The organism is Vibrio sp. Vb339 (assembly GCF_902751245.1).
In the GTDB taxonomy this organism is placed as follows: Bacteria; Pseudomonadota; Gammaproteobacteria; order Enterobacterales; family Vibrionaceae; genus Vibrio; species Vibrio coralliirubri.
Genome location: NZ_CADDIS010000003.1, coordinates 1 through 115,343 on the forward strand (window position 1 = coordinate 1; position 115,343 = coordinate 115,343).

General features: G+C 44.3%; 107 protein-coding genes and 1 pseudogene (1 of these 108 running past the window's edge). 60 read left to right on the plus strand and 48 right to left on the minus strand.

From position 1 onward, the window contains the following. Nucleotides 1–289: integrase core domain-containing protein (locus tag HRQ85_RS15950; protein ID WP_172380079.1), on the plus strand; the 289-nt coding region annotated here is incomplete at its 5' end. Further along, a complete protein-coding gene (locus HRQ85_RS15955) occupies nt 286–2,226 on the plus strand; it encodes a hypothetical protein (RefSeq protein WP_172380080.1) in 1,941 nt (646 codons plus the stop codon). The genes HRQ85_RS15950 and HRQ85_RS15955, both read left to right, overlap by 4 nt. A gap of 435 nt (nt 2,227–2,661) precedes the next feature. Here the strand turns inward: HRQ85_RS15955 and HRQ85_RS15960 are convergent, their stop codons facing one another. Beyond that, entirely contained in the window at nt 2,662–3,000 is a 339-nt protein-coding gene (locus HRQ85_RS15960; protein ID WP_172380081.1) for a hypothetical protein, read from the minus strand. Nucleotides 3,001–3,236: 236 nt separating this feature from the next. Between HRQ85_RS15960 and HRQ85_RS15965 the strand changes: the two genes are divergently transcribed. The 5 genes from HRQ85_RS15965 (at nt 3,237) to HRQ85_RS15985 (ending at nt 6,445) form a co-directional block, all read left to right on the plus strand. After that, nucleotides 3,237–4,070: an AraC family transcriptional regulator gene (locus HRQ85_RS15965; protein WP_050646374.1), complete on the plus strand. Its 834-nt coding sequence runs from the start codon at nt 3,237–3,239 to the stop codon at nt 4,068–4,070. A 104-nt stretch (nt 4,071–4,174) separates the two neighbouring features. Beyond that, complete coding sequence (locus tag HRQ85_RS15970; protein WP_172380082.1) at nt 4,175–4,903, plus strand: AzlC family ABC transporter permease; 729 nt, start codon at nt 4,175–4,177, stop codon at nt 4,901–4,903. Between the two features lie 2 nt (nt 4,904–4,905). Then, complete coding sequence (locus HRQ85_RS15975) at nt 4,906–5,235, plus strand: AzlD domain-containing protein (protein WP_102434275.1); 330 nt, start codon at nt 4,906–4,908, stop codon at nt 5,233–5,235. A gap of 49 nt (nt 5,236–5,284) precedes the next feature. After that, entirely contained in the window at nt 5,285–5,590 is a 306-nt protein-coding gene (locus tag HRQ85_RS15980) for an NIPSNAP family protein (RefSeq protein ID WP_172380083.1), read from the plus strand. 81 nt (nt 5,591–5,671) lie between these two features. Further along, nucleotides 5,672–6,445 carry a ribonuclease H family protein gene (locus tag HRQ85_RS15985; RefSeq protein WP_172380084.1) on the plus strand — a complete coding sequence of 258 codons (774 nt, stop codon included), beginning with the start codon at nt 5,672–5,674 and terminating at the stop codon, nt 6,443–6,445. Nucleotides 6,446–6,644: 199 nt separating this feature from the next. Here the strand turns inward: HRQ85_RS15985 and HRQ85_RS15990 are convergent, their stop codons facing one another. Continuing rightward, nucleotides 6,645–7,793, minus strand: coding sequence for a glycosyltransferase family 4 protein (locus HRQ85_RS15990; protein WP_172380085.1), 1,149 nt, complete (start codon nt 7,791–7,793; stop codon nt 6,645–6,647). 316 nt (nt 7,794–8,109) lie between these two features. Here HRQ85_RS15990 and HRQ85_RS15995 point away from each other — a divergent pair, with 316 nt between their 5' ends. From HRQ85_RS15995 to HRQ85_RS16020, 6 genes and pseudogenes are all read left to right on the plus strand, one after another. Further along, on the plus strand, nt 8,110–9,036 hold the full coding sequence (locus HRQ85_RS15995) for a glycosyltransferase family 2 protein (protein ID WP_172380086.1): 927 nt from the start codon (nt 8,110–8,112) through the stop codon (nt 9,034–9,036). Between the two features lie 16 nt (nt 9,037–9,052). After that, entirely contained in the window at nt 9,053–10,489 is a 1,437-nt protein-coding gene (locus tag HRQ85_RS16000; RefSeq protein WP_172380087.1) for a lipopolysaccharide biosynthesis protein, read from the plus strand. Nucleotides 10,490–10,601: 112 nt separating this feature from the next. Then, a complete protein-coding gene (locus HRQ85_RS16005) occupies nt 10,602–10,955 on the plus strand; it encodes a hypothetical protein (RefSeq protein ID WP_172380088.1) in 354 nt (117 codons plus the stop codon). 108 nt (nt 10,956–11,063) lie between these two features. Beyond that, nucleotides 11,064–11,678, plus strand: a complete 615-nt coding sequence (locus HRQ85_RS16010) for a LysE family translocator (RefSeq protein WP_050634762.1) — start codon at nt 11,064–11,066, stop codon at nt 11,676–11,678. Nucleotides 11,679–11,714: 36 nt separating this feature from the next. Then, nucleotides 11,715–12,490 (plus strand): annotated as a pseudogene (locus HRQ85_RS16015) (phosphotransferase family protein). Between the two features lie 39 nt (nt 12,491–12,529). After that, entirely contained in the window at nt 12,530–12,964 is a 435-nt protein-coding gene (locus tag HRQ85_RS16020; protein WP_172380089.1) for a GNAT family N-acetyltransferase, read from the plus strand. A 42-nt stretch (nt 12,965–13,006) separates the two neighbouring features. Here the strand turns inward: HRQ85_RS16020 and HRQ85_RS16025 are convergent, their stop codons facing one another. From HRQ85_RS16025 to HRQ85_RS16040, 4 genes are all read right to left on the minus strand, one after another. Next, entirely contained in the window at nt 13,007–13,474 is a 468-nt protein-coding gene (locus HRQ85_RS16025) for a DUF3429 domain-containing protein (RefSeq protein WP_172380090.1), read from the minus strand. Then, complete coding sequence (locus tag HRQ85_RS16030) at nt 13,471–14,016, minus strand: glutathione peroxidase (RefSeq protein ID WP_065676479.1); 546 nt, start codon at nt 14,014–14,016, stop codon at nt 13,471–13,473. The genes HRQ85_RS16025 and HRQ85_RS16030 overlap by 4 nt, the downstream gene beginning before the upstream one ends. 104 nt (nt 14,017–14,120) lie before the next feature. Next, nucleotides 14,121–15,440, minus strand: a complete 1,320-nt coding sequence (locus HRQ85_RS16035; protein WP_172380091.1) for an ABC1 kinase family protein — start codon at nt 15,438–15,440, stop codon at nt 14,121–14,123. A gap of 221 nt (nt 15,441–15,661) precedes the next feature. Next, nucleotides 15,662–16,048, minus strand: coding sequence for a thiol-disulfide oxidoreductase DCC family protein (locus HRQ85_RS16040; protein ID WP_172380092.1), 387 nt, complete (start codon nt 16,046–16,048; stop codon nt 15,662–15,664). A 402-nt stretch (nt 16,049–16,450) separates the two neighbouring features. Between HRQ85_RS16040 and HRQ85_RS16045 the strand changes: the two genes are divergently transcribed. Further along, entirely contained in the window at nt 16,451–18,241 is a 1,791-nt protein-coding gene (locus HRQ85_RS16045) for a hypothetical protein (RefSeq protein ID WP_172380093.1), read from the plus strand. Between the two features lie 150 nt (nt 18,242–18,391). Here the strand turns inward: HRQ85_RS16045 and HRQ85_RS16050 are convergent, their stop codons facing one another. Continuing rightward, nucleotides 18,392–19,735 carry a sigma-54 interaction domain-containing protein gene (locus tag HRQ85_RS16050; protein ID WP_172380094.1) on the minus strand — a complete coding sequence of 448 codons (1,344 nt, stop codon included), beginning with the start codon at nt 19,733–19,735 and terminating at the stop codon, nt 18,392–18,394. Between the two features lie 288 nt (nt 19,736–20,023). Here HRQ85_RS16050 and HRQ85_RS16055 point away from each other — a divergent pair, with 288 nt between their 5' ends. The 5 genes from HRQ85_RS16055 to soxR all read left to right on the plus strand — a co-directional run bounded on the left by HRQ85_RS16055 (nt 20,024) and on the right by soxR (nt 24,583). Next, nucleotides 20,024–20,581 (plus strand): DUF1439 domain-containing protein, encoded by a 558-nt coding sequence (locus tag HRQ85_RS16055; protein ID WP_050634842.1) that lies wholly within the window; start codon nt 20,024–20,026, stop codon nt 20,579–20,581. 226 nt (nt 20,582–20,807) lie between these two features. Next, nucleotides 20,808–22,370, plus strand: a complete 1,563-nt coding sequence (locus tag HRQ85_RS16060) for a glutamate synthase-related protein (RefSeq protein WP_172380095.1) — start codon at nt 20,808–20,810, stop codon at nt 22,368–22,370. A 274-nt stretch (nt 22,371–22,644) separates the two neighbouring features. Then, nucleotides 22,645–23,436: an arylamine N-acetyltransferase family protein gene (locus HRQ85_RS16065; RefSeq protein ID WP_172380096.1), complete on the plus strand. Its 792-nt coding sequence runs from the start codon at nt 22,645–22,647 to the stop codon at nt 23,434–23,436. Between the two features lie 19 nt (nt 23,437–23,455). Continuing rightward, a complete protein-coding gene (locus HRQ85_RS16070; RefSeq protein WP_172380097.1) occupies nt 23,456–23,977 on the plus strand; it encodes an NADPH-dependent FMN reductase in 522 nt (173 codons plus the stop codon). 165 nt (nt 23,978–24,142) lie between these two features. Then, nucleotides 24,143–24,583, plus strand: coding sequence for a redox-sensitive transcriptional activator SoxR (gene soxR / locus HRQ85_RS16075; protein ID WP_172380098.1), 441 nt, complete (start codon nt 24,143–24,145; stop codon nt 24,581–24,583). Between the two features lie 17 nt (nt 24,584–24,600). Here the strand turns inward: soxR and HRQ85_RS16080 are convergent, their stop codons facing one another. Together HRQ85_RS16080 and HRQ85_RS16085 are read right to left on the minus strand one after the other, a co-directional pair. After that, nucleotides 24,601–25,365, minus strand: coding sequence for a carbohydrate deacetylase (locus HRQ85_RS16080; protein WP_172380099.1), 765 nt, complete (start codon nt 25,363–25,365; stop codon nt 24,601–24,603). Between the two features lie 108 nt (nt 25,366–25,473). Continuing rightward, nucleotides 25,474–26,802, minus strand: a complete 1,329-nt coding sequence (locus tag HRQ85_RS16085; protein ID WP_172380100.1) for a 6-phospho-beta-glucosidase — start codon at nt 26,800–26,802, stop codon at nt 25,474–25,476. Nucleotides 26,803–26,906: 104 nt separating this feature from the next. Between HRQ85_RS16085 and HRQ85_RS16090 the strand changes: the two genes are divergently transcribed. The 3 genes from HRQ85_RS16090 (at nt 26,907) to HRQ85_RS16100 (ending at nt 28,786) form a co-directional block, all read left to right on the plus strand. After that, nucleotides 26,907–27,791, plus strand: a complete 885-nt coding sequence (locus tag HRQ85_RS16090; protein WP_172380101.1) for a LysR substrate-binding domain-containing protein — start codon at nt 26,907–26,909, stop codon at nt 27,789–27,791. A 76-nt stretch (nt 27,792–27,867) separates the two neighbouring features. After that, nucleotides 27,868–28,248, plus strand: coding sequence for a VOC family protein (locus tag HRQ85_RS16095; RefSeq protein ID WP_048609300.1), 381 nt, complete (start codon nt 27,868–27,870; stop codon nt 28,246–28,248). Nucleotides 28,249–28,384: 136 nt separating this feature from the next. Next, the gene (locus HRQ85_RS16100; protein WP_172380102.1) at nt 28,385–28,786 is read left to right on the plus strand and encodes a globin; all 402 of its coding nucleotides are present in this window, start codon (nt 28,385–28,387) and stop codon (nt 28,784–28,786) included. A gap of 66 nt (nt 28,787–28,852) precedes the next feature. Here HRQ85_RS16100 and HRQ85_RS16105 read toward each other — a convergent pair whose 3' ends face one another. Together HRQ85_RS16105 and HRQ85_RS16110 are read right to left on the minus strand one after the other, a co-directional pair. Continuing rightward, complete coding sequence (locus HRQ85_RS16105; protein WP_172380103.1) at nt 28,853–29,443, minus strand: hypothetical protein; 591 nt, start codon at nt 29,441–29,443, stop codon at nt 28,853–28,855. A gap of 365 nt (nt 29,444–29,808) precedes the next feature. Then, nucleotides 29,809–30,579, minus strand: coding sequence for a DUF481 domain-containing protein (locus HRQ85_RS16110; RefSeq protein WP_172380104.1), 771 nt, complete (start codon nt 30,577–30,579; stop codon nt 29,809–29,811). Between the two features lie 139 nt (nt 30,580–30,718). Here HRQ85_RS16110 and HRQ85_RS16115 point away from each other — a divergent pair, with 139 nt between their 5' ends. Together HRQ85_RS16115 and HRQ85_RS16120 are read left to right on the plus strand one after the other, a co-directional pair. Beyond that, nucleotides 30,719–31,108, plus strand: coding sequence for a DUF4345 domain-containing protein (locus HRQ85_RS16115; protein ID WP_172380105.1), 390 nt, complete (start codon nt 30,719–30,721; stop codon nt 31,106–31,108). Nucleotides 31,109–31,117: 9 nt separating this feature from the next. Next, nucleotides 31,118–32,620: an arylsulfatase gene (locus HRQ85_RS16120; protein WP_017104147.1), complete on the plus strand. Its 1,503-nt coding sequence runs from the start codon at nt 31,118–31,120 to the stop codon at nt 32,618–32,620. 68 nt (nt 32,621–32,688) lie between these two features. Here HRQ85_RS16120 and HRQ85_RS16125 read toward each other — a convergent pair whose 3' ends face one another. The 4 genes from HRQ85_RS16125 to HRQ85_RS16140 all read right to left on the minus strand — a co-directional run bounded on the left by HRQ85_RS16125 (nt 32,689) and on the right by HRQ85_RS16140 (nt 37,693). Further along, the gene (locus HRQ85_RS16125; protein WP_081228854.1) at nt 32,689–33,714 is read right to left on the minus strand and encodes a LacI family DNA-binding transcriptional regulator; all 1,026 of its coding nucleotides are present in this window, start codon (nt 33,712–33,714) and stop codon (nt 32,689–32,691) included. A gap of 198 nt (nt 33,715–33,912) precedes the next feature. Beyond that, complete coding sequence (locus tag HRQ85_RS16130; RefSeq protein ID WP_172380106.1) at nt 33,913–34,998, minus strand: porin; 1,086 nt, start codon at nt 34,996–34,998, stop codon at nt 33,913–33,915. Between the two features lie 248 nt (nt 34,999–35,246). Beyond that, nucleotides 35,247–36,263: a nuclear transport factor 2 family protein gene (locus HRQ85_RS16135; RefSeq protein WP_172380107.1), complete on the minus strand. Its 1,017-nt coding sequence runs from the start codon at nt 36,261–36,263 to the stop codon at nt 35,247–35,249. Nucleotides 36,264–36,388: 125 nt separating this feature from the next. Next, nucleotides 36,389–37,693 (minus strand): MFS transporter, encoded by a 1,305-nt coding sequence (locus HRQ85_RS16140; protein ID WP_017104144.1) that lies wholly within the window; start codon nt 37,691–37,693, stop codon nt 36,389–36,391. Nucleotides 37,694–38,041: 348 nt separating this feature from the next. Here HRQ85_RS16140 and HRQ85_RS16145 point away from each other — a divergent pair, with 348 nt between their 5' ends. Then, nucleotides 38,042–39,583 carry a sodium:solute symporter family transporter gene (locus HRQ85_RS16145; protein WP_172380108.1) on the plus strand — a complete coding sequence of 514 codons (1,542 nt, stop codon included), beginning with the start codon at nt 38,042–38,044 and terminating at the stop codon, nt 39,581–39,583. Nucleotides 39,584–39,609: 26 nt separating this feature from the next. Next, nucleotides 39,610–40,980, plus strand: coding sequence for an L-serine ammonia-lyase (locus HRQ85_RS16150; protein WP_172380109.1), 1,371 nt, complete (start codon nt 39,610–39,612; stop codon nt 40,978–40,980). Between the two features lie 98 nt (nt 40,981–41,078). Here HRQ85_RS16150 and HRQ85_RS16155 read toward each other — a convergent pair whose 3' ends face one another. After that, on the minus strand, nt 41,079–41,564 hold the full coding sequence (locus HRQ85_RS16155; protein ID WP_017065258.1) for an Lrp/AsnC family transcriptional regulator: 486 nt from the start codon (nt 41,562–41,564) through the stop codon (nt 41,079–41,081). A 122-nt stretch (nt 41,565–41,686) separates the two neighbouring features. Here HRQ85_RS16155 and HRQ85_RS16160 point away from each other — a divergent pair, with 122 nt between their 5' ends. Beyond that, on the plus strand, nt 41,687–42,286 hold the full coding sequence (locus tag HRQ85_RS16160; protein WP_017065259.1) for a LysE family translocator: 600 nt from the start codon (nt 41,687–41,689) through the stop codon (nt 42,284–42,286). A 137-nt stretch (nt 42,287–42,423) separates the two neighbouring features. Here HRQ85_RS16160 and ahpF read toward each other — a convergent pair whose 3' ends face one another. Together ahpF and ahpC are read right to left on the minus strand one after the other, a co-directional pair. Beyond that, nucleotides 42,424–44,016 carry an alkyl hydroperoxide reductase subunit F gene (ahpF, locus tag HRQ85_RS16165; protein ID WP_172380110.1) on the minus strand — a complete coding sequence of 531 codons (1,593 nt, stop codon included), beginning with the start codon at nt 44,014–44,016 and terminating at the stop codon, nt 42,424–42,426. 199 nt (nt 44,017–44,215) lie between these two features. Beyond that, nucleotides 44,216–44,773, minus strand: coding sequence for an alkyl hydroperoxide reductase subunit C (gene ahpC / locus HRQ85_RS16170; protein ID WP_016798107.1), 558 nt, complete (start codon nt 44,771–44,773; stop codon nt 44,216–44,218). 472 nt (nt 44,774–45,245) lie between these two features. On the opposite strand from ahpC, the gene HRQ85_RS16175 reads away from it, so the two are divergent. The 3 genes from HRQ85_RS16175 to HRQ85_RS16185 all read left to right on the plus strand — a co-directional run bounded on the left by HRQ85_RS16175 (nt 45,246) and on the right by HRQ85_RS16185 (nt 48,132). After that, nucleotides 45,246–45,737: a VOC family protein gene (locus HRQ85_RS16175; protein ID WP_017065261.1), complete on the plus strand. Its 492-nt coding sequence runs from the start codon at nt 45,246–45,248 to the stop codon at nt 45,735–45,737. Nucleotides 45,738–46,018: 281 nt separating this feature from the next. Then, nucleotides 46,019–47,395: a uracil-xanthine permease family protein gene (locus HRQ85_RS16180; RefSeq protein ID WP_172380111.1), complete on the plus strand. Its 1,377-nt coding sequence runs from the start codon at nt 46,019–46,021 to the stop codon at nt 47,393–47,395. 245 nt (nt 47,396–47,640) lie between these two features. Beyond that, complete coding sequence (locus HRQ85_RS16185; RefSeq protein WP_048609315.1) at nt 47,641–48,132, plus strand: VOC family protein; 492 nt, start codon at nt 47,641–47,643, stop codon at nt 48,130–48,132. A gap of 261 nt (nt 48,133–48,393) precedes the next feature. Here the strand turns inward: HRQ85_RS16185 and HRQ85_RS16190 are convergent, their stop codons facing one another. Further along, nucleotides 48,394–49,713, minus strand: a complete 1,320-nt coding sequence (locus HRQ85_RS16190; RefSeq protein WP_172380112.1) for a serine hydrolase domain-containing protein — start codon at nt 49,711–49,713, stop codon at nt 48,394–48,396. A gap of 114 nt (nt 49,714–49,827) precedes the next feature. Here HRQ85_RS16190 and HRQ85_RS16195 point away from each other — a divergent pair, with 114 nt between their 5' ends. After that, on the plus strand, nt 49,828–50,727 hold the full coding sequence (locus HRQ85_RS16195; RefSeq protein ID WP_052879817.1) for a LysR family transcriptional regulator: 900 nt from the start codon (nt 49,828–49,830) through the stop codon (nt 50,725–50,727). Between the two features lie 291 nt (nt 50,728–51,018). Here HRQ85_RS16195 and HRQ85_RS16200 read toward each other — a convergent pair whose 3' ends face one another. Next, nucleotides 51,019–51,915: a LysR family transcriptional regulator gene (locus HRQ85_RS16200; protein ID WP_172380113.1), complete on the minus strand. Its 897-nt coding sequence runs from the start codon at nt 51,913–51,915 to the stop codon at nt 51,019–51,021. 219 nt (nt 51,916–52,134) lie between these two features. On the opposite strand from HRQ85_RS16200, the gene HRQ85_RS16205 reads away from it, so the two are divergent. The 3 genes from HRQ85_RS16205 (at nt 52,135) to HRQ85_RS16215 (ending at nt 54,849) form a co-directional block, all read left to right on the plus strand. After that, on the plus strand, nt 52,135–52,845 hold the full coding sequence (locus HRQ85_RS16205; protein ID WP_172380114.1) for an SDR family oxidoreductase: 711 nt from the start codon (nt 52,135–52,137) through the stop codon (nt 52,843–52,845). 329 nt (nt 52,846–53,174) lie between these two features. Further along, nucleotides 53,175–53,627, plus strand: a complete 453-nt coding sequence (locus tag HRQ85_RS16210) for a septal ring lytic transglycosylase RlpA family protein (protein WP_172380115.1) — start codon at nt 53,175–53,177, stop codon at nt 53,625–53,627. A 208-nt stretch (nt 53,628–53,835) separates the two neighbouring features. Beyond that, nucleotides 53,836–54,849 (plus strand): manganese-dependent inorganic pyrophosphatase, encoded by a 1,014-nt coding sequence (locus HRQ85_RS16215; RefSeq protein ID WP_017089088.1) that lies wholly within the window; start codon nt 53,836–53,838, stop codon nt 54,847–54,849. 117 nt (nt 54,850–54,966) lie between these two features. Here HRQ85_RS16215 and HRQ85_RS16220 read toward each other — a convergent pair whose 3' ends face one another. Together HRQ85_RS16220 and HRQ85_RS16225 are read right to left on the minus strand one after the other, a co-directional pair. Continuing rightward, entirely contained in the window at nt 54,967–55,833 is an 867-nt protein-coding gene (locus HRQ85_RS16220) for a hypothetical protein (protein WP_172380116.1), read from the minus strand. A gap of 643 nt (nt 55,834–56,476) precedes the next feature. After that, the gene (locus HRQ85_RS16225) at nt 56,477–57,373 is read right to left on the minus strand and encodes a LysR family transcriptional regulator (RefSeq protein WP_048609319.1); all 897 of its coding nucleotides are present in this window, start codon (nt 57,371–57,373) and stop codon (nt 56,477–56,479) included. Between the two features lie 99 nt (nt 57,374–57,472). On the opposite strand from HRQ85_RS16225, the gene HRQ85_RS16230 reads away from it, so the two are divergent. Further along, entirely contained in the window at nt 57,473–58,357 is an 885-nt protein-coding gene (locus HRQ85_RS16230; RefSeq protein ID WP_172380117.1) for an SMP-30/gluconolactonase/LRE family protein, read from the plus strand. 64 nt (nt 58,358–58,421) lie between these two features. Here the strand turns inward: HRQ85_RS16230 and HRQ85_RS16235 are convergent, their stop codons facing one another. The 6 genes from HRQ85_RS16235 to HRQ85_RS16260 form a co-directional block, all read right to left on the minus strand. Continuing rightward, nucleotides 58,422–58,928, minus strand: a complete 507-nt coding sequence (locus HRQ85_RS16235; RefSeq protein WP_172380118.1) for a GNAT family N-acetyltransferase — start codon at nt 58,926–58,928, stop codon at nt 58,422–58,424. A 113-nt stretch (nt 58,929–59,041) separates the two neighbouring features. Then, nucleotides 59,042–59,608, minus strand: a complete 567-nt coding sequence (locus HRQ85_RS16240) for a TetR/AcrR family transcriptional regulator (protein ID WP_172380119.1) — start codon at nt 59,606–59,608, stop codon at nt 59,042–59,044. 220 nt (nt 59,609–59,828) lie between these two features. After that, entirely contained in the window at nt 59,829–60,848 is a 1,020-nt protein-coding gene (locus tag HRQ85_RS16245; protein ID WP_172380120.1) for a helix-turn-helix domain-containing protein, read from the minus strand. A gap of 104 nt (nt 60,849–60,952) precedes the next feature. Further along, nucleotides 60,953–61,951, minus strand: coding sequence for a DUF2860 family protein (locus HRQ85_RS16250; RefSeq protein WP_172380121.1), 999 nt, complete (start codon nt 61,949–61,951; stop codon nt 60,953–60,955). Between the two features lie 59 nt (nt 61,952–62,010). Continuing rightward, nucleotides 62,011–63,582: an amidase gene (locus tag HRQ85_RS16255; protein ID WP_172380122.1), complete on the minus strand. Its 1,572-nt coding sequence runs from the start codon at nt 63,580–63,582 to the stop codon at nt 62,011–62,013. Nucleotides 63,583–63,768: 186 nt separating this feature from the next. Continuing rightward, complete coding sequence (locus tag HRQ85_RS16260) at nt 63,769–65,013, minus strand: lipase family alpha/beta hydrolase (protein WP_172380123.1); 1,245 nt, start codon at nt 65,011–65,013, stop codon at nt 63,769–63,771. Between the two features lie 834 nt (nt 65,014–65,847). Between HRQ85_RS16260 and HRQ85_RS16265 the strand changes: the two genes are divergently transcribed. The 3 genes from HRQ85_RS16265 to HRQ85_RS16275 are packed head-to-tail and all read left to right on the plus strand — an operon-like array spanning nt 65,848 to nt 69,204. Continuing rightward, complete coding sequence (locus HRQ85_RS16265) at nt 65,848–67,944, plus strand: protein-disulfide reductase DsbD family protein (protein WP_172380124.1); 2,097 nt, start codon at nt 65,848–65,850, stop codon at nt 67,942–67,944. Continuing rightward, nucleotides 67,941–68,468 (plus strand): protein disulfide oxidoreductase, encoded by a 528-nt coding sequence (locus HRQ85_RS16270; RefSeq protein WP_172380125.1) that lies wholly within the window; start codon nt 67,941–67,943, stop codon nt 68,466–68,468. Before HRQ85_RS16265 ends, HRQ85_RS16270 begins: the two co-directional genes overlap by 4 nt. 10 nt (nt 68,469–68,478) lie before the next feature. Then, on the plus strand, nt 68,479–69,204 hold the full coding sequence (locus HRQ85_RS16275; RefSeq protein WP_172380126.1) for a DsbA family protein: 726 nt from the start codon (nt 68,479–68,481) through the stop codon (nt 69,202–69,204). A 658-nt stretch (nt 69,205–69,862) separates the two neighbouring features. Here the strand turns inward: HRQ85_RS16275 and HRQ85_RS16280 are convergent. Next, nucleotides 69,863–71,125, minus strand: coding sequence for a metal-dependent hydrolase family protein (locus HRQ85_RS16280; RefSeq protein WP_172380127.1), 1,263 nt, complete (start codon nt 71,123–71,125; stop codon nt 69,863–69,865). Between the two features lie 267 nt (nt 71,126–71,392). Between HRQ85_RS16280 and HRQ85_RS16285 the strand changes: the two genes are divergently transcribed. Beyond that, nucleotides 71,393–71,881, plus strand: coding sequence for a hypothetical protein (locus HRQ85_RS16285; RefSeq protein WP_172380128.1), 489 nt, complete (start codon nt 71,393–71,395; stop codon nt 71,879–71,881). Nucleotides 71,882–71,981: 100 nt separating this feature from the next. Here the strand turns inward: HRQ85_RS16285 and HRQ85_RS16290 are convergent, their stop codons facing one another. Together HRQ85_RS16290 and HRQ85_RS16295 are read right to left on the minus strand one after the other, a co-directional pair. Further along, nucleotides 71,982–73,730, minus strand: a complete 1,749-nt coding sequence (locus HRQ85_RS16290) for an amidohydrolase (protein ID WP_172380129.1) — start codon at nt 73,728–73,730, stop codon at nt 71,982–71,984. 125 nt (nt 73,731–73,855) lie between these two features. Beyond that, nucleotides 73,856–74,032 carry a hypothetical protein gene (locus tag HRQ85_RS16295; protein ID WP_172380130.1) on the minus strand — a complete coding sequence of 59 codons (177 nt, stop codon included), beginning with the start codon at nt 74,030–74,032 and terminating at the stop codon, nt 73,856–73,858. Nucleotides 74,033–74,186: 154 nt separating this feature from the next. On the opposite strand from HRQ85_RS16295, the gene HRQ85_RS16300 reads away from it, so the two are divergent. Both HRQ85_RS16300 and HRQ85_RS16305 read left to right on the plus strand, forming a co-directional pair. Continuing rightward, on the plus strand, nt 74,187–75,047 hold the full coding sequence (locus tag HRQ85_RS16300; protein ID WP_172380131.1) for a helix-turn-helix transcriptional regulator: 861 nt from the start codon (nt 74,187–74,189) through the stop codon (nt 75,045–75,047). 150 nt (nt 75,048–75,197) lie between these two features. After that, nucleotides 75,198–75,716, plus strand: a complete 519-nt coding sequence (locus HRQ85_RS16305; RefSeq protein WP_172380132.1) for a lipocalin family protein — start codon at nt 75,198–75,200, stop codon at nt 75,714–75,716. Nucleotides 75,717–75,809: 93 nt separating this feature from the next. Here the strand turns inward: HRQ85_RS16305 and HRQ85_RS16310 are convergent, their stop codons facing one another. Beyond that, nucleotides 75,810–76,184, minus strand: a complete 375-nt coding sequence (locus tag HRQ85_RS16310) for a hypothetical protein (RefSeq protein ID WP_172380133.1) — start codon at nt 76,182–76,184, stop codon at nt 75,810–75,812. An 81-nt stretch (nt 76,185–76,265) separates the two neighbouring features. Continuing rightward, entirely contained in the window at nt 76,266–76,571 is a 306-nt protein-coding gene (locus HRQ85_RS16315; protein ID WP_172380134.1) for a monooxygenase, read from the minus strand. 156 nt (nt 76,572–76,727) lie between these two features. Here HRQ85_RS16315 and HRQ85_RS16320 point away from each other — a divergent pair, with 156 nt between their 5' ends. Then, a complete protein-coding gene (locus tag HRQ85_RS16320; protein ID WP_048609338.1) occupies nt 76,728–77,639 on the plus strand; it encodes a LysR family transcriptional regulator in 912 nt (303 codons plus the stop codon). 17 nt (nt 77,640–77,656) lie between these two features. Here the strand turns inward: HRQ85_RS16320 and HRQ85_RS16325 are convergent, their stop codons facing one another. Then, the gene (locus tag HRQ85_RS16325) at nt 77,657–78,271 is read right to left on the minus strand and encodes a TetR/AcrR family transcriptional regulator (protein WP_048609339.1); all 615 of its coding nucleotides are present in this window, start codon (nt 78,269–78,271) and stop codon (nt 77,657–77,659) included. 234 nt (nt 78,272–78,505) lie between these two features. Between HRQ85_RS16325 and HRQ85_RS16330 the strand changes: the two genes are divergently transcribed. From HRQ85_RS16330 to cyoE, 7 genes are all read left to right on the plus strand, one after another. Further along, complete coding sequence (locus HRQ85_RS16330; protein WP_172380135.1) at nt 78,506–79,627, plus strand: efflux RND transporter periplasmic adaptor subunit; 1,122 nt, start codon at nt 78,506–78,508, stop codon at nt 79,625–79,627. Between the two features lie 8 nt (nt 79,628–79,635). Continuing rightward, complete coding sequence (locus tag HRQ85_RS16335) at nt 79,636–82,734, plus strand: efflux RND transporter permease subunit (RefSeq protein ID WP_172380136.1); 3,099 nt, start codon at nt 79,636–79,638, stop codon at nt 82,732–82,734. 733 nt (nt 82,735–83,467) lie between these two features. Continuing rightward, nucleotides 83,468–84,364 carry a ubiquinol oxidase subunit II gene (cyoA, locus tag HRQ85_RS16340; RefSeq protein WP_081228834.1) on the plus strand — a complete coding sequence of 299 codons (897 nt, stop codon included), beginning with the start codon at nt 83,468–83,470 and terminating at the stop codon, nt 84,362–84,364. Nucleotides 84,365–84,369: 5 nt separating this feature from the next. After that, nucleotides 84,370–86,457, plus strand: coding sequence for a cytochrome o ubiquinol oxidase subunit I (cyoB, locus tag HRQ85_RS16345; protein ID WP_135444791.1), 2,088 nt, complete (start codon nt 84,370–84,372; stop codon nt 86,455–86,457). Then, entirely contained in the window at nt 86,447–87,064 is a 618-nt protein-coding gene (gene cyoC, locus HRQ85_RS16350) for a cytochrome o ubiquinol oxidase subunit III (RefSeq protein WP_016786087.1), read from the plus strand. Before cyoB ends, cyoC begins: the two co-directional genes overlap by 11 nt. Further along, the gene (cyoD, locus tag HRQ85_RS16355) at nt 87,064–87,375 is read left to right on the plus strand and encodes a cytochrome o ubiquinol oxidase subunit IV (RefSeq protein ID WP_016786088.1); all 312 of its coding nucleotides are present in this window, start codon (nt 87,064–87,066) and stop codon (nt 87,373–87,375) included. Before cyoC ends, cyoD begins: the two co-directional genes overlap by 1 nt. An 8-nt stretch (nt 87,376–87,383) precedes the next feature. Beyond that, on the plus strand, nt 87,384–88,256 hold the full coding sequence (gene cyoE, locus HRQ85_RS16360) for a heme o synthase (protein WP_172380138.1): 873 nt from the start codon (nt 87,384–87,386) through the stop codon (nt 88,254–88,256). Nucleotides 88,257–88,333: 77 nt separating this feature from the next. Here the strand turns inward: cyoE and HRQ85_RS16365 are convergent, their stop codons facing one another. From HRQ85_RS16365 to HRQ85_RS16385, 5 genes are all read right to left on the minus strand, one after another. Further along, complete coding sequence (locus HRQ85_RS16365; protein ID WP_172380139.1) at nt 88,334–88,822, minus strand: hypothetical protein; 489 nt, start codon at nt 88,820–88,822, stop codon at nt 88,334–88,336. A gap of 223 nt (nt 88,823–89,045) precedes the next feature. Further along, nucleotides 89,046–91,022 carry an alkyl sulfatase dimerization domain-containing protein gene (locus tag HRQ85_RS16370; protein WP_172380140.1) on the minus strand — a complete coding sequence of 659 codons (1,977 nt, stop codon included), beginning with the start codon at nt 91,020–91,022 and terminating at the stop codon, nt 89,046–89,048. A gap of 329 nt (nt 91,023–91,351) precedes the next feature. Next, a complete protein-coding gene (locus tag HRQ85_RS16375) occupies nt 91,352–92,341 on the minus strand; it encodes an HlyD family secretion protein (RefSeq protein ID WP_061039370.1) in 990 nt (329 codons plus the stop codon). Next, on the minus strand, nt 92,341–92,952 hold the full coding sequence (locus HRQ85_RS16380; protein ID WP_172380141.1) for a magnesium transporter: 612 nt from the start codon (nt 92,950–92,952) through the stop codon (nt 92,341–92,343). Before HRQ85_RS16380 ends, HRQ85_RS16375 begins: the two co-directional genes overlap by 1 nt. Nucleotides 92,953–93,951: 999 nt before the next feature. Further along, entirely contained in the window at nt 93,952–95,187 is a 1,236-nt protein-coding gene (locus tag HRQ85_RS16385; protein WP_172380142.1) for an OmpP1/FadL family transporter, read from the minus strand. 134 nt (nt 95,188–95,321) lie between these two features. Between HRQ85_RS16385 and HRQ85_RS16390 the strand changes: the two genes are divergently transcribed. The 4 genes from HRQ85_RS16390 (at nt 95,322) to HRQ85_RS16405 (ending at nt 98,960) form a co-directional block, all read left to right on the plus strand. Beyond that, entirely contained in the window at nt 95,322–96,257 is a 936-nt protein-coding gene (locus HRQ85_RS16390; protein WP_172380143.1) for a LysR family transcriptional regulator, read from the plus strand. A gap of 236 nt (nt 96,258–96,493) precedes the next feature. After that, entirely contained in the window at nt 96,494–96,871 is a 378-nt protein-coding gene (gloA, locus tag HRQ85_RS16395) for a lactoylglutathione lyase (RefSeq protein WP_017084654.1), read from the plus strand. Between the two features lie 14 nt (nt 96,872–96,885). Next, nucleotides 96,886–97,983 carry an alkene reductase gene (locus HRQ85_RS16400; RefSeq protein WP_050645702.1) on the plus strand — a complete coding sequence of 366 codons (1,098 nt, stop codon included), beginning with the start codon at nt 96,886–96,888 and terminating at the stop codon, nt 97,981–97,983. A gap of 110 nt (nt 97,984–98,093) precedes the next feature. Beyond that, on the plus strand, nt 98,094–98,960 hold the full coding sequence (locus tag HRQ85_RS16405) for a DMT family transporter (RefSeq protein ID WP_059020971.1): 867 nt from the start codon (nt 98,094–98,096) through the stop codon (nt 98,958–98,960). 86 nt (nt 98,961–99,046) lie between these two features. On the opposite strand, the gene HRQ85_RS16410 is transcribed toward HRQ85_RS16405, so the two are convergent. Next, complete coding sequence (locus HRQ85_RS16410; protein WP_050622032.1) at nt 99,047–99,475, minus strand: MarR family winged helix-turn-helix transcriptional regulator; 429 nt, start codon at nt 99,473–99,475, stop codon at nt 99,047–99,049. Between the two features lie 16 nt (nt 99,476–99,491). Further along, nucleotides 99,492–100,136, minus strand: coding sequence for a cytochrome b/b6 domain-containing protein (locus HRQ85_RS16415; RefSeq protein ID WP_172380144.1), 645 nt, complete (start codon nt 100,134–100,136; stop codon nt 99,492–99,494). Between the two features lie 168 nt (nt 100,137–100,304). Between HRQ85_RS16415 and HRQ85_RS16420 the strand changes: the two genes are divergently transcribed. Continuing rightward, nucleotides 100,305–100,742 carry a c-type cytochrome gene (locus tag HRQ85_RS16420; RefSeq protein WP_172380145.1) on the plus strand — a complete coding sequence of 146 codons (438 nt, stop codon included), beginning with the start codon at nt 100,305–100,307 and terminating at the stop codon, nt 100,740–100,742. 73 nt (nt 100,743–100,815) lie between these two features. Here HRQ85_RS16420 and HRQ85_RS16425 read toward each other — a convergent pair whose 3' ends face one another. The 3 genes from HRQ85_RS16425 to HRQ85_RS16435 all read right to left on the minus strand — a co-directional run bounded on the left by HRQ85_RS16425 (nt 100,816) and on the right by HRQ85_RS16435 (nt 103,391). Beyond that, complete coding sequence (locus tag HRQ85_RS16425; RefSeq protein ID WP_253918868.1) at nt 100,816–101,940, minus strand: BamA/TamA family outer membrane protein; 1,125 nt, start codon at nt 101,938–101,940, stop codon at nt 100,816–100,818. Nucleotides 101,941–102,164: 224 nt separating this feature from the next. After that, a complete protein-coding gene (locus HRQ85_RS16430; protein WP_048616619.1) occupies nt 102,165–102,659 on the minus strand; it encodes a peptidylprolyl isomerase in 495 nt (164 codons plus the stop codon). 123 nt (nt 102,660–102,782) lie between these two features. Further along, on the minus strand, nt 102,783–103,391 hold the full coding sequence (locus HRQ85_RS16435; RefSeq protein WP_048614574.1) for a TetR/AcrR family transcriptional regulator: 609 nt from the start codon (nt 103,389–103,391) through the stop codon (nt 102,783–102,785). A 167-nt stretch (nt 103,392–103,558) separates the two neighbouring features. On the opposite strand from HRQ85_RS16435, the gene HRQ85_RS16440 reads away from it, so the two are divergent. Continuing rightward, nucleotides 103,559–104,545: a glycosyl transferase family protein gene (locus tag HRQ85_RS16440; RefSeq protein ID WP_172380147.1), complete on the plus strand. Its 987-nt coding sequence runs from the start codon at nt 103,559–103,561 to the stop codon at nt 104,543–104,545. 98 nt (nt 104,546–104,643) lie between these two features. On the opposite strand, the gene HRQ85_RS16445 is transcribed toward HRQ85_RS16440, so the two are convergent. After that, nucleotides 104,644–104,940 carry a hypothetical protein gene (locus HRQ85_RS16445; RefSeq protein ID WP_048614800.1) on the minus strand — a complete coding sequence of 99 codons (297 nt, stop codon included), beginning with the start codon at nt 104,938–104,940 and terminating at the stop codon, nt 104,644–104,646. 167 nt (nt 104,941–105,107) lie between these two features. Next, nucleotides 105,108–105,341 (minus strand): hypothetical protein, encoded by a 234-nt coding sequence (locus tag HRQ85_RS16450; protein WP_048609358.1) that lies wholly within the window; start codon nt 105,339–105,341, stop codon nt 105,108–105,110. 303 nt (nt 105,342–105,644) lie between these two features. Between HRQ85_RS16450 and HRQ85_RS16455 the strand changes: the two genes are divergently transcribed. From HRQ85_RS16455 to udp, 4 genes are all read left to right on the plus strand, one after another. Further along, a complete protein-coding gene (locus HRQ85_RS16455; protein WP_048609359.1) occupies nt 105,645–106,061 on the plus strand; it encodes a CBS domain-containing protein in 417 nt (138 codons plus the stop codon). 179 nt (nt 106,062–106,240) lie between these two features. Further along, nucleotides 106,241–107,704 carry an MATE family efflux transporter gene (locus HRQ85_RS16460; RefSeq protein ID WP_172380148.1) on the plus strand — a complete coding sequence of 488 codons (1,464 nt, stop codon included), beginning with the start codon at nt 106,241–106,243 and terminating at the stop codon, nt 107,702–107,704. A gap of 153 nt (nt 107,705–107,857) precedes the next feature. Next, the gene (locus HRQ85_RS16465) at nt 107,858–110,215 is read left to right on the plus strand and encodes a zinc/cadmium/mercury/lead-transporting ATPase (protein WP_172380149.1); all 2,358 of its coding nucleotides are present in this window, start codon (nt 107,858–107,860) and stop codon (nt 110,213–110,215) included. Between the two features lie 283 nt (nt 110,216–110,498). Continuing rightward, nucleotides 110,499–111,257, plus strand: coding sequence for a uridine phosphorylase (gene udp, locus HRQ85_RS16470; protein WP_017632176.1), 759 nt, complete (start codon nt 110,499–110,501; stop codon nt 111,255–111,257). Nucleotides 111,258–111,469: 212 nt separating this feature from the next. Here udp and HRQ85_RS16475 read toward each other — a convergent pair whose 3' ends face one another. Then, nucleotides 111,470–112,636 (minus strand): DUF1887 family protein, encoded by a 1,167-nt coding sequence (locus tag HRQ85_RS16475; RefSeq protein WP_048609362.1) that lies wholly within the window; start codon nt 112,634–112,636, stop codon nt 111,470–111,472. Between the two features lie 197 nt (nt 112,637–112,833). Then, nucleotides 112,834–114,825 carry a methyl-accepting chemotaxis protein gene (locus HRQ85_RS16480; protein WP_172380150.1) on the minus strand — a complete coding sequence of 664 codons (1,992 nt, stop codon included), beginning with the start codon at nt 114,823–114,825 and terminating at the stop codon, nt 112,834–112,836. A 277-nt stretch (nt 114,826–115,102) separates the two neighbouring features. Between HRQ85_RS16480 and hinT the strand changes: the two genes are divergently transcribed. Further along, on the plus strand, nt 115,103–115,343 hold the 5' portion of the coding sequence (gene hinT / locus HRQ85_RS16485; RefSeq protein WP_017065295.1) for a purine nucleoside phosphoramidase. It continues 110 nt past the right edge of the window; 241 of the gene's 351 nt are visible here — the first part of the coding sequence; the start codon lies at nt 115,103–115,105; its stop codon lies off the right edge, out of view.

The following is a 115,343-nucleotide window of genomic DNA, read 5'->3' on the forward strand; positions in this document are numbered from 1 at the left end:
CCAATATAGCAGCCGCAACTATCGCCAAAGACTTTGGCGATATCGTATAACTCAAAGCATGAGCCGTCGTGGTAATTGTTGGGACAACGCTCCCATGGAGCGGCTATTTAGAAGCTTGAAAACCGAGTGGATACCAGCAACAGGTTACCTGACACAAGCTCAAGCTAAGAAAGACATCAGCCATTACCTGATGAGTTACTACAATCGGCAACGGCCTCATCAAACAAATGATGGGCTGTCGCCAGTGAATGCCGAAAATCGGCTTAAGTCAGTGTCCGGAATTTGTTGACCACTACAATAGATCTGACCGATGTAAAAAGTAGAGATGCGTTACTTGAAAGGGTTGAGCACGAAGTTGGCTTCCCACTACAGGTTTTTATTCAAAAACTTCCTAAACAAAGGCATATCGTATTTTTTGATGGTTTAGAAGGAGGTCCTAGTAAAACAGCGGAAACATCAACCTTCTTATCTGAGCTTGAAAACATAATTTCTATTCTGACGGACTTCAATGAGAGTTCTCGAATTATCGTTGGCAGTAGAAAGTCATTAAAAGGTAGTTTTACTCAATTAGAGCTTTCAAGGTTGGAATCTTTCGATTCAAAAGCATTTATTAAAAACCACAGTAGCCTCTCAGAGCCATTAGATAGTAATACTATTGATGCCATTATCGATATCTCTAAAGGCGTACCATCTACAATAGAAAGTTGCTTAAGGGCCTCTGAATTTTTTTCCTCTGAAGAACTCTATGAAGAGTACTTTATGCCTGAATCGTATAGTTACGATAGTAATGAGGAATTCCCTCAGGAAATTGTAAAACGAGTAGAGTTTTTAGAGTCTAGCCAAGAACAACTACTAAAAAGATCATACAATTTATTGGAAACCTTAGCGGTTTTAGAACATGGCGATACTTTTGCCAATTTGAGAAAGAGCAATTCAGACTTCTCATATAACAAGCAGCATCTTGAGGTACTTTTAGATTTAGAGCTTGTAGAAACAGAAAAAGTAACTCGAACGATGTTAGTCGAAAATCAGAATTCGGGTGAGATAAAGTTACTAAAATTACCAGCAGCGGTAAGGGGTTACGTATACAGCAAGTTAACACTAGGAACTGTCTATGAAATATCCCAAAATGTTTCAAAGGTACATTTAGGAACTGACTGGCGAAAAGGAAAAATTAACTTTTGTCGGTTGACTAAAGACCAGTTTGTAGAAAATGACAAAGTAATAGGTAGTACTCAAGCACTCTTGGTACAATTGTTGAAATGTGCTGTTGAATTGGATATCGGGCGAGATATTGATGCGTCTTTTAGAGCCTGCCGAGAGTTCGGTCGACAAGTATCAAATGCAGGAAAACACAAAGAGACTGTCTCTTTCTCTAAACAGGTTAAAGCGGTAGCAAAAGAATCTGATAAAATAAAGTCTTTAGCGTTTTTTGATCTACTTGAAGGCAGGTCCTCAAGAATGCTATCTAATCCATCCCAAGCTGAAATATTGTTAAAGAAATCCTTAGATGAAGGCAAGCACCTTACTAAAAAAGAAAAGGTTCGAGCATTAATAAATTTAATGCATCTATATGAGAAGAAAGACGATATAACTGAGACCATAAAATATGCTCAAAAGATCATAGATCTTGATGCGACTAATCCAGACGCAGCACTAACACTTGAGAGTCAAACCGAAAGCAGTGACATAAACAGGCTCAAGGAATTGGAGGCTAAGTTCCGAAACAAAAAACGTTATACTGCCGCCAACAATGCTGCAATAAAGCTTAGTGGCTTAGAAAATACGGAGCAAGCCAAGATACGTTGGTTAGATATAATTATCAGTTGCTCAGGAAATGACCAGTACAATAAAATCAGAGCCGTTACAAAAAAAGCGAACTTGTCGTCCAAGAGTGACAAATACAAACCGACTAATATCGAGTTGAATCTATTGCACTCGTGCTATCTGTTTAGTTTTTCTCAGGGGATGACGTCTATGTTTAACGACGCCCATAAGATTTTATGGAAGTACTATGTTGGCATCAAACATCATAATACGCTGTTTAATTTGTATCGACACAGCTCATTGTATTGGCGCATATACTCTGATATTGACAAAGAAAGGACCTATAGTGCGCTTGTTACGAAATTGATTAGTAAACTACTGCCAAGCTCGGTAGACCTGACCGTATATCAAAACGCATATGCAGTGCACAGAGCTAGCTTGCTTACAGAGCTAGAATAAAAATGATCCCAATCTAACCTTGTAGATAGACAAAGTACAAAACAGCCCTTCACGTCAATTGTCTTTACGTGGATAAATATATGACTAGATGAATAACTTAATGCGCTAACGCGGTTCTGTCCAGAGGCTTGCTGAGGGGGCATGAAACACGAAAATGTCCAAAAGTGTGTTACACACATGCTCACTATGCTTTCGGAGGGCTCATCAGGGTGTGGTAATTTTACAACGTTGGATTTGGGTTATTGTTAAAATTTGCAGACTTTTGATGCAATGTTATGTGAACTTATGTTGCAAATAGTATTTTAACTCATTGATAGTTTGTTCGCGTTATGAAGACTTACGTTGCAAGCATCACCTTAAAAAAGCCGCTCTTTATGAGCGGCTTTTTGCTATCTGCAGTTTGCCTTTTTCTTGTTCAAGAACGTTTCATCTTTCTCAATTCGCTGGCAACACCACTGCCGACGCTTCTTCCTCTGAATCTTCTTTGCCTTCTACTTGGTCAGTAACCCAATCAATTGTCTTTGTTAGATAAAGTTCGTTAGTTTCGGTGTCACACCAACTCTTGGATAATCCTCTTCGATTGAATTCACTGCCAATTGCTGCGAGTGTCTGGTTGCTTGAGCGCCCGTAATACAAGGTGTCGCACAGTTGCAGGTTCGACATCGATTGTGGGTATGTATTAACCGACGAGGAGTTCATGCTCAGTGCTTTTGATTGGTTATGAGTGCACCCTGTAAGGCTCAGGAAAAAGAAAAGGATTAGCGTATTTTTCATGGTGTATCAGGTCTATTGCCGATGATTTGAAGACAGTATTGGCGTGTATGATTAAATTATTGTCAATTTTTTGCCAACTAGTTATAGACCAAGACTTTCCTCCCAATTAGAGAGCGTTATTAAGCCAACGACAAAAACAGTATTAACAAACAAAAGCGCAATTTTGTACAAAAGCTGAAAGAGACTATAGAGTAGACTGATAAGTCGCTCGATAATCAACAGGCTTGGGAATTGTTATGGAGAACAAGAAACGCTCTAAAGAAAAGGCCGAATATAAGATAACCGAAGAGCTCGGCGGCCTTGAAATTCTTAATGCTGAATACGAAAAGCAGAACTTCTCGCGCCACAGCCACGAGGGCTACACGCTGGGAGTCATCGAGCAGGGCGCTCAGCGTTTCTATCGAACGGGCGGACATCATATTGCACCACAAAATGCGATTATTCTGGTCAATGCCGACGAAGTTCATAGCGGTCACTCCGCTACTGAAGGCGGTTGGGCGTATCGAGCCATGTATCCACTCCCTGAGCAACTTGCCAAGATCACTCAAGAGCTTAACCTACCCAATTACGGCGCGCCTTACTTCCCAAGAGCGGTTGTTGAAGATCCTGAACTCGCTAATCAATTGAGGCTGGTCTTCAACACGATTGATGAATCCGACAATCGCCTGTTAAGAGAGACCTTGATGTACGGGATGTTGGTTAAGCTGATTAGCCGACATGGAAAATCGCCGCTTAACCCTCAACTTGATGGGAAAACTCAGCGTCAGCTCGTTCTGGTTAAAGAGTTCTTAGATGATTTTCCACAAGCCGATGTTTCCCTAGACGAACTATCTAAGTTAGCGGCATTGAGCCCGTTTCACTTAGTGCGTTCTTTTCAAAAAGAGTTTGGTCTTCCGCCACATGCGTATCAAATCCAATCTAGGTTAAGGCTTTCGCGTAAGTTATTGAAACAAGGACATACTATTTCTGATACCGCGCAAGAGTGTGGCTTCCACGATCAAAGCCATTTTCATCGACACTTCAAAAAAGCCAATGGCTACACGCCGGGGCAATACATCAAAATGCTCTAAATCGGACGCATTAATTCGTTCGCGAAATCGAGCAAGTTTGTACAATCGAACCGACTCCACTCTTCTTACATTGAATAGCCAATGTGAAGAGAGAAAAGAATGATATGGATAGTGAAACAATGGATAGACGAACACAGTTATGGAAAGGCGTTTTAGCGGGAATGCCTTTGAGTATTGCGGTAATTCCTTGGGGAATTCTTGCGGGCTCATATGCGATAGATGCTGGATTGAATCAGCTTCAAGCGCAAGCGATGTCGGCTATTCTATTTGCTGGCTCAGCACAACTTGTCGCTGCGGGTATGTTTAAAGCGGGTATTGGTCTAGGCACCATGTTGTTGACTACCTTATTCATCACGTCTAGACACTTTCTGTATAGCGTATCGATGCGTGACAAAATCAGCCATCTTCCTGCGCGTTGGCGTCTATTACTTGGATTTTGGCTCACCGATGAGCTGTTCGCGATTTGTAGTGGGCAGTCTCAGCAAGAATTTAATCGCTGGTATGCTGCGGGTGTAGGCGGCGGTTTTTATCTCGTTTGGAATATTGCGAGCTTTGTTGGCATTGTCGCGGGAAGCCAAATTCCTTCGCTTAATGAAATTGGGCTCGATTTCGCGGTCGCAGCAACCTTTATCGCCTTGGTGTTCCCATTAATCCGAACTCTACCCGTCGTGGTGTGTGTGGTGGTTTCATTGGTCACTTCGGTTGCCATGTCGGTTAACAATATTGAGGGCGGGCTAATGATTGCAGCGATCGCCGGTATGTTAGCGGGCTTTTTCAGCGAGTCGTTCCAAGACCGAAACAACGGTAACAAGACAATTGTGGAGGGGAAATAGAGATGATTTGGTTAACGATATTACTCATGACTGCGATTGTTTTCTTTAGTCGGTATTTGTTTCTTGAGCCTGCAATCCCGCTTCGACTCAATCAAACCGCAAGGCGCCTATTGCGCTATTCAAGCCCAGCGGTGCTGACTGCTATTTGGGGGCCGATTGTATTTGCTCCTGAACAAACATTTTGGCCAAGCCTTGAAAACCCATACTTGATAGGCGCGGTGGTCACAGGTCTGTTGATTTGGAAAACAGGCAATGTGCTGCTAACGATCGGCGTCAGCATGGCGGTGTTTTTGTTCTATAACCTTGTCGCGGTTGATTTCCTTTTCTCGTGAGCTTCAACTTCACTTTATGTTTCTCCCATGATTTAAGGGCTGTATAAATATGATTACTTGTTATGTTCGATATGTGATTGATCCTAAGAAGGTAAATGAGTTTGAGGCATACGCCAAAATGTGGATTCCTCTGGTCGCTAAATTCGGAGGTCAACACAATGGTTATTTCTTACCGTCGGAAGGGGCGAACAATATTGCCTTGGCGCTGTTTACCTTTGAAAGTCTGGCTGCCTATGAAGAATATCGGATTAAATCGCTGAGCGATGCCGAGTGTATTGAAGCGTTTGAATTTGCAGACGAAGTTGATTGCATCGTGAGTTATGAACGCAGTTTTTTTAGACCTGTTTTAGAGTGATAGACCTTGCAACGTATAGCTTGGTGGCATCTAATGTACTGATTCGCTGTTTGTGTGTTTAGGTTCTGGTAAGGAGTTAGTTTGGCTAAGAAATATTATGTGGTTTGGAAAGGTCGTACACCGGGTATTTTTACCACTTGGAATGAGTGTAAATCCCAAGTTGATGGCTTCGCTGGTGCGAGATATAAATCATTCCCAACACTAGGCGAGGCTGAGTCTGCTTTCGGTGGTAAAACGTCGTCTGCGTCAGGTTCTACAGCGACAAAGCCAAACTCTGCGGGTAAGGCGACGAAAGCAAAGGTTCCGCCTCTTTCGGAGCAGCAAATCACAGATATGCCTTTTGATATCAAGATCTTTACCGATGGTGCTTGTGAGCCAAATCCTGGTGAAGCGGGGACGGGTTTAGCGGTATACCAAAACAACCAATTAACAGAATTGTGGTATGGCTTGTATCAGCCTGTTGGTACCAACAATACCGCCGAGTTACATGGGCTTAAGCAAGCGTTTATTCTCGCGAAAGAGAAGTTAAACGCAGGCCTCTCTGTAGCGATCTATTGTGATTCTAAGTACTCAATTGATTGTATTACTAAGTGGGCAACGGGTTGGGAGAAAAAGGGCTGGACCAAGTCTGGCGGCGAGATCAAAAACCTTGATATTATTAAGCCGGCGTATGCGCTCTACCAAGAGCTAGCTTCAAAAATTACCATCGACCATGTGAACGGTCACGTTGGTATTGAAGGTAACGAATTGGCCGATAGAATGTCGATTGTGGCGATTTCATCGAAAGAGCAACAACTCGCTCAATATCGTGACATCGAAGATATTGAGTCTATTTTGGCACTGCGAGCAGGTTAGCTAGGCTTCTTAATAAAAAGCTAATGAAAGTTACTGAAAGCATAAGTCGCCATCATTGGGCGGTGCTAAGTTGAGCGTTACATTTCAAATTGATGTAGCGCTCTTTTGTTTTGTGGTGCTCCGTTTTTTATGGAGCTTAGTCGTTCTTGTGAGGCGTAGCAGTCCTTGCGATGCTTACTGCCTCTGCCTGAGTTAATCCTTATTGAGCTGGGTTCTCTATCCAACGAGATAATTGCTGAGCTTGTTTGATCGAGTTAAAACTGTCTTTCACTCTCTCACGCGCCTTTAAACCCATCGATGCTTTATCGTTGCTGCTTAGCTGCGCGAAACGCTCAATCGCTACTCTTAATTCTTCCACGTTTTTTTCGCTAACCACAAAACCTGTCTCTGGTGAGACGATCTCTTTGCATCCCATGATGTTGGTGGTAATGACGGGTGTTCCCACGGCCATCGCTTCTTTTAAAACCAGTGGTCCTGTATCCACACATCCGGTTTCGGAAAAACAGAAGGGCGCGATTAGGCTGTCATAGTTCGATAGTTTTTCTTTTACCCATTCGTGAGGTTTCGCGCCAAGAAAGGTCACGTTTCGAGCAAGTCCTTTTTCTTTGACCTGCAATTTTAACTGTTGCTCTAAATCGCCAGTACCGATGATATCGAGATGAATGTCGAGAGGTTCGGCAATCGGCGCCAATGCATCAATAAGATGGTGGATGCCTTTTTGCTCTACTAATCGGCCAAGGAAAACAAAGCGAAGTTGCTTCGTTTCGGTTTTTGGGTTGAGTTGGAATTGTTTGGTATTAACTCCGCAGTGAAGGAGCTTAATGTTTCCTTTCGCCATGGTATTGAAGTCAGCAAGCATGTCTTTACACACTGCAACCACAAAATCACTCGATGAGATTTTATGTTCAATGTCATAAGCGAACTCGTAAACATCATGACCGTGAGCAACGAACGAACAGGTGATATTCAGCAGCTTTGCCGCGACGATGGCGTGAGCTGTGGTGTGCTGACAGAAATGCGCATGAACGTGTTCGACGTCGTTTTCCGCGAGTTGCAGCGCTAATTTAAACCCATAAGCGAACAGTGACTTTTTGGGCATGCTGGTTTGCTTAGAAATAAATGAGACAGCCTTGATGAACCCTATCCAGCTAATGCTAGCGACTTTACCTTTCCGAACATTTTTACCTATTTCGACAATGTCGTAGTCGAACTGTTTTTCACTGTTTTCAATTTTGAACGTCATTACACAAACATCGTGCCCACACGCTTTCACAGAGTCGACTTCTGTTTGAATGAAGGTCTCACTGAGTACTGGGTAGGTTGGCGCCACAAATGCTACTTTCTTCATTCCTTACTCCTCAAATCCATATCACTAAAGCTATCAAGCCAAGGTAATAACCAATAAAGCAAGATACGAACCAAGATCGAATCGTAGCTTTAGAGGGCTTTTCGATTGCTTTCCGAAGGTTACCCCTTAAGAGGTGGCTCGTTTTCTCAAATTGATAATCAAATTGGAGTTGCAGTTTTTTTGAACATCTGTGTTTGGTCGTCATTTTGAGAATGGACGCGTAGGTGGCTGATCTAGATGTGATTTCATAGCAAGACACTCTCGGCATAGAACATGCAACGTCAGCCATATAACGTATAAAACTGAGGGCGTCATTATGGCTAAAGTAAGTGTTGTTATTCCTACCTACAATTGTTTGGATTACCTGCCGAAAGCGATTGGCAGTGCACTAAAGCAGACTCATCAAGATGTTGAACTCATTGTCATTGACGATAACAGCAACGATGGAACGTCGACGTATCTTGCTTCTATAGACGATGAACGCATTATTACGTTGTCCACATTGGGTGTTGGTGCGCCTCAAGCGAGAAACCTAGGGATTGAAAAGGCGACCGGTGAATACATCGCTTTTTTAGACGCGGACGACTTCTGGTTTCCAGAAAAAATTGAGCGTCAACTCGAATTTCATCAACGATACCCAGAACTTGCGATGAGCTTTACTAACTACGAACACCTGACTGAAGATTACCAAGTGATAGTCGACTGCTTTAGTTACTGGTCGCAGTTTCAAGACCAAGACGAGCTGTTCATCAATATCGAAAACCCGTTGGAATTCATCATTGAAAACAATGTGATTGGAACATCGACGGTCATGGTAAAAGCGGATGTGTTTTCTCAAACAGACAATTTCAATGCTGACATCAAGTATGGGGAAGATTGGGAACTGTGGCTTCGAATGAGTGAAAACCATCAGATCGGTGTGTTGAACTCAGTGCAGGTTGGCTACTTGATGAGAGCGAGCTCCGTTACCCAAACTGAAAATCTTAAATTGAGAAATTTGCAGTCTATAGAGACTATTCTTCAACATTATCAAAATGACAGTCAACGATGGAATCTACCCACTTCCAGCTTCAAAATCGCAAAGGCGAGAATACTGGAAGGCTACGCTGACTATTATCGAGGATTGCATCAGAACCGACGGGCCATCTCTTTTAGCATCCGCTCGTTAGTTTTGGCTCCGCAAAAAAGAACCTTACGACATCTTCTTGGAGACTGTAAGAGTTTCCTAATGCCTGCATTGTAAGGAATAGGTGTCTGCTATGGGGTCACTAAAACAGTCTGCCTATTACGCCATTGGCATTGTGATGATGAAAGGGATATCGCTCGTGATGATCCCCTATATCACCCATAAGATGACGTTGGTTGAATATGGTTCTTTAGAAGCTATTGTCTTGTTGGCTGACATCGGGACGATCTTATTTAGTTTTGGCATTGTTGAGGCCATGTATCGGTATGTGGGCGTCGCTGAGGGCGAAGAAAAGAGAAAGCTTGTCTCGAACTGTTTCACGTTGAGTGTCTTGGTCTGTGTGCTAGGAGGGAGCTTAATTGCTTTGAGCATGCCGCTGTTGTTACTGATGCTTCCCGTCGAGTTCCAACCTTATCAAATCCTACTTTTGCTAATACCGACCATGTTAGATGGTGCGATTTCTATCCCGCTAACATTGATGCGAATGAATGCGATGGCTAAGCGCTTTTGCATGCTCAATGTAATGAGGGCGAGTGTGCAAGCTACTATGACGTTTGTACTGCTTGAAGCGGGTTATGGCATCGATGGTGTTCTAATATCTTCCGCTGTTTCGAGTGTGTTGTTGATGCTGTGTTTACTGCGTTACCAATGGCAGGAGATGGGCTCATTTGGCAGCCTCAAATACTCCGCTAAGATCCTGAAATTTGGATTGCCCACGTTAGTTGGTGGCGCTTCAATATATATGATTACAGGGCTAGACCGCTGGGTGATGGCAAGCTTTGTTGGTGTTGAAGAACTTGCGATTTATGCGGTCAGTGGCAAGTTTGCGTTGCTTCTTGGTTTGCTACTGCAGCCTTATGCTCTGTGGTGGTTTCCAAATCGAGTGGCCATGTTACAACAACCTGATGGTAAGAAAGAGTGTGCGGACAGAGCGCTGGTCGGCGTTAATCTGGCCATTGTATTGGGTTGTTTGATGACCCTCACTGTACCTGGTTTTATTACTTTGATTCTGCCAAGCAGTTATCAATATGCAGGTACGATTGTCGTAGCACTCTTGGCGATTAGTGTGATTAAAAACGCTGGGGATTATCTCAACCTTGGTTGTTTCAGCGGTCACTCAAGCCAATCGCAAATGTGGATACAAGGCGGGTGTGCGATTCTAGCTGCGATTGGTTATTTTGTTGTGACACCTTTCTATGGAGTGTGGGGCGTGGTGGTGGTGCTTTGTGGTACTTATGCCGTGAGACTGTCACTGCTCTATATCGTGAGCCAAAAAATGGAGTACTTGCCTTATGATCACCGAAAATGGGTGGCTGCGCTGAGTATCTCCATACTTGCCATTATTTGCGACCGAGTTCTTGGCTTGGCGCTGGTTGATGTTCATGATTTTGTTTTAGGCTGTTTTGTGGCGATAGTGACGTTAGTGACCTTCATTCGATACTCTGTTATTCCAGTTCCACAGGCGCTGCTCGATAAATTGATGTTAGGCAAGCATTCACATGTGAGTTGAATTAGTGCCATCCAAAGTACAGGGGGTAATTGGCACTTAGAGATATAATTATCCGTGAAATAAAACACTGTTCACAATGGTTTGAATTAGATAGTATTTATAAATTCAGCGAATGCTAACGATGGAAATATATATGAATAAGTGGATGCTGCTCCTTTCTCTGTTTTCAGCGGCCTCATACAGCGCCTCTGATTTTTCAAGCAAGGGTATTACTGTTCCCGACTTCAATTCACCGGATTTCAAGCCGCCTGAAATTTCTCAACAGGAACAACACAACATCGTTTGTGAAAGTATAGTCTGCAATTCAACATCTGCACGTCAGCCCGTTCCTGTTGTTGGTGAAGTGCCCGATAGAGAGCCTAATCAAACCATCGAAACCCTTGCGAGTGCCATTTACATAGTGGGTGAAATGGGGATTGCAGAAAACTTAGCGACACCAGAGTACGAGAAATTTTTTGAGAATTAGTTGAAAGGATACGGTAGTAGGATTGGTACTGGTTTTAATAGCTGCTATAAAGGTCATATTTCATTCAATGATACGACAACCTTGGCATATTGAGACTAGGAAATACCAATGGAAATATGGAAGTTGCTGCTGTTTATCCCTGCTTGTTTTGCGCTCAACATGACTCCGGGCCCAAACAATTTGTTATCAATGAACAACGCCCGTTGTTACGGATTTCAGGCCGCCTTTGTCGCTGGCCTAGGCAGAATCCTCGCTTTTTCTGGCATGATTGCTTTGGCTGCATCTGGCTTAGCGGTTGTGCTTTACACCTCTGAAACGTTGTTTTTCCTTATCAAGCTATTTGGCGCGATGTACCTGTTATGGATCGCGTTCAACCTATGGCGCTCACAAGCTAGTCCGGTCGCGGATATCGAGCGAAATAAGAACTGGTTTGGTCTGTTTAAACAAGAATTTGCACTCGCTGCTGGCAATCCAAAAGCGATACTCATTTTCACTGCATTCCTTCCTCAATTTGTCGATGTTTCAGCGAACGTAAATACTCAATTCTTTGTTTTAGGAAGCACATTCTTAGTATTAGAAATGCTTGCGATTTCTATCTATGCGACATTTGGTTTATATCTACGAAATTGGTTTTCAAAACCTCAGATGGCCAAGCGCTTCAATAAAGCATGTTCTGTATTTCTTGCCTTATCTGGTGCGAATTTGTTGGTAAGCCGTCAGTAGTTCTTATTTTGCTTTTTACATGGATAGAAGGATGCGATGAGTAATCAAGACCTTTCACAAATGGGCGCTGCGCAGGTTTCTTTAATTGAGCGTAATGGAATTCCTTGTATACATAAACAAGGGGCTGGCGAGGTTGAAGTCGCTTTTTACCAACACGCAGCGCAGCATCTTGATGGAGTGAATATGCCTCGGCTTCTTGCGGCCGATGGTTGTGAGCTTTATCTCGAATACATACCTAATTCGGTTTGTCTTACTGAGCTACAAACGACAAGTGACGTATTTCAGCAGCTTGCGAGTATTCACTGTTCTCAATATCGACCAACGTTCGAAGTTAAGCGCCATCAATGGAGTTTAGATGACACCACATCGGCTTTATCTTCCCTGCAGTTGCCTCAAGTTACGCAAGACAGTTTTAAGTACATTCAATCGCAGAGTGATGCTCTTTTTGATCATGACTCGTTAATTTCGGGTGACTCCAATGAAGGAAATTGGGGAAGAAGAGATAACGGACAGTTGGTGCTGTTTGATTGGGAAAGGTTTGGCTTTGGTAGCCCCGTGATAGACTTGGCGCACTCGTTTCTCAAATGGGTACTCTGAAAGATTATGAGCTTATTGTTGATCAGTACCTCTGCCATAACACCTTGATTCCACGTGAAGAATTAATAAAGCAATTGATCATCGCTAAAAGCTGGATCGTAATAGAAGTCACGAATATATTAGTCGGTCGTAACAACCCACAAGCTTCCAAGTACATCAATTGGTTTAGAGAGCAATTGCCAACTTGGCTGGCTTCAGTTGAAAGTCAGTTGTAGCTGAATCGAGGTTGTAGGTATTTTATTTAAGGTCGATGTATGAATGTTGTTTGTGCGGAAAAACAAGAGCTCGCTAATATTTACCAATTGGAACAGGCTTTATTTGGCGATCACGCCTATCCGCTGTTTTTCTTTCGTCAGGCATTTGATTGCTGGGGGAAGGGCTTGTTGGTGGCGAAACAGGATTCTCAGGTTGCGGGCTACGTGTTAATGACGCCAACCGGCAAAAAACAAGAGTATTGGGTTTTGTCTCTGGCTGTTGATACTGCTTACCGAGGCATGGGGATTGGCCGTTCATTGATGCAACAGGCGATAGAAACATTGCCACAAGATTCCAAGTTGTTGCTTACTGTTGATCCAAACAATAACTCTGCTTGTGAGCTGTACTTGTCGATGGGTTTCGTGACCATCAAGGAAGAGAACAATTATTTCGGTGACGATGAGCCTCGTTTGGTCATGCAGCTCATCGTCTAGTTCCCGTTTCATTGTGTCTATTTAGATGCAGGCATCACGCGCTTAGGTCAGCATCACGACACCGTGCATCAACACCACGCTCGAGGTTAATCGGGTTCGCATATCAAAATAGCCTTCAGGGCCTTCACTTTGGTTATCTTCTCTCATTGATCTCTCCGCTCGCCAAACAGCAATGTAGCCAATGATAAGAATGAGAGTGGTGAGAAACTCTTGCTGCTCACCGAGTAGCACCGCTAACCACGCTGCCAACACAATACCATTGCTTAGAATCAGAGCTTTGTTGCTGGATTGGCTTTCGAAGTTCTCTATCCCATTGCCCCACAAGATGCCCGACAAAAAGCTCAAGATAACCACGCTGTAGGTGATGAAGAGTGTTTCGCCGCTCAAGCTAAAGAATTTGCTGTCGGTGAGTGATAACAGTAGCCCGAATAAAAAGGGGATTAAACCCATATAACCAAGCTTGGCCATGGTGTTGCGTGTTTGAGTTGTCTCCAAGTAATCTGACCTCATAACTGCTGCTCTATTGCATTTTTGAGGGTACTACTGGTTGGCGATGTAGAACTCGGGAAGGTTGCTATCACTTTGCCTTCTTTGCTGACCAAGAACTTGTAGAAATTCCATTTTGGTTTGATACCGGCTTGTTGTTGGATTTCGGCAAAGACTGGGTTTGCGTTTGGCCCTGAGAGTGAAGCGCGCGCCATCATCGGAAAAGTCACACCATAATCTAGGTAGCAGATTTTAGCGGATTGCTCCTCGCTTCCTCTGTCTTGGCGAAAATCATTACTTGGGAAACCAACAACCGTGAACCCTTCATCTTTATACGTTTGGTGAAGCTGCTCAAGTTGTTCGAACTGAGGCGTGAAACCGCATTGGCTTGCCGTATTCACGATTAATAAAGTCTTGCCTTGAAACTCTTCACACAGCTCAATTTCTTCGTTTGAATTTAACAGCCTTTGTTTGCCGTTAAGTATCTCAGGGCAGCTCGCTGAAAAAGCGAATGAACTTGTTAGGCTCGTGATTAGGGCGGTGGAGCACAGCAGTGAATGTTTCATAAGTCTGACTCATTTTAGTTGGCGTAACTGTTATTACTGTTCAGCGACTTGAAATGATCACTTTATAGACCGGAATCGCTTAAGTTTCAGCTGTCGCTTGAGTGTCAATTGTCGCTTAGCAAATAGGGCTCCACCAAGCGTCTGATGTTTACCTTGGCTCCAAGACGAGATGCCAGCAGGTACATGCCTCCGATCTTTCGGTGCAGGAACAGCGCATCGGCTGGTGGTGTGTGCCAATACTCTTGTTCCATGCTCAGTATGGTGCCTGCTTCACGAAGCCTTTGTGCTAAACCACTGGCTTTGAAGTCGTAATCTTCATAGACAAGCATGGGTTCACACGCCATAGTAACTAAGTTAAGAATGGCTTGGCGCTGGTCTGGGAGGATGGTCTCGCTAAAAAATCCAATTTGCTCTAGGGCTTTGTTTAACCCTTGCTCATCATGATTGACTACAGATGTGAAAGCCATGCGATAACCATCACTGAAGCGGTCGCTGTATTCACGGGTGGCACCGAAATCCAATAAGCCAATCTGTCGTGTTTGTTCCACATACAAGTAATTGGCGAAGTTGGGATCGGTCTGCACCATCTTGAAATCGAACAATTCCCTGAACATGAGTTCGAGCAAGCTGTGCATCACAAAATCTCGAGTGCTTTGATCATAACCTTCAATTTGCTCTATCGAGATGCCCTCAATGAAGTCCATGGCGAGCACCGATTCTGATGAGATTTGCGTATGAATCTTAGGCACGACGAAGTGAGAGTGCTCTTTTAATGCATTGTGATAACGAGTCGCATAGTCAGCCTCGCGAGCATAGTCGGCTTCATCATGTAGTTGTTTTTTTGCCTCTTCTAATAAGCCTTTGTAATCGACAGACTTGGGTATCAAACCAACGATGTTCAGCAATGTGCCTACGTTATCTACATCACTGTCGATGCTTTTTCGAATTCCAGGGTATTGGACTTTGACGGCGAGTTTGTCTCCCGCATCGCTATAGGCTTGGTGAACCTGGCCTATAGATGCGCTGGCAATCGGTTTAAAGTTGAAGGAAAGGAATTCGGCTTTCCAATGGCTCCCGAGCGAACTTTCTAACACTTGGTTGAGCTGCTTTGTTGGCAGAGGATCTGCGTCTGAGCGCAGGCGAGAAAGAATGTCGGCTAATTCAGGTTCTAAGACATCGCCAGCATCCATTGATAGCATCTGCCCAAGTTTCATTGCTGCACCGCGCAGGTGGGCCAGTTGGTCGGTGAGTCGAGCAATGTTTTGTGGCGTTAGCAGTAAGTCTTTTGCTTTAGGCCTGTTGCCTTGTGCTATTTGCTTGGTGCCTTCCGTTAGCACATTACCCGCGACCCTTGTTGCTAGCGAGGCAAACTTACTGAATCTAGAAATTCGATGAGTGGGAAGGTTTCTCTCTTTTGCCGACATAAAGGTTCTCTCTGGGAATCAAGGTTCACTACAAAGTTCTATAAATCATTACCCAACCGAATGTTTTGTTGTGGTAACTTGTCTCGCGAAACAGTAAACAGAATTTAAAGGAAAAAACATGAAGTTTATTTGGTTAAAAGTCGCGGTTACCGTTTTAGTTTTTGCTGCGCTGTTTGGTGTGGTGTATTACAAAGTCGCGAGTGGTATGTCTTAACCAAGCGCTATTTTGTGCAGCTGTTACCATCGCAGCGAGACTTTCCGGTTAACCAGAACGAGACTTTATATCGGTTCTTGGCAAATCGTAAATAACACCAATCTGCCACTGGCTTGAATATCGCCCAACGTAAAGGGGCGTAAAGCCAACCTTTTCCTAATAAGCGCCATGCTTGGTAGGTCACGTCTAAACCTAGCAGCAGTTTTCCATTCTCATCCAGTGCATGCAAAATGGTGTTGGCTGCGTCCGCATCAATCTGAGGGTAGTCTGAAAAGGCTTTGCTGTAGATATCGATGGTTTGAATCTTATTCTCGACATCATGCTTGGCAAGTGCCGCCATCTCTTTTGCGCACAATGGACACGTCCCATCGTAAAATATCGTAAGTTGTGTCATCGTCTGTTCGCCTATCATTTCACGACCTTAACCTTCAGTTACCCGTTAAGTCGGCCCCCGTCAATTCAATCGCTTGTTATTCAATAATCTAGCAATGTCTACGTGATTGCACCTTTTAAAGATCACTTACCTTGTATCCAAAGCTCTAAAGATGTCCGACTTAGACACTTTGTTCATCCTTTCAAGTCCTTGATTGTTTGGTCAAATCTCTGGTTTATGGACAAATGATGACAAAGCGTCCATTAAAGGTGTGCCTTAAATATATAAAAATCAATAAATTCAGCAAGTTGAAATTGGCTTGGAATATGCTCTATCGAACCTACGAATTGCTAAAGGATTTTCTCTAATTTGGGCATGGCAGAAAACCCTAAAAGCATAAGTATGGATAAATGGAGAGAGAACATGAAGGTTATAAATTATTTACTTAGTGTGCTTTTGTTGTTTAGTAGCCCTCAGTTGGCGTGGGCTACTGTTGATGTGATGGAACTTGATGGTAATGCGATCAGTGATAATAGTGCTATCGATTGGGACGACGTAAATGATCCCAACAGCACGGTTGGGATTGCGGAATTTTTCCAAAAAGACCGTAACGGTATCGATCAAATCTTTTGGAAGGGTGGATCAAAAGATGATTCCGATATTACAGATTGGGCGTTTCGTACGGCGTCACCACAACCAAAAGATGACTTTACCAATGCGTATGCCGCTGCCTTTGAAAGCGAAGGTGACTTGCTGATTTACTTTGGTGCAGACCGATATGCGAACAATGGTGATATGTACATTGGCTTCTGGTTCTTACAAGACCAAATAGGATTGCCGGATGGGAAAACTAAGGGTGACTTTGTTGGACAGCATATCAATGGAGACATCCTTGTGCTGATTTCATTCCCACAAGCAAGTGGCGGTAATCCGTATATAGAAGTGTTGCAGTGGGATTTAAATAATGGTGATGTCACCGACAACATGACGAGAATTTTCCAAACGGACGGTGACCCTAAATCGAATGACTTCGTTGGTGCAAGATGTGGCAGTGGTGCTGTCGGTGTCGAGAAGATCTGTGCGATTTCAAATGATGATTCTATCGGGGCAATTGCTCTACCCAATGTACAAGGTTGGGACTATCTCGCGAAAACGGGTGAAACAACGTCTATTCCGACAGAAAGCTTTGTGGAAGGTCGATTAAACTTGTCAGCTCTGTTGAATGATGAGTTTGGTATTGAGGATATTCCTTGTTTCAGTAGCTTCTTAGTGGAGTCACGAGCTTCTCGTTCGATTGATGCATCTTTGGCTGACTTCGTTGTCGGTTCATTCAGTTTATGTAGCATCAATATAGCGGCGACTTGTAACACAACCAGCTTTACGGTTGATGGTATGTTCAACATAGATTACACCGTGACGGTCACCAACACTGGCCCTGGTTCGTTAGGCACCAATGGTGACTACGAAGTGGCCTTTTTATCTGAGTCACCAATCTTAGGTGCGCTTCCAGTGGTTGGTAACGGCGATGAAGTGTGGAGTGTCGGTGAGTCATTCGCAATCATGGGGAATTATCTGTCTGTAAATAACGGTGCCGTCGGCGTGATAGATGGTGCGGTGGATCTTGATGGGCTTATCGTGAATGCTCAAGCGCCAGTGGCCTACAATTGTCCACCAATAGACTTGAGTCCAATGGTTGAGATTTCTAAGGTGTGTAATAGCTTCTTAGAGGTTGATGGCGGTCAAGTTGTGCTTAAGAAAACCTATGATGTTGAAATATGTAATACCGGTGATATCCCATTGGCCATTGAATCGCTGGTGGATTCTAAGGATGACTCTCTGAGCCGTTCTGATTTACCTACTGAAGTAGTCAACAGCAGTTATTACCTCGACTTTGCTTTACCTTGTGATGATCTTGAGGATGTGACCACATGTGGTGCTGGTAATATGTGTAGTGCATTAAGTGCCGACCCTGAGCTGTTTGCTTGTAAAACGGGTGAAGGAGAGTGGATACCGAACTTTGGTGATGCGATTGGCCAAGTGTGTACACAAGTAAGTAAAACTTATGCGCCAAATGTGTTACCAACCGGAACTGCAGGAATGCTATCTAATCAAGTGACAGCTACGTTTGACTCGCTGTTCTTGCAACAAGCATTTATGGAAACATCGAACATTGCAACCTGTGATGTTTGTCCATTTACTGTTCCTGAGCCATAAGTACTTTCATTAATTGAGTACAACTAAACTCCAAAGCAGCCTAGTTCGTTAGGCTGCTTTATTAGTTATTTAGTTATTTAGTTATTTAGTTATTTAGTTATTTAGTTATTTAGTTATTTAGTTATTTAGTTAGCTAGCTAGTTAGGCGACTTAAATTGCTATCTGATGTTTTTTGATCAGCTTGTACAAGGTTGTCCGAGAAATAGACAACGCTTTAGCAGATTGGGAAATATTGTAGTGGTGTTGCTGAATCACTCGATGAACATTTTTTGAAGAAAGTCGAGTGTCACTCTCAGTATCGGGCGAAGCGTCTTTTAATTGAATTCCCATATGACGAGTAGAGAGGGCGCTTGAGTTAGAAAGAACAATCGATCTTTTTATGCAGTTGAATAATTCTCTGACATTGCCCGGCCAATGGTACTGTTTCATTTGCTCAAGGGTGTCACTAGGCAGTTTGGTTTTGGATGCGTAATTGTGCTTCAGTTCAAATCGAACCAAATCTTCAATGTCTTCTTTGTGATCATTGAGTGGTACTAGGTCTAATGGAAGTACATTGATGCGATGAAAGAGATCCTTTCGAAATTTACCCGCAGCAACGGCTTGTTCGATATTGACGTTGGTGGCGAAAATCACACGGCAATCTACGGGCAATTGGTTGTTACTGCCGAGTCGCTCTATCAAGTTATTTTCTAGAAAGTGGAGCAGGTAAGTTTGCAGCGACAGTTCAAGGTCGCCGATCTCATCCAAAAATAGCGTGCCACCATTCGCTCTTTCTACATGTCCGACGTAGCGCTTGTTTGCTCCCGTGAACGAGCCCTTTTCAAAGCCAAACAACTCGGAGTGAACCAGTGACTGTGGTATTGCGCCACAATTTACAGCGATAAACGGTTTCTGACTGCGGGCTGAAGCCTCATGTATTAAACGTGCACAGAGGCTTTTTCCTGTACCTGTTTCCCCTTGAATCAGCACTGGAAAATCGTTGTTAGCGATCTTGGCTATCTTCTTTTTAAGTTGCTGGATGGTTCTGGATTGCCCCACCAATTGACATTCATGGCACGAGACAGGCTTAGGTTTAGTTTGCTTGATGTCGACCATGCCATACGCATGCCCTAAATTTCGACAAAGCCATTCTGTATCAATAGGGAGGTGGTAATAATCCCAAAAGGTTTGCTTAATGAGCGATAAGTTGCGGCTTGGTGGTTTGTTGCAGATAGCGATTGCTTTTAAATTTGGAGAGTGAACCTTCAACGCTGATATTTGCTCACATTGTTTGTCGATTGAGGATGATGTTAGACAAGAAACCACAATTGGTGCGTAGTTTTCGCTGCGTGTATCGAGTAAGTGAATGGCCTGTTCGGTTGTTTCTGCAACTTGAGCTTCCCAGTTATGGAGACGCAGTTCCCCAACCCACTGACTATGGTGCAGGCATGCGGTGTTGCATAACAAAATCACAGAACGAGTTATTGGCTCAGGTGATACTCTTTTTGATGGCATTGTGCTCACTCTTCATGTTTCGATATCCATGATGAAACCTTCAGTAAGCCCCCTAAATATCCCATAAGCTTAGAAGCAAAATTCAATTAATTCGAGCACACAAATCTGATGGCGTTTGGCTGACAAGTGTCATTATCTCAAGCGGGAAAGCCAATCTGGTGCTTCACTTACTGATATTTATGCTTATTAATTAAAGGTATTCACGAATATCGTGTTTTTACTGTTTTGTTTATTGATGATCACACAGTAAACTCCGCGCTAATCACTAACGATAAAGAGCTGATATTGATGATAATTAACGTAGCAAAAAAGTTCATTTTGGCAGCGTCTGCACTGATGCTAGGCGGTTGTGTGAGCTACAGCGTGACCGAGCAAGAAATGACGAACTACCTGCAAGATTCGGTGATGTTAGAACAAGAAGTCGGTGTGCAAAACGTTATGTATGCGCAAGTGGCGGTTGATGACTTAGCGGTGCAAATTGGTCGAGCTGATGCCGAGCGAGTGTCTGTTCTGGCGAATACCAATGCAAAGGTTCAAGTGTTTAACTTGCCAAACATGGGGCTAGACCTGGATATTGAATTCAGCGCGATTCCCGAATACGACAAAGAGAGTGGTGAGGTCTACTTAAAGTCTTTGCGTCTTGAACGATTTGAGGAAAAGGGAAAGCAGCTTTCTCCTGAGATAGAGAAGTTACTTAAGCCTGCCGTTTCTATGATTGGTTTTGCTTTGTCCCAGTCACCGGTTTACAAATTGGACAGCAATAAGGTTCAAGAGTCATTGATCAAGTCATCGGAACCTAATCTAGTGATTAAAGACAACAAGTTGGTCATCGAGTTATTCGATTAACCCTTCCCATTTAGCTGACACTCAGATTTAAAACACAATGGCTGCCGATTTGGTGGCCATTTTTGTTTGTGTTGAATCAGCAAGATTTCTGTTTTGAGGCTGTCTATTAAGCTTGTTTTCACTGGCTCATTTATTGAATTCGCTGCGTATCTCACCTTTACTTTACTCTTGTGAGCAAGTCATCGCTTCAGTCATCAAATCATAAGAAAGAAAAGGTGAGCGAACTATGAAGAATCCAGTAATAGCGGATAACAAATCCGTTAAGGTCGAGCTAACCGAAGGCGAGGAGTATTATTTCTGTACCTGTGGTAAATCGAAAAACCAACCGTTTTGTGACGGGTCTCATGCAGGAACGGGCTTCAAACCAAAGAGTTTCGTGGCCGAGGAAAGCGGCGACGCTTATCTGTGCTGCTGTAAGTATTCGAACAACCTCCCTTTTTGCGATGGCACCCATAAACAGTTTACGGCTGAGCAAGTGGGTCAAGAAGGCCCTGATGTTCATATCCAAGCGGCAACGCCCGATCTCTCACCAGCGGCTTCTGCAACCAGAGAAGAGCCCACGGTCGAATTCATTCATCAATTAGCACGAGATGGCTTATCCAAAGTAGGTCACCATGGGCCAATGACTTCAATGGGTGTCCCAAGATATCTATTACCTCACTGGGATGATATTCAAGTGATGGTTGCACAAATGGCGACTAAACCGCTATTGGAAAATGTGCCCGTCGGTACTGAGCTTATTATTGGGCCAAAAGCGAAAAAGCCGCTTAAATTGAACATCTCTTTATTTGTGTCTGATATGAGTTTTGGGTCGTTATCTGAAGAAGCGAAAATCTCTTTAGCGACAGGCGCGGAGCTTGCGGGAACAGGAATTTGCTCGGGTGAGGGCGGAATGTTACCCGAAGAGCAAGCTGCGAACTCACGTTACTTTTACGAACTAGCCAGTGCACAATTTGGTTACGATGAATCTAAGCTCAAAAATGTCCAAGCCTTCCATTTTAAAGGTGGGCAGGGGGCTAAAACCGGAACAGGCGGTCACCTACCGGGTGCGAAGAACATTGGCAAGATAGCAGAGGTGCGTGGCATTGAAGCGGGTACTGCCGCGATTTCCCCACCCACCTTTGTTGATCTAAAAACCGTCGAGGATTTCAAAAATTTTGCCGACCGAGTTCGAGAGGTGACTGGCGGGATCCCAATTGGCTTTAAGTTGAGTGCCAATCATATTGAAGAGGATATTCAGTTTGCGCTTGATGCCAGTGCCGATTACATCATTTTGGATGGTCGAGGCGGTGGTACTGGGGCGGCGCCAGAAATGTTCCGAGACCATATTAGTGTACCGACCATTCCAGCGCTTGCTCGTGCCAAAGCCTATCTAGACAAGCAAGGCGTAAGTGACAGAGTCACCTTAATCATTACTGGTGGGCTTCGTGTTCCAATGGACTTCGTAAAAGCGATGGCGCTTGGTGCAGATGGAGTCGCTATCTCAAACAGTGCCATGCAATCTATTGGGTGTGTTGCTGCCCGAATGTGTAACACCAATAATTGCCCGGCGGGTATCGCGACTCAAAAAGCCGATTTACGCCAACGGTTAAATGTCGAGAAGGCATCGAATCAATTGAAGAACTTCTTCGAAGCTTCGACTGAATTGATGCAAGTGATGGCGAGAGCGTGTGGTCATGACCATTTGAATCAGTTTAACCCTCACGATTTGGCAACATGGAATCGCGAAATGGCCGAACTATCCGGAGTCGCTTACTCCGGTGTCAGTCCACTAAACCAACTTAAGTAAATAGTATTTCGATAAAGCACACTCACTGTATTTTGGGTGTGCTTATTTTTGCCTGTGCAATGCCAATCTATGTTTAACCTTTCGTAATTAACTGCTTTATAGGTATTTTTAAATTATTTCCTATTTTTTGAAAATATCGCTTTACCTCAAGTTAACTTGAGGTTTTATCATCATCCCCAATCTAAAAACATAAACAATCACCTTGTCATTTTTGAGCATTGTCAGCTTGGAAGACGTCAGTCATTAGGTGATGAAAACAAATCAGGGGTTAGGTATGGAACAGCGTCAAATCACCGAATATTTTTCAAGAATTGGTTTATCCCAACCAAGCGATACCACAATCGAAAACCTAACAGCGATCCATAGGCATCAACACCGAACGATCCCGTTCGAGAATTTTGATGTGGTTCAGGGGCTGCCTATTCAACTGTCTCAAGAGGTATTGCATGAAAAGCTGGTGGTTAATCAGCGAGGTGGTTATTGCCATGAACTTAATGGGTTGTTGTTGAATGTGTTAACTCATATGGGCTTTGAAGCGAGAGCCTTACTGGGTCGAGTACACCTAGCGGGAGAGCCTACAGGGCGTAGCCATCGAGTGACGTTGGTGACGATTGAAGGCAAACAATGGTTAGTGGATGCGGGCTTTGGCACCTTTACCCCTCGTGCTCCATTGCTGATTGAAACCAATCTAGAGCAATCTAATGATTTACAAACCTTCCGCTTTATCGAAGATGAACGATATGGCTTCTTACTGCAGATAAAGCAGGGTGACGAGTGGATGAACGTCTACAGCCTAGACATGACGTATGTGGGTGCCAACGACCTAGAGTCGAGCAACTTCTTCACTTCAAACAGTCCGAAATCCATTTTTACATCAAACTGTATTGCGGCACTGCCGATTGAGGGTGGGATTGTCACGCTGCTTAACCAGAAAATTAAAATTAGCAAAAATGGCTCAACAGAAGAGTGGTTACTTGAAGACGAGCCAGCGTACCTTGCTGCATTACAAACGTACTTTGGTTTAGCGCCAAATGTGCCTTTTCAAACTTTAGAGAAATGTTTCTAACCAAATTCGAGGATCAACAATGAAAGTATTAGCAATTGGCGCGACCAACAGTAAAGCATCGATTAACCAACAATTGGCAGCGTACACCGCAAGCTTAGTTGAGGGCGCGCAAGTAGAGGTGCTCGATCTTAATGATTTCGAGATGCCTATTTACAGTGAAGACAGAGAAAAAGAGTCTGGCGTTCATCAACACGCGCAGCGCTTTTTTAGCAAGATTGGCGAAGCAGATGTTGTTGTCATCTCTTTTGCTGAGTATAACGGCTCATATACCGCAGCCTTTAAGAATGTGTTTGATTGGACATCACGAATCGACATGAAAGTGTATCAAGGTAAACCTGTGGTTATGCTCTCCACATCACCAGGCCCAGGTGGCGCAAGCTCTGTGTTGTCGTCTGCGGTAAATTCGGCACCTTACTTTGATGCTGATGTGAAGGGGTCGATGTCGGTGCCAAGTTTCTACGACAACTTTAATGTAGAAACGGGTGAGATCATCAATGCCGAAATGGCCGAGAGCCTGAAATCGATCATGAGTCAGATTTAGAGAGCGAGAACACCACAATAAAACAAAGCAGCCATGTTCACGATTGCTTTTCATTGCGCCCGTTGTCAAAGTTTAAGGACATTAACTGGTTAAGGTAACAATAGGTCGCTATTCTAAAGTTAAAGTAAGCTTTAAATATTTTATGATCTCAAGGATAGCGTAACAATGAGAAACATCGTATACCTCAGCATTGGTCAGCTGTCAGAGCGTAGTGGCGTGGCTCCTTCGGCCTTACGTTTTTACGAAACCAAGGGGTTGATTGCTTCGATTCGTACTAACGGAAATCAGCGCCGTTATCAGTCGGCGATGTTGAGACGAATTGCGTTGATCCAAGTCGCGCAGTCGATAGGCTTCACGCTAGAAGAGATCACCGAGGAATTATCGACACTGCCGATGAACCATACCGCGACTAAGCGAGATTGGGAGCGCGTTGCTAAGAAGTGGCAGGGTCAACTCGATAGCAAAATGGCGCAGATTAAATCGCTACAAGAAAACTTAACAGGCTGTATCGGTTGCGGGTGTTTGAGTATGCAGAAATGCCACTTGTTGAACCCTGAAGATATTCTGCATGACCAAGGGCAGGGCGCACAACGGATCATTGAGTAGCCCTGAATTAAGGATTCCTATCTGAGATCGTCGAATCCAATGCACTCAATCTGATGGTCAGCCAACCACTGTTTTAGCTCTGGGCTAGTGAGAAGCTGATGCTCTTCGACGCGTTTATCACTGTAGCTTGATAGGGACTTAAGCTGTTCACTTGCCACTGATGAAGGGTGGCACATTAACTCAAGCACACCGTCAGGCATCATAGCTTGGTAGCTCAGTAATAAATCTTGCAGGCCATTCAGTGATACGCCTTCGTCAAAGAAACGCATGTCGAAAGCATCTGGCGTCGGCACTTGCAGTTCATCTTGGCCACTTAGGATGTTATCGATTCGTCTAACTGGCAGAGCAATGCGATTCACTGTGCGGGTAAACGCAGCTTTTAGAGGTTTAAATACACCACCAAAGTGATGGCTGTCGATATGGTTAATCTTTAAGCTTGCATCGAGGGCGGCTTGATATTGCGCGTTGAGTTCGAGCATCACCTCATCTTCATTCACATCTGATTTATCGAACAGAGTGATGTTGCTAAAGAAGTGACCATGTTCGTCCACTAAGCTCGGCACTAACTCTGGTGACGTCAGTGGTTTGCCTGCGGTGACTGTAAAGTGCAAGCCAACTTCAGAGACTAAACCTTGATGATAGAGCTCAATCGCGTGCTGTGTACCCGGTTGATTCATCATGATGGTGGTCGACTTAACCAAACCCGCCTTGAAGCATTCAACGATGCCGTGGTTCACGCTTTCAGTGAGGCCGAAATCATCGGCGTTGAGTATCAATTTCATCATGACCTCTTATTAAAAGATTTGGATTCAATATCTTGAATGAACTCTGCTGTGACTGAGCTCATTTGCTGTTACCACTGAGCTTATTAGCTGCTAACAAAGGCTACATTAAGCGAGTCGATGAGCAAACGCGGGCATGAAGTCTAAGTTCTCGCGAATGGTTTCTTGCAAAGCCTCGTCGATGTGCGAACCACTATCGACGATAGGGTTTAAGATCAGAGCACGTTTTGCTGTTGCGATGTCACCCGTCATCGCCGCTTTAACGGTCAGAGTTTCAAACTCTTTCATCTGCTGAATCAAGCGCAGCGTGTCACTATCAAAAGGTTCAACGTTCAGTGGCAGGATCGCACTGCTGGTGATCACCGAACTCACTTCTACCGCGCAGTCATCGGGTAATCCTTGAATCGCACCATTATTGCGAGTGTTGACGTGCATGATAGAACGTTTGTTGTTGTGAATACTGCTCATCAGCTCACAGGCCGCTTCAGAGTAGTAAGCACCGCCTCGTTCTTCTAACAATGTAGGTTTGGTATCGAGCATGGGATCTTTGTAGATCTCCAATAACTGTTGTTCAACCTTGGCAACTAAATCTGCGCGATTGGTGTTGTTTTCAGACGCAGCAAACTCTTTGTCTAAGATGTCTCTGGATTGGTAGTAGTAACGTAGGTAGGCACAAGGAACGATGTTCAGAGAACGAATCAATTCAGCGTCCCATTCAAAGGGAGGGATGTTCTTTGGCATCATTTGATCATTACCACCGAGGAGTTGCTCGATGAGTTCTCCCAATTTATCTTCACCTTTGTGAAGCACCTTACGAGCCCACACTAGGTGGTTTAATCCGGCGATTTGCATCGTGATATCTTTACGTTCTGCGCCGAGCATTTTCGCCGCGCCTAGCTCCATGTTGACGGGAACGTTACATAGGCCAACGGTTTTAATGGTTGAGTGCTTAATCAGTGCTTCCGTTACCATGCCTGATGGGTTGGTGAAGTTGAGTAACCACGCATTCGGACACAGTTCTTCCATCTCTTTCGCTATCTCGAGCGCAATCGGAATGGTTCGGCACGCATTAGAGAAGCCACCCAAGCCGTTGGTCTCTTGGCCGATCATGCGATATTTCAGAGCAATCCTCTCGTCACGTAATCTTGCTTCCATTCTTCCGGCGCGAAATTGAGAGCAGACAAAATCCGCGTCTTTTAGGGCTGACTTTCGATTCGTGGTGAGGTGAACATTAATCTCACAGCCTGCTTTGTTTATCATTCGCTTGGTGAGCGCCGCGATTATCTCTGCTTTTTCCATGCCTTCTTCGATATCGACTAACCACAGATCAGAGATAGGTAATTCGTGATGGCGCTTGAGCAGTCCTTCAACGAGCTCTGGGGTGTAACTTGAGCCACCACCAATCACGGTTACTTTGAGTTTTTGATTCTGTTGCATGCTGTTCACCATTTAATATTGTAGATTACTTGGTTTAATTTATATGATGGTTACATACACCGACAAACCAGTTATGACGACTTATGAATTAGTGAGGTTAATGCATGGGGCTGTTCGAAAATCGCCAACAAACGCTGTCACTGCTGCACACCTTTAGTGTTGCGGCTAAACATTTAAGCTTTACGCTTGCCGCCGATGAGCTCTTCTTAACGCAGGGAGGGGTCAGCCATCGCATTAAAAAACTCGAACAACAATTGAAGTTCAACCTGTTTGTGCGCAAGACAAGAAAGCTCGAACTGACGCCAGAAGGTCAGCGCGTGTTATCCATGTTGAACGTCTCGTTTGAGTCTATCTTTTCCGAACTCATGGATATTCAAACGGGTGAGCTAAGTGGGGAGTTGTATATCGCGACATCGCCTTATTTCGCTTCCTCATGGTTAATGACGCGTTTGCCGGAATTCAGACGCTTGTATCCGAATCTAAGCATCAAACTGCAAACCAAACAGAGCCAGTCAGACTTCCAGTTTGAACCTTATGACGTGGCAATTTTCTATAGCGAAGGCCATTACCCCAACCATTACAGCGAGCGATTATTCAGTGGAGTAAGAACCCCAGTGTGCAGCCCTGAATACGCGAAACGCTTCAAACTAGACCAAGGCATACACCACTTAGATGACGTTCGTTTCATTCACAGTGGCGATATCACTGCGTGGCAACGTTGGTTGTATGAAGCTCAAAGTGATACCAACTGCGCACTTCAGTGTGACTATTACAGCGATAACCGCTTGGCTATGGATGCGGCGATATTATCGATGGGGCTGGCACTAGGGCGGTTAGAGTTTATGACACCACAGATTGAACAAGGCTTATTGGTCGCGCCTCTTATGAGCATTGAGTCGGGCAAAGGGTATGATTTAGTGTGTCCGAAAGGCATGGAGCAGCGAACTAAGTTTCAGGTGTTTGCTCAATGGGTTAAGCAACAGTTGTGACCGAATAGCGTGCCTAGACAAACACGAATTATAGGTCTAGTTTAGGTAGTTCTTTCAATAAAAGAAGAGGTTAGTTATGTTCAGCCATGTTTTTCTCGGTACTGAAGATATTGAACGCGCGAAGGCTTTTTATGACCCAATCATGAAAGTGCTTGGTTATAGCGAAGGTTCTGTTGATCCCAAAGGGCGCTGTGTTTACGTTAGCCAAACGGGTGTGTTGGGCTTAACAAAGCCGATTGATGGTCAGCCTGCGACTCACGGCAACGGCATGACGGTGGGTTTTCTTGCGTCTTCTCCTGAAGTTGTAGATGAGTGGCATCGGGTTGGCGTCGAGAATGGTGGTACCAGTATTGAAAACGGTCCCGGAGCGAGAGGTTCTGATGAGCGTCGCTTGTACATGGCTTATTTGCGAGATCCTGATGGAAACAAGATCTGTGCAACTCACTTTATGCCGTAGTTCGTCTGATGCCATCGTTCATTTTATGCCACAGTGGCGTATACTTAGATCATATTGATGGTTCGGAGTTGGCGAAGTCGCGGCTCTGAACTTGTTAGCTTCCCGAAGACTCAAAACTTTGCAAAGGACTGGCTAGATGAAACCGAATGAACTGTTTTATGAAAGCTTTGAGCGCTGCCGGATTGACCAAGAATTTCTCGAAACGTTTTTGGCGGATTTTTGCGAGCATAATCCAAGGTTTTCAGAACGTTTTGAAAAGATAGGGTTAGAGCAACAAACCAAGATGCTTAAAGCCTCGATCATTCTTATCTATAACTCTGCTGGTCTACCGAGCGTACGAAACTCGGTGAAAAAGCTTGGGAAGCGACATAAAGATTTAGGAATGGATATCTCTGAGCAAGAGCTCAACGAGTGGTTCAATTCGTTACTCAATACAGTTAAAAAATACGATCCTCACTATGATGAAAGCGTTGAACAAGCTTGGGCAGAAACGCTCGAGGCCGGCTTAACTATCATGAAGAAAGAGTGTGTAGTCTGAACCAAAATGTCTATAAAGTAAGCCACGAATCATATGTGGCTTACTTTAGTGTTATCCGTGACTAGATTAGAAGGTAAAGCCTGTTTGAATACCCAAAGCTGACTCCTTGGTATACCAACCACTTGAACCACCGAATTCATACCAATCAAACCCTACGCGAGTCAGTAGCTTAGAGTTGCCAAATATCGGCTTTGCTGATTTGTACTCTGCGCCGATCCCGTAAGTTAAGCCAAGATCACCATGTGAACCTTTATCAACTTTAGTCTCGTTGCTAGAGCTGATCACCATCTTTGTATCTGAGTGTGAATAGAAAGCGCCGAACTTACCCAAAATAGCAAAATTTTCACTGAAACTGTGTTTGTACACTGGCGTCAACGAGAGCATTAAGGTATCGAACTCTTCTTTTCGGTGTTTTGTCTCGTTGTGGCTGTAATCAAAGTAACTAGATTTGTCATCGACGCTGATAACAAGCAACGTTGATTCAACGTACCAGTTGCTTTGCATGACTTGGCTACCAAATGTGAATTGACCACCGACGTCGCCGTCATCCATCCCGAAACCGCCTAGTGCGTACATTTCATTTGATGCAAAAGCTGAAGTTGATGCGATGCCGGTAACTGAGGCAATCGTAAGAGCCGCTAAGATTAATTTTTTCATTGTTTCCACTCTGGTTTGTAAATTTCGGGAGAGGATTCTAGCGATATTTTCAAAATAAAAAACACTGTTCGAATAGGGCGGGAGCGATTAAATGAAGATTAAATATCTCAAGATATAAACCTGTATTTCCATGATTTAAAATTACAATTTTTTAGATAGATTAAATGAACGATGTTCAGGTGTTACTTGATGATTTTATGGGTTTTCTTTGAGGGATGGCGGTGTATGTTTCACGAAGAAAAACCTCAGGCGACAGAGGTTATCGCCAGAGATCGGAATCATTTGAGGATTACGTTTTAATAAAAATTAAATCCAAGTAATCAACGTTGGGTTAGCCTACCTTCTAACACGTTACGATAATTGGATTAAAAGTGAGCAGCCCAACCAATCAGGAACCCTTGCGATGCGGTATCGTATTCAAAGGTACCCTTGTTTTCGTAATCAACCCAGGTCGATTTGTAGGCAACATTTAAGTCAGACCAACTGTTTATCTGGTATCGCACGCCAGTTAACAGAGATGAGGTAAAGTTTGTGTCACTACCAAGCCCTGCATCAATGGTTGCGTGAAACTTCCAATCCTTATTGAGCTGCGTTATCCATCTCACACCTATTTGGTAATCAACCCAATCTTCATCGAGTGATCGGTCTGCACTTAGATTGCCACCTGAACCATAAAGCTTGGCATCGATGTCGTTATCCCACCAACGAAGCCCAAACAGATAATCAATCGTGCCAAAATCGTACTGGTAGCGCTTAAACCCCTTCACATCTAAAACACCTTGTCGGATATCAAGGTTGCCCCTCAATACCTCTAGGTTGCTACCTAACACTGAGTTTGTTTTTCCGCTTAACTTCATGAAGCTGTAGTCAATGTAATAGCCCCACTGATTGTCATAGATACCCTCTAAACGCACCATTGCGGTCATATCAAGATGATCCATGATGAATGCAGGATCAACATCGACATCTGCTGACAAGCCACCAATGGTACTGTCTCCGCGGATATTGAGTGCAAGCGCGTAAATTTCGAAGCTATGTTGCCACTTTTTTGTGTCCGCTTGTTCGCTTGCTTCCTGAGCATTTACGATTGAACTAGCAGCCAATGCTGATGCGAGTAGGTAACGCCATTTAGCCATATTGATATCCTTATCTTCGATGTGAAATAGCACGAATGTGAATGTGTGTTCTAACTATCCATTTTTCATATATGCAACTTGTATATTGCTGATTGTAGACTATGTTTTTTGAAAAGAGCCAAATTAAAAGAGTAAGGATATGAAGCCACAAAGCATTTTTTTGATCGTCGCTGTTTTGGGTTTAACACCGATTGCGTTGTCGTATGGTTATGCCCCCGTTGTCTCCCTTGATTATCTTTTCGGAATTGATGCTAGCCCTATCAATGTCACTCATATCTTTCGTGCCGTGATGGGTTTGTACTTAGCGTTGGCTCTGTTTTGGATAGCAGGGGCGTTACTAAAGAAATACCGACTACCAGCACTCTACAGTTTGGTGGTCTTCATGTTAGGTTTGGCTGCCGGCCGAGTCATTAGCTTGTTGATAGATGGCATGCCTCACTGGCTACTTGTCGTCTATTTACTATTGGAGCTTGGCTTTGGTTTGGTAGGAATAAAAATGGTTCACAAAGAGCAATCTGAAACAGTATAAGGACATTCTATGAAAAGGATTTTCCACCTTGTTGTGATGAGTGTGTTGAGTAGCTTTTCGCTATCGGCATGGTCAGCCCAAGAGCAACCGAATATTTTTGTTATCTTCACTGATGATATTGGGATCTCAAACCTGAGTGCTTATCACAATGGTGTGATGAGCAGCGAAACACCGAACATCGATAGTATTGCTGAAAAGGGCATGCTATTGACTGATTATTACGCTCAACCTTCTTGTACGGCGGGTCGTTCTGCATTCTTAACGGGTCAACTTCCTGTGCGAACAGGCATGCACTCAGTCGGGTTGCCAGGTGGCCCAGTTGGTTTAAGTGCCGACACGCCAACGCTTCCTGAAATTCTTAAAACCATGGGTTATGTTACGGGTCAGTTTGGTAAGAACCACCTTGGTGACCGAGATGAGTTCCTACCAACAATGCACGGTTTTGATGAGTATTGGGGTTGGTTGTATCACTTGAATGCAATGGAATACACAGAAGATCCTGATTGGCCAAAAGATGGCTCTTTGGATGCGTTTGCGCCTCGTAATGTGATTTACGCAAGATCAGACGGTAAAGGTGGTCAAACGATCGAAGACGATGGTGCATTGTCGATCGAGCGTATGCGTACACTCGATGACGAAGTAAATAAACACGCGATCAACTTCATCGAAAGGGCGGTTGAGGCGGATAAGCCCTTCTTCACTTGGTACTGTCCATCACGCGGTCACGTTTGGACGCACCTTTCACCTGAATACGAAGCGATGCTCGGCCAAAACGGTTGGGGGCTTCAAGAAGTGGTCATGAAAGATCTTGATGATCATGTCGGTGAGATGATGGCGAAGATGGAAGAACTCGGTATTGCCGACAACACCATCATCATTTTCACTGCCGATAACGGCCCAGAGATCATGACTTGGCCTGATGGCGGCATGACACCTTATCACGGTGAGAAAGGCACAACTTGGGAAGGTGGCGTAAGAGCCCCTGCTCTGGTTAGCTGGCCGGGTAAAATCCCTGCGGGTACTGTAGGCAATGGCATCTTTGATGGTATGGACTGGTTACCCACTCTGGTCGCTGCGGCTGGTGGTCCAACGGATCTAAAAGAAAAACTGCTGAAAGGTCACGATGGCTTTAAAGCACACCTTGATGGTTACAACCAAGTGGATATGCTGACTGAGAAAGGCGAGTCAAACCGTAAAGAGATCTACTACTACGAACGAGACAAGCTGCAAGCGGTTCGTGTTGGTGATTGGAAGGCGCACTTTGTGGTCCAAAATCATGGCTGGAGTGGTCCGAAAGAGGAGCTAAATGCACCATTATTGTTTAACTTACGTCGTGACCCATACGAGCGAGCGGCGGAAGAGTCGGGCATGTACCTAAAATGGATGGGACAAAAAATGTGGGCATTTGGCCCGGCACAAGCTGCTGTCCAACAACATCTAGCAACCTTCCAAGAGTGGCCTCCAGTAACGCCTGATTCTCCGGCAGAGAAGACCGGTGGTGTAGGTAACTAGTTAGATATCATAAAAAATCCCGCTCACACTGAGCGGGATTTTTGTTTGAAAGCGTCTTAACGTTGGTTCTATTTTAGCGTCGTGTTTCGTTCAATGAACTTCACTGGCACCATCAGCTTAACCAAGCTTGTGTCTTGCTCTTGAATCTGGCTAACGACAATTTTCACTGATTCACGTGCAAGGCGTCTGAAATCTTGCTTGAAGGTAGTGAGTTGGTAGTTCAACCATTGAGTCTGTGGGATATCATCAAAACCAATCACTTGAAGATCTTCTGGAATACGCAGGTTAAATTCTAAGCGCGCCACATCCATTACTGCCATCGCGAGGTTATCTGTCGCACAGAAAATCGCTTGAGGATGTGTGGGTTCTGAAAACAGAGTCCGAATGGTATCTAGAGCATCAAGGTAGTCATAGTCAGCTTCAATAACACGAGCTTGCTTGCCTGTTAGATCTTCGAATTCTGAGCAAAAGCCCGATTCACGCTCGCCGTTGGTGTAGGTTGGCACGTTACCTGTCAGGTAAACCGCTGACTTTGTTCCTACGCTATGTAAATGCTGAGCGGCGACTTGGCCAGCGGCGTAGTTGTCACTTATTACATGGCTACTCTTAGTCCCCTCAACTACACGAGCATACTGAACAATGGGGATGTTGAACTCTTCACACTCTTCATAAAGCGACTTATTAAAGGTTGCGGAAGCAGCAATTACGCCATCAACTCGGTATTGGAAGATATTAGGAATCGAGTGGTTGTCGTTTCCATCAACTTGCCAAGGAATCAATACCGCAGAGTAACCCTGCTTTTGTAGCTCAGTAGAGATAAGCTGCAGAGTTTTCATGTGGATAGGGTAGTCGGCATCTGGGAAAACTAAGCCAATCAATTTGGACTCATTTGTCGTCAGACTGCGGGCAAAGGCATTGGGACGATAGTTCAACGATTTTGCTGCATCGAACACTTTTTGCTTGGTCTTTTCAGACACTGAACTGCCCGGGACAAATACACGAGATACAGTTGATTGAGAAACGCCAGCAAGTTTAGCGACATCTTTAGAGGTGACGGTTGGCTTTGACGCCGTGGAGTGTTTTGGAGAGCTCATAGACCATACTTTTGAACCAAATTGATTGTGCATAGAGTAACATAATTAGGTACGTACTCAAAAATACAATATGCCATGATTGAATGAAAAATAAGGGTTGATAGAGAGTGTTGAATATTATTCTGGGTATGACCCAAAAAAGCTCTGCGTTAAGAGCAGAGCTTTGTTTAAAGAATTTATGAATCGACTAACTGGGCGTTAGAAGTAGTAACGGATACCTGCAGCGAACTGGTCGTCTCTGTTTTCGAATTTACCGCCAGCGAACTGATCTTTACCTAGGTCGAATTGGTACTCAGTCCAAACTAGGAATTTGTTCTTCTGGAAGTGGTATTCAACACCAGGAATAAGCAGGTTACGCTCATAGCCATCTGTTTGGTCATCACGATCTTCCATGTAGTTGTAGTTCAACGTAGGGCGTAGGCCATTGTCGAAGTGGTAGTACGTGTAGATTTCACCACCTAGGGTATCGAACATTACATCCGTACCGCCTTGGCTTACTGCTTCCCAGTTTTCGCCAACATGGAAAGTGGCACCTGCGTAGAAGCCACCGTTGCTGTAGTTCGCACCCAATAGCATGATGCGCATGTTGTCGCCATTTTCTACGCCAACCACACCTGAGTCTAGGTCTGCAATTTCATTTTGGTGGTAAGCTGCACCAAGTGTTACACCATCAACCGGTTTGTAAGTGATTGACGCGCCGATACCGTTTTTCAATGAAGCTGTCGCATTACTCGCTAGTGCCACTTCTTCACGTGTCGTTTGGTAAGTGAAGCCGTAGCTTACTTGGTCGTTGATCGAGTTACGGTAAGTAATGGAGTTTTCTGCTCGACCTGTACCAGATGCAATACCCCAGTCAGAAAGGTTGTAAACACCTGAGCCGCGAGTACCGAAGACACGACCTAAGTCGGTGTACCATGCTACGTCATAAAAAGTAGACCATTGCTTAGTACCTGCTGCGATCTTGCCGTATTTGTCGTGCTCTACGCCTGCGTATAGAAGTCGGTCGTAAATATTGTCGCCGTTAGCACCTGAGTTGTAACCCCATTCAGCATGGCCAAAGCCAGTCCAGCCGTTATCGAGTCCCATTTGACCTTTAAGGCCGAAACGAGAGCTACCGCTGTTCCACTCACCGTTGTGGTCGCCGCCCTTATCTTGGTAACGAACGTCGAAACGACCGTCTAAAGTAAGGCTATCGCCCGCGTCATTGGTAAAAGTGTGTGCAGCAAAAGCAGAGCCTGAGGTAAGTGCTGTCAGGATCACTGCTGAAAGAATCGACTTTTTCATTGTAATTCTCTTTATTCAGGCCGTAGAAAGCCACCGTGCTTTCAAGCCCGTTATATTGGTAATGGTTTGGCAGGGTGTACCCCATCCATGAGGCACTAGTAGATTCAGTTATTAGTGGAGCAATAATGAATTGGTTGGAGCACTTACTAGGAGCGAGAAGGGTCCCCCAGTAAGCGTGGCAACCTAAATCAGATGTCTATTTAGGTTGCCACTATTTCGTTTCAATCTTTTGGATTAAAGCGTATCGATTACAGCGTTGGGTTCATGATGCTTGAAGTGCGTTCGAACACATCTAGACCTTGCTGCTGTAGCCAGTAAGGAAGGTCGATAAGAACCCAGTTCTCAGACAGCTTGTCACCGTCACGGTAGTAAACGTCAACTACTTGCATGTTTGCACGTACTTCACCGCCAGTCATACCTAGGAAGCCACCTGTTGGTGTGTTTGATAGGTTTGGCCAACCGAAGAAACAAGAGAAGCTACCTTCAGCGAAACGACAAACGTGGCCGTTGAACTTCTTGTCTTTCAGGTTGTTACGGAAAGGAAGTTGGTGCTGTTGTTGGTAGCGAGGAATCGTGTAAGACGCGCCGATACCACATGGGCCGTACCAAATCATGTCTTTTGACCAGCTCTTCGCTAGTACTTCTGGTGGGCAACCCATCGCGCCGCTGTCGTTAAGAGCAGACAGGTCATCCACCATTTTGTTTACTAGAGCAAGTGTCGCAACACCTTCTTCTGGAGCCGCGTCTTCGAATAGCAGACCATCGTGGTTACGTGGACCAGGGTATACGAAGTGCTTACCAGTTGATGGTGGAAGTGGGTAGCAACCCGCTTGATCCATCATGCCTAGAAGGTCTAGGAACAGGCCTGTCTTAGTGATTTTGCCATCAACAACACAGTTAAATTCTGCGTAGCGAACGTTCATGATCTTACCAGTAGGGCGCATGCCTAGGTATTCAGCGTCGAATAGACCCATGAAGTGACCCATGCTCATTACCCAAATCTCATCTGGGTTAACTTCGTTGTTACCACCGATGAAGATGTCTTGACGACGCTGCATGCGAGTCATTGACTTCATCATTGGTGCCCAGAATACGTCAGCTGCTGCTTGTGCGCCTTCTTGCTCACGGAATGGGTAAACACCGCGCCACAAGTAATCTTCAGAAGTGTGTGCTTTTAAAACTTCAGCAACGTTCTCGTGAGTTGCGTTTTCCATTGCATCGAAGTATTCACGAACAATGCGTTTCGCTTCTTGATATTTAGACATAATAATTTCTCTTTGTGTTGTCGAGTCAACATTCGGAACAGGACTCGATTTGGATTTTGTTACCGGCTGACTTATCAGCCGGCTTTAAATTTTTCGTATTTGAACTTCAGCGTATGAGTGTCGAATTAAGCTTTTGCTGCTTCAGCTTTTTTGCTCTTATCGAAGACGCCACCTTTAAGAGTTTCAGGCAGTGTTAGCCATAGTAGGCCGGCGATAATCCATACGATTGGTGAGCCCCACATTGCTGTTTGTAGGTCGGTACGCTCTTGGATGAAGATAAGAACCATTGGTGCCCACATGCCGATAATACGACCGCCATGGAATAAAGCTGCACCATAGCTACGCAAGCGTGCTGGGAACAATTCAGAGAAGTAACCGCCCCATACTGCAGAAGCAGACAGGCCGAAGTTGTAGATAAGACCTAGAAGAGCCAGCATGTTTAGGCCGCCAATCATCATGTCACCAGGTGCGACAAAGAAGATAGAAACCATGATACCTGCGAGGATGAAGCCGAACGCGTTGATCTTACGACCGTACTTATCTGCTGCCCATCCCCAGAACCAAGCACCGAAAAGTGAACCAAATGCTGAGATAGAGAAGATCAAACCGATGGTTGCACCATCAAACATACGAACATCTTTCAGGTAGGTAGTTACAAAGCCACCGAAGAATTGGAATCCGTAGAAGTTAAGACCAGAAAGAAGTAAACAAGTAATCGTAATTTTGCGGTAAGGCTTGCTTAACATCTCACCCCAAGAACCTTTTTTAGCTTCGGTTACTTCACCAGCTGCATTGGTTGTTGTTTGTTGATCTTCTTCACCGTAGGCGATCACTGTTTTGTCGCTTGGTAATACAAAGATCATTAACGCTGCTGCTACAAGCGGTGGAATACCACCTACCCACATTAGGCTCTGCCAAGGTGCATCAACACTTGTAATGAAGGCTGCGTAAGCGCCCATTGCCACTAAAGCAACAGAGAACATTGAAGAAGCAAAAGCAGTCAACTTACCGCGAACCGTTGGTGTAAATAGGCCAATCATCAAAGATACAGCTACAGTGAAGTAACCACCTAAAGATAGTCCAATGATGAAACGCATTGCAGCCCAAGTGGCGTAGTCGGTAAACATCATGTTGATGATGGTTGCACCACCGTTTAGTGCCGTAATTGCTACTAGCGTGGACTTTTTGCCGAACTTGGTTGCGAACCATGCACAGCTCAGTGCACCAATCAGAGCACCAACAGACTGCCAAGTGTAGAACTGAGCGGTATCAGAAAGGCTAATACCAGCATATTCTTCCACGATGTATGGGCGTACGTAGTCAATAATTACAAAGTTATAACAATAAAAAAAGTAACCCACTAGAATTGCTAGATATGCGGCTACCCTTTGAATCATAGGAACTTCGCTCATGTGTTTTTTAATGGTCATGACCGATAAACCTTTATTTTATATAGGGTGGTTTTGGTTTTAATTATTGTGTGTTGATTATTTAGCTTCATCACACCGTCTTCATTTCGGGAGAGATAATAGAATTTTTGTGGTTATTAGATCCGTGATCAAAGTCAATTTTAAAATGAGTGCGTACCCATTTTGTGCATTTTAGTGATCTTGATCTCATTTAACTGAGTTTTTGTGCTTTGTGGAGCGATTTGAGTGTTTAATCGTCTATCTTAGTGATAATAGTCACACTTATTGTGGGTTTTTGAGGGAAAATATCCATTTTTGAGTACTATTGGCGGCGAATGATTTGCGACATACAATAAACGGAATCTAAAAATGGTTACGTACTCAAGTTTTGTGGTTATTGCTCTTTATGTGCTAACTACTTTGTTTATCAGCTACTTAGTTAATAGGCGCTATAGCGTCGGTGGCGACTTTTCGACTGGTGGAAAACAGTTTGGTTGGTTTACGGTAGGTGTGTCGATTCTTGCAACCTACATCAGCGCAATGACGTTCGTTGGCATGCCGGGCTGGGTTTATAGCTCAGGTATGGAAGCGATGAGCGTACATTTGAACTATCCAATAGTGATCTTTTTCACTGTGCTTTTCTTTGTTCCGGTGTTTTACAAGCTCGGCCTAACCTCGATTTACGAATACCTAGAGCACCGCTTTGGCGTTGTTGCTCGCACGATCAATTCCATCGTGTTCATTGTGGTTCAGTGTATTTCGGCAGGGGTTATTCTGTATGCGGTAGCCCTGATCTTAGTGCAAGTGCTGCCAGTGAGTATCTCTGAGGCGATCATCTACATCAGCGTATTTACTGCGTTGTATACCTATGCGGGTGGTATCTCGACAGTAATCTGGACTGACATGCTTCAGTCAGCAGTGTTGATTATCGGCAGCATTGCGATCTTTGTTTTATTGCTGATGAAAATCGATGCGGGCGAGATGTTGTCTCCTGAACATTTGAATATCATCAATCTCGATTTTGACTTAGGCGTCGATACCACATTATGGGCCGGCGTAGTGGCTGTGAGCTTCTTACACCTGAGTGTGTATGGAACTAACCAACTGATTATTCAAAGAACATTGGCGACTAAGTGCGTTAAAACAGCGCAGAAATCGATGTTGCTTTGTGGCTACGGTGCGTTCTTTGTTTATCTGTTCTTTGCTGTGATGGGGGTGCTGTTAAGTGTCTTTTATCAAGACAGCAGTTTTGAAAACAGCAACGAAGTGATTCTCGATTTTGTGTTTAACCATACCAACCCAATCATTGTTGGTTTGGTGATCTCAGCACTTTCGGCAGCGGCAATGTCGACATTGGATTCCACCTATAACTCAATGGCGACGGTCGCAACGTTCGATTTCTATAAGCGCTTTTTCCGCAAGCAAGCCTCTGACGCGCACTATGAATCAGTGGCTAGAAAAATGAGCCTGGTTGCTGCAGCGTCGGTTGTTGTGCCTGCGTTACTGGCTGTTTCTAATGAATCAGTGCTTAAAACGATCGCGAGCCTAACCTCCATTTTTGTTGGTATTCGCCTTGGCTCTTTCATCTTGGGTTTGTTCTTCAAACAAGCAAACGAGAAAGGGGTAATTGCGGGCAGTATCGGCAGTGTGGCTGTCGTATTCATCGCCAAATACAGCGGAATAGCTTGGCCTTGGTTTGCCTTGATTGGCACTGTGGTTTTCTTAGTGTTAGGTGTTGTTGTGAGTCGCTTCTGGGGAGAGGTAACCGAGCAACAAAATGTATTTATAGCCAAGCAAAAGCATTTGTTTGCAAAGCCTACCGCGAGTCATTACGGCTTGTTGGTGTTCGCTGTTGTGACGATTGCAGCTTGTACTGTTATCCCTGATTGGCTTTATGCCGCTCTTTCTTAATTGACCGATTTTTTACTGGTATATCTATGTTATCGATCTTTGATATCTACAAAATTGGTGTTGGGCCATCGAGCTCTCACACCAACGGCCCAATGATTGCGGGTTTCCATTTCACACAATTAATCGCTGATAAAATCGCTGAAGTGACGCGTGTTCAGGTGGATTTATACGGCTCTTTGTCATTGACTGGCATAGGTCACCATACCGACAGAGCTACAATATTGGGGCTACTCGGCAATAAGCCAGACACCATCAAAATCACCAGCGCAAACCAAGCAATGCGTCATGCCGTAGACAGTGGTGAGATGGATTTAGCGGGCACCAAGCACATTGCCTTCAACTACGAAACCGACATGTTGTTCCACAAAGACAATCTGCCTCTGCATGAAAATGGCATGATGATTACTGCGTTCGACCAGAGTGGAAACGTGATTGTCGATGAAACTTATTATTCGATTGGCGGCGGTTTTATCGCAACTGCTGATGAACTGCAAAATGGTACTCAAACCCAAGCGGTAGAAGTTCCTTTCCCGTTCAAAAACGCCGATGAAATGCTTCAACAAGCTGACAATAGTGGGATGAGCCTCGGTGGCATGATTCTAAAAAATGAAGCGAAGTTCGAAGGCGCTGACATTATTTCAGAGAAAGCGGATCAAATCTGGCGAGTGATGAGTCGTTGTATGGAACGCGGCTTTGAAACCGAAGGCATTCTTGATGGTGGTTTGAACGTAACTCGTCGTGCGCCTAACCTACTGAAAAAGTTAGAAGCGAACGCGGCGGTTGAAAACGACCCAATGGAAATCATGGATTGGATTAACTTGTTTGCGTTTGCGGTTAGCGAAGAAAATGCGGCTGGTGGCCAAGTGGTAACATCACCAACCAATGGGGCAGCGGGCGTTATTCCTGCCGTGTTGATGTACTACCATCGCTTCATTAAAGAGTTGGATACCAAGCAGTTAAAAGACTTCTTAGCGGTATCGGGTGCGATTGGCATTTTGTACAAAACCAACGCTTCAATCTCTGGTGCGGAAGTCGGGTGCCAAGGTGAAGTAGGGGTGTCGTCTTCTATGGCAGCGGCTGGTTTAACGGCACTACGCGGTGGCAGCAATGAGCAGATTTGTATTGCGGCGGAAATCGCAATGGAACACTCATTGGGTATGACCTGTGACCCAATTGGCGGCTTGGTTCAAGTGCCGTGTATCGAGCGAAATGCGATGGGCGCGATGAAAGCCATCAACGCATCACGCATGGCTTTGAAGCGTAATAGTAAATCTTTAATCTCGTTAGATAAGGTCATTGCGACCATGTATCAAACGGGTAAAGATATGAACAAGAAATATCGTGAAACATCACTCGGTGGTTTAGCCTTGATCCATTTAGCTCACCCTTGTGAATAGCTAAGCAAGTTACCTAGCAAATAGTAACGTTAAGCCCAGAGCCTTAGACTTGAGAAATCTATCGCGGCTGGGCTTTTTGTTTGATGTGTTTTAGGGAGCTAATCTGAAAGCGGCAATCGATAGCTGTTTTTTAACTCTTTTACTGAGATGTTCGACTGAATCGCACTCACGCCTTTGACTCTTCTGATCGAGCTAATACGCTCAAAGTACTCTTCCAAATCTTTCGCCAACACTTGCACCATGTAATCGGCGCCGCCTGCAATGCAGTGACACATAGGAATCCAATCGGTTACCGCGACAAACTCTTCGAACGGTTCTGTGTTTTCAACTTCATGGTTACCCAAGGTCACAAGAGTAAAACCAGCCACATGAAAGCCTAATTTTTTACGATTCAGTTTGGCGGCATAACCATCGATATAGCCTGTTTCTTCCATGCGTTTCCAACGACGCCAGCATGGGGTTTCGCTGAGGTTGACCTTCTCTGCGAGCTTGCTGTTGCTCATGCGTCCGTCTTGCTGGATATGCTCTAAGATGGCGATATCTGTGTCATCTAACACTTCTTTGGTGGATTCTTTCTGTTTCATGACTATTTTTGAAAAGTCTTGCTCAAATTTGGATATATATTAGCCTATATAGCAATTTAATTTCTAGTCGAATCTGTAAACTCTCTCCCTATAAATACTTTACTTATTAGGAGTGAGAGGAAATGAGCTCTCAATTAATGCTGGCGTTCTTGCTATTTTCAACATCAATTGCAATTACCCCTGGGGCAGGCAATATCGCATTACTTGGGATTTCAAGTCGTTATGGATTTGCTGCGACTTTACCTTTTATCTCTGGGAACGCTGTTGGCATCATCATCGTACTGGCAGGTTCTAGTGTCGGTTTGGTGAGCCTATTTACCCTTTATCCAGAGCTATACAGCATTTTGAAATACGCGGGTGCGGCTTACTTGCTGTTCATGGCATGGTCGATTGCGAATATGCAAATCGAAGAAAGCACTACCGACAATCGTTCAGGTTTCATGTCTGGTGTGTTGGTGCAGGTGTTAAACCCTAAAGGTTGGATAGCGTCATTAACCGTGTTTTCACAGTTCATTACTCCGAACGCAGATTACTTGATTCAAGTCGTGACCATTATAGCGGGTATGGTTATTACCGGTGTGCCGTGCATGTTGGTGTGGGCGTATTGCGGCACCATGCTGAAAAAATTACTGCAATCACCAAAACAGATGATGTTTGTGAACCGTTGCTTGGGTGGAAGCTTAGCGATGGTGGTTGCCTTCATGCTTTATCAACCGGCATAAATCTCAAAGAAAAAAAACCACTCCTAAATCCATAGGAGTGGCGTCTAAATGTCGACTAAGTCGTTAACAGTAAAGAATTAAGTTAACAAATATTTAAGGAACTTGAGTTAAAAGCTTTAAGCTTTTCAGTGTAAAGATTAAGCGGTTTCAGCCTCTTTAACTGGAGCTGAGTTACGGATTAGGTGGTCAAATGCACCTAAGCTTGCTTTTGCACCTTCACCCATCGCAATGATGATCTGTTTGTAAGGTACGGTTGTTACGTCACCCGCGGCAAACACACCTTTCATTGATGTTGCGCCATGAGCGTTAATTTCAATTTCACCGCGTGGTGAAAGTTCTACCTTTGAACCCTTCAACCATTCGCTGTTTGGCATCAGGCCGATTTGAACAAAGATACCCGCAAGTTCAATCTGATTAAGTTCATCGGTGTTGCGGTCTTTGTATTCCAGACCGGTTACACGGTTGCCATCACCAATTACTTGCGTCGTTTGCGCCATTTTGATGATTTCGATGTTTGGTGTTGCGTTCGCTTTGTCGATAAGCACTTGGTCGGCACGCAGTGTGTCTGCAAATTCAAGTACGGTTACGTGTTCAACAATACCCGCTAAATCAATTGCCGCTTCGATACCTGAGTTACCGCCACCGATAACCGCGGTTTTCTTACCTTTGAACAATGGACCGTCACAGTGTGGGCAGTAAGCGACGCCTTTATTGCGGTACTCTTGCTCACCCGGAACGTTCATTTCACGCCAGCGAGCACCGGTACTTGTGATAACCGTGCGAGCTCGTAGTGTTGCAGCGCTCTCTAGCTCAACGTGGATGTAGCCGTCTTCAGTGTCTTCTGCCGCAATGATGTTTGCAGCGCGCTGCTCCGTCATCACTTCAACACCGTACTCTTTTACGTGCTCTTCAAGGCTTGCCACTAATTTAGGGCCAGTTGTCGCTTTCACTGAGATAAAGTTCTCAATCGCCATGGTATCCATCACTTGACCGCCGAATCGGTCAGCAACTACACCAGTACGAATGCCTTTACGTGCAGCATAAATTGCCGCTGAAGAACCTGCAGGGCCGCCGCCGACAACCAATACATCAAACGGTGCTTGTTGGTTTAGGTTTGCCGCTTTCTTTTCTGCTGCGCCTGAATCAACCTTGTTCAGGATCTCTGCCAGTGACATACGGCCTTGACCAAATAGCTCACCATTAACGAACACGCTTGGTACTGCCATGATGTCGCGAGACTTCACTTCATCTTGGAATGCTGCGCCATCAATCATTGTTGTCTTAACTAGAGGGTTAATTGCCGACATCATGTTGAAGGCCTGAACCACTTCTGGACAGTTTTGGCATGAGAGTGAGATAAAAATCTCTACATTAAGCTCTTGATCGAGCTCTTTAATTTGCTCGATTACGTCCGCTTCAAGCTTGATAGGGTGACCACCACTGTGAAGCAGTGCTAGAACCAGTGACGTAAATTCGTGACCCATTGGCAAACCGGCAAAACCGATCGCGGTGCCTTTCTCTTGGTTCACGACCTGCATGATAGGACTGCGAGTGCTTGCGCTGTCATCGCGAGTCACTTCAATTTTGTCGGTTAAAGACGCAATGTCATTCGCCAGATCTTGAAGTTTGCTCGCGGTGTCGCTGCCATCCAGGCTAAGGACTAACTGAACATTGGTTTTTAGGTTTTCTAGGTATGCTTTTAGCTGCTGCTTCATTGCTTGATCTAACATAATCGTGCCTGCTCTTAAATTCTGTGTCTTGGGTATTGACCAATACCTTCTTGCTGAAAAAGGAAAATAAAAAGGGGGCGCAAGTCGGCAAATATTGTGGTGTTGATGTTTTGAAAGGGGGGCGCGCGACTGCCCTTTAGGAGGGGGGCCGAAGCGCGCCTGTAGAACCGTTTAGCTATTCTTGTTAGCTAGGCTTAGATTAAATCTTGCCTACTAGGTCTAGAGATGGAGCTAGAGTCTCTTCGCCTTCTTTCCATTTAGCTGGGCAAACTTCACCTGGGTTAGCGGCTACGTATTGTGCTGCTTTAACCTTGCGTAGTAGGTCTTCTGCGTCACGGCCGATGCCTTCAGCTGTGATTTCCATTGCTTGGATAACGCCTTCTGGGTCGATTAGGAACGTTGCACGGTCTGCAAGGCCTTGACCTTCACGCATAACGTTGAAGTTATTTGTGATGTTGCCAGTTTGGTCGCCTACCATGAAGTATTCGATAGTGCCGATTTTGTCAGAAGTATCGTGCCATGCTTTGTGAGAGAAGTGAGTGTCAGTTGATACTGAGTAAACTTCTACGCCGCGAGATTGAAGCTCTGCGTATTTGTCTTGTAGGTCAACTAGCTCAGTTGGACATACAAATGTGAAGTCTGCTGGGTAGAAGAAGAATACAGCCCACTTGCCTTTAACGTCTTGCTCAGTGATTTCTACGAATTCGCCGTTTTTGAATGCTGTTGCGTTGAATGGTTTGATTTCTGTGTTGATCATGATTTGACTCTCTTTCTAATTTGTAGTGTTTAACGCTATCCCGCGTCGATGTAGATATATTGCATTGCCACCGAAAATTAGTGAAATCGGACATTTCTATAGATTCAATAGGCGAATCCTATCTTCGAAAGGAAAAGGCTATCGGTAAAAGCTATCAACAAAAACAATTAACAAAAGCCATCAAACATCAGCAACTCCCAATTTGAGTAGCTATGCTCTTTAGGTTGTTCTCTATATTGGGCTTATCTCTATTGGTGTGCGTATCTATGTGTCTATGTAGGTAAGGGTAGATATGGTCTCTTTACGTGAGTTGAGTTGTTATACTAAACTGTAAATAACAAAATATTATCATTAATATAAATTATGATAATTTCAGTTAATTAACGCATATGCCTATACTCTCTTCATCGAAACGAAACACCGAAGCTAGTCTTCGAAAAGCACAGAATTTAAAACGAATTTGGAGCAAGTTATGAAAATGAATCACGTAGGCATCATGGTTGGCGACATGGACCAAGCAGTCGAGTTTTACACGAAAGCGCTAGGTCTAAGAATCGTAATGAACAACACTAAAGTGATGGAAGAGCGCGAATCAGCAATCGGCCGTATGTGTATCGCTGTGTTCGGTGAAGGCTTTAAAGGCTTCAACATTGCWCAYCTAGTAACATCTGATGGTATCGGTGTTGAGCTGTTCGAAATGAAAGAGCGCCAAGAGCGTCACGAAGTTGATTTCTCTCGTCTAGGTATCTTCCACTTCTGTCTGCAGCTTCCAAAAGAGCAGTTTCATTCAGCGATTAAGCGTGTTGAAGAGTTTGGCGGTAAGGTTCGTATGGACATCATGCGTTACCACCCAGAAGACGAACTAAAACAAGCACAAATGGTTTACCTAGAAGACCCGTTTGGCAACCTGTTCGAATTCTACTCGCACACATACGAAGATACGTACGCGACTGACTACGAGTAATCGCGTTACTACCTTTCATAAGGTAGAAAAACTGAAACACCCCCTAAAGAGGATTGGTAGAGATACCAATCCTTTTTTGTGTTTGTAGGGCTTAATTTAGGAACATCGGATAAATCGTCGGTTGCACTAAAACAAACCGACAATGTTGCTCTTTAGTGCAGCATTCCCTTGGTAAAAAAACTTAACTGATTGATAAATATAATGTTAAACCATTGGCATATATGTTGCTCTATTGTTCTTGTGTAAATTGTATACAATAAAAAATACATAAAGGAAGTCACATGGAACAGAACAGTGAATTGATCTACGGATTGGACGATCGACCATCAGTCAAAGCAGCCAGTTACGCGGCGCTGCAGCATGTATTAGCCAGCTTTGTTGGCATTATCACCCCCACGCTTATTATCGGTGGCGTTTTAGGGTTGGGTGAACACATTCCTTATCTGATCAGCATGGCACTGATGGTGTCTGGGGTAGGTACCTTTATCCAAGCCAGAAAAATAGGGCCAGTTGGTGCAGGGATGATTTGTGTCCAAGGAACCAGCTTTGCGTTCTTAGGCTCAGTGCTTGGGGCGGGCTTCCTTGTTAAAGCAAATGGCGGTGGTCCGGATGAAATGCTGGCGACCATTTTTGGTGTTTGCTTCTTCGGTGCGTTTGTCGAAATTGTCCTATCGCGTTTTATCGAAAAGCTGAAAGTGGTGATCACCCCAGTTGTGACCGGAATCGTTATTACCACGATTGGTATCTCTTTGATTAAAGTTGGCGTCACAGATATTGCTGGTGGTGTTGGCGCCGAAGATTTTGGCTCTGGAAGCAATCTGATGCTGGGTGCGATTGTGCTCGGAACCATAGTCGCGCTTAACCTGAGCAACAATAATATGGTTAGGTTGTCGTCGATTTTAGTTGGGTTGGTAGTTGGCTGGGGCGTGGCCATTTTGATGGGTAAAGCGTCTATGGTTTCTTTTGCTTCTCAACCGCTATTGAGTATTCCTGTCCCATTTAAATATGGCTTCGCTTTTGATTGGCAAGCCTTCCTGCCTATCGCTTTTATTTACTTGATTACTGTTATAGAAACTACGGGTGACCTTACCGCCAACAGCATGTTCTCAGGGCAGCCGGTTAAAGGGCCTAAATACCTCAATCGACTCAAGGCTGGCGTGCTGGGTGACGGCGTGAACTCACTTATCGCTGCGGTATTCAATACTTTTCCGAACACGACTTTCAGCCAGAATAACGGTGTGATCCATTTTACGGGGATCGCGAGTCGCTACATCGGCTATTTCATTGCCGCGATTCTTTTTCTGTTAGGGCTATTTCCCATCTTAGGTGCGGTATTAATGACGATTCCAAAGCCAGTCTTAGGCGGGGCGACATTAGTGATGTTCGGTACGGTTGCTGCGGCGGGCATCAAAATCATCGCTAATGAGAAACTGGATCGCCGCAGAATCATGACGATAGCCATCTCACTAGGCTTAGGGCTTGGTGTCATGCTGGTACCAGATTTATTGAAAGAAGCACCCAAGCTAGTGCAAAGCATATTTGGCTCACCTGTAACCATGTCTGGTATTGCCGCGCTTGTGATTACCGGGTTGATGTCTTTGGTGCCTGAAACAAAAGCCAAGCCGATTTCGAACGTCGTACATACCAGTAAAGCGTAACGGGCTTCTTCGTGCTGAACTAAGGATGTTTAACTAGAGCCACATGACATATGTGGCTCTCAACTTTAACTTATTGTGTGACGTGTTGGCATCTCACTTAACTTGGTAAATAACATAAAATTATCATTAATATAAATTATGATAATTTCAGTTAATCAGCGTATCTCCATATACTCTCTCTATCGAAACGAAAGACCGAAGCAGTCTTCGAAAAATACAGAATTAAAGAGAATTTGGAGAAAGTTATGAAAATGAATCACGTAGGCATCATGGTTGGCGACATGGACAAAGCAGTCGAGTTTTACACGAAAGCTTTAGGTCTAAGAGTCGTAATGAACAACACCAAAGTGATGGAAGAGCGCGAATCAGCAATCGGCCGTATGTGTATCGCTGTGTTCGGTGAAGGCTTTAAAGGCTTCAACATTGCTCATCTAGTAACATCTGATGGTATCGGTGTTGAGCTGTTCGAAATGAAAGAGCGCCAAGAGCGTCACGAAGTTGATTTCTCTCGTCTAGGTATCTTCCACTTCTGTCTGCAGCTTCCAAAAGAGCAGTTTCATTCAGCGATTAAGCGTGTTGAAGAGTTTGGCGGTAAGGTTCGTATGGACATCATGCGTTACCACCCAGAAGACGAACTAAAACAAGCACAAATGGTTTACCTAGAAGACCCGTTTGGCAACCTGTTCGAATTCTACTCGCACACATACGAAGACACGTACGCGACTGACTACGAGTAATTGCGTTATCTACCTGGCATAAGGTAGAAAAACCGAAACACCCCCTAAAGAGGATTGGTAGCGATACCAATCCTTTTTTTGTTTGCGGTGGTTAAGGAACTAAAGAGTCTACTCCATTATTGGACGATGCTAAGTTCGACCTGAGTTTCATGTGGAAATGAGTTTAATGGGGATACCCATGTCGTTAACCGATCAACCCTTTTGTGTGATTCAAAAGAGTTGATACAGGTTACGAGCAAACCCTTAGTAACCGTCTCTAGTTTAACGGTTTTCCTTTTCATAGTGGTTTGCGATAGCTTCAAAAGCGGCTAAACGAGGTAAGTTGGTTGCCCTTGCTGCATTTGAGGCTGATTGTGCTGATGAAAACGTCGCGATAACAAGGTTTTGTTCTTGGTTGATGTATAGGTGTTGACCATACACACCTCTAAAGGTCGCGATTCCTTTTTCGCTATCATGAACCCACAAATAGTTTTTGTACCCTTCAAGCCACTGGTCGTAAACACCTGAATCTTTGTCTTTGTAAATACTACGATCCATATGTTTTCTCTCATCTTCAGTTAGATTGAAGGTATCTTCTATCCATGCTTTGGAAAAGACTTGTTGTCCATTGAAACTTCCGTCGTTGGCAATAGCGATACCGACTCTAGCAAAGTCTCTTAGCGTCGTTGCGAATCCACCTGTGGCAATTGGAGTGAATGTCATATCAGCCATAAGAGTTGCATCGTGTTCAACGCCAAGCTTGTACCAGATGTTTTCAGCAATAAAATCTTGTAGCGGTTGTCCCGAGACTCGAGTTATGAGCCACCCAGCAACGTCAACATTAGGTGAATGGTATTCATATTTGTGGTTCACCGCCAAATCTGTATTTTGCTCAAAATCAGGAGCAAATTCTAATACGCCTCTCGGGGTATCGTCCTTAGTTGGATCAAGCATCATTAAGTCATATGCAGGTACTAAGCCTAAGCGACGAAAGTACTCAAAGTGCATAGTGCCAGGGGTGATATTGGCATAGTCTTCGCTGTAGTCTAGAGCTGATGTCATGTTCAGAACAGTTCTCACGGTTTGCTTCCCGAAATGACTGCCGCGTAATTCTTCAATGTAGCTTTCAACGGTTTTATTAGGATCTAGCTTACCTTGCTCAACGAGAATACCAATAGCCTGACCAATGAGTGATTTAGTGCTTGATGCCCACATGTGGTGATCTTTAGGTCCAAAAGTACCAAAGTACTCTTCATCAACAATTTGACCGTCTTTGATAACGATATAACCATCAGTGCGGTCATTTAACATTGCTTCTTTGACGGTGTAATTCTGTTCAGCATATTGGAACTGAAGTTGAGCAATATTTTGGTCTAGCCTTTCTGGTAATACTGAAACATTGCCATCACGAGGGACCATTAATGTTGGGTGAATCCCCATATTTTGGAAAGCCCAATGGTTGTAATCAGGGTGCATCCAATTTCCTAATGTCACCTGCTCATTTGCATCCGTTAAAACAGAGTACATTGCAGTCGCATTGTCGTTTGCAGATACCGCGAATGCTGAGATGGACGCCAAAATTGCGATCGATTTTAATTTCATATTTATAGCCCTTGTTTATTCCTAATCATCTTTGGACACATAATATGTTTGTTAAAAGATACACACGAATACATAATGTACGTATTACCCATACATTGATGTTGAAGGGCAGTTATGGTCACATTGGAGCAACTCTCTTGTTTTAAAGCGGTATACGAGCTTAATAGCTACAGTAAAGCCGCAAGATCAACGGATAAAACAAGAGCTACGGTTCGAGAAAGAGTCAAAGCGTTAGAAGATATTTTGGGTTTTGAGCTATTTGAGATTCAGGGTAAAACAGTGGTCCCGACTAAGAGCGCGAGACATTTGTATGTTAGAGCTGACAACTTGATCAGACAGTCAAAAGAGTTTTATAGCGTTGCCTTGTCTACTTTTTCTACTGATGTCACTTCCATCGTCTTACACCATGATGATTTAATACCACTGTGTTTACTGTCCGATATCGATGACGCGATTGAGCGTGAGTTTCCTGATATTTCGATAAATTGGCTGCAAAGAGACCGAGGTTCAAGCTTTAAAGATATCGAAGCGGGTGATGCCCTGTTTTCAATTATGCCGACTATTGGTCAGATCTTTCCGAACACTAAAGTTGGAGTCGTTAATTTAGGCACCTATCAATATGCCCCCTTTACTTCAATGGAATCTGGCATCTCCCATCAGGCTATCGATCTTAATGAGTTAACCACTGAGGATTTCCTGCTGACCGAAAACTCTGTATTGAATGAAATGAGATATGCGAACATCAGTAATCGAAAGCACCTTGTTTCGAATAACGATATGTTGTTAAACAAGATTCAAAAAAAGGGTTGGACGCTCTTAAGTACTGCAAATGCGCAAGATTTTGTCGATGCAGGGAAGTTGAGAAAGATAAACGTCAAGGAAACACTAGTGAACTTGAGGCAAGAGATGGTGTTGTTTTATCCGCTGCATTCAGAGATGAATAAAACAAGAAGCCGAATTATTGAAATAGCCAAGGAATGCGCCGCTGTTTTTGCTAACGGCCGTTACTCATAACCTCTATGGCTTAACGATATCGTGAAGATCTGTGTTAGCTCAGAACAGAGAGCCGATTCAGAATTTCGTATTAAAGCTTGGCATGCTATTCGAATTCTACTCGTACACATACGAAGATACCTACGCGATTGATTACGGACAATTGCGCTTAAGGCAGAAAAGTCGAAACACCTCTTAAAGAGGATTGGTATAGATACCAATCTTCTTTTTTGGGTTGGTTATGATGGACATGGTTCGACTTATACATCGTCATCAGCTAAATACCTTCTGCTGACGTACGAGATACAAAAACTAAAGAGCAGTTCCGAAATGCTCAGTGAGGAAATCCAAAAACACTCGAACCTTGCTCGGAACTAGCTGGCGGTTTTGATAGATTGCGTATGTGCTGGTTTCATAGTTACATGGGCTAAACGTAAACTCAGGAAGCAATTGTACCAATTTACCTATTTTAAGTTCTTCTTCAATCGCCCATTGTGGGAGCAGGGCAATACCACCGCCGTTCAATATCAATTGCTTTTGCCCGTTCACAGAGTCGACTTCCATGTAATAAGAGATGTCGATTTTTTGCGGTTTTCTATCCAATACAAACCAATCATGCCACCCCTTGTAGCCATAAACCAAGCAGTCATGTTTTGCTAGATCTTCAACATGTTGAGGAGCTTTTTTTCTTCTTACATAGTCAGGACTGGCGCATAGAATAAAGTTGTTTTGGACGAGCTTCTTAGCGATCAAATTAGAATCAGGCAGTCGGCCACTGCGAATCGCGATATCCACATTTTCTTCGATCAGATCGACCACTCTTTCAGTGATTTCAATTTCAATATCGACTTCGGGAAAGGCAGCCCTAAAGATAGGAACAAGGGGCAAGATTTTGCTTTCCCCAAACGCAACGGTCGTGCTTATTTTGAGGCTCCCCCTCGGCGAGTGATGCAATGCGCTGACGACTCGTTTGGCTTCATCAAACTCGCCCGTAATTCGCTTGGAATATTGATAGAACAATTGACCTGCTTCAGTGACCCCTACGTTGCGTGTCGAGCGCTCTAACAGTCGCACATTGAGTTCTTCTTCCAACGCCGAGAGCTGTCGTGAGATAGAAGAGGGCTGAATATCAAAAATCCGACTGGCTTTGGAGATACTTCCTTGTTCAACCACGCAGTTGAAATAGGCAAGACGATTGAAAAGGCTCATGTGTATTCCTCATTAAACGACGGTTTCAGTTCTTTCAAAATGCAGCCTTCTAAATAAGATGGTTGGCGCCCGCAGCATAAGTGACATTGATGTTTTAACTGTTCTTTAATGTTAGCTTAATTGCTTTTAAAGCAAAACTGAATTGCTTCTCGGCAGATTCAAACCTTAGGTTGTTGTCTTTATGATTCTCCACATCATTACCAACAACGAGCAATAATCATGAATGCAATTAAAACAGCCACTATCGCAGCCTGCTTTTCGGTAACAGCCCAACACTTGATAGAGAAACTCATTACGAGCGGAACCCGTGTCGTCGCTTTTGGGCGTATCGGCGATGAAGCAAGAGCAAAAAGCTTAGAAGATAAGTATTCAGGTCATCTGACCGTGTTACTTGGAGACCTTACGGATGAAGAGCAAAGCCAAGCGCTTGCTGCTGAGGCTTCAAAAATCTTAGGTCATATCGATGCTCATTTTCATTGCTCTGGCATTTATATCTGGAGTCATTGGACTGATGTGGAAGTGAGTAAAATGTCAGACTTATGGAACGCGAACTTTATGACAGCGTTTGTCTTCGGAAGAGAAATTTTTAAATTAATGAAGTCGCAAGGGAAAGGTTCAATGATGTTCGTTTCCGCGCGTGATACAGCACGTAACATACCCGCAGGATTCGGACCTTACATGGCATCTAAAATAGCATTGAATGCTTTGGTCGAAAGCTTAGCTGCAGAGGCGGTTTCATCTAATGTTCAAGTAAATGCGGTATTGCCGACCATTGTTGATACTGAAGTAAATCGACAAGCACTTCCTGATGCTGACCACTCTACATGGGTAGAGCCAGCTGACTTGGCTCAGTTAATGATGGAGTTGACTCAACCTAATAAAACTTATCTAAGTGGCTCGCTAATTACCGTCAACAATAAGATGCAATAATCATAGGTTAGTAAGTTTGGATAGTGTTGTCCTATCTGTAACAAGCTAGAAACCGAAACACCCCTAAAGAGGATTGGTAGAAATACCAATCTTTTTTGTGTTTGGATGTTTTTGGCTGAGTGGCTTACCTATATGCGCTGATTAAGAAACATACAACTCTAATTCATTGTTAAAGTTGACGTTTTGAATATAAAACCTTTCATGAATATGACGGAAGAAAGCACTCTTCATGAAAACATTGTGCGTACATACCGGATGGTAGCCTTTGCTGAGCAATGACTATACTCAGCATTATATGGTGAACCCAAAAACAACGAAAAAAGAGAAAAATGCACAGATTACCGCACCCAAATTACATGAAAAAGTCACATATTATCATTACTGCTTTTATTCTTATGATATTAGCCGGATGCACCTCAACGTCGGCTGTCGGCAGTTCAAAAACAAAGGAATATGCCAAGTCACATGCTCTTGCTGGTAAAGCTTCTTGGTATGGCGATAAATTCCATGGAAGGCTCACAGCAAGTGGTGAGACGTATAATATGAATGCGAATACTGCGGCTCATAAAACCTTAGCCTTTGGCACGATCGTGAGAGTGACCAATACAACCAATAACAAGTCTGTTGATGTGAAAATTAACGATCGAGGCCCTTACGTAAAAGGCCGAGTTATTGATCTTTCTCACAAGGCATTTGCAAAAATCGGCAATGTTAAACAAGGCACTTTGCCTGTCAAAATCGAGATTGTTGATGACAGCAATACCTTCAGGTACAAACACTAGTTGCCTCTAAGCCCGAACTGGTTAGTGAAACTTAAAGGATTGGTAGAGATACCGATCCTTTTTTGTTTTTTTTGGGGGGAAACCTAACGAGAGCCCAATTACATTTCGTTACTGATTGAAGTAAATCTGAAATATAGCTGACACGATTCTGAAATTTTTTAGGGCTAGCGTATGGAGTTCTAAAACGAATCCAAATAAGGAAATACCCGTGAAGCTAACCCCTGTCGTTGCAGCCGTAATTATGTCTTTCAGTTCAGCAAGTTTTGCTTTTAGCTTGCAACAATCTGCCAATGAAAACAGTGAAGATCTCGTATGGACAGGGCACCTAAGCCCAGACAGCGACACGGTAATGTCTGCGATGCTCGCGGCTCATATCTATGGCGGTACAGCGACAGTACCAGAGCCTATCAATCCAGAATCCACCTTCATCTTGAACTACTGTAATGCTGAATCACCACGCGTAGAGACAGATTACTCCTCATACAGAGTGGGGCTGGTGGACTTCAATCAAGTCACTCAACTAGCACCAACTATCGACCAAGCATCGATTGTTGCTGTGGTTGATCATCACGCAATTGGTGGCTCACCGATTAATACACCACAAATTGTCGAAATGGATATTCGAGGTTGGGGATCGGCTGCAACTATTCTGGCTGACAACGCTGAAAAGCTGGATGTGACACTACCTAAGCACCTTGCTTGTGTAGGCTTAGGCGCGATCCTTTCTGACACTGTGGTATTCCAATCATCAACCACGACTGAGCATGATCGTGAATATGCTGAAAAACTGGCAAAAGTTGCAGGTATTTCAGATATCGAAGATTTCGGCCAACAGATGCTGATTGCTAAGTCGGATCTCAGTCACCTTTCTTCTGAAACCATTCTGACGCTGGATTACAAAAACTTTAAATACGGTGGCAAACAGGTGGGTATCGGTGTGGCTGAAACGCTAACGGCTCAGCAATTGATTGACCGCAAAGATGAGCTTTTGGCGGCTATGAAAGCCTACAAAGAAGAGAACGGGCTAGACTATCTGTTCTTCTCCATCACAGACACCAAGAACAAAGAAGCAAACTTACTTTGGGTGGATGAAAGTGACTACCAAGTCATCAAATCTGCTTTCAATGCTGAACCAACAAGCGATATGTTGACGCTAGAAGGTGTAACTTCGCGTAAGCGTCAGATTGGCCCTGCGGTTCAAAAGGCAATTGAAAGTTTGTAGATAGTAAGAGCTGTTACTTTATAAATAAGTAGTGAAGGGATTGGTAGAGATACCAATCCCTTTTGTTTTAGGTGAGTTGTAAATTTTCAATTTTAAGATCATCGTTGTACTTGCTGTTTATCCTAATATTTTATTACTTCTATCAATTCCATTTTGATAATCAAAGGCATTTTCGCTATTTTTGTAACCTTCTAATCTTTTATTGAGAAGATCAAAATCAAAACCATTTTGATCATTTGATGCAATATCCTCGGTTATTGGATTCATACTTTTAGAGTAATGCAAATTTTCTAAATCATTTCGTTGGCTATAAAGAACAGGGAGGAAGTTCTCAAATACGCCTACTTCAATAGTATTATGAGTAATCCATGCCTTCCAGAAATCAGGGGTAAGGCCTCCAACAATTTTATTATTAATTGCTTTTGCTAAAAAATTGCGCTTACTAGTACCAGCAACCACCTCATAATGATAATGCACACCGATGAGCTTGCCATTTTCATATACATCCGTGTAGCATATTCTTAAGAATACCAACTTACCAAGCAATGGTATTTCCCTTCCCATTCCCCAACCGTCATTTTCACAATAGAAAATTTTTAGTTTATTATTAACAGGGTATTTAAATCCATATTTATTGTATTGCATGGCCTCTTTAATATGAATCTTTCCTCCAGCTACCGCCGTATTGTTTACGCCTAGCTTGCCACTCATTTGAACAGCTATGTGATCAGAAGGATGCCACAGCAGATATGCAGGCACTTTTACTCCCTCATATCCTTTGATATCTTCTAAAGTTACGCTCAGGTTTGCAAAATTCTTAAACCACCAAGCGATCATTTCAGATGTCACCCCTCGTAATAATGAGTGCTCTAAAACAACACAGATTTGGCCTGATTTGTTAACAGTCTGTCCCCAATGAACTGATGAAGTCGGTTTTAATTTCCATCGAAATTTTCGTTCTTTTGGCATAATTAATTTTTGCATAATCACTATCCTTTAATATCTTCCAGACTTAATAAATATTTCTATATTTATCTAATCGAAATTGAAAGGTGCTGTTGGTTATTTCCATTATACTAAAATTGATATTCAATATTAACTAAAAAAATTAATCCTGTAATAGGATTCGACTAATTACTGTTGTGTATACGGTGTATCTTAGTACCTCAATAAGACATTCAAAATAACTGTGTCATGACTGGTGATATGTTCGTATGACTTTTCTGAGGGGAATGCTTAACAACACGAACACTCAGGTAAGTTGTGCGATGCAGCTTGCGTGATAGAGTTACAGATTATAATGGGGAAAATCCGTGCCAGCCAAAAAATTCACCTCATAACCTCCCCTTAATCCGCATCTTCGATCCATTATGATTCGTGGAAAGGGGAGGAACTGAATGCCGATGGTGGCATGTGCATTTACACGTTCAGCGCTAAAGAAGGTTCTCCCCCTCGGTCGCAGATCAAAAGGGGTTGATGAAGTTAATTTGAGGGGGAGTTAGAGGGGGAGTGTGTTTCGAAATCGATAAACACACGGCAGCCAATCAGTTATCGAAATCAGTGTGATTAAGCTTGATATTAATGGAACGCACATACGTTCCAATTGAAAGATTCGGCGTTCTAAAGCTCACAGCGTATAAGCGTTATTCGATTCCAACCACTCTTTTACCGCTCGGTTAAAAGTGACCAACTTCTGTGGTGTTACTCTTCTTTGAGCATAGATAAGGCTTAGCTTTTGGGCTTTTATCGACCATTCTGGGAACACGTGAATAAGCTCACCTTGTTTGAGCTGCTCTTCAACTTGATAGAACGGCAAGCTGGCGACACCTATTCCTTGCATCGCTAACTCTAAAATTGAACTGTAGGTATTTGAGCTAACGCTTCCGGTTACTTCAACATGGTAGGTTTGCTCGCCATTGATCAACTCGAGCTGATTCCAGCGTTCATTTTGACTGTTAAGAATGAAGCTGCATTTATGGATGTCTTTAGTGGTGGCGAGTGGGTTAGTCGATGCGTAACCCGCACTGCAAACCAGAACATTGCGGATATGCCCGAGATCATTGGCAATTACATCATTAGGCAGTTCATCGTAAGCTCGAAAAGCAATGTCAAAGTCGCCAGACTCTATCTTCTTTTTCATCGGCCCAAAGTCGAGAATCAAATCCACTTTTGGGTACTCTTGCTTGAAAGTCGGGATGATATGACGACAAAGCGCGCGTCCAAACTCTATCGGTGCGGTAATTTTTAAATCGCCTGCCACTTCCTGTGTCATGTCTAAGACACGCATTTCCGCTTCGGTTGCTAATAGTTGAATTTGCTTCGCTTTGGAATATAACTCTTCGCCCACTTCCGTGAGGCTGATAGAACGAGTCGTTCTGTGGAACAGTTTAGAATTCAATGTTTCTTCGAGACGTTGTACATGCCGAGACACCAAACCTTTTGACACATCCAATACTTCAGCGGCCTTGGTGAAGCTTTGCTCTTCGGCGACAGTCAAGAAGGTCTGCATATAAATCAAATTCATCATTAACACCATTTAGTAAACAGTGAAGTCATTTTGTACTGTTTTTCTCACTCCTTCAAGAAACTAAGATTCAAAACGTAAACAGAAAGGAGAAGAACAATGAACAAATTACTACTTATTACCGCTGCAATGGCTGCTTCTATGAATGTTTCAGCTGCCTCTGTTGTAGAAAGCAACCCAACATTGGTTGGAGACTCATTTGGCTTTGTTGAAGGCCCTACATGGGATGTGGAACATCAACGTTTCTTGTTTAGCGATATTCCAAATAACACAACCTATTCTTACGATCTTAACGGCAAGTTGAGCGTTTTTGATGACAATTCTGGCTATGCCAATGGTCTCGATATTGATGCCAAAGGCAACCTGTGGGCTGCCCGCCATGATAGAAAGCTGTCGTACCGTGAGGGCAACGGAGAGAAAGTGATTGTCGCTGCAACGTATAACGGCAAGCTGCTTAATAGTCCTAACGATTTAACCGTTAACAGCGATGGCAGCGTGTGGTTTACCGATCCTCCGTTTGGTATCCAAGGTTACGGCCCAGCAAAGGCAGAATCAGAGCAACCGGTTAATGGCGTTTATCGTTATTTAGATGGTGATCTAAAGTTGATCACTGGAGAGTTCAAGCTACCAAACGGCATCGCATTTTCTTCTGATGAATCTTCGTTATACGTTGCCGACACATCTGATGGCTGGGTATACCGATTTGATGTTGATGGACAGTCACTCAGCAATAAGACTCAGTTTGCCCAGGTCAAGGCGGAGTCTGGCTCTGAACCTATGGTTGATGGCGTCGCTGTTGATGCCGATAACAATCTATTTGTTGCAGCGCACGGTGGCGTGGGGGTGTTCGATAAAGACGGTAAGCAGATAGACTTCATTGCTATCGATGCGGGCCATATCAGCAACCTAGAAATTGGCGGGAAACAGCAAGATTTACTGATGGTAACGGCATACAACAAAGTGTTGGTGTTTAAGCTTAAGTAACGCCTGACACAAGCGAAAACAAAAAGGGACGGGTAGAAATACCGGTCCCTTTTAATTATATGTCTTAAACTTGTTCGCTAGGGTGGCTCCATATATGCGGTTGAGTGTAAGGGCCAGTCATACTTGATGTCGATGCTCCCACGCCGTCTAGTACGCCTTCGGTTAACGCTAGCGCGAACCAATTCTCTAGTGGTGCTAATGATTCTACTGGAAGCCCTACCTTGTGAGGCGTATTGTATCGTTTAGCATAGTGGTGGATTTCACCCATAATAAACACCACATCAGGCTTTAGTTGCTTTTCAGCCTCTTCCATTAAGCGCGTTGCGTAGCCTTGGCGTTGATAGTCTGGTAATACGGCTAAAGGCGCCACCACGTAGCATTTTAGGTGTGGCGCTGCGTCTACTGTGATTGGGGTGTAGCATGCGTGAGCCACGCCTTCATAAACGATAGAGTAGCTGCCGTCTGCAATTAGATCGTCAGCAAATTCAGCATACAGCTTTGCGTGTCGCTCATCATAAAGGCCGCCTGCTGTTGCGAAGGTTTCATACTGAATTTGGTACGGTGTTTTCATTTTAAATATTCCTAACTTAAATTATTTGTTGCTAGCGTTCTCTGATAGATACTTTAGATAGAGAGTTACTTTAGATAGCCAACAACGTTTTATTGAGCTTTTAAGCGAGGTACTTATAAATCCAGCAGCAGTAAGTACTTAGCTATGAAGCGTTCTTTAATTTGTTTCAACGGGTAATCACCATCCGAGAACAAATAATTGAGTGCGATACCATCGATATCGGCGATTAACATGTGGCCATCGACAATGCTGTTGGCATTTTGGATGTCACATAGAATGGTCTCAAAAGAATCCATCATCAGTTGGTAGCGTTCATCCAAGAGGTCTTTCAATATCAGCCTTAACGACGGCTGACATTTCACTTGGTAATCCAACTGATAAAACAGTTTTTGTTGTGGGTCGGCCATCGACAAGAAAATGTGTTCAATAAGGTTAATGAACTTCTCTTTTACCGACATTCCTTCACTAGACAGATCAACACTTTCGTCGACGTCACGAATGATCTCTGCCATACGAACAAACACTTGTCTTAGTAGGTCATCTTTATTTTTGAAATGATGAAAAACTAAGCCCTTCGATACTTTTGCCGTTTCACACACTTGTGCTATAGACGTTTTTTCAAAGCCTTGAGTCGCGAATAATTCAATCGCGGCTTGGATTGCTTGTTGCTTCTTATCCATGGAATTCACTCAATTACCTTACAGACCGACTGTCCGGTCTGTAATTTAGTGTGTGGATAATATACAACAAAATTGAGGATCGCAAGATCTTTAAAGATCCTTAAATTGGAGTGAGGCGAGTTTAAGTATATGGGAAGGGTAGGCTAAAGAGAGGGAGCCATCTTTAGTCTAGATTTCCGGCACACCCATTAGTGGTAGCGGCATAACCGGCACTGTAAGCCTACGACCTGAGTTCAGTAGGAGAGTGTCCAGTCCAGTTTTTGAATGCTCGACTGAATGCGCTCGAGTCTGAGAAGCCAAGCTCGTGAGCCACATAGGTAATATTGCCGTCGTTTTGATTCAGTAACGTCATGCTCAGTTCAAGTCGGTATTTATCGAACAAACGACGAAAGCTCACACCTTGTAGTTTAAGCTTACGATTCAGGGTTCGAGGGCTGATATGAAGATTATTCGCCACGCTATCTAGGTTGGTGTCTTTCACCGCGAGCACTTTGAACGTTTCATTCACTTTGTAGATCAGGTTAGTTTTTAACGTTTTTTCCATCTGTTGATCGGCGATTCGTACTAACTCTGCATGAAAGTCAGCTTGGAATTGACGAGGTTTTGCCTGGACAAGATCGTTAGGAAAAAGGAGATAGCGGGCGGGGAAGCCCTCCTTCATTTCAACATTAAAGACACGCTCATAGATGCTCAAGAACTCATCACCGATGGTGTTTTTGTGAATGTGAATGGCGAGCTTTTGATTCGGCGCATTAAGGTATCTGCGAACGAGCTTGATCATAATACTGAAATAGAGCCCCAAGCTGATGTGTGTCATCAGTGTGGTTTCATCAATGTACTCTGGTGTCACTCCCCAAAGCTCGACTTCACCATTTTCTGTTTCACGACTGAAAATTTTCAGTAACGGATGTATATGAATGGAGTAACGACTCAGCAGTTGGCAAAAGCTGGCGAGATCTGGCGCGGTGAGCATGGCCATTACCGGCGCGCCCATTTCAAGCTCATCGAAGTAGCGAGCGGACTCATCAAACAGGTCAATCAGCTCATGATCAAAGCGTTGGTAGATGTTGGTGATGGCGGTTTGAAGCTGATAAGCCGAGATCGATTCGGCGGAGCACAGTTGTTTATAGACCTCTGCTCCCGACCAGATATCGCTGCTGTCTCCAATTCTAGTCTGAATAGCAGAATCTAAAGTTTTAAACCAAAATATGGGCAATTGAGTACTAAAACTTTCCACCATAACTCCCTGTTATTGCAGGCGATTGAAGAGTGTTCTTCTCGGTAATATATCCAAATTAAAGGATTTGTTTGCGGGTTACAAGTAATGAAAACCTCAGTTCAATCTTAGAATTTGTAATCAACACCGACTGAAACCACATATTGCGATGATTGGTAATACTCAATGTTTGAATTCGTTGTCTTGGCGCCGAGCAGTGATACCAGAGACCAGTTTTTCGCATCAAAAATATTGGCATATTCATAGGCAACGAAGGCGCCAAAGTCTTTGTCTTCACGTGTCTTATTAAAGATTGGGTTCTCTTTATCATAGCTGCGTTTTGCTGCATTGAGTGTTAAAGCAAGACCATGATTTCCGTATCTTTTCGCTAGGTTGATTTCCGCGCCAAGGCTCAAGAACGATAGTGCATCACCCTCAGAATCTGAAGAGAAAACATTCATTGAAGGCGTGAGAATGCCTGATCCATCTTTTAAGAAGTACTGGTAACCAGACTTGAGATAAAAGTACTTTCGTTCTCGAATCATCAATGTGCGTTCTTCTTCGGTTAATCCAATCCCCTTTAGGCCGGTGTTTTCTTTTTTAACGTCTGACTCACCAGAAGCGACATCGAGATTAAAGTTTGAGCCCATTATTCTTGAAAGCTGCATTCGAACCACAGTGCCATTGAGGTCGGTTTCTTTCCTATTTGAGTCAATAGCATAAGGGTCATCCCACACTTCGCCAGATATCAGAGTCGGCAAGATAGAAAAATCGACCACCATGCCGCTTTCGACTTGCTGTCTATATCCAATTTCAAATGCCAGCGTACCAGTGATGATGTCGTCTCTTGAGGTACCTAAGAAAAACTGTTTGTGATTCAAAGCGCCAAAGGTGTATTGCACCGAACCCAAAACCGCGACCATTCCCTCGGCTTCCGTGTTACCCGACGACGTTAAATCAGCTTGAGATTGATGGATGCTTTGACCAACATCGAGGTTACTTGAGTTTGCGGTGAAGCCAGTTAGGAAGGTCATGTTGCCACTGAAGCCTTCGCTTGGTGCTAGAGCTGCGAATGAGTGTGGCGCAAGCGTCAGGCTTGCCAAGAATAGGAAAATAATATGTTTCATCAAAAGACTCGTACTTAAATGGTTTTCTAAATTGAACTGTTTTGAAAGTGAATTGCTTTTTAAAGCGCAATCGGGGCTTTTCTGTTTGCCCAAGGCTTGGCGTGTTCTAGTTGATAGGCCAATTCAAATAGCAGGCGGTCGTTGCCTCTTGCTGCGGAAAAGTGGCTACCGACAGGAAGGTTCTGTTTGTTCCAATACAAGGGAACCGACATCGCCGGATTGCCAGCCACGTTTTCGATTGGCGTGTAGGACATCAATTTCTCTGAACGTGCCCATATATCTTTGCCGGAGTGCACTTTCTGGTCGAAATATTCGATGTCCAAAGGAACATGGTTTGCACAAGGGGTGAGCCAAATGTCGATGTTTTTAAAGAACTCTTGGTTGTGATTGATCGCGAAGTTTCGGCATCGTTCTTGAGAGTCTATATACAAGCTAGGAGTGGCTTTTAAGCGATCTTGCATCGTGCGAGCTAAATAGATGACGTTATCGCTCACTTTGTCTGGCATCGATTCTAGCGGCATACCTAAGCGGTCGAATTGCTCTGCAAAGCTTGCCATCTTGTTGCCAAATACGCCCATGTAGTTACGCATGAACACATCGCCATCTTGGATTGGTTGCTCAATTTCGATAACGATATGCCCAAGGCTTTCGAGCAAAGAGACCGTAGAACGAATGGCTGCGAGCGTATCTTCATCGGGAAGCCTGCCGTGGATATCTTTGAGGGTGACGCCAATCTTTATCGGACGGTTAAGAGAAGCATTAACCATTCCTATTGGAGTTCGAGGAAAAGGCGTCTCAAAGTTATTTTTTGTATGATGCTCTGTGACTGAAACTGCCAAAGCAGCGTCACGAACGGTTCTCGACATAAACGATTGATGAGTAAAACCTTCGTTTGTTGAGCCGTCAGTTAGCCCTGATATCAAAGATTCTCGGCTTGGCTTAAAACCAAAGATTCCAGTCGCCGAAGCGGGCATACGAGAAGAACCGCCACCATCAGTAGAGTGCACTAAGGGTACATAGCCAGCTGCAATCGCCGCTGCGCCACCGCCAGTCGATGAGTGAACACCTCGGCTTAGATCCCATGGGTTGCGCGTCGCGCCATAAAGGGAGTTCTGTGTGCAGCCTAGTGTCATCATCTCAGGGATGTTCGTCATGCCAATGGTGTTCAGCCCTGCATTTTGAGTCGCTCGAATAAACCAAGAGGTCGCGTTGGGTTTTCTGCCTTGGTTTAGCTTCGAACCCATGGTGCATTCAAGCCCAGCAACATCAACGCAGTCTTTCACCAAGAAAGGCACGCCGGCAAAGGGTGAGTTCGGGTTAAATGAGTTTGCCCGCTCTAGCGCTAAGTCAAAGCACTCAGAAACAACCGCATTAACCTGATCGTTTGTCTGGCGAATTTTATAGATGGCTTCTTGTGCGAATTCTTTTGGCGAGGCTTTTCTGTCTCTTATCAGATTCGCCATCTCAGTCGCATCCAGTGGCGAGTCAACGGTTTGGTGATCTGAAGGCAAATTGGTTGGCGAAGTTGGCGTTGCATTCGCTAAGGTAGGCAGAGAGATTGCCGCAGCTGAAACTGCACCTTTCCCCATAACTTTGAAAAAATCTCTGCGTTTTAATTCATTGATAGTCATCGTTTCTATCCCAAGTTAGAAAGTCACTATCCTTGTTTCGAAACCTAGCTCGCTAGGCTTAGCGTCACTCCATGTGCTGATTTATGGGAGTAGAATAAAGATTGGTGTGTTGGCTTGCAGTGCAAATACCGCCAATGTTCATACCATTCACGCCAACTGGTTTGTCGGGTTATGTATAGGGAGGGGTTATTGCTCTGCTGTTAGCCAAAAGCTCGACAGGTCTTCAAACAGGTCATCATTATCTAAAATACTGAGATGGTTTTCGTTGTAACCACGAATTTGGTCGGCATTCAATTGAGCGGGGCGTGACAACTGGCTTGATAAATTGATGACGCCATCGTTACTGTTGGTATTAAATAGATCGCCCGAGTTATAGCCAAAGGCTAAAAAGTGGGGAATGTGGATTTCATTGTTTTCAACAAATAAGTCGCTAATAAATTGACCGTCTGGGTTTAAATCAACCCATGCAGGCATTACCACGGGAGAGTATTCAACCCCTTGCTTAGCTGACTCTACACCACCAAACGGCGAAGAGATGGTGGTTACGCTGCTAATAAAATCACATAACTGCCCAATGCGACACTGACGAATACTGTTAGTCACGATCAAGCCACCCATACTGTGGGCAACAACATGCAACTGTTGGATCTTATATTCAGTCACAACTGTATGGAATAGGTTATTTAAGCCTTTCGAATTCAAAGACAGAGACAGGCCTGAAGGGTAGTTAAATACCCATATTTGGTATTTAGATTGGTCCACTTTTTCAATGAAAGGGGCGAAATCTAAAGCCGTTGAATTGATTCCATGTACGAATAGGATTGGGATTTTATTTGGGTCATATTCAGATAGAAAATAGAGCCCTGCATTATCTTCAAGTAAGAAGGTCAGCGGCTGCCACATACCGAGTTTTGCATTCCCTTTTTCAAAAGGGGGATCTGTTAAATCCACCACGGTGCCTATATCGACGAGGTCTAACTCTATTTTCAATAGTGAGGACAATGAACGATCAACAAACGCTCTTGGGGCATCACTCTCATTAATGGCAAGTGATACTTCGATTGTCGATTTGTCTTGGTGATCGCGCAGGTTAACCACACTGAATGCTTCATCAGCTTGTAGGTTTAGGTCTTGATTCTTATCTTCAAAGACGAGTAGGTAATGGATGTTATTTGATACATGTAAGTGAATACTGTCGCTGTCTATAATGCCATCGTAGCCATCCACTTCGCTTTTATTGATGTCTTTGATTTGTTCAATCACCACGGCAGAGCCGGAGGCCGGTTGACTTAAGGTGATGGTGTACTGATTGGTTATGGAGTCGATAGCTTGTATCTCATTAGATAGGTTTCTAAAGTTACTGCACCCTGATAGCACTGAACTGAGTAACAGCACTGTACTGAGTAAGCGTGCAGTCAGTAATCGTTTCATTCCAATCTCATCCCCATATCAACAAGCTTCGTCCTTCAATCAACAAATCTTATACATAAACAAACAGCATGAATTTAATACTAGCAAGAAAACAGAGAGTTAGGTCATACGTGCTCTTGATCATGTCCTGTTTTGATTCGAGTTTATTTATTCCATGCAGCTCGACAGCGCTATGGCTGATGCCGATGTGCTATAGAGATTGTCTTTTCGATACTGATTGTTGGTATACGATTTTTGCCATTCTCAACCGCTTTGATTCATGGAAATTATCGGCCATGCGAAAAAAATTGAACTTTATCATTTTAGTTAAGTCGTATTGCTACGTTTACCATCACAAGACATCTGCAGTTTAGATATGATCTCAAGTCGAAACACACACCAGCTAACTCGTAGCGCACTATTATTAGTGGGTTGGGTTATCTGTTTCTGTCTCGCCAGTAATATGAGTTTTATCCAAGGTTGCAAAGTAAACTATGAAAACAGTGATTCTGCGATTTCTAATGTCCTGCAGGTAAACAAGATTGATGATGGTGGCGGTTTTATCAAGGGTGCATCTCAATCTCAAGACGACCAATCCGTCCACAAATGTGAGTTATCAGAACACCTGATAAATTTTGATCACCACCAAGTCAATGATCAAGCTATATTCACGTACTTCATACTCGTTGTAGTCGTATTGTGGCTGCTAAGTACTGTCCCGTATTTCCCTCCATTCACTGAGCCAATCCTTCACAAGGGTAGGCGCATCCATCTCAAGGTCTGTGTCTTTAAAGAATGAGAATAAGAGCGTTTAACTAACACTCATATTATTCATTTTTTAAGGAAAAATTAGACATGCCTAAAAGCAAAATGTCATTGCACTTTGTTGTGCTTTGGCTATTCGTTGCACTGTGTTCAACATTCACTGTGAACGCAAGTGCGAGCGAATCGATGACTCCTGTTACAACGGGTTGGATGCAAGACAAGTTACATCCGTATGTAGAAACGCGTTTTGTCATGACAGGACAAATTAATAAAGAAGATAAAACCGCGGCGGGTTATCTGGAAGTGAACCTTTCTGATGAATGGAAAACTTACTGGAGAAGTCCTGGTGAAGGAGGCATTGCGCCCAAAATCAAATGGGCCAACTCTAAGAACGTTTCGCAACTGCAATGGTTTTGGAAGTTTCCCCAACGCTTCAATTTGCTCGGCATAGATACGCTAGGTTACAAGCACAACATCATCTTCCCGATGAATCTTCATATTGATGATATGAACAAACCTGTTGAGCTTAATGCTGTGCTGACGATGTCTTCATGCACCACCATATGTATTCTCACGGATTTTGATATCAACTTGGTGTTTAACCCAAGTGAGATGACCGTGGATAACGACGCGATGCTTGTCTACGCCAAAGCAATGAGTGAAGTGCCGAAAGATTCACCGCTTGTAGAAGGTACATCTACGATTTGGGATGCTCGCAAGTCGCAACTTCAAGTTATTGCTACACATCAAATTGACTGGACTGCACCCGATGTAATCGTGGATGGTGATTCAGATGAAATGCAAGATGCTGACTTTGGTATTCCTCACATTGAAATTGAAGGTAACCAAGTCATTGCGACTTACGATGTAAGTAGCTGGATGGGCACACCCGATCTTAACAACCAGCACATCCGTGTAAGCATCAAAGACAAAGACTTCATCACAGAATATTCAACCACTGTTACCAATGGCATTGTGGGCAACAGCTCTATGATAAGTATGGTGCTTTTAGCGCTATTAGGTGGGTTGATTCTCAATATCATGCCCTGTGTATTCCCTGTGCTTGGAATGAAACTGAGTGGGGTTATTTCTGCTCAAGGAATGGCAAGAAAACAAGTTAGGTTCCAATTCCTTGCATCTGCAAGTGGCATCCTCGCATCCTTCTGGTTAATAGCCACTTTCTTGGCTGTGTTAAAAGTTTCAGGCAGCGTTATCGGTTGGGGAATTCAGTTCCAAAACGGTTGGTTTATCGGTGGGATGTTTATCGTCACCGCTCTGTTCAGCGCCAATATGTTAGGGCTTTTCGAAATCCGTCTTTCATCGAATGCAAATACATGGATGGCAACCAAGGGCGACAGTAGCTACGTCGGACACTTTACTCAAGGTATGTTCGCAACGCTATTGGCTACGCCATGCTCTGCTCCATTTCTTGGAACAGCCGTCGCCTTTGCTCTCGCAACTACTATCCCGACGATGTTTGGTATTTTCACAGCTCTTGCCGTTGGTATGGCGCTTCCATGGATTATCGTTGCTGCATTCCCATCGATAGCTTTGGCGTTGCCTAAACCCGGGGCATGGATGAACCGTGTTAAATACCTGTTCGGCGGAATGATGCTAATCACTAGCGTTTGGCTCTTTAGCTTGCTTCGACCTCATGTCCCTCAATTGTGGTTATACGCAATATTGGCAGTCAGTGTTTGCCTATTACTTGTCAGGTTGGTTCAAGTGCATGGAATCAAGACTGCGGGTGCTGTTGCCTTGCTGCTGTTGAGTGTTATCTCTGCCTCGTTATTTGTCGAGAAAGCAACATCTAAAATGCTGCCACCAGAACCTGAGTGGGAAGCGTTGTCTACCGAAGTCATTGATGAACATGTTGCTAATGGCCAAGTGGTTTTTGTTGATGTCACTGCTGATTGGTGTGTGACTTGTAAAGCAAACAAGATCGGGGTTCTCTTACAAGATCCTGTTTACAGCGCATTGACTGAAGGTGATGTAGTGCCGATGGAGGGGGATTGGACTGTACCGAGTGATAGCGTCACGTCATACCTACAAGATCACAACCGGTTCGGTGTTCCGTTCAATATGGTTTATGGCCCTAATGCTCCAGAAGGTATTGAGCTTCCTGTCATCTTAACCAGTGATGCGGTGATGGAAGCCATTGAGAAGGCAAGAGGTGATGACGAATGATTAGAACAAAATCTAAGGCAAAACCTCAGACTAAAAAGCAGAAGTTGAGATCGGCATTACTGTATACCTTGTTCGCGGCGGTCGTGGTCTTTGGTGTTGATTATTGGCGTACAAAAGACGTTCCAATGCAGAACGTTCCGCTAATGGTCGGAATGTCGTTATCCGGTAAACCGATAGATGTAATTGAAATGAGTAAGAAAGAGCCGGTATTAGTTTATTTTTGGACGACATGGTGCGTGGCCTGCAAATTTGTGACGCCAGTGGTTGATTGGTTTTCATCAAGCTATCCCGTCGTTGGTGTATCACTGACTTCGGGTAAGGATGAAAGAGTTCGACGTTACATGAATGCTAAAGGGTATAGCTACGACAACATTAATGATACTGAAGGAAAAATAGCACGCGATTGGGGGATCTCCTTAACGCCAACACTCATTGTTATTAATGATGGAAAAGTAACTAGTGTTACTTCAGGAATTACTACGCCAATAGGCATCGCAGCCCGACTTTGGTTAGCTAAGTATTAATGGGGAAAATATGAAATTCATAACAAAAAGCATCATCACATTATTAGTTACACTGGCTTTCTCTCCTGTCACTTACGCAATGACAAAACAAGAAAAGATTGCCGAGATAACGCAAATGTTAGAAACGAATGAAGGTATTATCGATTCGGTTCATGACAGTCTGGCTGCTTACATAGATCAACAAAGTAGTTTCGATAAAACGTTGGCCGAGAGCCATGACTTTATTTATAACAATCCACACCACCCTTGGTATGGTTCCGAACATCCAAAGCTGACGGTCGTAAACATGACTGATTTTAGTTGCCCGTGGTGTAAAAAGTTAGATCCTGTTCTTCGGAAAATAGCGGATGAGTTTCCTAATGACATCAAGGTGATAAATATTTATATCCCTCTAAAGGAGAGAGATTCACCACTGAACTCAGCAACCTTTGGACTCAATGTCTGGAACAATGACAAAGAAAAATACAAAGCAGTTGAAGAGATGTTGATCAGTAAGCCTGGCATTCACAACGTTCGTTCGATAATGAAAGTAGCGAAGAAGAACAAAGCCACCGATTACGTTTCTTCAGACAGTGAAATAGCGATTGAAGTTGCTGAAAACTATAACTTGTTTACGAGGTTGGGTGTTCGAGGTACACCAGCGATGCTCATTGATGGAACATTGATCCCCGGTTACTTACCATACGAAAAACTATATCCAATAGTAAAGGCTAAGCTAGAAGAGAAAAGTAAATAGAATAAATTTACGATAACTTAATTATTATTTCTGATGGATAAAAAGCCCTATTGATTAGGGCTTTTTCTTATTTGTTTATTAATTTACAGAAGTAGTTTGTAAATTAATAAACAATGTATAACGCAGCTAGTCCAAATATGCCTAGAAAACTCAGAACACCACATGTCGAGTACAACAACAGTCTCATTGTTAATTCCTGATTACAAAAAAATGATTAATAGTATTTACTTTTCTAAATTGTCTTATGTGCAATTTAAGGGCGTGGGGTTGACAAATTTATATTAAAATAGCACCTCCAGATAAATTATCACTTAACATTTAGTTAGAGCTATCTATGCTGAAATAATTCCATTTCCTCTGTGTTTTTTTAGAAATAATCAGAGGATTTTATACTGCATTTTTACAGTTTGATATTCTATTTTTAATTTTCTTATGGTTGTTAATACGTAAATGTAAATTAATTTATCGCGTGGAAAATAACTCGTAGCATGGCAGTGAATTTATATTTTTTATTGAGTGAATTGGATATCTAAGATTTTCAATGGAAGGTGAGATCAGCTTTAGGCGATCCAAAAAAAAGCAAACAACCAAGTTAGTCATCTCGGTTATTTGCTTTAGATGTGTTGTTTTGCGGTTAAGGGACGAGCGCTTTTCGAGGTTAAAGCGTGTTTTTGTACACCTTACCGTCTTTCATGATCAGTTTTTGTGTCTCTGTGTTCGCCACACACGCAACACTTTCCAGTGGGTTGCCATCGATGATCAATAGGTCGGCATAAGCACCTTCAACGATCTGACCTAACTTGCCTTCTTGGTATGGGTGTTGGTAAGTCGACATTTCGAACAAGCGACCACAGTTTGATGTCGCCATGCGAAGTGCGGTGATGGTATCGAATACTTGCTCAATCGCACCAAGTTCATTCAATTGTGTCGCATGAACGTTGGTTTCACCCACACAGTCAGTACCAAAAGCAATGTTCTGAATGTCGTATTTCTTAATCAGTTCTGCTGACTTGAACATGGCTTTGCCTACGCGTTCTGTTTTGCGGTATGTCTCCTCATTCGGCAGCGGGATCTTACGCTCTGCAATCAATGAAGAGGTAAAGTAAGAAGGAATCACCCAAATGCCTTTCTCTTTAATGATCTCGGCAATGTCGTCGTCCATGATGGTCGCATGTTCGAAAGACATCACGCCCGCTTCTGCCGCTCGGCGCATCGCATCAGAGGTGTGGATGTGCGCGGCAACATAAGTGCCGTAATCGGAAGCGGCATCTACCGCCGCTTTCATCTCTTCAGATGTGAATTGCAATGTGTCTAGTGGGTCGAAGGTTGAAGAAGCGCCACCACCCGCCATGATCTTGATTTGAGAAGCGCCCATGAATAACTGTTCGCGAACCGCTTTTAAGACTTCTGAACGACCATCTGCCACTTTCATTGCGCCAAGCTTCATCATTGGTGAATCTTCATGCCCGTTAGCTAAACGCTCTTGTGCTTGGTTTTGACGGTAATCAGAGTGACCACAGGTTTGCGAGATAGCCGCCATTGAAGGAAGAATACGTGGGCCAGTGGCATAGCCGTTGTCGATACTGTTTTTAAGGCCAAGCGTATTACCCGCCACGTCGCGAATGGTAGTAAAACCGCGCATTAACATCTCTTCTGAAATCTTCGCTGAGCGAATCGCCACTTCTTCACGCGTCATGGTATCAATCACATTAAAAGAGGCAGAGAGCGTGATATGAACGTGCGCATCAATCAGGCCTGGCATGACCGTACCGCCTTGAGCATCAATCGTTTCATCGGCAATCGTTGGGTCAATCTCTCCAATCTGAGTGATCAAGTTATCTTCGATGAGGATTGATACGTTCTCGATTAAGTTGTTATCAACACCGTTAAATACGTTCGCGTTAGTGATTAGCTTTTTCATAGTCTGCACCTTTTGGAAATGAGTGTGTGTCGCTGATGGAGTCATCTTATGGGGCGCAGCATTTGAAGAATGGCCATTTGGTGACAGTGATGAATTGGGTGTGTTTTTGCTATTGCTATAAGAGAGGCAAGGGGGATTTCTGTTGAATCATTAATTTGAGAAATGAATGTTGGCGGTGTCATGAAATGGTAAGTTTTGCTTCGATTCGAACGCTAAGATGTATTTCAAATCAAGGCGACTTATCAAATTAGATTAGAGAGAGACAGAATGACTAAATCAGACAAAGTTTACGGGTTCAACACACCACAACGTCTATTCGTAGGTTACACGTTAGCCGTGCTGGTGGACTTAGTAGTACTTAACTTCTTCGATGAGTACTGGGACTTCGTCAACATTGAGTCTTTCACTATCTCTTTGATCGCGGCGTTGTTGTTGCAGTTGTTGTTGAAGCTCTCTATTGGTTTAGAGCACAAGATTGCCGAGCACTTCAAAAGCAAGCCGGGCACCGCGCCTAAGGTGTACCGAGCAATCACCACTTACATTATCTTGGTGGGCTCAAAATTCGTGATGTTAGAAGCGATTAACCTATTGTTCGGTGACAAGGTGAGCTTTACTGGCCCTTGGGGCGGTGTGGTAGCGTTCTTCGCGGTGGTATTTACGATTCTGGTTGCTGAAGTGATTGTATCGAAGATCTACTTTGCTCTGGATGATAAACAAGATTCAAATGTGAAAGCGCTTAAAGAGACCAGCGCGTAACACAAAATAAAATACAGATGTGAATAACAGACGAGCCAGCTGAATAAGCGGGCTCGTTTTCGTTTGAGTTGCGATAACTAATTCGATGCGCCGGTTGGCTCTATTTTTCATAAACCACATCTCCTCGTAACACCGTCATCAACACTTGAGTCTTAGCGATTTGTCTTGCTGAAACTGTGGTGATGTCTCGGTCGAGAATGGCGAAATCAGCGGATTTCCCTACCTCAATAGAGCCTGTTACGTCTTCAATCCCAAGACTTTTGGCTGCATTAAGCGTGTAAGCGTCGATCGCGGTATAGATATCGGTTAGGCCGGTTTTGCCCATGATTAAGCTGTTCGCGATGCCGACCAATGGGTTGATGTCGTGTACGTTCCAGTCACTGCTTAAGGTGATATTCGCGTCGGTCTTGAGTATTGCATCGAGGTTCATCATGGCTTTGGCACGGCGAGCACCAAGGAAAGCTTCGGCCCATTGGTGTTGATGCCTTGCAACGTAATCAGAGCCGACTTGGAAATCTGCGGTTACGTCTAATTGGCGAAAACGTGGCACATCTTCATCATTGATTAATTCGACATGGGTTAGGGTGTAGGGCTTGGTTGAACCTTGTTTGCGAATGCTTTCTATCGCATCAAGCGATTCACGAACTGCGCCATCACCAATGGCATGAATGTGGGCGCTAAACCCTATTTTTTCGAGCGCAGTTAGCCACTCTTTCATTTGTTCCGGCGGAATATAGTTCAAGCCATTAGGAGACAGGGGTAGATAAGTATCTAAGTAGGGTGCGAGCGTTTTGGCGGTGCCGTTGATGAAGATGCCATCACTGTACATTTTCACCTGATCGACAAGTAGCAGACGACTTTTATCGTCGGAATACATCTTCTCAAAGACTTCTAATTGAGAAGGTATCGCCATTGATGGATACACCCAAGGGCGCAGCGACACACGCGCCGTTAAGTCTTGATTTTGCTCGGCCTCTAACCAAACGTCATACCAACCTCGTTTCCAATACATGCGACCGTCACCAATGGTTGTGATGCCGTGGGCTGCCGCTTCCTCAAGTCCGAACATTAACCCTTGGTAGCTTTGCTCAAACAGGTCGCTTTGGCTGTTCCAAGCCATCTCCATCACTTGATCGCCAGCATTGTCTAATAAGATGCCATTGAGCTTGCCACTGTCTTGGTCTTTTAAATAAACACCGCCTTGTGGGTCTGGAGATTGTTGGCTGATTCGAGCGATTTTTAGTGCTTTTGAGTTGACCCACATCGAGTGTGAAGTTTGCTCCATGATCACCACTGGGCGATCTGGGAAGATACTATCGATGATCTCTAGTGGCGTGTAGTCAGAGTCGCTATCGAGCGTCGCTTCCAAAGAAAAACCATAACCCATTAGCCAACCTCTGCCATCGGTATCAGCATTGATTTTACATGCTTCTAAGTAAGGGATTTGCTCTTCTAATGTTGCTTCAGAGTCGAGTTCACAATTGCCACCCAGCTCTGAGGCGGCTTCAAACACATGATTGTGGTTATCAATAAATCCCGGCAAGACAAAGGCATTGCCTAGATCAATGACATCTGTGCTTTGTCCTTGAAAAGTTTGCGCCTGTGATTGGTTACCGATGAAGATGATCTTGCCGTTATGGGTAACGATCGAGTCTGACTCGCGATGCCCATATATATCTGCATTGGTAAAAATTTGGTCAGCACTTTGGCTTTTAACGGCTGTTTGCGCTTGAACTGCTGTCTGTGTTTGAACAATAGTGTTGGCTTGTGCAAGCACCGGCGCTACGGCCGATAAGCTTGTGAGTAATGCTATCCATGCAGTGCGTGGCAGAGTGAGCTTTTTGTTCATTATTATGTCTTCCATGTTCCACTGTTTAATAAGTATAGAAAGCGAGTGGCAAGTGTGAAACTCTACATGAATGACAAATAAAAACCGCGATTAATCAATAAATTGTGGTTTGAATAAGCCTTTCATCACGACTCTTGTCTTAGGCTCTTACGTAGATCTTTCTTATATTCGTCATAAGAGTTATAGCCATAGAGTTTCCAGGTATGGTCACCCTTAATATTGTGGCTGTAGGTGATCTCGCCGATCCACTGCTGACGTGTGGCAAGAATCATATCGCGAATTTTTAATAATAAAGTGTCCATAGTTGCTCTCCTGATTAAGTTCACTTGCAGTATATTTATCGGAGACGAAGAGAAGAGTACCGTCAGCGCAATGTTCAATACTTTTCAGCCAATGTGCTGATTTGGGTGGTTTGTTACGTATACTTTCAATATTAAAAGGTCATTGAGTATCGTAATGAAAGGTTACTTGGAAAAAGTGCCACAACGAGTTGGCATGTCTTGGCGCTATAAGAAAATTGTCGAGAACAGTAAAAGCTATGGTTGGCATCGGCACGAAGAGTATGAGATAGCGATTCATCGTCACTTTACTGGCCATGGTTTTATTGGGCATCACCAAAGCGATGTGTTCCATAACCATATGATTTTGGTTGGGCCGGACTTGCCTCATGCTATTTATTCGGACGACAACACGGATGACCAACGAGTATGTGAAACGCATGTGATTTGGTTTCGTAAAGACTGGATAGAGCCATTGATAGCCAGTTGTCGAGAGCTTGAACCTTTGCGTGCACTGCTGGAAGGCTCAAAGAAAGGATTGCAGTTCTCTCCTAGTTCGGCAGAGAAGGCGACTGAATTGTTAGACAGGGTGATGGAGAAACCACCACACCAACAATTACTCACCTTATTCTCGTTGTTTTCGGTATTACTTGATGACCAAGAGGTGGTGCAGTTAATTAACCCGATTTTTAAGGACAATGAAGGTGATGAGATCAGCGATAACCTAGATAAGGTCGAAGCTTTCTTAATGAATCACTTTATTCAAGATATCTCGATTAACGATTTAGCCAGTCACCTATACATCAGTGAGAGCAGTGTTAGGCATTTATTTCAAAAGCACTATAAAGAGAGCTTCAGTCAACGGCTTAAAAAGATCCGATTGAATGTTGCGTGCGACTTGCTGATTAATACCTCATTGCCTGTCAGTTTGATCTTGGAGAAAGTGGGATACGACAACCAAGCCAACTTCAATCGTCAGTTTAAATCCTATAAACAGGTGACGCCGACTCAATATCGAATAGCAATGAAACGTCATTGATTCATTCGCAGACTAAACGATTCACATAAGATTCTGAATAAATTACAGTTAAGTGAACTATAAAAATGGATTTAACGTATTACCAAGGATGTAAGTTTATGTTTTCACGAGACTTACTCGCATTACTAATAAAAACAAGTCGAGGTTAGGATGAAAAAAATATTATTGCTGCTTAGCGTGATCTTATTGGGTGGTTGTGTTGGCATGCCCGAAACGGTTAAGCCCGTTCAACAGTTCGAGTTGGATCGATACCTAGGGAAATGGTACGAAGTGGCTCGTTTGGATCACTCGTTTGAGCGTGGCTTAGACAACATCAGTGCTGAGTACAGCCTGCGTGATGATGGCGGCGTGAAGGTGATTAATCGTGGTTATTCGGCGGAAGAAGGTGAGTGGAACGAAGCGGAAGGCAAAGCGTACTTTGTTGAAGGCAGCGAACAAGGCTATTTGAAAGTGTCTTTCTTTGGCCCTTTCTACGGCGCTTATGTGGTGTTTGAATTGGACAAAGAGGGTTACCAATACGCGTTTGTTTCAGGTCCAGATACTGATTACTTATGGCTGCTTTCAAGAACGCCAGAGGTTGCGCCAGAGGTGATGGAGAAGTTCAAAAGCATGTCTAAAGAGCGTGGCTTCAACACTGATGAATTGATTTACGTTGAGCACAGCAAATAAGCTGAACGCGCTAGGTTAACGATAGTTGATTGAGAAAAAGGAACAGATGATGAGTGCATCTGTTCCTTTTTTATTGGTTTGGTTTTGTATGAACTAGCCTTGTCGACGAACCTGCAACACGCTGAGCACCGATAGTGAAAGGAAGAACGCAGGATCACTCCAACCAAAACCAACAAAAATGCCTGTAAACGCGGCATACAAGGTGATGATGGCACCCAGCATATTGGTCACAACCAAACCTTGGATGAGCTTTTTGGCGGATACGCCGGGTTCAATGTCTCTTAGCAACCAGCTTATCGCTGCGATACCACCCAAAAATATACTGGTGTGTTGAGAGAGAAAGTACGCGTACTTATCATTGATCTCTACGCCGTACATTGACCACATAAGGGGGGGTAGGAAAAACAGCGCGAAGGCAAACCCTGCGTAAATGATGCCGTGTAGGCTCAAGAATGTTTTGTTGTTCATTGTGTCGCTCTCTTTTTCAACTTGGTGATATTGCTAATCTGTCTCTTTGCTCAATACTTGAGTGAGTGAATGAGCGATGCATTAAGCGTTGATTGGGCCTTTGTTAATGGTAGTTAAAGGCTGGTTCACGTCAAAAATCACACCACGTACTTCGTCGACACCCATCTGTTTAAGGCGAGCGCTATGCATCGCTAGGTACGTCTCTGCACTGAGTTGGTCTTCAAAAAGATAGACACCACCGCCCAGTTTTTCAGCTTCGTTTTCTGTCCAGATTTTCCAGATCATACCCGGTTCGTTGTTAATAGACTTTGCTAGGTCAACGAGCGCGTTCGACATCTCTTCACCAAATGGGCCTGAAAATTCAAAATCGACTTGTAATAATTTCATGGTTATTTCTCCAAACAGTTACTTGGTATTGCGCTGAGACTGATGGTCATTTCGCAAAACATAGGGGGCTTGATTGCCTGTTGGAATAGATATTACCTGTAAAAAACAGACAGAAAAGTTCATAATATTGCCATTAACTGTCAGGATTTTAGACCGATGAGATTAAAGACCACCCTAGACCAATGGCAAACGCTTTACGAAATTGACCGTGCAGGCAGCATTCAGGCGGCGGCAGTGCAATTGAATAAGAGCCATACCACGCTGATTTATGCTTTGAGAAAATTGGAGGATCAATTGGGTGTGTCTTTGGTGCAGGTTGAAGGGCGTCGGGCGGTGCTATCGGAAGATGGTAAATCATTGTTGCGCCGTGCAAGCAGCATGTTGGAACAGGCGAGAGAGTTGGAACTTATCAGTGAACAGCTGGCGAAAGGCGTCGAATCTGAAATCGTGGTCGCCGTGGATCATCTGTGTTGTCTTGAACGTTTATACAGACCGATGGCGCAATTTATGGCGGAGAACAGCACCACATCAATTCAAGTGATGGAAACGTCATTGTCTAAGACGACTGAAATGGTCACTCAAGAACTCGCCGACGTTGCCATCATCAATCTGCCTATCACTAATTATTCTGCTGAGGCTTTTGGTTTTACGATGATGGAGCCTGTTGTTGCGAGTTCACATCCGTTAGCAAGTGCTGCTTCTGTGTCGTTGAATCAACTGTCGTCTTTGCCGCAAATTGTGGTGAGGGATTTAGGTGCACGATCCAGTCAAGGCGCTAAAAGCCAAGGCAACAAACAGGATGTGGGTTGGTTGAAGTCGAGTCAGCGTATTACGGTGGATAATTTCGACCATGCGTTTGGCGCGGTAGAGCAGGGCGTGGGTTATTGCCGATTACCAAAGCACATTGTGGAAAGTCGAGGTGGGAACAAGCTGACGGTGCTCAATGTCGAAAATGGCAGTGGATATCACGTTCCGCTGCACCTGACTCTGCCAAAAGGGGCTAAGACAGGCCCTGCCGCAAAACGTTTCTATGAACTGCTGCTTGAGTCAGCTTCTATGGCTGGCTAACGGTTAAATATTTAAGACTAACGAGGCTGATTGCCGTTTAAGAACAGCGCGACACACTCTTTGGTGTATAGGAGTCTCTCTTGCTCAGACTCACCGCTTTCGTGTCCGAAGAATCCCCAATACGCCGACTTACCATGGAACATCAACAGTAGCTGTCTTGCTGCAAGGATCGGTGAGCTAGACGTCGACAGAGTAAGGTCACCAGAATCTATTTTCGATTGCAGGTAATCGGCGAGTAACTTGGTGGTTTTTTGAGGGCCGGTCTCTAAATAGATAGAGGCGATCTCTGGGTGCGTGTTGGATTGGCTAACCGCATTTTGAAAGGTCTGTCTGGACTGCTCATCAAGTAACAAATCTTGAAACTTCACACCAAATTTCACCAACTCGTCTTCCAAAGTGGCATTCATATCAAAAGCAGAAGGGCTGAGTTCGCGCTCGGCACACTTGGTTTGCATGCAGGTTTCGAAAAGCTCGTCTTTGTTTTTAAAGTGAGAGTAGACCGTTTGCTTGGAAACGTTCGCTGCTTTGGCTATTTGATCCATATTGATCTTGAAGCCATGTTCAGAGAAAAGTTTACTTGCTGCGGTTAAGATCTGCGATCTCTTCTGTTCACTCTTGATGATTTTTGTCACGTGCTTGCTTCTCGTTACTTGGTGTTGGGGCGTTACCTAGCTTGTCTCTTTGCTTAATGCCTATTGTACTCAGTAATAGGTATCTCATTTGGCGCTAAGCATTATGCTTTTTGTGATGGTTTTATCAATCATTAACCATGAAACTTATTTTTAACATAATCAAACTAGACAGTCTAGTTTGGTTTGGTTAGTCTAAAAAAAGAACATGATGAGTACCGCATAGGAACAGGAAGTATGTATAAATTGATGAAGGGAAGCGCAGTAGCAGTGGCGTTGTCGACTCTTCTTGTCGGGTGTGGTGAAAATACACAAGCCGAGACAGCATCCGATGCAGATAATGCTGCAGTGGAATCGAATAGTGCAGCGTCGACAGTCTTAACAGTAGAAACTGTCGCTTTGGAACGCTCTCCATCGTATGCAGTACAACGTGAATATGTCGGTGTGGTAAAGGCGGGTCAACAGGCGAACTTGGGTTTTGAATTGGCAGGCAAGGTCAATGAGACTCTGGTGGATGTCGGTGACACAGTCACAACGGGTCAGCCGTTGATCAGATTGGATACTCAACTTTTGGAAACCGAGTCTAGCCAACTGAAAGCGCAGGCTGAAGAAGTGAAAGCTCAGTTGAGTCTTGTGGCTGCTAACTTAAAGCGTCAACGTTCGTTGAAAGCGAAAGGCTTCAGTGCCGAAGCGGAGATTGATTCTCTCACCAGTGAGCAACGCGTATTGCAGGCTAACTTGTTACGTATCGATGCATCGGTAAAAGGCAACGAATTGAAATTGGTGAAATCGACAGTGCTTGCGCCTTATTCTGGCACTATCGCGACACGCTTTGTCTCGCTCGGAGATGTGGTGAATGTCGGTAATCCAACCCTTACACTGCTTGCTTCTGAGGGCAAAGAGGCCTTCATCGGTATTCCTGCTCACCAAATGCAAAAAGTCACCTCACTTTCTTCGCCTAACATCCGAGTTGGGCGCACAGATTATGCCGTGGAGCTATTGAATCCCGGCGCAATGGTCGACACTCAATCTCGCAGTGTCGGTTTGCGTTACCTATTCCCTGAAAAATCGTCGGTATTAGAAGGGCAACTGGCCTACCTTAAATTTGATGAACAGATTGAAGAGCAAGGCTACTGGGTGCCATTAACAGGTTTGATTGATGGATTGCGCGGTGTGTGGAACATCTTTGTGATTGGTGAAGATGACAAGGTTGAACGTAGAAGTGTTCAGGTTCTGTTTGCCAACAATCAACAAGCGTATGTGAGTGGGGCGATTGAAGACGGTGAACAAGTGATTGCCAGTGGCTTACATCGCTTAGTTCCGGGACAAATCGTGAAACCAGTCAGCGCGGCTGAGTAGGTAATAGTATGAAAATTATAGAGACTATTTCCAACACGCGACTGCTTATCTTGATGACAGCACTGCTGATGGTGAGTGGTATTTCTGCGTTCATGACGTTGCCACGTGCAGAAGACCCAGTAATCATCAACCGTTACGCGAACATTACCACCAGTTTCCCCGGCGCCAGTGCCGAGCGTGTTGAAACCTTGGTAACAGAAGTTATCGAGAATAAGCTGCGTGAACTGAGTGAAGTTAAATTGGTGAGTTCGACCTCTAGGCCGAGCGTCTCAATTGTCACGCTAGAACTTAACGACACCATCACCGAGCCAGAACCCGTCTGGTCCCAAGCTCGTGACAAGCTGTCTGACATCGAATCCATTTTGCCTGCGGGCTCTCAATCTCCCGATCTCGATAGCGACCATACCTATGCTTTCACGACCATCGCATCTCTAACTTGGTCTGGTGCAGGCGAGCCTGACAGATTAACTTTGGGCCGTTATGCCAAAGAGCTCGCCAAGCGGTTGCGAACCTTGTCGGGTACCGAATTCGTAGATGAATACGGGATGCCGCAAGAAGAGATTCAAATCAGTTTACGTACTGCCGATGCCGCTGCTTTAGGGCGTTCAAGTGCCAATATCGCTGAATCGCTCGAAGGGGCAGACGCCAAGAACTCTGCGGGTGAACTGGTCAGTGCCTATTCCCGTTTTGGTTTGGAAATTGAGTCGGAACTGGACTCCATTGAACGTATCAAGCAAGTCCCAATTGCCACTGACAGCAATGGTCACATCATCCGCATGGAAGATATTGCGTCTGTGAAACGTGGTGAGAAAACCCCGCAAGACCAAATTGCGATTATTGATGGTGAGCCGGGTGTGATTGTCGCGGCAAGAATGCATCCTGATCTGCGAGTTGATAACTGGACGTCGCGAGCTAATGCTCTGATTGGCAAGTTTGAACAAGAGTTACCAAGTAACGTTAAGGTGACGGTGTTATTTAATCAGCAAGGTTATACCGAAACCCGCTTAGACGATTTAGGCAAAAGCTTGATGATCGGTTTTGGCTTGATTTTGATTGTATTGTTCGTGACCTTAGGTGTGCGCGCTGCAATATTGGTGGCGATTTCTCTGCCACTGACTTCACTTCTTACGCTGTCGATCATGAAGATGACCGGTGTGCCTATCAACCAGATGTCGGTGACGGGCTTAATAGTCGCGCTCGGTATTATGGTTGATAACGCGGTGGTGATGGTCGATACCATTCAAGCGTATCGCTTGAAAGGGCAACAGCGAGCTGAAGCAACCATGAACGCATTGAAGCATTTATGGGTGCCGTTATTAGGTTCAACCTTAACCACCGTGTTGGCGTTTGCCCCGATTATTTTGATGCCGGGGGCATCGGGTGAATTTGTCGGTGGTATTGCGATTACCGTTTCTTTCTCATTGATCGGCTCTTACATCATCTCGCACACCTTAATCGCAGGCTTAGCGACCAAGCTATTGCCGAAACAACTCAGTGATGTCGACAATAAAGGGCAGCACCATTGGTACATGACGGGTTTGAGAATCCCGGCTTTGACGCGCTGGTTCTCATCTTCTGTTCGCTTTGGCGTCACGCATCCAATCATCACGATTGCTTTGGTGTTGTTGGTTCCGTTTACTGGTTACTGGAGTATGTCTCAGCTGACAGAGCAATTCTTCCCGCCATCAGACCGAGATATGTTTGAGATTCAGGTGTATATGCCACCTCAAGCGAGCATTTACGCCACCAAAAACACTTCTGAAAAAATAGACGACATCATTCATCGTTACCCCGAAGTGGAGCGTATCGATTGGCTAGTGGGCGCAAACTTCCCATCCTTCTATTACAACCTGCAAGCAAGGCAAAATAATGCGCCATACTTCTCGCAAGCGATGGTGAAAACAGAGAACTTTGACCAAGCCAATGCGCTAATTCCACAGTTGCAAAAGGTGTTGGATGAAGAGGTTCCTGAAGCACAAATCTTGGTACGTAAGCTTAACCAAGGACCTCCATTTACTGCGCCCGTTGAACTGCGTGTTTATGGTGAAAACCTCGATACCCTAAAAGCGATTGGTGAAGATGTACGCTTGATTCTGGCGGGTGTCCCTCATGTCACGCACACAAGGGAAACGCTGCAACCGGGCACGCCGAAGGTGTGGTTGAAGGTCGATGAAGACACCGCAAAACTGAATGGTATTTCATTGAACCAGTTCGCAGGTATGCTGCAAACTACGTTGACAGGTCGTGAAAGTGGCTCTGTGATTGAGGGCAGTGAGTCGGTGCCAATCCGTGTTCGTGTTGCGGATGATGCGCGTGAGAACCTAGCGCACTTGAGTAATATTCGCTTGCCGATAAGCTCTGATGTCTATTCTACGGGTATCAATGTGTCTACTTTGGCTGAGCTTGAACTGACCACAAGTCGAGGTGCAATAACCCGCCGTAATGGGCAACGTGTGAATACCATTGAGGGTTATATTGAAGCGGGTGTCTTACCTCAAACTGTGCTCAATGAATTCCAAAAACGCCTAGAAAGCTATCAGATGCCATCGGGCTATACGATTGGTTTTGGTGGCGAATCCGCTGAACGAGATAATTCAGTCAACAGCCTCATCTCGAATGTCGCAGTCGTGGTGGTATTGATGGTGCTGGTGGTGGTGATGTCATTCAACTCGTTCCGAATGAGTAGCATCATCTTCATGGTTGCAGGATTGGCGGGTGGTCTAGGGTTATTATCTGTTTGGACTTTCGGTTATCCGTTCGGCTTTACGGTGATTATCGCAATGCTCGGGATTGCGGGTTTAGCGATTAACGCGGCCATCGTGATTCTGACCGAATTGAAACTCGATAAAGAGGCTTCATCAGGCAATGTGGATGCGGTGGTAGAAGCTGTGATGTCGTGTACTCGCCATATCAGCTCAACCACGATCACAACCGTGGGCGGCTTTATGCCACTGATCATTGCTGGTGGTGGTTTCTGGCCTCCGTTTGCGGTCGCGATTGTGGGTGGTACTGTGTTAACCACGCTTATCTCGTTCTACTTTGTGCCTGTGGTTTATCATTTGATGACTAGAAATCAGCGAAAAACCATCGCGACTCAAGCGGCATAACTGTTTTTTAATTTAACTGCTTTTCAATTGCCCATAATCGAGCCGTATCTGGCTCGATTATGGTGTTGTTATTCTCGATAAATTCATCCCAATTCCTACCATTGTGTTGTTCTTTTCACCGCTATAACGTTCTCAATTAGTCAAATTATCCTTTCTGTTAGTCATAATATTCTTTCAATTCGTCACAGTAGTACATCGATGAATGCTTGGTTATCTTGCTGGTGAATGAGTGGGTATTTTGAATAATCTAACCAGTGAATACCTTGTAAATGGTATGTGAATTCACAATCTTGATGGGCGTCACACTTCTATTTATTCGCTCTTTCTAATGTACCTTGAACTGGCTCTGAGCTGTGGTGACGCGCGAGTGTTTATCTGCTTTTTCTAAATCCCTTGTCAGCACTGGCCTCACCCATGTAGCACGCTATGGGTGTGTGTCTGAATCGTCTTCTGCTTCTTAGTTTTCGCATCCATAAATGGAAGGTTAGTTTCCAAGTTTGTTTGGTGAGCTTTCAAATTCAACTCTTCATAATGCGCCAAATGTAACAATGTATTTCAAAGTGTAACAATTAAGTCATGTTTTCTGTGTGGTTTTAACTCAGCAGTAACGGGCTCTATTGCATTGCTTTTTGAGATGCGGCGTTTCACATGCTCAACACATAAATATTCTAATGATCATGACAACCAGTACTTAGGCGTTCGTTCTGAGGCTGGATAACCATCGAGAAAGTTAATGGAAGCTTCAAGATATAAACGCATTTTATCGAGGACAAGTTTGTCGAAGATTGGTTTGCTGGGAACCATTCTGATGCTCGAAGGATGTAACTCCGCATTGCTCGACCCAAAAGGTAGCGTTGGCGTTCAGGAAAAAGAGCTGATTATTACGGCTCTGTTGCTGATGTTGATTGTCGTCATCCCAGTAATTCTGATGACCATCTACTTTGCTTACCGATACCGCGAAAGCAATACCACGGAAGAGTATGCACCAGACTGGGCGCACTCAACCAAAATTGAAATAGTGGTATGGACAATTCCAATCATCATTATTGCGATTCTAGCCACCATCACTTGGCGAACAACTCACGAACTGGAGCCATCTAAGCCTCTGGAAAGTGACGTTAAACCTATGGTGATCGAAGTGGTCTCTCTGGACTGGAAATGGCTGTTCATCTATCCGGAGCAAAACATTGCGACGGTTAACTATGTTGCGTTCCCGAAAGATGTTCCAGTGACGTTTAAGCTGACTTCAGACAACATCATGAACGCGTTCTTTATCCCGCGTCTTGGTTCGCAGATCTACGCGATGCCGGGAATGGTGACTAAGTTGAATTTGATTGCAAACCACGAAGGTGACTTCAAAGGCTTTGCTTCGAACTACAGTGGCAAAGGGTTCTCTCAGATGAAATTCACCGCATCGGCCATGCCTGATCAAGTGGCGTTTTTAAACTGGGTAGAGAAAGTGAAAGCAAGTCCTGATCGTATTGAAGATTGGGAGCAGTTCCGTTCATTGGCCGCGCCAAGTGTGGCTGAACCTGTGACGCTGTTTTCTAGTATCCCACCATTTTTATTCACTGATGTCGTGACCCAGCACCCTGGTTCAATGAACTGTCTGCCGGAAACCCAAGGATAATCGTCATGTTTGGAAGATTAACTCTAGACTCTATTCCCTACCACGAACCCATTATTTTGGTCACCTTAACCATGATCGCTTTGGTGGGTGCTTTAGTGGTGTACGCGGTCACTAAAGCCGGTAAGTGGCAATACCTCTGGAATGAATGGTTTACATCTGTAGACCACAAAAAACTGGGCTTCATGTACATTGCGGTTGCGATGGTGATGTTAGTTCGTGGTTTTGCTGATGCGGTCATGATGCGCAGTCAGCAGTTGCTTTCTGCAGCTGGTGAGACGGGCTATTTACCGCCACATCACTACGACCAGATCTTCACGGCTCACGGCGTGATCATGATTTTCTTCGTAGCGATGCCATTGGTTATCGGCTTGATGAACATCATCGTTCCGCTGCAAATTGGTGCTCGTGATGTTGCATTCCCTTACCTGAATAACTTGAGCTTCTGGCTGTTTGTGGTGGGTATTATCCTAACCAACATGTCACTTGGCTTGGGTGAGTTTGGCCGTACGGGTTGGTTGGCGTATCCGCCGCTGTCTGGCATTGAGGCGAGCCCGGGAGTCGGGGTCGATTATTGGATATGGGCACTGCAAATATCCGGTGTGGGTACCACGTTAACGGGTGTGAACTTCTTCGCGACTATTTTGCGCATGCGTACGCCGTCTATGCCAATGATGAAGATGCCAGTATTCACTTGGGCGTCTCTGTGTGCCAACATCCTGATCATCATCTCTTTCCCAATCCTAACGGTCACTATCGCGTTACTGACTTTGGATAGATACATCGGCACGCACTTCTTCACCAATGACCTTGGTGGCAACGTGATGATGTATGTGAACTTGATTTGGGCATGGGGACACCCTGAGGTGTACATCCTAATCTTGCCTATCTTCGGTGTGTTCTCTGAAGTGACTGCAACCTTCTCTCGCAAAAAACTGTTTGGTTATACCTCACTGGTATGGGCGACGGTGGCTATCACTATTTTAGCGTTTGTGGTTTGGCTGCATCACTTCTTCACCATGGGTTCTGGCGCCAATGTGAATGCCTTCTTCGGCATCGCGACCATGATTATCTCTATCCCAACCGGGGTTAAGATCTTCAACTGGCTATTCACCATGTACAAAGGACGTATCCGCTTCACCACACCAATGATGTGGACGGTCGGTTTCCTAATCACCTTTACTGTAGGTGGTATGACGGGCGTATTGATGGCGGTTCCGGGCGCAGATTTCATTCTTCATAACTCGGTATTCCTGATTGCGCATTTCCACAACGTAATCATTGGTGGCGTAGTGTTCGGTTGTTTCGCTGCAATTGGTTACTGGTTCCCGAAAGCGACTGGTTTCACTCTGAACGAGCTTTGGGGCAAACGCGCATTCTACTGCTGGATCATTGGTTTCTTGATGGCGTTCTTGCCGCTTTACGCTCTGGGCTTTATGGGCATGACGCGTCGTTTGAGCCAAGACATCAACCCTGAATTCTTTCCTCTACTGGCGGTTGCGGCTGCAGGTACGGGTGTGATTGCGATGGGTGTTGTTTGTCAGTTCGTGCAGATTTACGTGAGTGTTCGTGACCGCGACCAAAACCGAGATCTAACGGGTGACCCGTGGGGCGGACGCACATTCGAATGGGCAACGTCTTCACCACCGCCGTTCTACAACTTCGCAAAACTGCCTAAGGGCGATGAGATCGATTCGTTCTGGTATCAAAAGCAAAGTGGTGAGTTTGATCCAACTCAGGAAGAAGAATACGAACGTATTCACATGCCGAAGAATACACCGACAGGCATTTATGTGTCTGCATGGGCGTTGGCATTTGGCTTCGCAATGATTTGGTACATCTGGTGGCTAGCGGCGGCAAGCCTAGTGGGCATCGTGGTGACGTGTATTCAACACAGCTACAACGACGATGTGGACTATTACGTGGAAGTTGAAGAGATCAAAGCGATTGAAGCAGCTCGACGTGCACAGCTTGAAGAAGCGAAGAAACAGTCAGTGAAAGGCGACCATTCTGGTCGTGGTAACAGCGCTGACAGTGATGCTGATAGTGATAACAACGACAATAAAGATGATTTGGAGACGACGTATGCAAGCTAATACTCCGTCACACACTTATGATCTTGCACACTCGCATGATCATCACCATGAAGCTGCGGGTAATAAATTGTTTGGCTTCTGGGTTTACTTGATGAGTGACTGTGTCCTGTTTGCCACGCTTTTCGCGACTTATGCCGTGCTTGAGAGTGGATCAATCGCAGGGCCGACAGGCAAAGACATCTTTGAACTGCCGTTCGTGTTTGTCGAAACCATGATGCTGCTGTTCAGTAGTATCACCTTTGGCTTTGGCATGATTGCAATGAAGCGTAAAGATGTTCTAGGACTGAAACGCTGGATCAAAGTGACTTTCGTATTGGGCTTAGCCTTCATCTGTATGGAAGTGTATGAGTTCCATCACTTGATTGCAGAAGGCTATGGTCCTCAAGAGAGTGCGTTCCTTTCCGCGTTCTTTACCTTGGTTGGCACACACGGCTTGCACGTAACGTTCGGTCTGATCTGGATGGCGGTGGCGTATCACCAGCTTTCAACCAAAGGATTGAACGACAACATGTCGATGCGTTTCCAGTGTTTAAGCTTGTTTTGGCACTTCCTTGATATCGTTTGGATTTGTGTATTTACCATCGTGTACTTAATGGGGGTGATGTAATGGAACAGCATCTAGACAGCGGTGCAACGGATTATGTGAAAGGCTTTATTGCGTCACTGATTCTCACCATTATTCCGTTCTACATCGTGTGGGCACATGCGCTACCAAGCACGGAAACTTATGTGATCTTGTTCGGTTGTGCGCTGGTACAAATCTTTGTCCACTTTAAGTACTTCTTGCACATGGAAGCGAAATCTTCCGATGGACGTTGGAACTTGGTGTCATTGATGTTTACCGCCATTGTTGTATTGATTCTTATCGCTGGCTCGGTATGGATCATCTACAACATGAACGTCAACATGAAGTTGTAGGCTAGGGTATGCTGAAAAGATATCTGTCTATCACCAAACCGGGCATCATTTTCGGCAACCTGATTTCTGTTGCGGCGGGGTTCTTCCTCGCCGCAAAAACAGAACCAGCCAATGCGATGTTGTTAGTGACAACATTAGCGGGTGTGGGACTTGTGATTGCATCAGGTTGTGTGGTGAATAACATCTTTGATCGAGACATCGACCAAAAGATGAAGCGCACACAAAATCGAGAATTGGTTCAGGGCAACATCAATACAGACGTCGCGTTCGTTTATGCCTTGGTTTTACTGCTCTCAGGCACAGCGCTTCTGTTTCAGTTCGCTAATCCGATCTCTGCGGTCATGGTGTTGCTTGGCTATGTGTTTTACGTCTTTTTCTACACCATGTGGTACAAGCGTACATCGGTTTACGGCACTTTAGTCGGCAGTATTTCGGGCGCAGTTCCGCCGTTGGTAGGTTACTTGGCGGTGACGAATTACATCAGCCTTGAAGCAGTATTGTTGTTTGTGATGTTCTGCTTATGGCAAATGCCACACTCGTACGCGATCGCGATGTTCCGGATACAAGATTATCGAGATGCAGGCATTCCCGTATTACCGGTGAAAGAGGGCGTAGACAAAGCACATCACCACATGAAAGCGTATGTTGTCGCGTTTGGCGCAGTCTCGTTGGCGCTGTTCCTACTCGGGGAAGCAGGTTATGAATACCTAGTGGTGTCGGCAGCAGTTTGCTTTGTGTGGACCAAAGTGACATTCCGCAAAGTCGATTGCCTCAACTACATCCAGTGGTCAAAGACCGTCTTTAAAGTGTCTCTGCTGGTGGTAATGAGCATCAGTGGTGTGCTGGGATTGGAGTTGATTCCACTGCCTACGCTTTTTTGATTTAAGTTTGTCGTTGAACCCTCACTGTTCTGAAGTCCGAGGGTTTGACGACTTTTTATCTGTCCCGCTTTAAGCTATTACCCTTCAAAAATATCACCAAGCCAATCTTCAAGCTGTTCTCGTTTATCTTGTGGGCCGTTGATGATCACTAAGCCGTTTAGTGTCGCGTGATCCCAAGAGATGGTGCCAGTTGCTAGCGCATCGAACACATCGAGTTCCGTAATCAGTAATAGATCTTCCTCGGTAGGCAAAGTATCTCTGCCTGACACATCGACACCCTTCTCAAGTTTCACTTGGCTGTAATGACCTTTAATTGCTTCGAATAAGTTGAACTCAATTTTGCCTGGGTGGGGTTTCGCAAGCGCGGCTTTGATGGCAAAGACTCGAAAGTGATCCGGCTTATTGAGGTTGTTGAATTCATTGTCTTGTCTGGCTGTGATGACATTGCCAAATACCTCGAGTGAACCGGGCTCTGTCACCAAACTAAACCCGGTATCTTGGTGAAGGCCACAGGCAAACGTGAGTGAAGAGGTGAGTGAAAGAATCAAAGCAAATCGTTTTAACATAATGGTTATCGAGACCTGGAAAAGGATTAAGAATCTGACGGCAGCAGCCGAACCTGACGATAAAAAAGGGACCTCAAAGGGTCCCTGTATTTGTTTGTCGTCCATGTGAAGCGGTCAGCGAATCGGACTGATAGCTATTTAGCGAGATTGTTTGCTAAGTAGCTTTCGTCAAAGAGCCATCGTCGAAGATCTATCGCCAAAGAGTGACCGTTCGAACTCACTATTAGCGAACGATGAGCATGATCTCTTCTGGAGTCATTGGCTTAGCGAAGTAGCTCATGAATTGACCGAAGCCTTTGATGTCGCCGTTCGAGAACTTGAATGCACCAGATTGGAGGTTGGTACCAATCACTTGTTGAGCGTTTGGACCTGCAATCAAAATTTGGTTCAATACTGCACGAGTGGTGTCGATTTGAACGTCTGCGCCTTTCACTGCTTCTTCGTGTAACTGAGCAATACCGTTGCGAATTTCAATAGTGAATGCTTCGTTCGTATCAGAGAAGTTGTACGTTAGCATCATGTTTACGTCTAACGAGTTTTCTGCGATAAGCGTTGAAGTCATCATGTCGAAGATCTGCTTGCTTGGTAGCGCGGTAAGAACGTCAACAGAAGCGAAGCTGATCATGTTAGAGAAGTCACGTTTGTTCTCTAGTTCAGCCGCCGCGTTAAGCGCCCAGTTACGCCAGTTGATGTTCACTTGGTCTGCAGCCCATGCTTTGTAAGCTTGTGCTTTCATCTCACGAGCTTCCATATCTTGCTTGTTTACCGTGATTGGGTAAGAAAGAATTTCTGCTGCAAATGTGTAGTTCTCAGCCTTAATTGCTGCTTGTGCAGTAGTAAGGATGTTGTCACGACCGCCCATGATCTCTACGAATGCTTTAGCGCGTTGCTCGTAAGCCATTGGCTCTAGCTGCCATGGATCCGCTTCGAAGAAACCGTTGTAACCTACGTAGATCTGACGAACGGCGTGTGCAACAGTGCCGTAGTGCTCACCTAACCAAGGGTGTTCTGCAAGGTGCTTAGGAAGTTTAACCGCTTCAACTAGCTCGTCTGGCGTCATACCTTTGTTCATGTAACGGATAGTTTGGTCATGAGTGTATTGAATCGCATCACGGTAAGCCGTTAGTACGTCAGCTACCGCTTCTTTGCCTTCAACAGGACGACCGTGAGAGTTAATCATGATCTCAGTGTCGAACTTACGCATTACGTCGATGCCCTTGAACCACATTGATGGGTCACGGAATTTGGTACCACGGATGGTGTGAAGGTTAGGGAAGTTCTCACCTTGAAGTACTTCAGCCGCGTGCAGGATTTTCTGGTCTGGGAAATAAACCACTAGCTCATCTTTAGTTTCAGATGGCACGTTTTCGATGTGCATTTTCACGCCAGAAATTTCCATTTCGATGTGGCTTTGGCTTGGTACAAGCAGGTTTGGTTCAATGAACGAGATAGCACCTTGCATGAAGCGTGGACCAAGGCCGTCGTTTACTGTGCCGTGCTCACCTTCTTCTACGTGCTTAGCACCAGTGTAAGAAGTACGGTGACCAAATAGAGTACCTAGGTTTGAAGACCAGTTAGCCACTGCAGCGGTTAGGCCTTCTTCAGCGATGATTTTTACTTCACCTGATGCCACTTCTTCGTCAGTAACCCATGCACGTACACCAGAGATGTGGTCGATGTGGTTGTGAGAATAGATGATGGCTTTAACCGGCTTGTCGGTGATTTGACGGAACTGTTCTTTAACCGATTGAGCCATTTCTACCGACTCGCCTGGATCAACAATGATGATGCCGTCCGTACCTTCAATCATTACAGGTGTATCTAGACCGAAACCGTAACCAAGATATACGTTGTCATCTACTTTGATGATTGCTTGGTCCATTTTACGACCATGCTTGGTGAGGATTGGGTGAACATGGTCAGACTCAGCAGTGTAAGCTAGAGAATCGCCTGTTTTAGAAACAACTTGAATACGTTCGCCTTTGCCCCAGAACATGTTTGATTTGTGTTCGAATAGAACCTCGCTCTTGTAATGAGCATCGAGATCAATGTTTTGGTATTGCGCAGCATTTGCCGTCTGAAGTTCTTGGCCGACTTTCGATGTCGCTTCTACAGTTGGCGTTGCAGATGCAAAACCAGAAGCAAGTAGAGCGCTCGCAACAGCAACAGGAAGTGCCATTTTTTTGAATGTATTAGTCATGGTCGTGACCTTATATTTGGATACAGGAATTGGATTTCTTGAGCCAAATGATAGAGGTGGAGGAGGTCGCTATCTACGCGCTAATAAGATTTCAACTCATCGTTTTTTCGATATATTATTTATCTAATGATTGTATTGGCGATTAATTTTGATCTGAATCAATTCACAAATGAGCTTGTAACAGATATAAAAATGCCCCGAAATTCGGGGCATTTGTTTTACAATTAGTCGCTAGTTCATGAGTGGCTGTTATAGAAGTGAATAACAGCCACATCATTGAATACTTAATTGCTTATCAAGAGCTAATCGTTTACCAAGAGCTTAATCGCTTACCAAGCACCTAAGTATGACTTGTAAGATTGTAGGCGGACCGTTGCTGCGCCGATTACATCAATGAAGCCCCAAAACGGATGCGGCTTCTCAGCCGAGATCCAAGCCGCGCCAGTTGAACCAATAGGGATGTTGTAACCTTCTGGTTCGATGATCTCAAGTACGATAGTACGACCTAAACCATTGCCGTTTCTTACCACGTGTTGACCGACGCTTTGTGGCCCTTGAAGTGGAGAAATACTCGACTCACCAGTACCGGCATTAAAGCTGTGTACTTTTGCTCGGAACACGTGACCTGGGTATGCATCAACGAAGAACTCAGCGAAGTCTCCAACTTGAACATAGTTGTAAGTTTGGTCTGAAATACGCATCTCAAGGAATTTTTTGCTGGTGTTGTAGAGGTGCATGTTACCCATGACAGAACCTTCAGCAATATTCACTATCGAAACCTGACCGTCAAACTCAGCTCTAATGGTCTTTTTCTCTTGCGCCCAATTTACTTTTTGTAAATCGGCTTTTAACGACACAAGTTCAGCGTGCAGCACTCGAAGATCAGAGTCGTACTTTTCTACGTCACGCATATTGAAGATTTCAGGTGACGTTTCAGCACGCTCTAAGTCGCGATTCATTTGCTTGATCTCTTCTTCTTTCTGAACAATTGAAGATTCGATCTTTGCTTTGTCTGCGGCGGAGTCAATGTCGACGAGTGTGTAAATTACGTCGCCTTCTTTAACCAATTGGTTGTGCTCAACAAGCACTTGGTCGATCTGCTGGCCAAAGATTGGTGACATTACCGCGTGTGGTGCTTTCACTGTGGTTGAGTTGGTTAAATCAACGGGTGCCCACAAGCGAGAGATTACCGCTAATACCGCAAGAATCGTTACGCCTCCAATGGCAGCCCATGTGTAGTTCTTGAAGTTCTTCTTAAGTGCGCCTGTCGCAAACAGTGACCATACAATTAGGATGTATGGGATCATCATCTCTTTCATTATGCGACCTCTTTTTCTGTAGCGGATGGTGTTGTTGGAGTCTTTTCTTCTGAAGCCTGTTCTTTTGAAGATTGCTCTACTGCAGACGGCTCTGTTACCGATTGTTCAGGTGATACGTGGACTGCGGCTGTCTCTGTATTGGTCGCGTCTTGTTTAGGCTGTACACCACGGCGAATCACATCACTCAATGATTGACCAATATGTTTCCAGTTCGCCAATGCGATAACCAAAGCGATAACCCAGAACGTTTTGCTGATGAAGAGTCCGCAAAGTGACAGTGCAAACACGATTTGTACGTGAGCGCTTTTGTGCTCTTTTGCTTTATGCACACCCAGTTCATGCAACTGCCACATGCCGTAAACACCGGCTAAAACCACAGCAATGGTCACTGAGAACAAGTAACCAGAGAAGGACTCCATCTGGAAGAAGTTCATCATCATTTCATTGGGATGATTGTTGAATTGAGACATGTCGATGTCTTTGGAATGGATTGTGCCTAATGGTGCAAGAGCCCATGCTCCAGCAAACATCACTGCCATAAACAGGCAGAATTTAATCAAGACCATCACAACGGCCCAGATTTTCTGGAAAACGATTTTAATAAAGTTCATATCTCAACCTACATCAATAAGAAGAGAGAATTTGCAGCCTAGAAGTCTAACTTTTAACGACATCTTAAAAAGTAGATGTCTATTATGTGGGTAGATTGGTGCGCATAATAAACAAAAGTAATAGATGGTATTTAAAGTGATACTACTCAGTCCAGACAACCGATTCTCGGTATCAAGAAGCGAATATGCTTCCTTACAAACCAATTCTTATTGTTAGCCTGAAACGCAGGTTGAATGACGATGCACTGTCGAACGAAATATTAGGCTCGTTCTTTTAGCTATTGTCTTCTTTACGTGTAATACCTCGTCTGTCGAGGGGATCTTCCATGGCAATTGACATAGTGTTGTAAAACATTTGTCAGCATTCTGTTTGGGCTAAGAATTGATTTGTTAGCAGGATAATAGGAAGAGTTTTGAGCAGTATCTACCCAGAATTACGATTTGATAATATCGTAATTACGATGAGTCACTATTACTCTAAATCGGTAGATTGAATTATTTGCTAGCGCTCAAATTCGGCTTTAAAACATCGTTAGTTAATTTGGTTTGGATCAATGAAATGACTAATAAAAGCATCAATAAGCAATTTGGTGGAATTCATCTTTTTACACGCTTCTTACAATAAAAGGAGTAATAGAAACGAATGATGGATGACATATAACTGATAATAGGTTTTTGAACACTGGAAAAATACGTTTCTATTTACGGTAGAGCGCTGGATTCGACATATTTTAACTTTAATTCCTCAAATGTATATCTCAATGACACTGAACACAGTGTCATGATAAACGAGACAATATCGTATTGTTTATGTTCTATTGAATAGGTAATCTAACCCAATCAAATGCGATGTTGAATGGGGATGAAATATTGCAGTTGAAGAACAGATAGAGAAAGACCTAGCGGACAGCTAGGCCTTGATGTAGTACACGAGTGAAGCCATGAATCAGGCACTGTGCGTTACTCATAGATAATCGACGAAAGGTCGAGACTGATGCTTTACAGGAAGCGATAGTTCGCTTGCATTCCAAAGAAGTGTGCGCTGTTGTTGTAAGCGCCTTGCACATTGATAACTTGCCCGTTTGAGTAATTAAGCTCAGGCTCGTCCAGATCGATGTAATCGTAGTAAGCGCGCAGCTCCCAGTTCTTATTGAGTGCATAGGTGGCACCTGCGCCAATACGTTTGGTTTCGCCTACAGGAAGATCCATATATTGATGAGTTGCGTCATCTTGCGGCGAAGTTTCGTAGCTGATGCCTGTTTCTAGTCGCAAGGTTGGGGTGATTTGATAATGAGTACCTATGGCTAGGTTCCACACATCGTCAAAGTTACGGTCGACAACTTTTATTGAGTTATCATTGATGTCTAGTGTGAGGTCTGTCCATGTTGATAGGTCATACCAAGTCACACTCCACAGCATGTCCCATTGGTCATTGACGGCGTGCACGCCGCTAATTTGGATGTGTTGAGGCATGATGAAGTCGAGCCCAACATCACGCTTGGTGTCGCTAGCCGAATGTTGAAGATCACCCTCACCGTAATGAGCAAGTTCAGAGCGGTAGATAAAGCCAAAACGGTGTTGTTCGTTTGGTTGGTAAAAGGCACTAAGAGAGTAGCCAACCGTGAAATCATCCGTGTCTGCTTCGAATAAGTGTTCAGATCCAATGTCGCCAGTACCGATAAAAGGATTCAACTCGCCGTTTGCAGTGAGGTATTCCGCATTGACTGAGGCACCCAACGAAAGCTGCTCATTCACTTTGTAAGATATCGATGGCATCAGTTGAACAGTCATGAATTCAACATTCTTTAATAAACGCTGCCCAGAAAAGTTATCACCATAATCAATTCCCGAACCACCTTGAGAAGCCAAAGCAAAGCCAGCGTGAAATTTGTCGTTGATAGGGGCAACAAAATAGAAGCTTCCTACCGGAGCCCAACCGCCAGCATCAATGTTACTGTCAAAACGCTCTGTTGGGTTTGTGTCTGAATAGTTGATGTCTGTGTAGAGGCCGGCCAGATTGACGGTGAATTCAGGGTTTTCTAGCTGAGACATAGCGGCAGGGTTAGTCCATGCGGTTAACGCACTTTCGCCTAACGCTGCCGATCCTGCGCCTGCGGTACTGGCGTTGAGAGAACCAAGTTCAGGAAGAAGGTGAGCCGCAGCCTGTACTGGGTTTGAAAGCATCGCGTTACTCGTCATCATCGCAATAGTGATGGCAAGGTAGTGTTTTTTCATGGGGAAGCCTATTAAGAAACTAATTACGCGGGATGTTAGTGTCTCAATTTGGGACTTTAAACGAGGGATTCTTATTTCATTCTATCGTTTTTACGATAGCATGGTGCTCATGGTCGCCTAACGAGTAATGATATATGAGCAACGACATCCCCAACTTCAATCTACTTGCCGTGTTTTCTGCGGTGATGGAGCAGGGCAGTTTAAGTAAAGCTGCGGATCAACTCAGTACCAATCAATCGACCATTAGTACCGCATTAGCCCGCCTAAAAAAAGAGATTGGCCAAGAGCTTTTTGTTCGCAAAGGAAGAGGTGTTGCGCCTACGTCTTATGCGCAAAGCTTGTATGAACAAATTAAAGCGCCGATCAATGAACTCAATGGCGTGTTTCAGTCGATGGCTAATTTTGATGAGCAATCCTCTGAGCGTAAGTTTGTTATTTCTGCACCTGAGCACTTACAGTGGGTACTGCTCAATAGTTTCGCGGCGCTTCCCAATCAAAACTTGTCGCTGGAAGTCTTTGATCAACCAGACAGTGATGAGCGCATTTACGAAGATCTTTTGACTCAAGAGTTCGATGCGATGATCGATATTGTGGTGCCCGAGCACCCAAGTATCGTCAGTGAAACACTTTATGAAGGCGAGTTTGTGATCGTGTGTCGTTCTGATCACCCGCGAATTCAAGGTGAAATCAGCGAAGCTCAGTTCTTAAGTGAAAAGCATGCCGTATTAGACAGAACACGACGCAAAGTTCGCAGTTTGAATCACTACACTTCTTTGGATCTGTCCCAGCGTAAAATCGTATTTCATGGGCGTTCACTGTTCAGTAATATCTTGCTGTGTAGCCAATCCGATTACATCACTGTGGTGCCTTTATCTATGGCCGTGCAGTTCCAAGAAAAATTAAGTTTACAGCTGTTCAAGCCACCCTTTGAATATCAGCCGATGTCTCACTACCTGATTTGGTTGAAGAAGCAGAACAGTGACCCCGCTCATAAATGGTTCAGAGAACAAGTCATCAGTACATCAGACTCAATGTCTAAGGCGCTTAAAGATAGGCGGTTGCGATTTTAATTGAGAGTCTAAATCTAAGGGGAGCATTGGCTTCCCTTTTTTGTGTCGTTTAGTTGGTACTAGCCAATATGTTAATAACAAAAAATTATTAAAATGAGAATATTTAATAATTTCACTGATTTGTGAGTGTTCAGTAATATACCTAGCAACAGAGAAGTAGGTGGCCTCAAGGTCAACCTAAACGAACAATACTTAGCTTCTGAGCGAGGCTGAGATTAAAGTATCAAGGGCGAAATATGAAATTCCTACACACAATGATCCGAGTTACTGATTTAGACAAGTCTATCGAGTTCTACACCAAGGTATTGGGAATGAAGGAACTTGAACGCCACGAAAACAAAGACTACCGCTACACATTGGTTTTTGTTGGCTACGAGCAAGGCGGCACGACTATCGAGCTAACGTACAACTGGGATACTAACGAGTACGAGATGGGCAGTGCGTTTGGTCATCTGGCATTGGGTGTAGAAGATATTTACGCAGCATGTGACAAGATCAAATCGCTAGGTGGCAACGTCACTCGCGAAGCAGGTCCAGTGAAAGGCGGTTCAACTCATATCGCTTTCATTACTGACCCAGACGGCTACCAAATCGAACTGATTCAACTAGGTTAATCGAGGATATAACAATGACAAACGCACTATTTCAACCAATTCAACTTGGTAATATCGAGCTTAAAAACCGTATTGTTATGCCACCGATGACGCGTTCTCGCGCAACACAACCTGGTAATTCAGCAAACGACATGATGGCGGCTTACTACGCTCAACGCGCTTCTGCAGGTTTGATTGTTGCGGAAGGCACACAAATTTCACCTATGGGTCAAGGCTATGCTTGGACTCCAGGTATCTATTCTGACGAGCAGATCGCTGGTTGGAAAAAAGTGACTGATGCCGTACATGAAAAAGAGGGCGTTATCTTCGCTCAACTTTGGCATGTAGGCCGTGTAACACACCCAGATAACATCGGTGGTGAACAACCAATTTCGTCTTCTGCACTTAAAGCAGAAAACGTAAAAGTATTCATCGATAACGGCACTGATGAACCGGGTTTTGTTGATGTGGTTGAACCTCGTGAGATGACGAAAGAAGACATCAAAGAGGTGATTGAACAGTATCGCCAAGCGGCTTTGAATGCGGTTGAAGCAGGCTTTGATGGTATCGAACTTCACGCAGCGAATGGTTACTTAATCAACCAATTCATCGATTCTGAAGCAAACAACCGCACTGACGAATACGGTGGTTCAATTGAAAACCGTTTACGCTTCCTTGGTGAAGTGGTTGAAGCTATGGTTGAAGCGATTGGTGCTGACCGTGTTGGTGTACGCCTTGCTCCGTTCACATCGTTGAATGGTACGGTTGACGCTACGCCAGTAGAGACTTACACAGCAGCGGCAGCGCTACTTAACCTTTACAAAATTGTTTACCTGCACATTGCAGAGGTTGATTGGGACGATGCACCTGAAACGCCAAAAGCATTTAAAGCGGCAGTTCGTGAAGCTTATGATGGTGTCCTTATTTATGCGGGTAAATACGATAGCGAGCGTGGCGAAAAAGCCGTTGCTGAAGGCGTAACTGACATGGTTGGCTTTGGTCGTCCATTCGTTGCGAACCCAGATTTACCAGCTCGTATTCAAAATGGTTACCCACTTGCGGCGCACGATCCAAACACATTGTTCGGTGGTGCTGAAAAAGGTTTAACGGATTACCCTGAATACGCAGGCTAAAAACAGCTGCCTGAAGCAGAGTATTGAGATAGTATCTTGATCCTGTTGAATGTTTATAAAAAGCAACCTTGCAGAGTCGGGTTGCTTTTTTTGTTATTGGACTAAGTAAAATGATGAACGTGAAAGCGATGCGCGGAGAGCTTTACCTTCTATTTGCCACCCTGCTAGCTGGGGTGGGATGGATTGCATCTAAGCTGGTGGTATTAGAAATGCCTGGGCCAGTGTTCATTGGTGTGCGATTCCTCGTCGCGAGTCTTATTCTTCTGCCATTTTGTATTCACCATATTCGTAAGCTTTCGCTTAAGCAGATTCTGTCTCTTTGCGGCGTGGGTTTGTTGTTGTCTGCCTCATTGCAGGTATGGGTGTTTGCGGTTTCAGTGACGGAAAGCTTGTCGGAAGGGGCATTCATCATGAGCTTAGCTATGATCATTGCACCGTTTGTGTCTTGGGTTTTGTTTCGAGTTAAGCCTAATCGTGCGTTTTGGATGTCTTTCCCTATCGCGATTATCGGCATGCTTCTGCTGACTCTGGGCAACGGCTGGCATGTTGAGCAAAGTCAGATTTACTTCTTACTGGCATCGATGTTGTTGTCCGTTCACTTTGTGATGAACAAGCGTGTGATTACCAATATCAAGCCTATCGCATCAATCTGTGTGCAACTGTTTGTGGTGGGTGTGAGTGGTTTAGCCTTTGCTTCTATGACTGCTCAGCCGGAGTTCGAAATCACCAAAACCTTAGTCTTCTGGTTTATTGTGTCTGCGGTGATCGCAACGTCTATTCGTTACTTGTTGCAAACGGTCGGTCAGCACTCCGTGAACATGGAAGTGGCGGCATTGATCATGATTCTTGAGCCAGTGTGGACGCTGCTGCTAAGTGTGAGTGTGCTTGGTGAAAGTGTAGAGATGCAGAAGCTGCTCGGTGGGGCGGTGATCATTGCTTCACTGTTTTGCTATATCAAATGGTCGAGACGAAAATAAAACACTCGGCGCAAGGCCGAGTGTGGGTTGTTTTTCAATACATGCTCAGAGTGTAATGAGCTTGGTAAGCAGAGAACGCGGTAAGATCAGATTGCCGCAACCACTTTCTGGAGTAGCTTGAGCATTTGTTGCTGTTCTTCAGCATCTAACTCGTTCATCAACTCTTTGTTTAAACGAACTGGGATAGGAACGAGTTGTTCTTCAAGTGCTTTGCCTTTTTCCGTTAAGTAAATTCGGAAAGAACGGCGACTGTTTGGATCGGCTCTGCGTTCGACCAGTTCAAGCTTTTCTAACTTGTCTAATGTGCGTGTCGTTGTTGAATTCTCGACTTTGGATTTCGCAGCAATATCACGCTGAGTCACACCTTCTTCTTCCCAAAGACACATCATGGTTGGCCATAGAGCAATGCTTAAGCCATGTTCTTTCAATTCCGTGTCGAAATCTTTGGTCGACTTATTGGCGATCACATTGATCATCCAACCAAAGCTTTTTTGTCTATCAAACTCTTCTGGCATCTTTCGCTACCTAATTTTACTGTGATATTACAACTATTGTCATCGTAACTAATACCGATGCAATTAGCACCAACAACGCTTTCCTATTTGATGAAAAAGCCAATTGACTGCTATTTCTGAAATAATCCGTTGACGCTGAATGGTTTTGTTTGCCTGTGATCATGGCAAGAACCATCGGTTTTGAACGCAGTTTGTAGATGATAATAGCCACCAAGTGTAGTACGACAAAGACCACTAACATGCGAGCGGCAAAGCCATGTACTGTGCATAACACATCGAATATTGCATCAGTAATCACGAGTTCCGAGCCTGGAATCGCATCAAAGAAACCAGCAATAACAAGCCCTGTCATACATTGGATAAACAGAGTCGTGATCATTCCTATCACCATCCACGCACCCAACGGATTATGTCCCGGTTTTGGGAGAGCCTTTCCACGCAAGTAATTCCAAGCCGATTTCGGGGAGCTAATGAATTGAGAAAAACGACTGGTATCACTGCCGACGATTCCCCAAGCCAAGCGCCATAAAATTAGACTGAACAGTGCGAGGCCCAAGTAAACATGGGGGCCTTGTCCGTTAAATCCTGATGCTGCAAGACCTATAAAGAGTGCGGCTTGAAGCCAGTGATAAAGTCGAGTTGGTAGATCCCAGATTTTCATAATGCTTTTCCTGTTCGTAATCTTTTTGATGGGAATAATTTACACAACATTAGTTGCGTGCGCAACTATTGTTGTGTAAATTAAATGCATCTCTTCGATTGCGGTTGAATTATCAAGTCGTAATTCACTAAGAAACCACTCAGTCAATTAATCACTAGGAATGACACTATGAAAAAATTCACCATCGCTTTAATCATCGCACTACCAACGATTGCTCTACCTATGATCTCTGCAGCCGCAGCGGATGTTGTAAATAATCGTCAACAAGCTTTTAGCTCTATTGAAGAGGTCAGTAAACAAGTCGATTCAGAATTGAATAACAGTGACGTGGATTGGCTGAAGGTAGGCGAGTTAAGTGAAATGTTGGTGGAACATGGTGATGTCTTGAACGCGAGTTTTTCTGAAGCTGACACAGGAGGTAAGGCCAAGAAGGAGATTTGGAGCAAGCCTGAGAAATTTAACCAACTGATGTTACAGATGAACCAAGGCTTTGCAGATCTGTATCAGGCGAGTGTTGAACAAGACTTGTCGAGTGCAGAGCAAGGGTTAAATTCTGCGAATAAGACGTGCAAAGGGTGTCACCGTACTTATCGTTCTCGTTGGTAGTTTTTGAAAGGCCTTTAAAAACAAAAGCCTGTGCGGATCGTGACAGGCTTGATGTGATAGTCGTTGGTGAGAGCTAAATATTTTCGCCCAAGCTAAAATACGCCAACACTTCATCTTCGCTGTTGTAGGTGAAGTCCATGCGAACATTGATGCGCTCTTGACGCATTAGGCGATAACGCAAACCAAATCCAACCATTGATAAAAGGTCACCATCATCAAAGCTATGGTATGGGTCTTTCGGGTTGAGCCTCTCACCAAATACTTTGCCGACACCGGTTAACCCGACCACAGACACGTTGTTTAGGAAATTGATCGATGAGCCAGAAATTGAGTAGCGATATTCCATTTCTAGATTGGTCATATGCGAGGCTATATGATCCCCGGCAACAAAGCCTCGTTGAACGTTTCGCCCTTGTCGCCCGTAAGTGCTGTACGCACTGCTTGGGGCATTTTCAGCATCTAATAGGTAGCGAGTCACCCATCGGCTGGCAATAATGTGGTTATCGTTATGGGTCAAACTGTAGAAAAAACGGTAGTCTAAAAACAGTGAAGAGTAGGTCGCATCTTCATCATTGCCTAACCAAGTCCCGTGGTTCTCATACGTGAGTTCGAACAAAAAGCCATGGTACGGATAATAGTAATGCTCTCGCTCATCCCACAAGAATGAAAGTTTAGCCCCAGTATCGGCTTCATATTCTTCGCTAAACCCTGTTAGTTTCAACAACAGTTTGTCACGGGGTGTGTCGGCTAAATAGCGAGCCGTGGAAAAGTCTAACCCCATACCTAGATAGATATTGTCATACACTTTGAAGTAGAAATCGCCATCGAAGGCGTACTCTTGATGGTTGGTATCAACAAGGTCGACCAAGGTTATGTTGGTGCTAGAGAACCCCATTTCACCGCTAAATCTTATTGAGTCACCTTTCAGCAACAGCTCCGCATTACCTTTGATGTAATAGCTGTCGTTCTGTGTGTAAGTCAGTGTCGCTGATAATGTGGAAGCGTTCTTGGTTTCGCCATCAGCGTAGAAGTTATAGATGGGCACCACAGAGATCCCGGTATCTACACTCGGGTCATAAAAGGGGATCGCGATAACACGAAATTGGTTATCAAGTTCTGGTTCTTTTGATTCTCGTGTATCAACTTCGAATGCGGAACTAGAGAAACTGGCAACAGAAGAGAAGAGGGCTGTTGTCAAAAAAGAGTGTCGAGTCATGTAGAGAGTTACGTCCAATGTAAGGTTGACCGCAGAGCAATGGGATCTTGCGGATCAGGAGCATAACACGTCATTTATACTGATTAATAGTAAGGGAATGGTTAACCCTATAAATATACCATACAGAAATGAGTACAGTTGATAACATCGACAATAAGAAAATGGTGAGAAAAATTCTCACCATTTCGTTACGTTTTCGTCGTGAATTACTCGTTGATGGTGACTTTAGTAATCACAATATCTTCGCAAGGTACATCTTCGTGTCCCCAACGAATAGTTGTTGGTGCTTCCGCAATTTTGTTTACCACATCCATACCCGCTGAAACCTTGCCAAATACCGCGTAACCCCAGCCAGCATTGGTTGTTGAGGTGTGATCTAGGAAGTCGTTGTCATCAAGGTTAATGAAGAACTGCGCCGTTGCAGAATGTGGTGCATCAGTACGAGCCATTGCTACAGAACCAATCACATTCTTCAATCCACGGTTTGCTTCGTTGACGATTGGGGCACGAGTTGGTTTTTCTGTCATGTCGATAGTGTGACCACCACCTTGAATCATGAAACCTTCAATAACACGGTGAAATGTCGTGCCTTCGTAGAAACCGTCTTGGCAGTATTTAAGGAAGTTTTTCGACGTTACTGGCGCTTTTTCAAGGTTCAGTTCAATCTCGATATCGCCAAAGTTGGTGGTGAAAGTAATCATAGGGCTACCTAAAGTTGAAGTTTTACTGAGTCGTAATGACGAAAGTGGGTTGCAGTATAGGGAAAATAACAGCGGATACCAGTGATGGTTTTATTGTGGTTGAATTCTCGTCAACCACCAAAATCACGCCTGATATTGTTTCAGGAACATCTCGACACTTGAAGTAATGATCACTTGTTTGTGCGCAGCATCCGGTGACGGCACATGACCAATGATTTGCGGCCAAAACGCAAAAGACTTAAGCAGACCAATGAACTGCGTGGAGGCGAATTGTGGGTCAAGATCGATTAAACGACCGTCTGCCAATGCGGCTTTAATCCAGGTTGTAAGTCCACTTTCTGCTTGGGAATATTTTTCCATCGCTTGATGCGCCAGTTCGGCGTTATGGAAATACTCAGAGAACAACACGCGTGACAGGTCGATGAAGCCTTCAGACTCAAGTAACTCAAGTTCTTGATTGGCTATCGACGAAAGCTGTTCTTCAAGTGGCAGTTCTGCTTGATAAGGGAATTGCGTCGCGGCCAGAGTTTTGCTCCAAATGCTGTCTAGAATCTCATCTAATAGCAGCTCTTTGCTGGCAAAGTGATTGTATACGGTGCGCTTTGATACTTCTGCGCGACTCGATATTTTATCCATGCTGGTGGCCTTGTAGCCATGCTCAGTAAACTCTGCGATAGCAGCGGCAACGATCGATTCACGTTTTCTTTGGCTCAGCGTTTTTTTTACAGTCATCGGGATACTACTCAATATGTCGCGGTTAGCATTGCATACGCTAATTTTACACCAGTAAGTTTACTTTTAGAACACCAATCCGCGTATTGGTAATTAGGTCGATAGCTACTGAATCGCTTTGCAATGCACTGTGGGTATCATAGAATCGAAAGTGTATTCGAATTTTATTGATATCAACGGAAGAGAATAAACAATCAATGAGTAGTATTTTAGAGTGTATTCGTACAGTTGGACGAGGAGAAAGAGGGCGCAAGCCTTTATCGTTCGAACAAGCCTACCGCATCATGGATGAGTATTTAAGCGGAGAAGTCGGTGACGACCAAATGGCTATGCTACTGATGCTGATTCGTGTGCAGAATGAAACCAATGAAGAGATCGCTGGCTTTGTAAAAGCGTTTCAATCTCGAGTGCCAGATTTAGGCGCTGATATTGATTGGCCGTGTTATGCAGGTAAGCGTAACGATAACGCCAGTGGCAAGCCTTGGAACTTGTTGGCAGCAAAAATCTTAGCTGACAATGGCTATAAAGTGTTAATGCATGGCTATATGGATAAGCCGAGCGGTAGGACGCACGTTGAAAGCCATTTGCAAGATGTCGGTGTGCAAAGTGCTGAGACCCCTGAACATGCTAAGTCGATTCTTGAACAAGACGGCATTGCTTATTTACCGCTAGCTAACTTTGCGCCCGAAGCACAAACCATGATTGGTTGGAAACACCGTTACGGTTTGAGAACACCAATTAACACGGTAGTTCGAGCATTGAACCCTGGTGGTGGCCGTTTAGGTCTGCGTGGCAGTTTCCATCCTGGCTTCCCACAACTTCATGCGGAAGTTGAGCATGTTATTGGAAATAAATCCCACTCGGTGATTTCATTCAAAGGGGTGAACGGTGAGTCGGAATATAATCCTAAAGTTAGCCAAACGGTATGGATGAGCTCTCCTGACAAAGTCGAATCGTTCTACTGGGAAGAGATGATGAACCTAGAGTTACCACTTCCTAGTCAATGTGTACTTGGCACATCGACTGAAGAGATGTCGCTAATGGCGAATACCGTTGTCGACAGCATGACAGCTATTCTGTTTGCAGAAACGCACGATAAAACTGAGGCATACCAGAAAGCGGTGCGCCTGTGGCATGAGTATTGTGCGCGTTAGATGGTGGTTTGTAATCAATGAGAGAAGGTCAGCGAGCGCTGGCCTTTTTTATACTTGATTTCTAGCAAGGGCTTTTCGTGAACGCCCAAACAATAGCGCTACTTCACTCGCATCAAGCGATGCATTTTGTCTTCGAACTGAATCTCGATAACCTGTGAGATTTTCATCTTATCAACACGATCAAGCATTCTCGCTTGGTAATCACGTTTTTTCATCCACTCTAGCGGTTCTTTAAATCCATCTTCATTAATCACAAACGATTGATCGGTAATAGAGTCTTCAAAGATATGAACCACCCAAATGCGTGATTGGAAATCCAATAACTCACTAAAGTAGTTTTTTAACTTAGATAAGGAATTAGTTAGATACGTTTTAGGTGAGGTTTGAGAAGACATAGTAAACCGTATTGGGACAATGAAAATCGGCAAGGGCGCCGTCTGATCATTATAGCCTTTACCCGTTAGGCTTGTCAGGTCGAATTCGGCAGCCATTCACGGCTATTACGCTTGCTAATGCTACTATGGCTGCCAGTTCGTGATTAACCAAATCAGTGTCGGATTCACTATTTTACGAATAGGCCGAAGTCGATCTCTTGTTCTCTTTGATATTTCACCAGCTTCACTTTTAGGTCGTGTTTTGCTGCTAAATCAATGGCTAAGCATGACATGCGTTTTATCTCATCAACGCAGCTTGATATGAGCGGTTTTTCTTGATTATCGATAGTGGCGATGAGTGTGTTTTCTGTACCGTCGTTACCTGCGTATACATACGCGTACATGTTGTTGTCGTGTTGCATAAACTTCCTAAATCGGGATTTCTAATTATTAGTGCGGTGAAGATTACAGGGTTTATTTACGTAGGCTAGTTCGGCTAAGTAAGGTTAAGCAAGGGAAAGTAAGGCTTTGTAAGGGCTCTTTTTTTTCTTTTTTCTGGCGTTCGAAAACGTGCTCAACCCTTTGTTTGTCTCACTTTTTTGCCTTGTTAGGTTTTGCCTATCAATAAAATTGTTGAAATCCATTTAGTAAAATCAAGATTTTAGACAACAATTAACTTAACAAGATAGAAAAATATATGACGCAAAGTATTTAGGGAGAACGCAATGCATTCTATTAAAGTGAAAGATTACATGACGCAGCAGGTTGTGACATTTACTCCTGATATGCCGTTAAGTCTAGCGTTAGACAAAGTGATGCGTAGCCACCATATGGGTGGACCCGTAATCGATGATAAAGAACAAGTGATTGGCTTCCTTTCTGAGCAGGATTTACTCGAGAAACTTGTGAAGGTCAGTTACTTCTGCCAAGACACACACCTTGTGGGTGACTGCATGTACCAAGAAGTGCTGTCGGTGTCACCTGACTTATCCATTATTGAATTGGCGGACATGATGCAGGTTGGAAAACCTAAAGCATACCCTGTGATCGATAATCGAAAACTGGTGGGTATTATCACCAGAACCGATGTTTTGAGAGCAATTGGCAAGAACTTGGAAGAATGCTTCAAACATCAGGTATAGTAGCGTGTTAAGAAGGATTATTTTTCTCAATACCCTCAATTGAAAAAAGGCGCACTAGCGCCTTTTTTCTGTATAGCGCTTTTCTTGGTCGATCCTCTCTTTGTGGATCCCTAGTCTGTTGAACTGTTGAACAGCTGGTTGGGCTTTAGCTCTTGGGTATTCCAACTTTTGGAGGTTTCATGTCAAATCAAACGGCAAAGTTTGTTGAAGGTTCAACGATGCGCCACATATTGGTGATGTCGGGGGCTGGCTCTGTCGGTTTGATGGCGTTATTTGTGGTCGACTTACTCGACATGCTGTTTATCAGTATGCTCGGACAGGTCGAATTGGCTGCTGCGGTAGGCTTTGCAGGTACGCTGACTTTTTTCTCTACCTCTGTTTCGATTGGTACTTCCATTGCCATGGGCGCATTAGTGTCCAAAGCCATCGGCTCAAAGAATCAAGAACACGCTCGAAACCTAAGCACCAGTATCATGCTGACTGCGTTTGTTATCAGTTCCACCGTAACTGCAATCATGTTCGCTTATATTCCAGAGCTGCTAGCCGCGATAGGCGCTAAAGGGATTGCGGCCGAGCGTGCTCAAGCTTACTTACAGATTTTGCTACCAAGTGGTCCATTTTTGGCGTTAGCGATGGCGGCGGGTGCGGGCTTAAGAGCGGCAGGCGATGCTAAGCGTTCGATGTGGGCGACTTTGTCGGGCGGCATTGTTAACGCGATTCTCGATCCTCTGTTTATTTTTGGTTTTGGTTGGAACATTGAAGGTGCAGCTATCGCTTCGGTTGTTGCTCGCTTCTCAGTACTATTCTTTTCGCTTTATCCTCTTATTCGCAGCCATCAGCTGGTGGCTCCGCCTTCTTTTGTGCAATGGCGTCTTAATATTCGACCAATATTGGCGATTGCGCTGCCTGCGATTATCACCAATACCGCAACGCCTATCGGGAATGCGATTGTGACAACGGGTATCGCACAATATGGTGAGGACTTTGTCGCGGGCTTTGCCGTGATAGGTCGTCTGACGCCAGTTTGTTTTGCGGTTATCTTTGCCTTGTCTGGCGCTGTGGGGCCAATTATTGGTCAGAACTTTGGTGCCGAACGCATGGACCGAGTGAAGGAAACACTCAATAACTCATTGCTGGTGACGACACTCTATACCATTGCTGTTTGTATTCTGTTGTACTTCGTTCAAGGTTATGTCATTCAAGGCTTTAGTCTACAAGGTGATGCAGCAATCATTGTGGCAGCTTTCTGTACCTATGTGGCGTTGACCTTCACCTTTAACGGCGCGCTATTTGTTGCCAACACCTCTTTTAATAACCTAGGTAAACCGCTTTACTCGACAGCATTGAATTTGGGCAAAGCGACGTTAGGTACTCTGCCGTTCGTCTATCTAGGTTCGCAATGGTATGGCGCTTTGGGTGTTCTCTATGGTCAAGCTTTGGGTAATGTTCTATTCGGGATTTTAGGTATCTTGGTGCTTCGACATCATATCGCTGAACTGATGCAAGGATCTCAAGTTGATCCAGTGGAAGATGATGTGTCGATTGTCAGCTTGAACACTCAGCCATTCTGTTCACACGATGCGGTGCTTATTGATGATGTATCCGCTAACCGTGAAGAGTGTGCGGAGCTTAAATCTCAGTAAGCCATCGGCGCTGGCATAATATTTTTGTTTTCTTGAAAACTTCTTCTTGACCTTGGAGTAGCCTCCAAGGTTTATACTTTTGATGAACTTAAGGTTCTGTTGCTCGTAAGTTTGCAACAACCTCAAGGCTTTTGAGTATTAAGGAGATACATTATGTGCGCAAAACATGCAGCGTGCCGCTCAGCAAAAGTGGACGTTCAACCTCAAGCGGCAGGAGTAAGTTGCTCTAGCCCTAAAATTTCAAGCATCACAGCAGCAAGTACTTCATCTGGTTGTTGTAGCTCTTCTGCTGCTTCGTCATCGTCTGGAGATGATTGTTGTAGTTCGTCGGACAGTGGAGAAGAAGACAGTCAGTCCTCAACCTTATCTCTCGACGCCCAATTTTCGAAAAGTTGGCTGGTTGCCGGAATGGACTGCCCAGCTTGTGCAAGAAAAATAGAAAACGCGATCAGCAATATTGACGGTGTTATTCATGCGAAGGTTCTCTTTGCTACCGAAAAGCTGGTTGTGAAATTCGATAATCAAAGCCTTGCCGACACCATTGAACAGGTCTCTATCAAAACGGGTTTCCCTCTTACGGAAGTCGGTTCAAAGAAAGAAAAACAACAACCTGAGACTTTTTGGCAAGCTCATATCCAACCTAATTTACAGATTATCGCGATTGCAGCGGCAATGCTGATTGCTGCGCTTCTGAAAAGTACCTCTCCTCAATTAAGCGAAGGCTTGTTTACGGTAACTTGTCTGCTTGGTTTATATCCGGTGGCGAAGAAAGCGGTTCAGCTGGCACGTTCAGGTACACCGTTTGCTATTGAAACCTTAATGAGTGTTGCCGCGCTGGGTGCTTTGTACCTTGGCGAAACTGCGGAAGCAGCGATGGTTCTATTGTTGTTCTTGATTGGTGAGCGCTTAGAAGCATTTGCTTCATCAAGAGCAAGAAGTGGCGTTCAAGCGCTAATGGCATTGGTACCAGAAAACGCAACCAAGATCATCAACGGCGAGCGTGTAGAAGTAGCCGTCAGTGAACTGGTTCCAGGTGATGTGATTGAAGTGGCTGCGGGCTCTCGTTTACCTGCTGACGGTCAATTGATTACAGACGCGGCAAGCTTTGATGAAAGTGCGTTAACCGGTGAATCTGTTCCTGTTGAACACATCGAAGGCAATAGCATCATGGCTGGCGCTGTGGTGGTCGATAAAGTGGTTCGTATCACCATCACTTCAAAACAGGGTGAGAACGCGATCGATCGCATTCTTCATCTGATTGAAGAAGCAGAGTCTCGTAAAGCACCACTAGAGCGATTCCTCGATAAGTTCAGCCGTTGGTACACACCGTTAATGATGGTAGTGGCTCTGTTGGTGATCATCACACCACCATTGTTGTTTGCGCAGCCATGGGAAACATGGGTATACCGTGGCCTAGCGCTGTTATTGATTGCTTGTCCGTGTGCCTTGGTGATCTCGACTCCTGCAGCGATTACCTCTGGCTTAGCAGCAGCAGCGAAACGTGGCGCGCTCATTAAAGGCGGCGCAGCGCTAGAGCAGCTTGGTAAAATCCAAACCATCGCCTTCGATAAGACAGGCACACTGACCGAAGGTAAGCCTCAGGTTACGGATATTCAACCTCTAGCGGGTTGGCAACAAGATGCGATGTTGCGTGTGGTTGGGGCAATTGAAGTTGGCTCTACTCATCCGTTGGCGCAGTCACTTGTCGCTAAAGTAAAAGATCTGAATATTGAGATTCCTGAATCACACAACAAGAAAGCGTTGATTGGTAGTGGTGTTGAAGGTGATGTTGATGGTGTTAAGTATCAGGTTTTGTCACCGTCTAAAGTAACGTTCGATCTTGGTCTCGATGTGGTTTCTCAGGTAGAAGCATTAGAAGGCGAGGGCAAGACGGTTGTGGTTGCTCTCGAGGTTAAAGATCAAGAAGAGTTAACAGAGCAAACTACGACTGTGATTGGTCTGATTGCTTGGCAAGATACGTTACGCAGTGACGCTAAGCTTGCGATTGAACGACTTAATGACTTAGGTATTCAATCTATCATGCTGACTGGCGATAACCCGCGCAGTGCAGCAGCGATCAGTAGCAAGATTGGTATGCAGTACAAGGCAAGCCTATTGCCAAGTGACAAGGTATCTTACGTTGAGGAGTTATCTCAACAGTCGCACGTGGCGATGGTCGGTGATGGCATCAACGATGCGCCAGCAATGAAAACGGCGAATGTCGGCATCGCAATGGGTGGTGGCACGGATGTCGCTTTGGAAACGGCTGATTCAGCACTGACTCACAACCGTTTAACTGAGCTGCCAGCGATGATTGAACTGTCGCAAGCGACCATGAACAACATCCGTCAAAACGTAGCCCTTGCGCTTGGTTTGAAGGGCGTATTCTTGGTGACAAGCTTGTTAGGTATTACCGGTCTGTGGGTTGCAGTTTTAGCGGATAGTGGTGCAACTGCATTGGTGACATTGAACGCATTGCGTCTGCTTCGATTTAAATCTAAAGCGGACTAAATCTAGCTCACCGACATAGAGTATTCTTAATATAAAAAGCGCCTTTAGCGGTAATACGTTAAAGGCGCTTTTTGTCTCATTAGTATGCAACACAGGCGTGCTGATTGCTTATTTTTGTGATGCCAATCGGTTTTTTGTGAAACTTGAATTCTTGTTGCGATCATTCATGTGACGTGTGTCACTTCATTTTGTAATGAGCTTGGTTAGAGTGTGTTCGTACCCCACGAATTTACTATGAGCTTAAATAAGGGTAAAAAGCCCAATAAGCCAAAAGGAGCGAACTATGTCTCAAGCTGTTTTCCACTTAGGTGTTACTGAAGCAGATCTTAACGGTGCTACTCTTGCGATCATCCCTGGTGATCCTGCTCGTGTGCAAAAAATTGCAGAAGAGATGGAGAACCCAGTATTCCTTGCTAGTCACCGTGAATACACGCTTTACCGCGCAGAGCTAGACGGCAAACCAGTTGTTGTATGTTCTACAGGTATCGGTGGCCCATCTACTTCTATCGCTGTAGAAGAGCTAGCTCAACTGGGTGTTCGCACTTTCCTACGTGTTGGTACGACTGGTGCTATCCAACCTCACGTAAACGTGGGTGACATGATTGTTTCTACAGGTTCTGTTCGTCTAGACGGCGCTAGCCTGCACTTTGCTCCAATGGAGTTCCCAGCAGTTGCTGACTTCGAAGTGGCAACAGCAATGAAAGCGGCAGTTGAAGAATCAGGCGCAGCAGTTCACATGGGCGTAACGGCTTCAAGTGATACGTTCTACCCAGGTCAAGAGCGTTACGACACGTTCTCTGGTCGCGTTGTTAAGCGTTTCCAAGGTTCTATGCAAGAATGGCAAGACATGGGCGTTCTGAACTTCGAGATGGAATCTGCAACACTACTAACAATGTGTGCAAGTTCTGGTCTGAAAGCAGGTTGTGTTGCTGGTGTAATTATCAACCGTACTCAAAAAGAGACGCCTGATCACGACACTCTAAAAGTAACGGAGGCACGTTCAATCAAAGTGGTTGTAGAAGCTGCTCGTAAAATGCTTTAAGTCTTAAAGTGCTCTGAGTTTTAGAGAGCATTAAGTCTTCAAGTGACATTAAATTTTGAAAATGGCCGCATCGAATGATGCGGCCATTTTTTATGTGGCAGATAAAGTAGACAAGAAAAGTATCAGATACAAAAAAGGCGAGTGACTTAATGGTCATTCGCCTTTTTAATAATCTGCTTAAGAGCATTGAGCTCTCATGAGTTTATTTGCTTTTAGTACTCTAGATCTTCACTGCCACCCGCAGCTGTAAACCATGCCGTTAGGTGTGTTTTAAGATCTTTCAATTCGTCAGGGCCAATCAGTGCAAGGCCAAGATCTTCTGCTCGTGTGATGTCGTTATGGCGAAGCGGGCGGAAGCTGACCAACATTGCACGCGCTTGTAGGCCACCTAGTAGGTCTCTCAGCGATTCCAGTTTGTACAAGGTGTCATCACCATCGTCACGCATGCCCTTGGTCTTACATTCAATGATGTGCAGTTTATTGTTCACCACAGACGCAACATCAAGCTCGTTTCGCACTTCACGCTCACCAAGTTGACGGTATACCTGAACATTCAACGAACGGTCTTGGATAGTCGGCATGTCATCTTGGATTTGTTTCACTGTGCTGTGAACCAGAGTTTCTAACCATTCACCGTTTGAGAAGCGGCGCGCGTCTTCGTTGGCAAAGGTCAAAATACCGTTGTCGTAAGTCGCAATCTTAGCTTCAACCAAATCGCTCAGAAGCATGTTCAGTTCACGGTAGCCTTGTTGCTTTTCAGATAGTCCAACATCAAGTTTCTGTTCTTTACGACAGGTCGTTGCTAGGTAGTTCAATGTCGCAAGGCCAGGGCCTAATTCGAGTGCGTTACTTGCCCAACGTTCACCCAGTTCATAAAGTTTCTGATCAAGTTGCGGAGACAGCTGAACATCGCTGAATTCACCGCGAGCACCGAACACAGTCAGGTAGTCGTCGATAGTGATGCGGTCTTGAACCTGTGCATCTTCTTTGCCATTCGGGTACAACCAGCAAAGTTTGTCACTGTTTGGTTCAACCACGAAGATTGGCCAGTGGTAAGTACGGAATACTTCGTAAACAGAAAGTAGGCGGTGACGGAGGCCACAACTTGCGTTGAGCTTCACTTCTTGACCGCGTGCTTTGAGGTCTTCGGCAAGGGTTTGGATAGATTCTTTAATGACGGACGTATTTACGATGGTCGGAATTTCGAAAAACTCACTCGTAATGTCGCGCTTCTGCAAAACGCTGTCTAAACGTTTGTACATACTGACTTGATTTTTGTCGCCGATAAACACGATGTGAGTGCTGACCGTTCGGTTATCAAGTAAAGGGGTGAGCAAGCGAATGGGGTCTTGATCGATAATGCCAACATGAACAGCCATATAAATTCCTTAATAGCGGCTCGCTCATAAAGGTGAAAGAAAAAACGGGAAGCAGCAAGCCTTAATAATCATATAATGACAAAGCTCATAAAAAACAAGGGCAACCCTTGATAAAAGTTGCCCTAGCTCAATTAGTTACCACTATTGGGTAAAAAGTCTCAAGAATCTCACTAAATATCTATCGATTCTTCATTTATCTATAGTTTGAATTGATGTACTAAATCACCTTGCTGATTTGCCAGAATTGTTAGGTTTTGGCTGGCTTCTGCAATCGATGACATCGCTTGGTAACTCTTATCTGCAATGTGGTTGATGTCTTCGATGTTACGTGCGATATCACCAGACGTTTCACTCTGCTCAGCGGCGGCTTGAGAGATATGTGTACTCATGTGGCTAATTTCTAGAATCAATGCTTGGATTTCTTCCATCGCACTGTTTGCACTTGATGCTTGTTGAACCGACATGTCCATATCGCTCATACAGCTTTCAATCACGTTGCTTGCTGTTTTCGAGCTTGATTGTAGGTTGCTGATCATGGTCTCGATTTCAGACGTCGATTGCGTTGTCTTCTGAGCAAGCACTCGAACTTCATCGGCAACGACCGCAAAGCCACGACCTTGCTCACCCGCACGCGCTGCTTCGATGGCTGCGTTGAGTGCGAGTAGGTTAGTTTGCTCTGCGATGCCACGAATCACATCTAGGATTGAACCAATCTGGCTACTCATTTGTTGCAGTTCACCCACCGCACCGACAGATTCGTTTAAACGAACCTCAAGTTGGTTGATAGTGCTGATGTTGGTGTTCATGATCTGACGACCAGATTCAGAAGCTGATTCTACTTGTTGAACCATGGTTAATGAGCTTTGCGCGCTGTTCGCCACTTCTTGCACAGAATGAGACATCTCTGTCATTGCTGTTGCAACGGTCGCGGTTTGTTCACGTTGGCTATTCAGTTGAGCCTGCGTTTCAGAAGATGTTTTCTGGTTAACGCTTGCCGTTTTAGTTAAGTCATCTGAAGCATCATTCAGCTTCACAAGGATGTTGTGTAGGTTGTCAGCCAAGGTGTTGATGTGACGGCTCACTCGGCTGAATTCGTTGTCGTAACGAATGTCGATACGCTGAGTCATATCGCCTTCGGTTAGACCTTCTAACGTACCTAGGATGCGAGTTAATGGCTCTCGTACGCTATGTGCAATGTGGTAACCAATTGCAGCTGCGAACACGGTTACAACAATGCCAATGGCAATCGCGTTGAATAGGCCTTTGTCGTAGATGCTGCTTGCGTCAGCGAGTGATGAGTTGAGTTGCTCTTCAGCAGTCACGTTGAACGAGTCCAAAACAGCCATTGCTTGGTCAACTTCTACGGCTAGGTTGGCGATGTTCACGTACAGCGCTTGCTTGGCTTGCAGGTAGTTGTTGTGTTTGTCTAGTACGCCACCTTTCTGACCAACGTCTTTGGTGAACTTCTGAACCGACTCATCGAAGACATTTTTAAGTGCTGGTAGTTGTGTTGATAGACCGCGATAAGCGTAGTTAAGATGAGTAACGGCCTTCTTGTTTTGGTTAACGGCTTTCTGAACGAAGGCAACGTCAGAGCTAGCAAGTGCATCAGAGGTAATAACTTCTGCGTCTTGCAGTTTGATGAAGTAGCTCTTTGCCATCACTTTTACAGAGATGCTTTTTTGATCGGCAACGTACTCTTTCATGCCAACGGTTAATTCTGAATGTAAGCGTTGGAAGTCACGAGAGGCTTTTTGTACTTGTTCTTGTGCTTCGAACATTGCAACGTAGTTATTCATCGCTTCGTCAGCTTCGGCGAAGTAGCGTTCTTCCATTGCTCTTAATTGCGCGATGCGTTCAATAAGTGAAGCATTGTTTTGGCTTGCCGCTTCTAAACTACCGAGAACTTCTGAAAACGAGTTTTGTGATGCAGCAAATTCTGTACGCATTGCAGACATGCGTTCAGCGTTTTGTGTGGTTAAGAAATCTTTGAATGACTTATCAGCAGAAAGCAATTGAACACTTGTTTGATTTGAAAGCGCGACAAGTGGTAATGAGGTTTCTGAGACACTCTCAAAATTGCTGTGTATCTGATTCATGCTGTTCATCATGATAGTTATCGTGACTGCGAACATGATGATGATCAGTGCGAAACCAGCGTACATACGCTTGATCACAGATCCCTTCATGGCTTTCTCCCTAAATAAAAATGCAGACCTAATGTCAGGTCAAAGTAAAACTAACAAAATTATCAGCATTCTATTGAGCTCGTCTTACGCATTTTATGACGCACACGTCAAAAATAGCGCTCAGTTATAACCAACATGCCATTCTTGAGAGCTAAGGCTCGTTTTCTTTGATTTGAACGGTGTTTTTTATTATGCTTTAAAGCAGATTTATTGTGGTTTGATGCGGCATAGCGCATACTCAAAGCATTAAAAAATAAATGTTTTATCGGAGAGAAACATGGCTGAAGAAACCATTTTTACTAAGATCATCAACAAAGAAATCCCAGCAGATCTACTATACCAAGACGATTTAGTAACCGCATTTCGCGATATTAACCCTCGTGCGCCAAGCCATATCCTAATCATCCCAAACAAGCTGATTCCGACGACCAACGATGTTGAAGTCGAAGATGAAGCGATGATGGGGCGCATGTTTACTGTTGCTCGCAAGTTAGCAAAAGAAGAAGGCATCGCAGAAG

Bases quoted from the DNA above. Each gene is read 5' to 3' on its own strand.
- HRQ85_RS15960 (WP_172380081.1), bottom strand. From the start codon at position 3,000: ATGAAAAATACGCTAATCCTTTTCTTTTTCCTGAGCCTTACAGGGTGC.
- HRQ85_RS15965 (WP_050646374.1), top strand. From the start codon at position 3,237: ATGGAGAACAAGAAACGCTCTAAAGAAAAGGCCGAATATAAGATAACC.
- HRQ85_RS15970 (WP_172380082.1), top strand. From the start codon at position 4,175: ATGGATAGTGAAACAATGGATAGACGAACACAGTTATGGAAAGGCGTT.
- HRQ85_RS15975 (WP_102434275.1), top strand. From the start codon at position 4,906: ATGATTTGGTTAACGATATTACTCATGACTGCGATTGTTTTCTTTAGT.
- HRQ85_RS15980 (WP_172380083.1), top strand. From the start codon at position 5,285: ATGATTACTTGTTATGTTCGATATGTGATTGATCCTAAGAAGGTAAAT.
- HRQ85_RS15990 (WP_172380085.1), bottom strand. From the start codon at position 7,793: ATGAAGAAAGTAGCATTTGTGGCGCCAACCTACCCAGTACTCAGTGAG.
- HRQ85_RS15995 (WP_172380086.1), top strand. From the start codon at position 8,110: ATGGCTAAAGTAAGTGTTGTTATTCCTACCTACAATTGTTTGGATTAC.
- HRQ85_RS16000 (WP_172380087.1), top strand. From the start codon at position 9,053: ATGGGGTCACTAAAACAGTCTGCCTATTACGCCATTGGCATTGTGATG.
- HRQ85_RS16005 (WP_172380088.1), top strand. From the start codon at position 10,602: ATGCTAACGATGGAAATATATATGAATAAGTGGATGCTGCTCCTTTCT.
- HRQ85_RS16010 (WP_050634762.1), top strand. From the start codon at position 11,064: ATGGAAATATGGAAGTTGCTGCTGTTTATCCCTGCTTGTTTTGCGCTC.
- HRQ85_RS16020 (WP_172380089.1), top strand. From the start codon at position 12,530: ATGAATGTTGTTTGTGCGGAAAAACAAGAGCTCGCTAATATTTACCAA.
- HRQ85_RS16025 (WP_172380090.1), bottom strand. From the start codon at position 13,474: ATGAGGTCAGATTACTTGGAGACAACTCAAACACGCAACACCATGGCC.
- HRQ85_RS16030 (WP_065676479.1), bottom strand. From the start codon at position 14,016: ATGAAACATTCACTGCTGTGCTCCACCGCCCTAATCACGAGCCTAACA.
- HRQ85_RS16035 (WP_172380091.1), bottom strand. From the start codon at position 15,440: ATGTCGGCAAAAGAGAGAAACCTTCCCACTCATCGAATTTCTAGATTC.
- HRQ85_RS16040 (WP_172380092.1), bottom strand. From the start codon at position 16,048: ATGACACAACTTACGATATTTTACGATGGGACGTGTCCATTGTGCGCA.
- HRQ85_RS16045 (WP_172380093.1), top strand. From the start codon at position 16,451: ATGAAGGTTATAAATTATTTACTTAGTGTGCTTTTGTTGTTTAGTAGC.
- HRQ85_RS16050 (WP_172380094.1), bottom strand. From the start codon at position 19,735: ATGCCATCAAAAAGAGTATCACCTGAGCCAATAACTCGTTCTGTGATT.
- HRQ85_RS16055 (WP_050634842.1), top strand. From the start codon at position 20,024: ATGATAATTAACGTAGCAAAAAAGTTCATTTTGGCAGCGTCTGCACTG.
- HRQ85_RS16060 (WP_172380095.1), top strand. From the start codon at position 20,808: ATGAAGAATCCAGTAATAGCGGATAACAAATCCGTTAAGGTCGAGCTA.
- HRQ85_RS16065 (WP_172380096.1), top strand. From the start codon at position 22,645: ATGGAACAGCGTCAAATCACCGAATATTTTTCAAGAATTGGTTTATCC.
- HRQ85_RS16070 (WP_172380097.1), top strand. From the start codon at position 23,456: ATGAAAGTATTAGCAATTGGCGCGACCAACAGTAAAGCATCGATTAAC.
- soxR (WP_172380098.1), top strand. From the start codon at position 24,143: ATGAGAAACATCGTATACCTCAGCATTGGTCAGCTGTCAGAGCGTAGT.
- HRQ85_RS16080 (WP_172380099.1), bottom strand. From the start codon at position 25,365: ATGAAATTGATACTCAACGCCGATGATTTCGGCCTCACTGAAAGCGTG.
- HRQ85_RS16085 (WP_172380100.1), bottom strand. From the start codon at position 26,802: ATGCAACAGAATCAAAAACTCAAAGTAACCGTGATTGGTGGTGGCTCA.
- HRQ85_RS16090 (WP_172380101.1), top strand. From the start codon at position 26,907: ATGGGGCTGTTCGAAAATCGCCAACAAACGCTGTCACTGCTGCACACC.
- HRQ85_RS16095 (WP_048609300.1), top strand. From the start codon at position 27,868: ATGTTCAGCCATGTTTTTCTCGGTACTGAAGATATTGAACGCGCGAAG.
- HRQ85_RS16100 (WP_172380102.1), top strand. From the start codon at position 28,385: ATGAAACCGAATGAACTGTTTTATGAAAGCTTTGAGCGCTGCCGGATT.
- HRQ85_RS16105 (WP_172380103.1), bottom strand. From the start codon at position 29,443: ATGAAAAAATTAATCTTAGCGGCTCTTACGATTGCCTCAGTTACCGGC.
- HRQ85_RS16110 (WP_172380104.1), bottom strand. From the start codon at position 30,579: ATGGCTAAATGGCGTTACCTACTCGCATCAGCATTGGCTGCTAGTTCA.
- HRQ85_RS16115 (WP_172380105.1), top strand. From the start codon at position 30,719: ATGAAGCCACAAAGCATTTTTTTGATCGTCGCTGTTTTGGGTTTAACA.
- HRQ85_RS16120 (WP_017104147.1), top strand. From the start codon at position 31,118: ATGAAAAGGATTTTCCACCTTGTTGTGATGAGTGTGTTGAGTAGCTTT.
- HRQ85_RS16125 (WP_081228854.1), bottom strand. From the start codon at position 33,714: ATGAGCTCTCCAAAACACTCCACGGCGTCAAAGCCAACCGTCACCTCT.
- HRQ85_RS16130 (WP_172380106.1), bottom strand. From the start codon at position 34,998: ATGAAAAAGTCGATTCTTTCAGCAGTGATCCTGACAGCACTTACCTCA.
- HRQ85_RS16135 (WP_172380107.1), bottom strand. From the start codon at position 36,263: ATGTCTAAATATCAAGAAGCGAAACGCATTGTTCGTGAATACTTCGAT.
- HRQ85_RS16140 (WP_017104144.1), bottom strand. From the start codon at position 37,693: ATGACCATTAAAAAACACATGAGCGAAGTTCCTATGATTCAAAGGGTA.
- HRQ85_RS16145 (WP_172380108.1), top strand. From the start codon at position 38,042: ATGGTTACGTACTCAAGTTTTGTGGTTATTGCTCTTTATGTGCTAACT.
- HRQ85_RS16150 (WP_172380109.1), top strand. From the start codon at position 39,610: ATGTTATCGATCTTTGATATCTACAAAATTGGTGTTGGGCCATCGAGC.
- HRQ85_RS16155 (WP_017065258.1), bottom strand. From the start codon at position 41,564: ATGAAACAGAAAGAATCCACCAAAGAAGTGTTAGATGACACAGATATC.
- HRQ85_RS16160 (WP_017065259.1), top strand. From the start codon at position 41,687: ATGAGCTCTCAATTAATGCTGGCGTTCTTGCTATTTTCAACATCAATT.
- ahpF (WP_172380110.1), bottom strand. From the start codon at position 44,016: ATGTTAGATCAAGCAATGAAGCAGCAGCTAAAAGCATACCTAGAAAAC.
- ahpC (WP_016798107.1), bottom strand. From the start codon at position 44,773: ATGATCAACACAGAAATCAAACCATTCAACGCAACAGCATTCAAAAAC.
- HRQ85_RS16180 (WP_172380111.1), top strand. From the start codon at position 46,019: ATGGAACAGAACAGTGAATTGATCTACGGATTGGACGATCGACCATCA.
- HRQ85_RS16185 (WP_048609315.1), top strand. From the start codon at position 47,641: ATGAAAATGAATCACGTAGGCATCATGGTTGGCGACATGGACAAAGCA.
- HRQ85_RS16190 (WP_172380112.1), bottom strand. From the start codon at position 49,713: ATGAAATTAAAATCGATCGCAATTTTGGCGTCCATCTCAGCATTCGCG.
- HRQ85_RS16195 (WP_052879817.1), top strand. From the start codon at position 49,828: ATGGTCACATTGGAGCAACTCTCTTGTTTTAAAGCGGTATACGAGCTT.
- HRQ85_RS16200 (WP_172380113.1), bottom strand. From the start codon at position 51,915: ATGAGCCTTTTCAATCGTCTTGCCTATTTCAACTGCGTGGTTGAACAA.
- HRQ85_RS16205 (WP_172380114.1), top strand. From the start codon at position 52,135: ATGAATGCAATTAAAACAGCCACTATCGCAGCCTGCTTTTCGGTAACA.
- HRQ85_RS16210 (WP_172380115.1), top strand. From the start codon at position 53,175: ATGCACAGATTACCGCACCCAAATTACATGAAAAAGTCACATATTATC.
- HRQ85_RS16220 (WP_172380116.1), bottom strand. From the start codon at position 55,833: ATGCAAAAATTAATTATGCCAAAAGAACGAAAATTTCGATGGAAATTA.
- HRQ85_RS16225 (WP_048609319.1), bottom strand. From the start codon at position 57,373: ATGAATTTGATTTATATGCAGACCTTCTTGACTGTCGCCGAAGAGCAA.
- HRQ85_RS16230 (WP_172380117.1), top strand. From the start codon at position 57,473: ATGAACAAATTACTACTTATTACCGCTGCAATGGCTGCTTCTATGAAT.
- HRQ85_RS16235 (WP_172380118.1), bottom strand. From the start codon at position 58,928: ATGAAAACACCGTACCAAATTCAGTATGAAACCTTCGCAACAGCAGGC.
- HRQ85_RS16240 (WP_172380119.1), bottom strand. From the start codon at position 59,608: ATGGATAAGAAGCAACAAGCAATCCAAGCCGCGATTGAATTATTCGCG.
- HRQ85_RS16245 (WP_172380120.1), bottom strand. From the start codon at position 60,848: ATGGTGGAAAGTTTTAGTACTCAATTGCCCATATTTTGGTTTAAAACT.
- HRQ85_RS16250 (WP_172380121.1), bottom strand. From the start codon at position 61,951: ATGAAACATATTATTTTCCTATTCTTGGCAAGCCTGACGCTTGCGCCA.
- HRQ85_RS16255 (WP_172380122.1), bottom strand. From the start codon at position 63,582: ATGACTATCAATGAATTAAAACGCAGAGATTTTTTCAAAGTTATGGGG.
- HRQ85_RS16260 (WP_172380123.1), bottom strand. From the start codon at position 65,013: ATGAAACGATTACTGACTGCACGCTTACTCAGTACAGTGCTGTTACTC.
- HRQ85_RS16265 (WP_172380124.1), top strand. From the start codon at position 65,848: ATGCCTAAAAGCAAAATGTCATTGCACTTTGTTGTGCTTTGGCTATTC.
- HRQ85_RS16270 (WP_172380125.1), top strand. From the start codon at position 67,941: ATGATTAGAACAAAATCTAAGGCAAAACCTCAGACTAAAAAGCAGAAG.
- HRQ85_RS16275 (WP_172380126.1), top strand. From the start codon at position 68,479: ATGAAATTCATAACAAAAAGCATCATCACATTATTAGTTACACTGGCT.
- HRQ85_RS16280 (WP_172380127.1), bottom strand. From the start codon at position 71,125: ATGAAAAAGCTAATCACTAACGCGAACGTATTTAACGGTGTTGATAAC.
- HRQ85_RS16285 (WP_172380128.1), top strand. From the start codon at position 71,393: ATGACTAAATCAGACAAAGTTTACGGGTTCAACACACCACAACGTCTA.
- HRQ85_RS16290 (WP_172380129.1), bottom strand. From the start codon at position 73,730: ATGAACAAAAAGCTCACTCTGCCACGCACTGCATGGATAGCATTACTC.
- HRQ85_RS16295 (WP_172380130.1), bottom strand. From the start codon at position 74,032: ATGGACACTTTATTATTAAAAATTCGCGATATGATTCTTGCCACACGT.
- HRQ85_RS16300 (WP_172380131.1), top strand. From the start codon at position 74,187: ATGAAAGGTTACTTGGAAAAAGTGCCACAACGAGTTGGCATGTCTTGG.
- HRQ85_RS16305 (WP_172380132.1), top strand. From the start codon at position 75,198: ATGAAAAAAATATTATTGCTGCTTAGCGTGATCTTATTGGGTGGTTGT.
- HRQ85_RS16310 (WP_172380133.1), bottom strand. From the start codon at position 76,184: ATGAACAACAAAACATTCTTGAGCCTACACGGCATCATTTACGCAGGG.
- HRQ85_RS16315 (WP_172380134.1), bottom strand. From the start codon at position 76,571: ATGAAATTATTACAAGTCGATTTTGAATTTTCAGGCCCATTTGGTGAA.
- HRQ85_RS16320 (WP_048609338.1), top strand. From the start codon at position 76,728: ATGAGATTAAAGACCACCCTAGACCAATGGCAAACGCTTTACGAAATT.
- HRQ85_RS16330 (WP_172380135.1), top strand. From the start codon at position 78,506: ATGTATAAATTGATGAAGGGAAGCGCAGTAGCAGTGGCGTTGTCGACT.
- HRQ85_RS16335 (WP_172380136.1), top strand. From the start codon at position 79,636: ATGAAAATTATAGAGACTATTTCCAACACGCGACTGCTTATCTTGATG.
- cyoA (WP_081228834.1), top strand. From the start codon at position 83,468: ATGGAAGCTTCAAGATATAAACGCATTTTATCGAGGACAAGTTTGTCG.
- cyoB (WP_135444791.1), top strand. From the start codon at position 84,370: ATGTTTGGAAGATTAACTCTAGACTCTATTCCCTACCACGAACCCATT.
- cyoC (WP_016786087.1), top strand. From the start codon at position 86,447: ATGCAAGCTAATACTCCGTCACACACTTATGATCTTGCACACTCGCAT.
- cyoD (WP_016786088.1), top strand. From the start codon at position 87,064: ATGGAACAGCATCTAGACAGCGGTGCAACGGATTATGTGAAAGGCTTT.
- cyoE (WP_172380138.1), top strand. From the start codon at position 87,384: ATGCTGAAAAGATATCTGTCTATCACCAAACCGGGCATCATTTTCGGC.
- HRQ85_RS16365 (WP_172380139.1), bottom strand. From the start codon at position 88,822: ATGTTAAAACGATTTGCTTTGATTCTTTCACTCACCTCTTCACTCACG.
- HRQ85_RS16370 (WP_172380140.1), bottom strand. From the start codon at position 91,022: ATGACTAATACATTCAAAAAAATGGCACTTCCTGTTGCTGTTGCGAGC.
- HRQ85_RS16375 (WP_061039370.1), bottom strand. From the start codon at position 92,341: ATGAAAGAGATGATGATCCCATACATCCTAATTGTATGGTCACTGTTT.
- HRQ85_RS16380 (WP_172380141.1), bottom strand. From the start codon at position 92,952: ATGAACTTTATTAAAATCGTTTTCCAGAAAATCTGGGCCGTTGTGATG.
- HRQ85_RS16385 (WP_172380142.1), bottom strand. From the start codon at position 95,187: ATGAAAAAACACTACCTTGCCATCACTATTGCGATGATGACGAGTAAC.
- HRQ85_RS16390 (WP_172380143.1), top strand. From the start codon at position 95,322: ATGAGCAACGACATCCCCAACTTCAATCTACTTGCCGTGTTTTCTGCG.
- gloA (WP_017084654.1), top strand. From the start codon at position 96,494: ATGAAATTCCTACACACAATGATCCGAGTTACTGATTTAGACAAGTCT.
- HRQ85_RS16400 (WP_050645702.1), top strand. From the start codon at position 96,886: ATGACAAACGCACTATTTCAACCAATTCAACTTGGTAATATCGAGCTT.
- HRQ85_RS16405 (WP_059020971.1), top strand. From the start codon at position 98,094: ATGATGAACGTGAAAGCGATGCGCGGAGAGCTTTACCTTCTATTTGCC.
- HRQ85_RS16410 (WP_050622032.1), bottom strand. From the start codon at position 99,475: ATGCCAGAAGAGTTTGATAGACAAAAAAGCTTTGGTTGGATGATCAAT.
- HRQ85_RS16415 (WP_172380144.1), bottom strand. From the start codon at position 100,136: ATGAAAATCTGGGATCTACCAACTCGACTTTATCACTGGCTTCAAGCC.
- HRQ85_RS16420 (WP_172380145.1), top strand. From the start codon at position 100,305: ATGAAAAAATTCACCATCGCTTTAATCATCGCACTACCAACGATTGCT.
- HRQ85_RS16430 (WP_048616619.1), bottom strand. From the start codon at position 102,659: ATGATTACTTTCACCACCAACTTTGGCGATATCGAGATTGAACTGAAC.
- HRQ85_RS16435 (WP_048614574.1), bottom strand. From the start codon at position 103,391: ATGACTGTAAAAAAAACGCTGAGCCAAAGAAAACGTGAATCGATCGTT.
- HRQ85_RS16445 (WP_048614800.1), bottom strand. From the start codon at position 104,940: ATGTCTTCTCAAACCTCACCTAAAACGTATCTAACTAATTCCTTATCT.
- HRQ85_RS16450 (WP_048609358.1), bottom strand. From the start codon at position 105,341: ATGCAACACGACAACAACATGTACGCGTATGTATACGCAGGTAACGAC.
- HRQ85_RS16455 (WP_048609359.1), top strand. From the start codon at position 105,645: ATGCATTCTATTAAAGTGAAAGATTACATGACGCAGCAGGTTGTGACA.
- HRQ85_RS16460 (WP_172380148.1), top strand. From the start codon at position 106,241: ATGTCAAATCAAACGGCAAAGTTTGTTGAAGGTTCAACGATGCGCCAC.
- HRQ85_RS16465 (WP_172380149.1), top strand. From the start codon at position 107,858: ATGTGCGCAAAACATGCAGCGTGCCGCTCAGCAAAAGTGGACGTTCAA.
- udp (WP_017632176.1), top strand. From the start codon at position 110,499: ATGTCTCAAGCTGTTTTCCACTTAGGTGTTACTGAAGCAGATCTTAAC.
- HRQ85_RS16475 (WP_048609362.1), bottom strand. From the start codon at position 112,636: ATGGCTGTTCATGTTGGCATTATCGATCAAGACCCCATTCGCTTGCTC.
- HRQ85_RS16480 (WP_172380150.1), bottom strand. From the start codon at position 114,825: ATGAAGGGATCTGTGATCAAGCGTATGTACGCTGGTTTCGCACTGATC.